Raw genomic sequence first — 111,212 nt, 5'->3', positions numbered from 1 at the left:
TGGCGCGTCACCGCGCCGGGCAGCCACTTGTCCACGGTGTCGTCGAGCGAGACGCGGCGCTCGGCGACCAGCCGCAGCAGGACCGTGCTGGTGAACGTCTTGGTGACGCTCGCGATCCGGAACCTCAGCCGCGCGTCCATCGGCTGCCCGGTCGCCTTGTCGGCGACGCCCGCGGTGACGTGCCTGACCTGCTTGCCACGGCGGCTCAGAACGATGACGCCCGGCTGCCCATCGGCCACAAGCCGTTCCGCCGCCGCCTGAAGCGATCGGGCGGGGGCCGCCGTAGCGCCGCCCGCCGAGGCAGCATCCCCACGGCCCGCGGAGGTGGTCCCAGCTTCAGCAGCGATTCGGGTGGAGACGAAGGCCCCAGCAGCGGAGGTGCTGCCGCCACCAGCGGCAGCGATCCCGGCGGAGGCCAAGCCCCCAGCGGAGCCGGAAGCGGCGGGGCCGGTGGCGGCGGATGCGGTGGGGGTGATTGCCAGCGCCGGGACGAGGGCGGCGGTGAGCGCTCCGGTCAGCGTGAGGGTCAGCACCGTGCGGCTGGGGTTGAACGACATGGGAGGCTCCTCGTTGATCAGCGTGTTCGTCGTCTCGCGTGATCAACTTTGGCCGGGGACGTCGCCGCGATGAATGGCCTTGAACACCGGAGCGGAGGTGTACCTATGTACACCCGTCACCCGGCGACCGCGGGGTTGGCGGCAGAGCCTTCGGTGCTCAGGAGGACGATCGTTCCGGCGTGGCCGGGAGCCAGTTCGGGACGGCGTTCGTGCGTCAAGGCCGCCCGTACGCCCGCCAGTGCCGCCGCGCCGCAGGGACCTGCGGGAACGCCGAGTTCCGCCAGGTCGCGAGCGGCCTGGGAGGCGGCGGCGTCGGTCACGGCCACCGCCGCGTCCAGACCCCCTTCCAGGTACGGCCACGCGAGGCTGGACGGGGTCGCGCAGTTGAGCCCGGCCATGATCGTCGAGCCGGTCTCGATGGTGGTCAGGTTGCCGAGGCCGAGGCTCGCCAGCACCGAGGCGGCCGTCTCGGGCTCGACGGACAGGAGCGTGGGTCCGCCCGTCCGGCTCCGGTAGTGGGCCACGGCGGCCTGGGCCAGCGAGCCGACGCCGACGGGCACGGCGACCAGTCCCGCCGGTCCGGCGCCGGCGGCGTCCAGTTGGGCGTCCACCTCGGCGAAGAGGGTGGCGTAGCCCTCGACCACCCACTGGGGCACCTGTTCGTAGCCCGGCCAGGCGGTGTCCTGGATGAGCAAGGCCGCGGGCTCGTCGGCCGAAGCGGCCGCTTCCCGTACCGCCTCGTCGTACGGACCGGCGACCTCCACGACCGTGGCCCCCTCGGCTTTGATCGCGGCCCGGGCCGCCGCGTGGACACCCTCGGGAACGAACACCTCAGCGTCCAGCCCCAGCAGCCCGGCCATGCGCGCGACGGCACGGCCGTGATTACCGTCGGTCGCGGTGACGAGGCGGACGGGCGGCAGGTCCGCGATCCGTTCACGCAGGCCGTCGAACGATAGGCGTCCGAGGCCGTGGTGATCGACGAGGCGGTGGCGATCCACGAGGGCGTGATGATCGACGAGACCATGGTGATCGACGAGGGCGTCGTGACCGGCGAGGTCGTGGTGATCGACGAGGGCGCGGTGGATCGCCCAGGACGCGCCGAGGATCTTGAACGCGGGAAGCCCGAAACGCGACGACTCGTCCTTCACGAACACCCGGCCGACCTGGAGCTCTTCGGCCAGAGCCGGAAGTTCGACGAGCGGAGTGGGCGCGTAGCCGGGCAGGCCGGCGTGGAAGTCGGCCACATCTGGCGGGGCGGCGGGGCTCGTCCAGGAGCGCGCCGCCGGGCGTGCCAGCCAGGTCGTCCGTGTGGGAGCGATGAGGAACGTCTGAGCCGTCATATGGCTTACGCTGCCCCAGCCTGATTCAATCAGTCTAGCGAAACTTTCTGAGCAATAACGTTCGGAAATACTGAAAGGTTGGTCGCCGGGTCATGCTCGACCTCCACCGTCTGCGGCTCCTCCGCGAACTCAAGCACCGGGGCACCCTGACCGCCGTCGCCGAAGCCCTCTCCTACAGCCCCTCCTCGATCTCGCAGCAGCTCGCCGTGCTGGAGAAGGAGGTCGGCGTCCCCCTCCTCGAACCGGTCGGCCGGCGCGTACGGCTCACCGAGCAGGCCGAGATCCTCGTCGTGCACACCGAGGCGGTCCTGGAGCAGCTCGAACGGGCGGAAGCCGAACTCGCCGCCTCCATGGCGGGGCTCACCGGGGTGATCCGAATCGCCACGTTCCAGACCGCCGCCATGGCCCTCGTCCCGACTGCGCTCACACTCCTGCGCGAGGCACATCCCGGGCTGCGCGTCCAGGTCACGCAGACCGAGCCGGAGACCGCCCTCCCCGCCCTGCTCGCCCGGGACTTCGACCTCGTCATCGCCGAGGAGTACCCCGGCAACCCGAATCCGCGGTACGAGGAGATCGAGCAGGCGGGCCTCTGCGAGGACGAGATCCGGCTCGCCGTCCCGAAGACGAAGGCACCGCCCGTCCCAAAGACGACGACACCAGCCGACCCGAAAACGAAGACACCAGCCGTCGCAACGACGAAGGCACCAGCCGCCTCGCCGCAAACCTTGGAGGGGCTGGCGGCTTTGGCGGAGCACCCGTGGGTGATGGAACCGCTGGGTACGGAGCCGCGGAAGTGGGCGACGATGCTGTGCCGTACCGCGGGATTCGAGCCTGACGTGCGCTTCGAGTCCAGCGACCTCCTCCTTCACGCGCGTCTCGTCGAGGAGGGGCACGCGGTGGCGCTGCTGCCGGACCTGGTCTGGTCCGGAGGACGGCCAGCGGACGGCGTCGTGTTGCGCTCGTTGCCCTCGGACCAGCGGCGCCGGCGCCTGACGACGGCGGTTCGCCGGGGCGGTGGGCAACATCCGGCCATCCGCGCCTACCGGGACGCGCTGCGGCGCACGGTGGAGGCGAATTCGCTGGCGAAATCCCTGGCTGAGGACCCCAACCCCTGAGGGGGTGATGCTGGGCCTAAGGGTGGTATGGGGGGGTTGGCTCCACCATGGTTGGGGGTTTTCCCCGATGGTGTGGGGAACACATGGTTGTCATCGTTGTCAGTAAGCGAAACGGGGCCATGGGACCCCGGCTTAAGGAAGAAGGCACGCGATGTCGACCACGCCATCTACGACCGCGTTGAGCATCTGCGACCTGGCCCGGCTTCTGTTCACCAGCCGGCTGCAGGCCTCCGAGCACCCCACCACCGAGCAGGTCCGCGCCGCCATCGACGAGCGTCTCTGTGCCTGGGGTGCCGACTGCGGCACCTGCCTGGCCTCGGTCGCGCAGGAGGCCGGCGACCACCCCGAGGCGTACGCCGCCCGCATGCGCTGGGCCCTGGACACCGTGACCCGCACATACCCGCACGCCTTGGCCCTGGCCTGAGTGCGCGCACCGGAATCTGAAGCCGACACAGAGGAGATGGGTCCAGATGGGTTCACGTTCACGCTCACGCTTCGCAGACCGGCCGGAAGAGATCGCCCCGCAGAGCCTCAGCGACCTGCTGTCGGCCGAGGGGTCCCTGAACGGGGCACACGGCGGCAACGGAAGCCGCCGGGGCAAGAGACGCCCGGCCATGACCTTGCGACGAGCAACCTAAAGCCACGAACGTCATTTCAACCGACGGCCGGCCCCTGAACCAGGGACCGGCCGTCATCACGTCCAGGGGCCGGGCCGCACCATGCACAGAACTCAGCTCTCGCCATGCACGGAACCCAGCCGTCACCATCTGCGGAACTCAGCCCTCGCCCTGCACGGAGCTCAGCCGTCGTCACGTCCAAGGATCAGCCGTCGCCATCTCCCAGGAACAGCCGTCGTCACATTCGGCCCTCAGCCCTCTCCCTCCAGGAGTCGGCGTCGCTATCGGGGACTCAGCCCTCGCCCAAGGACCGGCGGTGGTTACGTCCGGCCTAGACTGCGCACGGCCGCCTGGATCGCCGCTGGGTCTTCCTGCTGGACGAAGCGCATGTACCGGTCAGTTGCCTTTGGGGCCTTCGCGGCCACACTCATGAGCATGTCGCGGATCTGCCTGACGCCTGGGACGGTCGCCGACTCGCTGGCCAGGCGATATGCCTCGGCCAGTCTCCGCAGCCGTCCGGCCGTACGACGACGCCGCGCCTCGTACGCCGCCAAGGCGTTCTCGATCGTCGCTCCGGAGCGCGAGAGCTCTTCGGTGAGGGCGAAGGCGTCGAGGAGCGCGCTGTTCGCCCCTTGAGCGAGGTGCGGGGCCATCGCGTGGGCCGCGTCGCCGAGCAGGACGAGACGGCCGTCGACCCAGCGCCGGCAGGCGACGGTCTCGATCGGGGTGACGATCAGTTCGTCGAACGACTCGACGGCCGACAGCGCCTTGGCGCCGCCAGGAAGCATGGCCGCGCCGACTGCGCGCAGAGCGGGCAGGTCTCGGCGTTCCATGGCGTCCTTGGCCGGACCGCGTGACGCCGACAGCGCCAGGTACGACTCGCCACCGCCAACGGGAACGCCCATCGCGATGCCGTAAGCGCTCCAGAACTCGCCTACCTCGGGCGGGAACGGCTCGCCCTCGACAAGGGCCCTGATCGTCAGCCCCGGCGTCATCGAACGCCGCGCCCCGAAGTCGCCCGCGCCGCGCACCACCGAACCGATGCCGTCGGCGCCCACGATCAGATCGGCCTCCAGCGTCTCCCCACGATCGGCGGCCGCAGGACGGAGGTCGATGCGGCCGTCGCGGTGCGCGCCGACGACCTCGGTGCCGAAACGCACCTCGATACCCGGATCCGCCCGTACCGCCGCGTCCAGCACATCAAGCAGGTGGGCCCGCGTGACTCCGAGCGCGTGGTCGAGGCCGTCACCGAAGTCGGGCAGCGCCGCGTGCACGGTCCGGCGACGACTGCCGAGGCGCAGCCCACCGGAGGACGCGACGTACGCCCGCCCCTGGAGCGGATCTCGCAGTCCCAGCCCGTACAGGACGGCGAGCCCGTTGGGGAACAGCGCGATCGCGGCGCCGACGGGAGCGGGCTCGGCGACCCGTTCCACCAGCGTCACGCGGGCGCTGGCGCGGGACAGCAGCAAGGCCGCGGCCATCCCGCCGATGCCGCCGCCGACCACCGCGACACGAACGCCGGTCGTCACAGGCGGGTCTCTCAGTGAGAGGACTTCTTCTTCTTTTTCTTCTTCTTTTTGTCGCTGTCCGGTTCCCACTCGTAGCCGGGGGTGCCGTCCTCGCAGTATTTGTTCGCCACCTTGGTGTCGGTGGCGTCCTGCTCGCACCAGCGCTTCTCGGAGCACGCGCCCAGCCCGAGCCCGGCGACCAGAACGGTCCCGGCGAGGATGGCGGAACGGGCCTTGGACATGTCGGCCTCTTTCGGGGTTGGAGGACACCCTGTGAACCGGCAGAGGTTAGCGCAGATCGCCTGATCGGTGGCGTCGGGAGTGACGTCAGCAACCGAAGTCTCCCCTGCGCAAAAGCGAGATCCCGTTCGCACGGGCCGCACGTCGCCGCACCTGGTCGCTCGGCGGGCTTCTAGCCCGGACTGTGCTCTTGACCATTGGGAGTGAAACTATGCTGGCGACCGTGAGGGATGAGCCAGCGGTGGACGCCGCCGCCGAGATCCACCCGGCAGCCGCGGCTGAAGGCGCCCGGGAGTACCGGATCAACGAGCTGGCGGAGGCCGCGGAGGTCCCCGTTCGCACGCTGCGCTACTACCAGGAGCGCAAGCTGCTCCCCCCGCCGCGCCGCGAGGGACGAATCGGCCTCTACTCCGAGGATCATCTCGCCCGGCTACGCGTGATCGGCAACCTCCTCGAACGCGGGCACACGCTGGAGGGGATCCGCGAGCTGCTGTCGGCCTGGGAACAGGGCCATGACGTCGCCGCGGTGCTCGGCCTGGAGAAGACGGTCACCGAGCCGTGGTCGACGGAGACGCCTGTCACGATGTCGCTGGACGAGCTGGCGGAGCTCTTCCCGGGCGAAGTCCACCCGGAGGCCGTCGAACAGGCGGTCGCGCTCGGGCACATCGAGATCCACGGCGACCAGGTCACGCACTGGAGCAGCCGTCAGCTCGAATCGACCGTGGCGATCGTCCGGGCGGGGGTGCCGCTGACCGAGGTGCTCGCCATCAGCGAGCGGCTGCAGCGCAGCGTCGACGAGCTGGCGGACATGTTCGTCACCGTGATCATGAAGCATGTGGTCGGTCCGCTGAACGCCTCCGACCTGGCCGACCAGGAGCTCACCGACCTGACGGACACGCTCGCCCAGATCCGTCCGGGCGCCGAGCTCGCGGTCGAGGCCGGGTTCGCCAAGGCCATGGAACGCCGCGTCCGCCAGGAGATCGACCGGGTCTTCGGAGGCCTCGCCGCCACGCACCGGGACCCCGAAGAGCCGCAAGCCTGACTCCTCCGTCGCCCGACTTACCGAAGTCCGCGCCCGCGCCGCGTTCGTCGGGCCGCGCGCAGACCATTCGGTACGCAGTCGTTACGCCATCTCACTTGCCGCTCCGACCCCATCCGTCGCTACCGTGACTCAAATGCCACGAGGTGTTCGCCGGACTCTGTCCGCCACGCTACTTGCCGGGGCCGTCCTCCTCTCCTCAGCGGGATTTCCCGCGAACGCCGCCACACCGGCGGCCTCAGCCACGGTGGACGCAGCGGCGGCGGGCAACCCTTGCAAGTCGAAGACCAACCCGCGGCTCGCCAAGAACCTCGGCACCGCCATCCGCACCGCGTTGCGCGGCCGCACCGGCATCGAGTCGGTCGGCGTGTACGACCGCAAGCGGAAGATCGTGTGCACGGTGGACTCCGCGCGCCGCTATGACTCGGCGAGCGTCGTCAAGGCCACCATCCTGGGCGCGGTGCTCCGCCGGGCCATCGAGCAGAAGCGGCTGCTGAACTCCACCGAGAAGTCGCTCGCCTACAAGATGATCACGCGTTCCGACAACGAGGCCGCCTCGGCGCTGTGGCGCTCCGTCGGCCGGGCCCGCATGCAGCGGTTCCTCAAGCTGGCCGGGATGACGCAGACCAAGCTCGGCCCGGGCCGGTACTGGGGGCTGACGCAGATCACGGCCCGCGACGAGATCAAGTTCCTGAGCGTGCTGACCGCGCGCAACAAGGTCCTCACCGACAAGGCGCGACGGTACGAGCTGGGCCTGATGGCCAAGGTGGTCTCGTCGCAACGCTGGGGCACCCCCACGGGCCGCCCGTCCGGCGTGAGCTGGCACGTGAAGAACGGATGGTTGCCGCGGCACGGCCGTTACTGGCGTGTCCACAGCATCGGCAGCTTCTCCGGCCGCGGCGAGGACTACATGATCGTCGTCCTCACCCGCGACACCCCGTCCATGACGTACGGCATCCGCACCATCGAACGCGTCGCCCGCGCCGTCCACAGCCGCCTCAACCCGAACAAGCGCACGATGACGGTCGAGAGCGTCCCCGACGGAAGCTGGGAGACCTCCGACGGCTCCGTCCCGCCCAACCGCTGACCGCAGGCGCAGGCGCCGAGTCGGCGCAAGCGGACATGGGCCACCAGCGCAAGCGGACGTGGTCACCAGCACATGCGGATGACCACCAACGCGGAGCGGACGTTGCCCCACCGCCAAGCGGACGCGGACAGTGGCGCGAGCGGGTGATTACCGACGCGGAGTGGACGTCGGCACCAGCGTTGAGTGGATGTCGGCTCCGCCGCCGAGCGGACGTGAAGCACCACCGCGGGCGGACGTAAGTACCGACGCGGAGCAGATGTGAAGCCCCGCACGACCGGGCGGCCGCCGGAGGGGAATCCTTGGCGCGAACGTGGTCGCACGTGCGGATGTGACCACGTGCGGCGGTGTGGGGATGTTCTGGCGTTCTGTCGTAGGGGCTGCTCCATACTTGGTCGCATGGTCGACGATGAGCATTGGAAGGCTCGGTTCCGGGCCGCCCGGGTGAGCCTGCCCGGATGGGCGCGGAACGCGCCGCACCGGTCCACGTACCGGTCGAACGTGACGGGCACCTGGGAGATCTACGCCTGGGACCGCACGACCGGTGAACGGCGGCAGGTCACGGACAGGCCCAACGGGACCTGGATGGGCAGCGTCGACCCATCGGGCGAGTGGATCTGGTGGTTCGCCGACACCGACGGCGACGAGTTCGGCGTCTGGCAGCGGATACCGTTCGGCGGCGGTGACAGTTCGCCCGCGGTGCCGGGGCTGGAGCCGTCGTACCCGTCCGGGCTCGCACTGGGCGCCAGCGGGCTCGCAGTGATCGGCCGTTCCACCGAATCCGGCAACACCGTGCATCTGTGCCGTCCGGACGCGGCGCCGGAGACGCTGTACGAACACACCGAAGACGCGCACGTCGCGGCCCTGTCGCGCGACGAGAGCCTCATCGCGATCGGGCACAGCGAGCACGGCGACAGCCGTCACATGGCGCTGCGCGTCGTCCGCCCGGACGGCACCACGGTCGCCGATCTGTGGGACGGGCCCGGCAAGGGCCTCTACGGCGACTCGTTCGCGCCGGTCGCGGGCGACACGCGGCTGCTGGTCAACCACGAGCGGCGCGGCAAGGACGAACTCCTCATCTGGGACCCGGTCGCGGGCACCGAACACGAGATCGTCCTCGACCTGCCGGGCGAGGTCGGTGCGAGCTGGTACACCGACGGGTCGGCACTGCTGATCTCCCACTCGCACGAGGCGCGCGACGAGCTCTACCGCTACGACCTGGCGAGCGAGTCGCTGACCCGGATCGAGACGCCGCGCGGGGTGATCGGCGGGGCGAGCCCGCGGCCCGACGGAACCGTGGAGTTCTCGTGGTCCTCCGCCGCCGAGCCGCCGGTGATCCGTTCGACCTCGGGCGCGGTCGTGCTCACCCCGCCCGGCCCGCCCGCGCCGCCGTCCGTACCGGTGGAGGACGCGTGGGTGGAGGGCCCCGGCGGACGCATCCACGCGCTCATCAGCCGGCCCGCCACCGGCTCCGCGCCGTACCCGACGGTCTTCGACATCCACGGCGGCCCGACCGCGCAGGACGAGGACTCCTTCGCACCGGCCGCGGCGGCCTGGGTCGACCACGGTTTCGCCGTCGTCCACGTCAACTACCGGGGCTCGACCGGCTACGGCTCGCAGTGGCGGGACGCCATCGAGGGCCGCGTCGGGCTGACCGAGCTCGAAGACATCAAGGCCGTCCGCGACTGGACGGTGGAGACGGGCCTCGCCGATCCGGCCAAGATCGTCCTCACCGGCGGTTCGTGGGGCGGCTACCTGACGCTCCTCGGCATCGGCACCCAGCCCGACGACTGGTCGGTCGCGGTGGCGGCCGTGCCGGTCGCCGACTATGTCGCGGCGTACGAGGACGAGATGGAGGGGCTCCAGGCGTTCGACCGGTCGCTCTTCGGCGGCTCCCCGGCCGACGTACCGGACCTCTACCGGCAGTCGTCGCCGGTGACGTACGTCGAACAGGTCAAGGCACCGGTGCTGATCCTCGCCGGCGAGAACGACCCGCGCTGCCCGATCCGGCAGATCGACAACTACCTCGGCAGGCTTGCCGAACTCGGGCGCCCGCACGAGGTCTACCGCTACGACGCCGGACACGGCTCGCTGGTCGTCGAGGAGCGGATCAAGCAGATGGAAGCCGAGATGACCTTCGCCCGGAAGCATCTCGGGATGTCCTGATCTGTCCGGGGGCGGCAACGGCCGCCCCCGGACGCCCTCCCCCAGGTCGCGGTTTACGTGATCAACGAGAAGGGGATCTCTGAGTTCGCCCAGAGTTGAGCAAACACCAGCCGGAAGGACCAGAACCCCCCGGCGCCGTTGCCAGATGCTTCGGCGCAGCGCTCACAGAGATCAGGCCCGCGAGAGGGCTCCGAGCCGGGGGGAAACCTTGTCGAAGCAGGACGAGCCGTACCACCATCCCGAGCGCGACGCGCGCACGGAAGGACAGACCGGAAGCCACGCGTGTCGCGCCTGGCTTTCCATGCTGACCTGCACCGCCCTCGCGACCACCACGCTCACCGTGTGGACGACCGCGAGCAACACCGCATCGGCCGCCGAACAAGCCGGACCAACCGCCGAACACGCTCAACACGCCGCCACGCAGACCAGACCAGCCGCCAAACGCGCCGCCCAGGCCAGGCGCAGCGGACTGGCAGCCAAGGCCGCTGCGCGAACCCGACACAGCGCCACCCAAACCAGCCGAGCCGTTGAGGACGCCCACCACACCGCCGCGACGCGGCAGCAGACACACGCCGCGCAGGCTAGGCGGACCGTCGACCACGCCGCTCTAGCCAGGCGGCGCACCGCCGCGGCGCAGACCAGGCCAGCCGCTGAGCACGCAGTCCGGGCCAGGCCCGGTGCCGGGCAGCGCCCGGTGGCAGCTAGTGCCGCCACACAAGTCCGGCGCGGCGCCACGCAGGCCAGGCGAGCCGTTGAGCACGCTCAGCCCACCGTCGCACATGCCACGCGAATCGCCCGGGCCGTTGAGCGCACTGCGCCCGTCCGCCACATCGCCGCGACGCGGCGTCATACGCGCACGGCGCAGAACGGATGGGCCGTTGAGCATGCCGCTCCGGCCAGGCACGATGTCGGGCGTGCCCGGCACGTCGTCGAGTACGCCACGCACACCCGACACATTGGCCAGCGGCATGTCACCGCACGCAAAACGGGCAAGCGTCCCAGCGCCGCGTACGCGGGTTCGCCGCACACGCCGAGTTCTGTTCGCATGACGCAGCGAGTCGCTGAGAGGTCGCTGCGCGCGAACGGGATCGGATGGCACTCCAGCGGCGGCTGCAATGACCGCGACCGCGTCACCTGCACTTCGTTCGAGGGCATGCGGCGGGGGTCGATCGGCGGCCTCATCGACTTCAAGCAGGACAGCGGCTGCCGCCTCGTCGTCTCCGGCGGCACCGAACGCGGCCACGCCAAGGGGCGCTACAGCCATGCCAAGGGTTACAAGGTCGACGTGATACCTAGCCGCTGCACCGATCGCCACATCACGCGGCACTATCGCTACGTGGGCAAGCGCGGCGATGGCGCCGCACTCTACCGCTCACCGACCGCCGATGTGTACGCGAGGGAAGACAGCCACTGGGACATCACGTTCCGCTGAGCCTCACCGCACCGCCGTGGCCCGCAGCCGGACGCAGGCCACGGCGGCGCCCAACCACCACCGCGCCAACTCCGATCCGCCGGCCGCTGCAACGTGCGGCATTCTTCGAGCGCGACGCCACGAAACGACGTGCTCTGCCGGCTCGGCGCCCATCGCGGTGGACAGCCGCAGGCCAAGTCCCGTTCCTCCTCGGACAGACTCGGGCCTCTTGTCGACAACGGCGCGTCGTGGTGTGCAGGGCACGGCGGCGCGAAGGGGCGGATTGTGGACGTCGGCCAGGTTCCTGCGGTCGCCATCACTTGTCATTTCGAACGTCGGCCAGCATGTTTCGCCGGCTTCGCCTGAGCACGAACTTCCAGCCGGTCAAGCGCGGACTTCCCGCGGTCAGTCGTCTCGTCGGCCAGCCAGGGTGCTGATACTCAGCCAACCTTGCCTCGTTCGGTGCGTCCTATTGGCGTTGTCGCAGCAGGTAAAACCTGTCGGTGGAGAGGCCAGACGGCCGAGGTTCTCCGGGATTGGGATCTCAGCCGGTCAGGGCGCGGCCTCGACTGGGCAGGTGGATTTCGGCCGTCTGGGCGTCTGCCGGTCAGGTGGAGGTGGTCGTCAGGCGCGGACGTCGCGGATGACGTTGACCAGTTCGCGGGTGACGGACTTGAAGCCGGGGATGCGGGACATCGAGACCATCTTGTTGACCAGCGGAACGGTACGTTCCACCAGCAGGTAGGTCTTGCGGCAGCCGGGTGAGCTGTCGTGCACCCAGTAGAGGACGATGCCCATCGAGTAGAGCCAGAGGAGCTCCGGCAGTTCCTTGCGGAACTCGTCGTCGATCTTGAGGCTGGAACCGTCGACGACCTCGCGGTAGATCGCGACGGCGGCGGTACGGGCCGGGCCCGACTCGGCGCTGAACGGGTTGAGCGGGCTGGTCGGCTCGGCGGCGAACTTGAAGAACTTCCCGGCGAACTCGTGGTAGGGCACCATCGTGTCGACGCGGGCCTTGAGGACACCGAGGAGCCGGGGCGCGAAGTCGCGTTCGGCGTCCAGGACGGCGCGGCAGGCGGCGAGATGCTCGTCCTGGAGCTCGTCGTAGTACGCCTGGATCAGCTCTTCCTTGGAGCCGAAGTAGTAGTAGGCGTTGCCGACCGAGACGCCCGCCTCCTTGGCGATCGCCCGCATCGTCGTCGCTTCGTACCCGCGCTCGCGGAACAGCCGGAGCGCCGTCTCCACGATCAGCGCCCGGGTCTGCTCCGACTTCACGGCCTTGGTCTCGGTCACGTACGCCACCCTAAAGCGCGGATGCGCGGACTTGCGGAGTGTCAACTCTACGTGCGTCCACCGTCAGAACGGCACGTCGCGACGATCATGTCATTCAGGTCGTGAGTTCGGCCGCCACGAGTTCGGCGATCTGGGCAGTGTTCAGTGCCGCGCCCTTGCGCAGGTTGTCACCGCAGAGAAAGAGGTCGAGGGCGTTCGGGTCGTCGAGGGACCTGCGCACCCGCCCGACCCACGTCGGGTCGGTGCCGACGACGTCCGCCGGCGTGGGGAACTCGTACCGTTCCGGATCATCGACCAGGACGACGCCCGGTGATCCCGCCAGGATCGCCTGCGCCTCGCGCTGGTCGACCCGCTCGTCGAAGACCGCGTGCACCGCCAGCGAATGGGTCGTCACGACCGGGACGCGGACGCACGTCGCCGCGACCCGCAGGTCCGGCAGTCCGAGGATCTTGCGGGACTCGTTGCGGACCTTGAGCTCCTCCGAACTCCAGCCGCCGTCCTTGAGGGATCCCGCCCACGGGACCACGTTCAGCGCCAGCGGCGCCGGGAACGGCCCGAGCTCTCCCACCGCGCTGCGCACGTCGCCGGGCCGGTGCCCGAGCTCGCGATCACCACCGACGCGTTCGAGCTGATCGTACAACGCGTCGATGCCCTCCTGGCCTGCCCCGGACGCCGCCTGGTAGGAGGCGACGACCAGCTCGTTCAGCCCGTACTGCCGGTGCAGCGCCCCGATCGCCACGATCATCGAGAGCGTGGTGCAGTTGGGGTTGGCGATGATCCCGCGCGGACGGTGGCGCACCGCGCCCGCGTTCACCTCGGGCACGACCAGTGGTACGTCCTGCTTCATCCGGAACGCTCCGGAGTTGTCCACGACCACCGCGCCCCGCGCCGCCGCGATCGGAGCCCACTCGGCCGAGACCGCGTCCGGCACGTCGAACATCGCGATGTCGACGCCGTCGAAGACCTCCGGAGCCAGCGCGAGCACCTCGGTCTGCTCGCCGCGCACGGAGAGCTTCCGTCCCGCCGAACGAGGCGACGCGACGAGCCGGATCTCGCCGTACACGTCACGCCGGGTGGACAGGATGCCGAGCATCACGGTGCCCACAGCGCCCGTGGCGCCGACAACGGCGAGGGTCGGCTTGCGTCCGGATGAGTCCGTGGCGGTCATGGCCGGCGTTCTCCTTCGCGTTCGTCTGTCGCGTACCCGGCACCGCCGCCCCCGGCCCCGATGTCCGGGACCGCACGGCCGGTGGCTCGACTGGCTCAGCGGTCCCGGAGGCTCAACGCCCCCGGCGCCTCCTCAGTTCCGGAGTTCAGCAGATTCCCAGGTTCGCGCCCCCGCTGTCCCGCAAAAACCGGATCCTTGACCACACTCCGTAACATTCACCACCCGCCCTCAGCCACCGCACCGCCTCACCCGCAACCGCCACACTGCTCCGCCGTAGCCGCCGCACCGCCCTGCCCACGGCTACCGCGCTGGTATGCACGCGGCTACCGCACCGCTTTGCACGCGGCCGCGGCACCGCCATACTTGCGGCCGTCACACCGCCCTACTGCGGCCACCGCACCCGCCTTGTACGCGGCGCCGCACCGCCCTGCCGTAGCCACCGGACCGCCCTGCCCACGGCTACCGCGCTGGTTTGTACGCGGTTACCGCACCGCCCCGCCCGCGGCTACCGCACCGCTTTGCACGCAGCCGCGGCACCGCCATACTTGCGGCCGTCACACCGCCCTGCCGTGGCCATCGCACCGCCCCGCCCGCGACCGCCGCACCGCCCTACCGTGGCCACCGCACCTGCCTTACCCGCGGCGTCACACCGCCCTGCCGTGGCGACCGCCCCGCCGGTGGCTACCGCACTGATTTGCATGCGGCCGCGACATCGCTCTGCCCGGCGGCATATCGACTGGCTGGCACGCCGCCGCAGTCTGCTGCGGGGCCGCTGCGCTCTGCTCCTGACTGCTGTCCGGCCTAGAAGTGGCTATGCCTCCTGGATCGCGGCGCGGTCTGCTCATGCGCGCGGACCTGGCCTGGTGGCGCGGGGCGGTGCGGGGTCGCGGGCGTCGGCGGTCTTCGGGGTCGGACGGCAGAGGCCCGCGAACGGCGATCATGCTGCGTTCGCGGGGCCCGTGCGCCGGTCAGCGGCCTGTGCCGCCGTAGACGACGGCCTCGACCTGGTCGGCCTCAAGGTCGAAGGCGCGGTGGGCGCTGGCGACGGCGGTGTCGATGTCGTCCTGGGCGACGATCACCGAGATGCGGATCTCCGAGGTGGAGATCATCTCGATGTTGACCCCGGCGTCGGCGATCGCGGAGAAGAAGGTGGCGGTGACGCCCGGGTGGGAGCGCATGCCGGCACCGATCAGCGAGACTTTGCCGATCCGGTCGTCGTAGCGCAGCGACTCGAAGCCGATCCGCTCCTTGACCTTGTTGAGCGTGGTCATCGCCGTCTGCCCGTCGCTCGCGGGCAGGGTGAAGGAGATGTCGGTCCGGCCGGTCGAGGCGGCCGACACGTTCTGCACGATCATGTCGATGTTGATCTCAGCCTCGGAGAGGACCGTGAAGATCGTGGCGGCCTCGCCGACCTTGTCCGGCACCCCGACCACGGTGATCTTGGCTTCGCTCCGGTCGTGCGCGACCCCGGAGATGATCGCCTGCTCCATGTCCTGTCCTTCGATGTCACTCGCGTCGACCACCCATGTGCCCTCCTTGGTGCTGAAGGAGGAGCGCACATGGATCGGGATGTTGTAGCGGCGCGCGTACTCCACGCAGCGCAAATGCAGGATCTTGGCCCCGCTGGCGGCCATCTCCAGCATCTCCTCGTACGAGATGCGCGGGATCCGGCGGGCGGTCGGGACGATCCGCGGGTCGGCGGTGAACACCCCGTCCACATCGCTGTAGATCTCACAGACGTCCGCGCCCAGCGCGGCGGCCAGCGCCACCGCCGTGGTGTCGGAGCCGCCGCGGCCCAGCGTGGTGATGTCCTTGGTGTTCTGGGAGACACCCTGGAAACCGGCCACGATGCAGATCGAGCCCGCGTCCAGGGCGGTACGGAGCCGGCCCGGCGTGACATCGATGATCCGCGCTTTTCCGTGGGAGCCATCGGTGATCACACCGGCCTGGGAGCCGGTGAACGATCGCGCTTCGTGGCCGAGGTTGGCGATCGCCATGGCCAGCAGGGCCATCGAGATCCGCTCCCCGGCCGTCAGCAGCATGTCCAGCTCGCGTGCCGGGGGCAGCGGGCTGACCTGCTCGGCCAGATCGATCAGCTCATCCGTTGTGTCACCCATCGCGGAGACCACGACGACGACGTCGTTCCCCGCCTTCTTCGTCGCGACGATGCGCTGGGCGACCCGCTTGACGCCTTCGGCGTCAGCGACGGAGGAGCCACCGTACTTCTGCACGACAAGAGCCACGAGATGGCGCTCCTCGGATCGGGGTCAGGCGTACCGGCCTAGAGTCTACCGAGGCCAGACGAATGCATCACGGGCAGGTAACTCCAACATTCGGACCAACCGTCCGACATACAAGATCCCATACAGCCCCTGCGCCCCACAGGCCCCAGGTCAGCAGCTGGCCCCCAGGCTCAGCGCACAACCCGGGGCGCTGTCCCGCCAGGCCAGGCAGCGCGAACAAGGCGCCGGGGAACGAGCCCGGGCAAACGAGGGCTCCGGCCGAACGAGGTAGCAGCCGAACGAGGCTCCGGACGGACGAGACGGCGAGCGAACGGAGCGACGGACGGACGCGGTGACGGACGGACCAGACAGCAGCCAGACGAGGCAGCGGCCCGGCGAGGCAGCGGCCCGGCGAGGTTCTTACCTATTGAGGCAATGGCGGGGAGCCCGGCGAAAAGCGAGCTCCTTGGCAAGCCTTCTCTCCAACTCCGCTCCAACTGCTCCCCAACCCTGCTTCGCAATGGTTGAGCCCATGAAATCCCTTCACGCACGTCGCCTGCTGGTTCCTGGTCTCGCCGTGGCCTTCCTCAGCACCGGAATGTCATCCGTCGCCGATGCTGCACCGGTCAGTGCCTCCGCCCCATCCGCACCGGCCGCGCCGGCGGCAGAAGCCGCAGCCCAGAAGAACTCGACGTACTTCGTCTACCGCACCTTCATCAAGGACAACCGGGTCAACGCATTCCCGTGCCAGGGCGCCGCTTACCAGTTCAATGGCAGCGGCCGGTCCTACTCCACCAAGGACAACGTCGGCTTCAAGACGAACATGGCGTTCGGCGTGAACTGGAAGACGAGCAAGGTCCACACGTCCAAGAAGGTCAGTGCGACCAAGCTGTACCTGGGCAAAAAGCTCATCGCCAAGAAGACCGCCAGCTCCAAGAACATGAAGTTCACCGGGGGCAAGTTCTCCGGCAAGGGGTCCTCGCGGGCGTACACGGTCACCCTCAAGCATTCGGCGACCAATCCCTTCTGCACGAAGATCGGTGGCGCGATCGACTACAAGGTCAAGATCACTGTCTACCGATCCGGCAAGGTCGTGCTGAGCGGCTCACGCCGAAAGGTGCCGCACCACGAGGCCTTCGTTTTCCACAACAGCATCTCCGGGAAGCGGACGTTCGTGCTGAAGAAGAAGAGCCATGGGCTTATCTGCCTCCAGGCCCCTGCTTGCAAGCGCGAAACTCTCAAGGAGACCCTCAAGAAGTCCTGACCACTCCGCAATAGACCAACCCAGGAGGGCCGGGTCGCCACCCGGCCCTTCCGGCTGCGCGGACGACTGAAAGCCCCGGCGGTAAAGCGTCAGGCATACCGGCGACGACTCGGAAGATCAAGCCTTGGCCGCGTCCACGTAAACCTCGAAGAGTTGGCCGCTGTCGAAGCGCAGATCGGTGACTTCCTGGAAGACCCCCCAGAGAAAGTCCTCGTCCGGCCCCCACGAGGGCACCTCAAGCCGAGATTCAACTGGCAGCGGATCTCCGAATTCCTGAACCATCTCACCTTCGTGGTGAATGGCGCTTCTTACCAGCACGCCATCATCGAACACCCACAGCCCGTATGTGGACGAGACGCTCGAGAAGAGGAGCGCCAGCGCGCGTGTTCCCTTGAGCGCCCCAAGAGAGCCGAGGCCGAGCAGCCGGTCTATGTCGAGAACCAACCGCTGGTCAGGATCCCAATGGCACCAGCCGCCATTCTCAGCGAGATAGAGCCGTCCGCCGGCAGACTGCGTCGAGGCCTCGTCGGCGGGCACCCGTTCCCCAGTCGCCTGCCAGTTGCCCGCGTCGCGCAGGCCATCCACAACCTCGGCCACCGACCGGTCGCGAACGAACAACGCCGATGTGTTCCATCCCATGAGCGGCGATGCTGGAGCCCGTCCACCGTCCCCGTCAACCCGACCGCTCAAAATGCTCTGCCAGAACGACCCGTCGGCCCGGCGAGCCCTAAGTCTTCCTGGCCGCCGACGCCCGCAAGCAGCCACAGCTGAAGCCGTGAACGCCATCCCCAGGAAAGAAACGTGGAATCTGCAGGCGATGGTTCGAGAGCACGATGCAGGAGTAGTGCGCGTCCAGGCTCGCGACGATCTAGGGACGGCCTAGCAGCATGCCGCACCGGCGTCGGACAATAGGCCGGTACTCGCTCCCAACGAGGCGACGCCCGTCCCGCAGACAACGTCCGTTCCGCAGGCAACCGTCCGCGGGCAGGAGTGTCGTCGGCGCCCCTGCCCGCGGCACGCGGCTCACTGGACGGCGGCCACCTCTTCGGCGACGTCCAGACGGGCTCCGGCGATCACCGCGTGGAGAGCGCGCAGGGCAGCGCCGGCATGGTTGCCCCAGTGGTTGAAGTAGGAGTACTGCCACCACCAGAGCGCCTCTAGCGGACGGTCCTGCTGGTAGTGGCGCAGGCCGTGCACGAGGTCGCTGGCAACGTCGACGAGGTCGTCGGAGAGCCGGTACGAGGTCGGTTCGGTGTCCTTGTACGGATCGAAGACCTCGACGTACTCGTCCACAGCGAGGAGTCGTTCGGACAGCCCCTGCCGGATAGTGTCCAGATCCGGGTCCTCGCCGACCTCGGGCTCCCAGTTCCCAGGGAGGATCACGTCCGCGCTGGCGCCCAGCTGCGCACCGGCCAGGATGACCTGCGACACCTCCAGGAGCAGCATCGGCACGGTATGCGCGGCGGCGTCGCCGCGTGCGACCGCCTCCAGTCCGCTCAGGTAGTTCTCCACATGGCATGCCACGCGCTCGGCGAGCGCGTTCCAGTCCTGCGGGCTGTTGGTGTCAGACATCGAGCAGCCTCCGTCCTTCGAATGCGCGGCCCAACGTCACCTCGTCGGCGTACTCGAGGTCGCCACCCACCGGCAGGCCGCTGGCGAGGCGGGTGACGGTCAGGCCCATGGGTTTCACGAGCCGAGCGAGATAGGTCGCGGTGGCCTCACCCTCCAGATTGGGATCGGTGGCGAGGATGAGCTCGGTGACCGTGCCGTCCGCGAGGCGTTGCATCAGCTCGCGGATGCGCAGATCCTCGGGGCCGACGCCCTCGATGGGGCTGATCGCCCCGCCGAGAACGTGGTAGCGGCCGCGGAACTCCCGCGTCTTCTCGATCGCGACGACGTCCTTGGACTCCTCGACCACGCAGATGACCTGCGGATCGCGACGCGCGTCACGGCAGATCCGGCATTCCTCTTCTTCAGCGACGTTCCCGCAGGTCTTGCAGAAACGGACCTTGTCCTTGACCTCTTTGAGCGCCTTGGTCAGCCGTTCCACATCGGCGGGATCGGCGGCGAGCAGGTGGAAGGCGATCCGCTGCGCGCTCTTGGGGCCGACGCCGGGCAGTCTTCCCAGCTCGTCGATGAGGTTCTGGACCACCCCTTCGTACAACGGATCTTTCCTTCCACGCTCGGTCGGTCAATGAGGACGAAACGTTCGTTCAGAATCCAGGCAGGCCGCCGGGGCCACCAGGGCCGCCGGGAAGACCGCCACCGCCGGGCAGCCCCGGGATGCCGCCACCGCCGAGACCCTCGGCGAGGGGACCCATCTTCTCCTGCTGCAACTCCTGTGCGGCACGACCCGCGTCGCGGATCGCGGCCAGCACCAGGTCGGCGACCGTCTCGGCGGTGTCCGCCGCGTCGTCGGTGTCGATGGCCTTCGGGTCGATGACGATGCCCGTGACCTCACCCTGGCCGTTGACCGTCGCCTTGACGAGGCCGCCGCCCGCGGTGCCCTCCACCTCGGTCTCCGCGAGCTCCTGCTGCGCGGCGAAGAGCTGCTCCTGCATCTTCTGCGCCTGCTGCAACAGCTCCTGGATGTTCAGCTGACCACCGGGTTCCACGGTTTCTCCGTTCCTTCCGGCCCTGGAGAGGGCCTTCTTCTCGGCGACCCGTCGACCACGGACGTCTGTCGTCTCCCCGAGACTACGGGTTTCGGGCGTCGCGCGGTACGTACCGGCGCCGGTGTCTGGTCTGACGTCGGCATTGTTCGGTTAGCGATACTTTCAGGCCGGAAACGCGCAACCTCCGCGCCCCGGTTCCGCCTGCCGCATTGTGAGCTCAATGCCACACCTGCGCGGCTCTCAGCGAGTGGACGGAGACACATCCGAGCCAGACCGTCAGAAGCGTCCGGACCCAGACCACCGCAAACACCCAGAGCCAGAACGCTGGAAACACCCCAGAACAGGCCGCTGCAAGCGTCCCAAGTCAGGACGCCAGAACACCCCGGAACAAACCGCCGCACGCGCCACAATCCAGGACGCCGGAACCCCCGGAACAGATCACTGCAAGCGCCGCAAGCCAGAAAACGCTGGAAGCGCCCGGGATCAGGCCACTGCAAACGTCCAGGACCAGAACGCTAGGAGCGTGCGAGGCCAGACGCCGGGAGCACACGAGATCAAAACACCGGAGTGTGCAGGAACGGAACGTAGGCAACGCCAGGGCGAGGAGCAGGCGATCCCCGTCCCAAGCTCAGGTGTTGTCGATCTCGCGAATGATCTGGCCGCCCAGCTCACGCTGGATCAGTGCCATGCCGCTGGCCTCGGCTTCGGTCCCGTCGGCGTCGGCATCACCCTCGGGATCCACCTCGTCGCTCTCGTCGATAGGCGGCTCGGGAGGGGGCGGAGGCTCGTCCCTGGACGGCCCAGGCTGCGGTACGGGACGTGACATCGCCGGTGCCGGGGGCGCCGAAGCCGAAGGGCCGGACGGCGGAGGTGTCGGCTCGGCCGGGGGCGCGGACGGCTGCGGTCCCGATCCCGTACGAGGCGGAGCGACCGCCGCGGCGTTCGAGAAACCGGCCTGCGGCGGGGGGCCCTGCCCTGGCGAGTTGGACGGACGTCCCGCAGGCCCACCCGGACGTCCTCCGGCGGGCGCGGCACCGCCGAGGACGGTGTCGATCCTCCAGTCGACGCCCATCCGTTCCCGGAGGACCTCGCGGAGCACCGCGTCGCGGCCCCCGTTCGTGAAGTTGGTCCGGGCGCCCTCGGCCTCGAACGACAACGTGAGCAGGTTGCCCTCGAGCGAGAGTGGCCGGACCCCGTTCATGATCACCATCCAGGCGACCCGGCTCTTCTGCTTGACGGCCTCGACGATGTCCGGCCACAACCGCTGAACGGTGGCGATGTCCATCCCCCCGCCCGCAGCCGGGCCCGCCGTCACCGTCCCCGCCGAAGCAGCAGCTGCGCCGACCGCGCCACCGGACCGAGCAGGCGCAGCAGCCGAGACGCTCCCGGCGGCCGGAGAACCCCCAGCAGCTACAGGAGAACCAGCGGACGCGGATGGCCCACCAGCAGAGGAGCCCGAGGAGGCAACCGCAGGAGACGCGCCACGAGCCGGCGAACCTGCGGAGTTATCCACAGAATCGGGTTCCACTTCCGTCGGCCGACCTTGCTGGTCGACGCTGGAACCCTGAGCGGACGGAGGCTGCTGAGATGCGGATTGACCAGCGGATGCCCTCGCATCCCCACGCGACGCCTGCGCATTCGGACGCCCCGCGGACGCGGGCTGAGCATCCTGGCGCCCCGCGGACACGGGCTGAGCATGAGAAGCCGAAACCGGGGCTGCCGCCGGAGTGGGAGCCGCCTGAGGTGCGGCGAAGCCAGCGACTTCGAAACCCCCCTGAGCAGCCTGAAAACTCCCACCCTGCGCGACCTGGCGCTCCAAGCGATCCAGGCGGGCGAACATCGACGCCTCGTCCTCGTACGCCGCCGGCAGCAGGATGCGCGCGCACACGAGCTCCAACAGCAACCTCGGCGAGGTCGCCCCACGCATCTCGGTCAAGCCCGTGTGCAGCAGATCCGCGGCCCGAGCGAGCTCGCCCGGGCCCAACGAGCCGGCCTGGCGCCGCATGTGCTCCAGCTCGTCCGCGGGGACGTTCAGCAGCCCCGATCCGCCCGCCTCCGGCACGTTCGACAAGATCACCAGATCGCGAACGCGTTCGAGCAGGTCGGCGGCGAACCGTCGCGGGTCCTGGCCGCTCTCGATCACCCGGTCGATGGCGGCGAAGACCTTGCCGCCGTCACGGGCGGCGAACGCGCCCACCACCTCGTCCAGCAGCGACGAATCGGTGTAGCCGAGCAGCGACACGGCCCTGGCGTACGTGATGCCCGCCTCATCGGAGCCCGCCAGCAGCTGATCCAGGATCGACAGCGTGTCACGGGCCGAGCCGGCGCCCGCCCGTACGGCGAGCGGCAGCGCATTCGCCTCGTACGGCACGTCCTCGGACTTCAGGATCTCCTCGACGAGCTCCTGGAGCACAGTGGGCGGGATCAGCCGGAACGGGTAGTGGTGCGTCCGCGACCGGATCGTCCCGATGACCTTCTCGGGCTCGGTGGTCGCGAAGACGAACTTCAGGTGCGGCGGCGGCTCCTCAACGAGCTTCAGCAGCGCGTTGAAGCCCTCACGGGTGACCATGTGCGCCTCGTCGATGATGTACACCTTGAAGCGCGCCGAAACCGGGGCGAAAAAGGCACGTTCCCGCAGGTCACGAGCATCATCGACACCACCATGGGAGGCCGCGTCGATCTCGATGACGTCGATGTGCCCGGTGCCGGTCGGCCCGAGGGCGACGCACGAGTCGCATTTGCCGCACGGATCCGGGGTCGGGCCCTCTTCACAGTTCAGCGAACGGGCCAGAATCCGCGCACTGGAGGTCTTGCCACACCCACGCGGCCCGCTGAAGAGATAAGCGTGGTTGATCCGGCCGTTGCGCAGCGCCTGCTGCAACGGCTCCGCGACGTGCTCCTGCCCTTTGAGCTCGGCGAACGTCGCTGGCCGGTACTTACGGTACAGAGCCAGACTCACGAGGTCCGCCCTCCCTCGAGAAGCAGAGCGTCAGAAGCGAAGGGACCCCCCGCACACCCATCAGAGCCTGCTTATCCTTGCTGCCTTCCGGCCCTGGGGAGGTTCACAGGATGACGCCGTGCGAGGGGTCTGCCCAGAGTCTATGGCATCCTCGCCCCCCGATATGCACGCTTGCCACGTAGGCTCCGGCCTCATGTCCGCAATCCCGCAGGAGACGCTCCTCCACATCGCCGAACGCCGCCATCTGGAAGCGGCTCGCGCGGCGGGAGTGTCGTATGCCATGTCGACCCTCGGCCGCACCCTGGCCGAGGAAGGCTTCATCCACTGCTCCTCCGACCTGTCCCAGGTCGAGGGCGTCCTCGGCCGCTTCTACGCCCACGTCGACCGTGCGGACCTGGCCCTCCTCACCATCGACGTCTCCCGCCTCGACGCCGAAGTGCGCTACGAGCCGGCCGAAGGCCAGATCTTCCCCCACATCTACGGCCCGATCCCGCTCACGGCCGTTATTGATGTCCGACCAGTGCCCGAGACCCGGTAGGCTCGACGGCGGAGGATTCGCCTAGTGGCCTAGGGCGCACGCTTGGAAAGCGTGTTGGTGGCAACGCCTCACGAGTTCGAATCTCGTATCCTCCGCGTCTCTAAGCAGGCAAAGCGTAGGGCCGGTACCCACAACGGGTACCGGCCCTACGTCTTCGGGCCTCAACCTCAGTCGCGTGTGGTCCACACAACCGATGAGATCGCCTGGCCCGCCTCGCCCCGATCACCGTGGACAGCCTCACCCGTGCCCACCAGCCTGGCCGTCTGTACCTGTTTGCGCTGGTGGGCGTGTCGTGGTCGGCATGCTGCTCAGCATGGCCGCCATGCTGGCTGTGGTCAGCGGGCTCATGGCCTTGGCCACGCCCAAACTCCCCCCAAGACCGTCCGCTGGATGAAGTCAGTGCGCTGGATGTGACCGTTGGTCGGCGCCCTCACTTGGTCGCCGCTTTCACATGGTCGGTGGGCTCTCTTGGGTGGTGCGCTCGCTTGGGTGGTGCGGGTTGGCGGTTGGTGGCTCGGGTTTTTTGGTCGGCGGTTACTAGGGCTTCTAGTAGGCCTGGGAGGGCTTCGTCGACCTCGGCTCTTCTTAGTGTGTTCATGCGGGAGGTGCCGACGTAGTACTGGTGGATCAGGCCCGCCTCGCGGAGGACGCGGAAGTGGTGCGTGGCCGTGGATTTGCTCACTGGCAGGTCGAACGAGCCGCATCTGAGGTCCACGGACGTCTCGTACAGCTGCGTCACGATGCTTCGCCTCACCGGGTCGACCAGGGCCTCCAGGACCTGCTGAAGCGTGATCGTCGGCACGTCGTCGTCTCGCATCGTCCTATAGTACGAAGGACGTCAAAGTACGATGAGCATCAAAGTTTGACCGGGGTCGTACTTTGAGGTTGGATTCATCGACGTGAAGGGAGATGTCATGGCCAGGACGGTGTTGTTCCGCGAGCTTGGCGGGCCCGAGGTGTTGCGGGTGGAGGAGTTGGAGGTCGGCGAGCCCGGGGCTGGTGAGGTGCGGATACGGGTGGACGCGATCGGTCTCAACCGGGCCGAGGCGTTGTTCCGGAGCGGTCACTACATCGAAGAGGTCAGGGAGTTTCCGGGCAGGCTCGGCACCGAGGCCGCCGGAGAGATCGAGGCCGTAGGCGAGGGTGTCGCCTTCGAGGTCGGCCAGCGGGTGAGCGTTGTCCCCGCGTTCTCGCAGAACGACTATTCGGTCTACGCCGAGCGGGCGATCGTTCCGGCGGCGGCGGTCGTGCCTCGGCCTGAGGGGATCGACGCGGTCGAGGGCGCGGCGGTTTGGATGCCCTACCTGACGGCCTACGGCGCGCTTGTCGAGGTCGGCGGGATGCGCGCCGGGGACACGGTCGTGCTGAACGCGGCGTCCAGCAGTGTCGGGCTGGCCGCCATCCACCTCGCCAACCGTGTTGGGGCCACGCCGATCGCCCTCACCAGGACCGCGGCCAAGAAAGACGCGCTGCTCAAGGAGGGGGCGTCCGAGGTGATCGTTACCGGGGAGGAGGACGTGGTCGCAAGGGTCATGGCGCTGACTGGAGGGGCCGAGTTCGTTTTCGATGCTGTGGCGGGGCCTGGCGTTGTGGATCTAGCCAAGGTTGTTGCGCCCGGTGGCACCCTTTTGGAGTACGGGGCGCTGAGCGGTGAGCCCACTCCCTATCCGGGGTTCGAGCTCGGCATGCCCGCGCTGAACATGCGGACGTACACCGTTCACGAGACGACGACCGATCCGGAGCGGCTGCGCCGGGCGGCGGCTTTCGTGGCCTCCGGGCTCCGCGCGGGCGCCTTCCGGCCGGTGATCGACCGCACCTTCGAGCTCGGCGACATCGTTGAGGCCCACCGGCACATGGAGTCCAACACCCAGGTCGGCAAGATCGTCGTTACTGCTTAACGGGTTCGCTGGAGAACCCAGTAGCCGGCGTCTTGAGTTTTCAAGGTGTACGTGGCCGAAGGGTGGAGTTGCTTGGCGTACCCGAGCATGATGTCGGCGCTCACAGCCCGGTCGTAGTACGCGATGTAGTCGGGCACCTGGCCGGCGGTGTTGCCGAACCAGAAGACGCGACATCGCCTCGTGAGCTGGGCGATCGGGCGGACGTTGACCTCGACCGTCGCGCCGTCCGGGATGACGGCCAGCGCTCGGGCACCGGCCTCGCCGGCGGGGGTCGGCTTGTACGTGGCCAGGTCGAGCACCGACGCGAGCGGGCGGGTGGTGGTGAGGGCGAGCGCGGCGGCGAGGACGGCGGCGGGCAGGTGGAAGGCGTACGCGCGCCGCCACGGCCGGACGGAGACGCGGGCACGGGTGATCGCGTCCACGAGCGCCAGGAAGACGATGGGCATCAAGATCGCGTCGTAATGCCAGAACATGCTCCAGTGGTTCTCGTCCTGCGACGCGAATCGCCAGGCCAGCGTGGGCACGATGGCGATCAGGAGGGGTGAGCGGAGCGCGAGCAGGCCCGTCGTCGGGACCAGGATCCAGAGGAGCGTGCGCAGTTTGTCGCCTGCGCCGTTGAGGAGTGCGTTGCCTGGGCTGGTCTCCTCAGGGTCGAGCTTGGCCCAGTAGTCGTAGCCGCCGCCGTCGTTGAACGCCGGGATGATCCCGCCGACCGTTACGAAGAACGCCAATACGCCGGTGAGTGCCACCGCCAGGGCGATCTGGGCCGTGGTTTGGTGCGTACGCCGCGTCCGGATTGCGACGACGAGGCCGAGGGCGGCGACGGTCAGGCCTAGGTCTTCTTTGACCAGCAGCAGCGGCAAGGCCCAGAGGAGCGCCGGACGCCAGCGTTGGGCCAGGACGGCTTCGAGGGACAACGCGATCAGCGGGACGGCGAAGGAGACCTCGTGGAAGTCGAAGTCGACCGCGCCCTGAATGCCCCACGACAGCCCGTATGCGCCGCCGATCGCCACACCACGGGCTCGTCCGAGCAGACGCGCGGCGGCACGCGTGACCGGAACCACCGACAGCGCGAGGAGCACGGCCTGCGCCACGAGCAGGGTGACGGGGGTCGGGAAGAGCCGGTAGAACGGGGCGAGCAGCAGGAGCACGGGGCTGAAGTGGTCGCCGAGGATGACGAATCCAGGGCCCTTGAGGTCGGAGATCGGCGCCTGCAGATGCGCGTACGAACGAACGACCTGTTCGAAGATCCCCAAGTCCCAGGAGCGCGTCTCCGCCCGGAGATAGCGAGAAATCGACACGATCGCGTACGCGAGGAAGAAGGCGGCGGCGAGCAGGTACGGATCCAGGAGCGTCGAGCCGCGTAGGCGGAGCGCCAATCCTCTCGGACTTCTTGGCTTGGGATCGCTCGCCTCGGTTGTGGTGGCTTCCTGAGGGGGCGCCTCGGACGCGTCCAGTACTTCTGGCGCTTCTGGCGCTTTGCCGGAGCGGTTGCCGACCGCAGAGCCGTATGTCATCGGCGGCCCGCCTGCGAGCCCCCCAAGGACGTCATGGCGCCGCCGGACGTCGGTAGCCCAGCGGTAGTCACCAGAGAGCTGGCCGATGCAGGTGTCCTGGAGTTTGCCGACGAGCCATTCGATACGGGTGATACGGCGCCGACTGACATACGCGCCCCGGAGTCGGCTGATGCTGGCTTCCCGGAGCCGGCCGCGTTGCGCGTCACGGAGCCGTTCGATCTGGGCGTCCCAGTGCCGGTGGGGGTCGGGGACTTGGAGCCCGTGGGGGTCGGCGTTTTGGAGACAGGTGCGGCAGGCGACTTTGAGCCGGTCGGAGTGGGTGTCGCCGGTTTGCTCGGAGTCGCCGTACCCGTCCCGCCCTTGGAGGGCAGGACCGTTCCGGGCGGCGTACGGGTCGGCGTGGGCGTGGCCGCACGGCTGGGCGACGGCGATGTCTCCGGGGACGAGGCCGGGACAGCGGGACGGGGCCGTTCGTCCCTGGACACGAGCACCCCGGCCACGACGGCCATCCCGACAGAGACGATCACCGCGGTCGCGGCGGTCAGACGCAGGCGCCTGCGACGACGGCTTCCGAGGACCTCGATCCGCCGGCGTTCGACCGGCCGCGCGGCCTGGGCCCCGGCACCGGCGGCCGCCTGGAGCCTGCGCCGCAGCCGCTCGTCGTCCGGCTCCACGGCCCGTTCATGCTCAGACATCGTGCTCCTCCGGCTCGAGGGAGTCGTCGAGGAGCGGAGCCAGCGCCCGGCGGCCCCGCGACAGGTGCGTCTTCACCGTTCCGGCGGACATCCCGGCCTCGGCCGCGACCTGCTCGACAGGCAGATCGCAGACGTAGAACAGGACCACCGCGAGACGTTGCCGTGCGGGCAGGCTGCGTAGCGCCCGCGCCACGGCGACGGCGTCAGGACCGGGACCTGGTTCCGCGGCGGCGGACGTGCCGACGCGCAGCCACGCCTCGGTACTACGCGTCCGGCGGCGCCAGCGGCTGATCGCCATCCGGGTGGCCGTCAGGCGCACCCACGCTTCGGGCGATCTCTCGCGGTCCAGCTTCCGCCGGGCGTTCCAGGCGCGGACGAAGGCCTCCTGGACGACGTCCTCGGCCTCCCGCAGATCGCCGGTGACCAGGAACAGCTGTCCGATCAGGCGCCTGACCGCATGCGCGTAGAACTCCTCGAACTCCTCGACGGTCAAACGCCTGCTCCCGGGACGGTGGACATCGCAAGACATACGCTCCGGGGCCGCAACCGGTTGACAGCACGCTCGGAGAAATCACGTTATTGCAGTCGCCGGGGCATTTGCCCGAAAGGTTGAGCTCGATTCGCCGCGCGTTAGGGGCGGCGCCCTGAGGGAAAGCCGCCCTTACCAGGATCATCGGCGGTGCGAGCACCGCCCTTGAAGGAGAGGCCGGCATGGACTTCAGGGACGACGCCGAGCTCGACAGCTCCCAGGTGGAGGACGCTCGCGGCGGCGTGCCCAAGGGCGGCATCGCGATCGGCGGTGGCGCCGTCGGGCTCCTCGCGCTCGTCCTCGGGCTGTTCTTCGGCATCGACGTGACCGGCGGCGGCTCCCCGTCCCAGCAGCCCGCCCAGCCGGCAGGCTCCGGCGTCGACCTCTCCGCCAAATGCCGCACGGGAGCGGACGCAGACCAGTCCGACGACTGCCGCATCGTCGGAACCGTCAACAGCATCCAGAGCTACTGGAAGCGGACGCTCACCGGTTACACGCCTGCCAAGACACAACTCTTCAGCCAGGCCACCCAAACGGCCTGCGGATACGCCACCTCAGACGTAGGCCCGTTCTACTGTCCGCGCGATCGCAAGGTCTACCTGGACCTCAGCTTCTTCAGGCAGCTCCAAGAACAGTTCGGCGCCGAGGGAGGACCGTTCGCTCAGGCGTACGTCGTCGGGCACGAGTACGGTCACCACATCCAGAATCTTCAGGGCACGCTCGACAAATCCAGGTCAAGTGCCCGAGGCGCAGAAAGCGGAGCGGTGCGGGTGGAGCTCCAGGCCGACTGCTTTGCCGGCGTCTGGGCCAAGAACGCGGTCGCTACAGGGTTCCTGGAGAAACTCACCGACACTGACATTCGGCAGGCTTTGAGCGCCGCCGAAGCGGTCGGCGACGACAGCATCCAACGCCGTACCCAGGGGCACGTAGAGCCCGACGCGTTCACCCATGGAACCTCTGAACAGCGGCGTCGCTGGTTCACGACCGGCTACGAGGCCGGCGACCCCCGGCGGTGCGACACCTTCTCGGGTTCCATCTGACCCCTTAGACTCGGAGGCGTGATCTTTAAGGCGGTTGGCGAAGGGCGGCCCTATCCCGAGCACGGACTCTCGTCCCGGGACTGGGCCAAGATCCCACCACGCCAGGTTCGCCTGGACCAGCTCGTCAGCACCAAACGCGAGCTGGACCTGCACTCCCTCCTGGCCAAGGACTCCACGTTCTACGGGGATCTCTTCCCGCACGTGGTCCAGTGGCACGGTGAGCTCTACCTGGAGGACGGCCTCCACCGAGCCCTTCGAGCGGCCCTGCACCAACGCCTAGTCCTCCACGCCCGAGTCCTGGACCTAGACGCCACCGTCTGACCGACCCAGCGGCCAAGCCAGAAAAGACGCCCGCCACAACCCAAGCCACGCCATCAAGCCGCGGCGCTGAGCCGCGCCACCGCACCGCCACCACCGCGTCGCTGCGCCACACCGCCGCGCCCCCGGCCGCCGCCTCGCACCACCAAGCCGCGCCACGCTGAGCCATGCCGCTGAGCCGCGCAGCTGAGCTGCGTCACCATGCCGTGCCGCCGCACTACCTCTATCCGCACCGCCGCGCCACCGCACTGCGGCGTCGCACAGCCGAGCCGCCACCGCGTCGCGCCGTCGTGCCGCGCCACGCTGCCGCACTGATCCGTGCCGCTGAGCTGCGCCATTACCGCGTCGCTGCGCCACACCCCCGGCCGCCGCCTCGCACCGGCGCACCACCGTGCTACCCGCACCATCACCGTGCCGCCGCGTCGCAACCGCGCCGCCGCGTCGCACAGCCGAGCCGCGGCGGCGCGGCGCCTCATTAGGCGCGGCGGGCTGCTGTGCTGAGCTGTGGCGCCGTCGATCTGAGAAGGTCAGCGGGCGTTGACGGGCGTGCGTGCGGGAACGGGGATGTCCTTGGGCTCGATGAGCTGCTCGACAGATCCCTCGGGGTGGGTGAGGCTCGGGCGGACGAAGCCCGGACGCGCCGCCATCAGGCCGAAAATGGTCTCGGGTACGACCAAGACCAGCAGAAGCATCAGGGAGACTTCCCAGCCGCCGGTCATGCTGTGGAGGACACCGACGGCCAGCGGTCCGAAGCCCGCCAGCAGATAACCGCCGGTCTGGGCCATGCCCGAGAGGCGGGCCGCGACAGCGGGGCTGGGTGAACGCAGGCTGAGCAGTGTGTAGGCCAGCGGGAACGCGCTGCCCGTGGAGAGCCCGAGAATCGTCACCCAGAGCCATCCGGCACTCGGGGCGAGCAGCATGCCGATCAGGCCGATGACCATCGCAGCGGCGACGACGACGACCAGGAAACGCTGGTCACGGAGGCGAGCGGCCAGCACCGGCACCACGAAGCCGAGCGGAATACCGATGATCATCATGTACGAGACCATCATCCCGGCCTCGGCCGCCGCGAACCCGTGGTCCTGCATGATCTCGGGCAGCCACGACATCAGCACGTAGAACATCAGCGACGCCATGCCCATGAACACCGCCACCGACCAGGCCAGCGGCGAGCGCAGCAGCGAACCGGTCTCGGCGGCCCTCCCGGCAACTCCCGAGGACGAGCCGCCCTCGGAAGCCGAAGGCCCATCCTCGGAAGCAGACGGCCCACGTCCAACAGCCGAAAGCTCACGTCCAGAAGTGGACGCGTCACGTTCGGAACGGCCGCGCAGGGCGAGCGGTCCCCACACCAGCGCCGCGATCAGGGACGGGACGGCCCACACCGCCAAGGCCAGGCGCCAGCCACCGGCGTCGTCCAGCGGCACGGCCAGTCCGGCGGCGACGGCGCCGCTGCTTGCCATGAGCATCATCGCGAGCCCCGTCAGGGAACCCACCCGGTGGGCGAAGTGCCGCTTGATGACCGCGGGCATGAGCACGTTCCCCATCGCGATGCCGGCGCCCGCCAGGACCGTTCCAGCGAACAGCGCGAGCGACGACGGGACCACCCGCAGCACGATCCCGGCCGTGATCATGACCAGTGCCCCCGCGATGGCGACCTCCGCGCCGAACCAGCGGGCGAACGAGGGCGCCACCGAGGCGAAGATCCCGAGACACAGCACCGGCAGCGTGGTGAGGATGCTCACCTCGATACCGGAGAGCGCGAACGTGTCCTGCAGATCGCCGAGCAGCGGCGAGATGCCGGTGATGGCGGCCCGGAGGTTGATCGTCAGCAGGATCAGGCCGGCGAGCATCCAGATCGTGGTCGGACGGGAGGAACGGGCAGAAAAACTCATATCGCCTTCGTCATACGCGTACGTGCAGGGGAAAGAGGAACGCTCGCAAAACGGCAGCCTTCAAGGACGAAGGGGCCGTGCCATGGACCGCTGAAGGGTCAAGCCGGTATGGCCGCAGGCCGTTCCGTCGAACGGAGGATCTCGTCCAGGCAGGAATGGGTGGCCTGGGCCGCGGCGGCCGCGTCACCCGCCGCGATCGCGTCGGCGATGGGCGCGTGCGGGATGTCGGAGTGCTGGAGCAGGTTGCCCGCGGCCCCGATGCTCGCCCTCAGCACCGCGCTGAAGTCGCGGTAGAGGTCGGTGAGCACCTGGTTGTGGGTGGCTTCGACGACCGCCATGTGGAACGCCAGGTCGGCCTCGACGAACGCCGCGTGGTCACCGGCCGTCCACTGCGCGTCCCGGCGGGCCAGCGCCTCGTTGATCGCCGCGATGTCGTCGTCGGTACGGCGCGCGGCGGCCAGCCGGGCGGCCTCGACCTCCAGGCCCCGCCGCACCTCGAGAATCTCGATGAGCTCGGCGGTCTCAAGCCTCCGCCGCACCGCGCCGGACAGCTCACTCGTGGCTCGGACGTACGTACCGTCGCCCTGACGACACTCCAGCAATCCGGCATGGGTCAGCGCCCGTACCGCCTCACGCACGGTGTTGCGCCCTACACCGAGGCTCTCGGAGAGCACGGGCTCCGGCGGAATCTTGGCACCGACTGCCCACACCCCGGTCGCGATCTCGTCCCGCAGCTGGTCGATAACCTGCTCGACCAACGACGAACGCCGGGCTGTGCGCAGCGTCATGATTCCCCCCTCGGCTCTCCAGTGGAGACGTGGCTCACTAACCTCCGGTCAGCCAATCATCCCATGTCTCCATGTTAGGACCGAAAACCGCCCCCGTCTATTCCAACCCGCCCATTGACCCAGGTCAGCCCCCACACTGTGAGCAAACGCACCCCGAGCCGAAATCCCGTCCCGACACCACACCCTGTACCGGCGCCACCTGGACATCCCCGCTCAATCCCAGCCAACCCCCACCCCCAGCCGCCCCAACCTGTGGGCGATCCCCAAATCCGCCCCGACGAAGAGCTGTTCGGCCAAACACAGCGAGCCTCCAAGCGCGTCACGAAGCCAGATCGCTTCGGCGCCCGCACTCAGGTCAACGCGTTCAGAGCTGCGTCCACATCGGCCTCGGTGGTGTACAGGTGGAAAGCGAGGCGAGATCCGCCATTGCGGACGGAGGCTCGGATACCGGCGGCCGCCAGGCGGCTGGCCGAGTCGGACTGGTGGACGGTCACGATCGCGCTGTCGCTAGGCGGCATGCCCAGGCCAACGCGAAACCGGTTGGCGAGCCGTACGTCATGCTCCTGGATGGCGCCGACGCCGATCTCCAGAAGCAATTCCAGGGTCGGCGCAGCGGCCACATACGAGAACCACGGGACCGCGATGTCGAACCGGCGGGCGTCTTTGGCGAGCCGGAGCGGCGGGCCGTAAGAGGCATCGCCCTCGCCTGCGTACCAGTTCGCGGCAAGCGGCGGGATCCGGTCGCGGGCGTCGGGGCTGAAGTAACCGAAAGCGGTACCGCGCGGGCACATCAGCCACTTGTACGCTGACGCCACCAGCACGTCGAACCGCGTCGCGTCCACCGGCAGCCAGCCCGCCTGGGTCGCGTCGGCGACGAGCAGCGCCCCGTGCCGACGGGCCGCGGCCACGACATCGTCGATCGGGGCGACCTCGCCGGTGGCGGACTGAACAAGACTGAACGCGACGGCCGCCGTCCTGTCGTCGATCGCCGCGGACAACTCCACGGGCGGCACTGTACGAACGTCGAGATCGTGCACCAACCACGGAAACAGCGTGGAGGTGTGCTCGATGTCAGGAGCGACAACCCGGGACCCAGCCGGCAGTGAGGCCGCCACAGGAGCCATCAACTGCGAGGCGGACGCGCCCACGGCAACATTTTCCGCGACCGTCCCCACCAACCGGGCGAACGCGGCCCGCGCCCGTCCCGTCGACTCGTCCCACCCGTCCCAGCCAGTGGCTCCACGGCTCCATTCATCCAACGGGCCCCGCAGCGCCTCGACAGCCAGCCGCGGCGGCACCCCGTAGCTGGCGGTGTTCAGCCAGCCAGGCTCGACATCCCACAACGTCACCGCATCGTCAAAACGCATGATCAATCCCCGTCCAGATGTTCCCGAAGCTGCCGAAACAGCGTGACATGCCCCAACAGAACGCCCAGAAGCCGCCCATCGCCAACTCCCCTCTCGTCGTCGGAACCGAGTTCGGACAGAACCCCACGAACGCGGCAGGGCCGACCACGAGCCGGAATGGACGCGTCGGGCCAGGTGCGCGGGTAGCGTGCCGCACCAGGTACGGCGGAGCGGGGATGCCGCGCCAGGCACGGCGGAGCGGGCGTACGCCAGGCGCCGCAGGGCAGGCGCGCCACACTAGATGCGGCGAACCGGACGCCCCGTGCCGATCGCCGCAGGGGCCGCGCCGGACATAGCGGAGCGGGTGCGCCGTCTCGAGCGCCGCGGAGTGGACGCGGCGCGCCAGGTGCGGCGAGGTGGGCGCACCGGGCCGGGGCAAGCGGGATGGACGCGCCCGGCCGGGACAACGGAGCGGGCGTGTCGCGCGCCCGCAGGCGGTCGGCCCGCCGGGCACACCCGCGACTACCTGGCGCGTCGGGCTCGGTGGGGCCGCGCCAGCCGCGCCGGAGTGGGCGCGGCGCGGCGGTCGGGTGGGTCGCCGGGGCGGTGGGGTGGGGTCAGACTCGGCCTAGGTCGCAGGCGGCGGCTTGGGGGCGGGAGGGGCGCAGGCCTATGGCCTCTAGGGCTTGGCGGTAGGCGTTGGCGGCGCCGTCGGTTTCGCCGGCGGCTTCGAAGAGTTCGCCCAGCTCCCGGTAGATGTGGGCCGCGGGGCGGCTCGCGGGGAGGCCGGTCATCTGGCCGCTGGCGGAATTCAGCACCACGAGGGCGGCCGGACGGTCGTCTTGGACGATGCGGGCGCGGGCCAGCACCAGGCGGGCTTGGACGGTCTTGCGAACGCGGGCGCCACGGTCGCTGCCAAGGCCCGGGGCCGGAGCCGGAGGCACTGGTGCGGCGAGGGCCAGGCCGGTGTCCAGGAAGTCTTCGAGTGAGGCGATCGCCTGCTCCGGCTCGCCGACGAGGACGAGCGCGCGGGCCCGTTCGATCGTGCTCTCGGTGGCCTCGGCGCCTTCGAGGACGGACGTGGCCCCCAGCAGGTCGAGTGCTTCGGCGGCCGCGGTGCGTTCGGGCTCGGCGACGGCGTCCGCCGTGAACGGGGTGACTCCGCGCAGCAGCGCCCTTGCGGCGGCCAGGTTGAGCCTTGCCTGGGCCCGCACCGGCGCTCCGCCCCGTACCGCCAGAGCCTGCTCGGCGAAGTAGAGGGAGTCGCCCACGGCGCCTTCCTCCAGTGCGCGCGTGCTGGCGTGGCGGTAATGCGTGCTCGGCTGGTCGTCCTCGGATTCGTCCGTGGCCAGCAGACGGCGGCCCAGGGCGTGGGCGCGGTCTGGGTCGGATCGGTCCACATAGGCCAGCAGAAGGATTCGCCCGGCCTCGGTGTACTCCTGGCCCACGGTGAGGCCCAGGTGCTGGAGGCGCGCCAGGGCGCGTTCCCCGAGGGCGATCGCCTGACCGAGGTCGCCGACGGCGTGGTAGCAGCGCGCCAGGGCGATCACCGGGGGCAGCCAGCTGGCCCGGCCCGGGTCGCGTTCAGCCTGCTCGCGCAGCTCCTCGAAGAGGGCGATCGCGGCCTCGGTGCGGCCCAGTTCCTCAAGGGCGCGGGCGCGGCCCCAGCGTGCGCGGGACGTGAGGTCGGGATCGTCGCTGCGCGCGAGGACCTCCTCGAAGGCCGCCTCCGCGCCGGCGGGATCGCCGTCGAGGAGGGCCAGGTGCGCATGGCGCTCCCGGACTTCGAGATGGGCGCGTTGTTCTGGTTCGACGCCCTCTGCGAGGTACTCGGGCGTACACCCGAGCCTTTCGGCCAGCATGCGAAGAACGGTCGGGGTGGGCGTTCGCTTACCCGACTCGATCAACGAGATATAGCTGTCTGAGAGGTCGTGACCAGCGAGCTGTGCCTGCGAGAGGCGTCTGGTCAGCCGCAGGTTGCGGACACGCTCGCCGACGTTGCCTGGACCCGGCATGTGGACTCACTTAGCGGAAGTAATCAGGCGGCTGGGGTGCCGACATGATTGCACATTGCGGGTTATCGCACATCGAGAGTAACGAAGCGATAGGGAATGTGATCATCTCTTGTCCTACCGGGCTCGCCATTCATCCTGGTGGTACGGACGCCACCGCGAGCCGTTCAACCTCGAATTGGCCCTACGGCCAGAGACCGTTCACCCGCGACGTCGGGACCACCAGGACCGGCGAGCGCGGCGCCGACCCGTGGAGGGATGTTCGGGACAGGGTGTTTCTCGGGGACGGGGCTGGTGATCAGTCGTCGGACGGGTTCTTGTTGGGGAAGATCATCTCGCAGACTTCGAGGTAGAGCTGCTCGGGATAGGGCAGATAGGGGACGGCCGACAGCGCCTGATCCTGGCCGGCGGACTCCAGCACGAACTCGCCGTACCCGAGCATGCGGCCCGCGATGGTGCGCTTGAAGCTCATGTCCGTGACCTTGGCCAGCGGCATCATCGCGACCTTGCGCGTGATCAGGCCGGTGGTCAGCAACATCCGCTGGTTGGTGATGACGAAGTAGTCGACGGACCATTCGGCCACCCGCCAGACGAACCAGGCGAGCAGGATCAGCCACCCCCACCAGATCCAGCTGATGACGGCGCCCGCGTCACTGGCGACGGTGTTGCTCAGCACGCCCGCGATGATCAGGCCGCCGAGGACCAGGCCGACCGGCACCATCAGCACCGCCGGGTGCCGCCGTACGGTGATGACCTGGGTCTCATGGGGGAGCAAGTATTTGTTTACCGACGCCGGCGCGGAGTCGCCGGGCGTCACGAGTCTCATGAGCGCCTCAGCCGAGCGCGCCGACGAAGGCGGCGAGCGAGTCGGCGGCGTTGGCTAGGCCGTTGGCGGCGTTGTTCACTGATTGGGCGGCCCCTTCGGGCTGCTTGAACACATAGAAGGCCACAAAGGCCACAGCGACCCATGTGACGTACTTTTTGGCGGGCACGACTGCCTCCCGGACCACGATGACCCACAGACCCCAGGTCAGTTTTGCACAGCCGTGACCCCCGACAAAGCACGGGCTAGGGCGGGTTGCCCAGTGTCGTGCGCGTCGCGTGGCGCAGCTTCTCGGCGGCCACCATGGCGAGGACCTGCAGGTGTTTGCGCGCGATCCGCTCGACGAGGTCCGGCGTAGCGGCCCCCGTGACCTCCTGGGCGCCGTGCCGCGCCGCCGCGACACAGCGTGAAACAGTCTCTTGCGCGTGAACCCCGGCGAACTCTTCGGTAAGCCGCTCGCCGATCTCTTCGTAGCCTGGCAGGTCGCCATTCCTCAGGTGAGCCATCACGCTTCCTCGAGCCTCGCTCACGCCGCCCTGGGCCAACGGTCCCCTGTGCCGGGGCGGTGGAGAGGAACGATCGTTGACGTTCCGTAGCACTTTATTACCCACGGTGACTCACGTGTGAACATCGAAATCCTGCACAACGCCCGGTTTGCCTACACAGAGTAATGACGAGCTACTCAAAAGAGCGATTTGAAGGACGTCTCGGAAACAATCGTTCACAGAGGGTGATGATCAGCAGGCGGCTCGATGCCCGAAACGCCCCGCTCGGCACGAACGCCCCGCTCGGAAGGAGCGCGCGGCCCGGCACGAACGCCCCGCTCGGCACGAACGCCCGGCTCGGCACGAACGCCCCGCTCGGCACGAACGCCCCGCTCGGGAGGAGCGCGCGGCCCGGCACGAACGCGGCCCGGCACGAACGCCCGGCTCGGCACGAACGCCCCGCTCGGCACGAACGCCCGGCTCGGCACAACGCCCGGCTCGGGCGAACGCCCGGCTCGGGCGAACGCGCGGCTCAAAAGGAGCGCGTGGCTCGGGAGGGGAGCCAGCGCGGGAGGGGCGGTCGGTTCGCGAGGATCAGACGACGCCGTAGAGGCGGTCTCCCGCGTCGCCGAGGCCCGGCATGATGAAGCCCTGCTCGTTGAGGTGCGAGTCGACCGCCGCCGTGACGACCCGGATGGGCACCTCGGTGCCCTCGAACGCCTGCTCCATGTACTTCAGGCCTTCCGGAGCGGCCAGCAGGCAGAGCGCCGTCACGTCGTTCGCGCCACGGTCGAGCAGCAACTGGATCGCCGCCGCCAGCGTGCCGCCCGTGGCGAGCATCGGGTCGAGGACGTAGCACTGGCGGCCGGACAGGTCGTCGGGCAGGCGCGTCGCGTACGTCTGGGCCTGCAACGTGCCCTCGTCGCGGATCATGCCGAGGAAACCGACCTCGGCGGTGGGCAGCAACCGGGTCATACCGTCCAGCATGCCGAGACCGGCCCGCAGGATGGGCACTACGAGCGGCTTGGGGCTGGCGAGTTGAACGCCCTGTGCGGCTGCCACCGGCGTCTCCACGGTGGCCTCGACGACGCGTACGTCTCGGGTGGCCTCGTAGGCCAGCAGCGTCACCAGTTCGTCGGCCAGCCGCCGGAACGTAGGCGAATCGGTCCGTACGTCCCGCAGCGTGGTGAGTTTGTGCGCGACGAGCGGGTGATCCACGGCGAGGGTCTGCATGGGGCTCACGGTAGCCCACGCCAGGTAGCCTGCCATCTCGGACCCCATGAGGATATGAGTCCCCTGAGCTGGGCAGTATGCCGTTATGACCCGAGATCGCAACAAAGAGCCGTCCCGTACCCCCGCGGCCCGGGACACATCCCCGTCCCCACCTGCACCGACAGAGCAGGAGGAGGACGTCGCGGACACTCCGGCGGCGGGCTTCGGCGGCCCGCGACGCCGGCTCGCGCACCCGCACGCCGTAGACGACCACGGAGCCGGGCGCGCGGCGTCCGTGGACGACCATGGAGCCGGACGCGCGGCGGACGCCATTCCGGTCGTCCTCGATCCGTTCGTCCTGACCCTCGTGCCGACCTCCCGGGCGGTACGCACCGTCCGGCGGCACACCCCTTCACCGGCGGCCCCCGGAACCTCCCAGCCCGCAGACGGGAAACGGCGGCCCGCCGACACCACGCCGCAACCCGCCGACGCCACGTCCTCCGCGAGCGCCACGCGGCGCCCCCCTCACACCGCCAGCACCCCGCCGTCCCCCCGAGCAGCCGGAGACCAGGCGGCCGAGGACGACGCGGAGCCGACCCCGGAGCAGGTACGTGATCACCTGCGGCGCCGCGCCATCTTCCTGCGCGAGCTCGCCGAGGCGCGTGAACTGCGCGAGCGCGTGACCCCGCACCGCGCACGGCGGGCGCGGATTCACGCGGCGTTGCGGCGCCGCACGTTCCGTCTCAACTGATCCAAATCAAGTAGGTTCGTACCGGCAGCGCTGGAACCAGCGCTGTTCCTCACCACGCGGGCGGTCGCACGCCCGAGTTTGCGGGTGGGGTACGCGAGGGCGCGCTGCATCTGCGACCATGCCCTGGCAGGAACCGTGCCGGTGGGGTGGAAATGACGGATGTGGACGCGACGGACTTCGCCGTCGTGGTGTATCGGGAAGACGATCGCTGGGAGGCCGAGATCCTCCCGGTAGCGCTGACCGAGGACCTGACGGGACTCGTCCACGCGCTGCGCCAGCAGCCCAGCCTCGGCGGGACGATCGGCCTGGTGTCGGTGGGCGACGACTTCTTCGTGGCGATCCGGCTGCTGGGCGACGAGGTGATGGTGTTCCTCTCCGACGTCACCGCGTCGGTCGACTGGCCGCTGGCCGGGCAGGTCCTCGACTATCTCGACATCCCGATCCCCGAGGACGAGGAACTCGACCAGGTGCTCCCGGTCGGCGACATGTCGATCTTCGCCGATCTCGGGCTGGACGAGATGGAGCTGGGCGCGATCTCCGGCGACCTCGAGCTCTACCCGGACGAGATGTTGCTGAGCATCGCCGGGCGCCTCGGCTTCGCCCAGCCGTTCGAACGGGCACTCGACGCACTCTCCTGATTTGTCCAGACTTCGCCTTATCCGCGCGAAGCGGACGTTCAAGGGTGTGTTCGGCGCAACCCGGTGGGTCACAATAACCACGTGTCCTATTTCGCCGCCGTCTTCGCCCAGACCCCACAGGGCTGGCTGGGGGCCGAGGCCATGCTCGCCGAGGCCGAGAGCGTCGACGATGTCGCCGACCTGATGCGCGAATGCGCCGTCGAGTCGTACGGCGACCCCGTGATCCTCCTGATCGAGGAGAACGACGACTGGTTCGCCGTCCTACGTCTGGACGGCGAGGAGGATCCGCGCGCCTTCGTGTCCGCCGTCCGCGAGGACGGCCTAGGCGGGCTGTTCCATCAGCTCGTGGGCGAGGTGCCCGACGGCGACGCCGCGGGCGACCCCGACCTCATGGACGACCTCGGCGTCGACGGCAAGCGTCTCAGCGAGCTCGGCGAACGCGCGATGCCAGGCGACGCGCTGCTCACCGTGGCCGAGCTGGCGGGCTTCGGCGAGGAGTTCGACCGGCTCCGTGACTGATCTCACTCCTGACGAGGAGTACGCCCCAGCCATGCGCCAGGCGTTGGCCGAGGCCCGCTTGGCGTACGAGGCGGACGAGGTCCCTGTGGGCGCCCTCGTCCTCGACGTCTCAGGCACCACCATTGGCCGCGGCCACAACGACCGCGAACGCACCGGTGACCCCACCGGCCACGCCGAAATGATCGCCCTACGCGAAGCCGCCTCCGCCCTCGGAACTTGGCGCCTCTCCGGCTGCACTCTCGTGGTGACGCTAGAGCCGTGCACGATGTGCGCCGGCGCCTCCGTACAGGCTCGCGTCGACCGCATCGTCTACGGCGCCATCGACCTCAAGGCGGGCGCCGTGGGCTCCCTCTGGGACGTCGTGCGCGACCGCCGCCTCAACCACCGCCCCGAGGTCTTCGCAGGAGTCCTGGCCGACGAGTGCGGCGCCCTCCTCACCGAGTTCTTCGTGCACCGCAGAGTCGGGTAGGCTCTCCCGCGGTGGTGTCGCCTAGTGGACGAGGGCGCACGCCTCGAAAGCGTGTGAAGTGCAAGCTTCCGTGGGTTCGAATCCCACCACCACCGCCACCCAGATGGCCGTCCACCCGGCCAAACGCTATGAGGGCGAGACCAACCGGTCTCGCCCTCAGCGCTTTTAGTCTCAGTTCTAGTCTCAGTTGCCGTTCTTAGGCCGCGCCTTGGCTCCCCTCGGGGTCGTCGTCCTGATCCTCGGCGGGCTCCCAGAGAAGACCGGCTACGCGCTCGGCGACGTCGCTTCGGATGACGTCACTCATGTGTTGGTACCGCTTGGCCATGGAGGCGCTCGACCACCCCATGATGGCCATCGCGGTGGGCGTCGGCACCCCGAGGATCAAGAGGACCGTCGCGGCCGTGTGGCGGGCATCGTGTAGACGGGCCTCACGAAGTCCGGCCGTCACGAGTAGGTCTTTCCACTCGTGGTAGTCGGTGAAGGGGTTGAGTGGCTCCCCGTCCGGCTTGGTGAAGACGTACCCCTTGTCCGTCCAGAGTTGCCGCGCCTAATCACGCTCGGCTTCCTGCTGAGCCTTGTGACGTTTGAGGAGTTCCAGGAGCGGCGCGGGGAGCCCGATCATGCGGCGTCCGGCCTTGGACTTGGTCCGCCCGGTCTCCGCCCGAACCTGTCGGCGCTGCGGGCAGTAACCCGCCTTACGGCGACCGCAGGACTCGGCCTCACAGCCATGGAGGTACTTGGGGCGTAGGCGGCCACGCCGGATACGGATCATGCTGGTGGTGAGGTCAACATCCTCCCACTTGAGGCCGAGGGCTTCGCCCTGGCGAAGCCCGAGGGCAAGCGCGAAGACCCAGCGAACACCGTTGCGTGGCTGCTCCCCCGCGACCTTGAGTAGCTTCTTGATCTCGCCGATCTCGTACGGCTCGAATTCCTCCTCATCCAACCTCGGTGCGGTGGCAAGGAGAACGGGGTTGGTGCCAAGGTGCCCACGCTTGACGGCGACGTTGAGAGCGTTGCGAAGGGTGCGGTGTACGTGGTGTGCCGTTCCGGCCGAGAGCCCCTTTGTCTCCTGCATCTTGGCGTACAGCTTCTCGCAGTGTTCGGGGGTGAGTTTGTCCAGGCGGTGAGCGCCGATGCCGGGGATGAGGTGCTTCTCGACGTCCACGCGGTATCCGGCGTGTGCGTTCTCAGAGATCCTCGGTGGGGTCGCGATGTTGTCGATCCAGTGCCGGAGCCACTTCTCAACGGTCCAGCGCTGTCCGGCCTTGGGCATCCTCCCCTTGTCTCGCAGTTCTTCCAGCTTCTTTACCTTCGCGGTGACCTCGGCCTTGGTCTTGGCCATGACGTGACGGCGGTCGGGCTTGCCGTCGTCCTTGGTGCCGACCGTCACGCGGCCGTGCCAGTAACCATCCTTGCCTTGGTAGATGCTGGATCGCCCGTTGGCGTTGCGCCCCATGGTGGCTGTTCCCCCTTGGCTAGTTGGACTGGGCAGCGGCCAGGAGGCCGGAGACGTAGGCGGCGAGGCATTCGGCGGGGACTCGGCGTAGGCGGCCGATGGTCACGCTCTGGACCTCGCCGGAAGTGATGAGGCTGTACATCTGCGTCCGGCCGATCTTCAGGCGCTGGGCGGCTTCCTCGACGGTCAGGAGAAGATCCGGCTCTGTGGACATGAGGGCGGTCACTGCGGAACCTCCGGGTTGACGGAACGGCGGCGGGCGGGGTTACGGAGCGTCGCGGGCAGCCGGGCCACGGTGGAGGTCTGGCAACGGTCAACGGGTCAACAGAATCCAACAGAATGGATTTCGTTAGATTCTGTGGACCTGTTGCTTGTTGACCGCTCTGGGCGGTAAGCCTCTCGCCGTGACGCTCGGTAAAGGCGGGGCGGCGGGTCATGGGAGATCGCCTATGGCGTTGGGGTGCGTCTCGTAGGTGGTTCCGGCCTTGCGTCCGGGGCCGCTCTTGGGCAGTGTCGGAAGACGTCGAATCCAGCCGTGCGACTCTAGGACCCGAATGGCGGGCTCCAGGTCTGCCACCTTGCGGAAGCGCTTGAGGGCGTGGATCACGTCGCGGGCAGTGAACCGTGTCGTACCGGTGCGTTCGGCCCAGTCCAGGAGGGCGCGGGCGTCGTTGACTGCGGGGTCGGCGCCGATGGCGTCGTAGGCGGCTTGTGCGTGGATGGTGAAGTACTCGCCAATGAGCCGGGCATTGCTGAACGTGGCCAGCGTGATGGGGCGGTCCCATCCGTCGCGGAAGTGCTCTGCCAGGTGCAATAGGGCGGCGATACGGACGACTGCGCCGACGTATTTGCCTGCCCAGTCGGTCATGTGGGCCAGGTCGCCGGTACCGGGCCGTAGGCGCGGTTCGGTCTCGCGAGCAAGGTCGAGAATGGAGGCCTCAGCGTCCGGCGCGAAATTCAGAGTGGCAGTCTCGGGCAACGCAGCCAGCGACAGGATGAGCGCGGTCACGTTGGCTTGATAGGTATCGCGGACATGCTCGGGCATCGGGTCAGGGCGTTCGTTGCGGAACCCTAGGAGCGAGGCGGGTACGGAGTAGAGCAGGCGGCCGAGTAGTCCTTGTTCGCCGAATTGGGGGGTTTCGCCGAGGCGGGCCAGGACGCCGGGTTGGGTGCAGATGCCCAGGGTGATGGTGGCGGCGGTGATGCGTTCGGCGGCGCGTCCGGTGCGGTCGATGCGCATCTCTTCGCCCGCGTGTCCGGACTTGAGGATGGCCAGGTTCGGGGTGCCGGAGTAGCGTCCGGCGGCGATGGAGAAGATCTCGCCCTCGGGTGACAGGATCGCGAAGCGTCCGCCCTGCTCGGCAACTCGCGTGGTGAGTACTTCGACGGTGGCGTCATCGGAGAACAGGCACGGCTCAGCGGGGATCGGGGTGTCTTCCAGGTCCAGGCGTGCGGCGGTGGCCTCGTCCATGGCGAGCGCGCGTTGGGTGGGGTCTTGGGCTGCGGTGGCGGCTTTCTCGGTCTTCTCTACGTTGGCCTCGGCGACCTTGCGCGCTACGGCGGCCTCTGCGATGCGTGGCTTTGCCTGTTCCACCAAGACGGCCTCGGCGGCTTTGATGGGGGCGGTCATGTGCTTGTAGACCTCGGACTTGCGGTTGCCCGGAGGCAGCACCACGAGGGTGAACAGGTTCGTCGGCTCGGTCCAGGTGGTGGCGCGGACCCACACCTTTCCGCCGGCGGCGACGCCGAGCACGGCCAGGGCCAGTGACCCGGCTAGGTCGGGTGGGGTTTGGGTGACCTCGGCCAGTCCGGCGGTGTACTCGCCGAGCCAGTCCGGGAACGCCCACACCGGGAACGGCGGCAAGTCGGGCGCGGCCGACAACGGCGCCGGGTCCGCCCACCCCTGCCCTTGGGCGGCGGCGTGCGCGTGCATCTCGGCGGCGACCGCGCCGCGTAGGTCGGTGTCGGTGTCGCCGGTGGCGCTGTAGCCGAGTTGCATGAGCCGGGTGCCGGTGGACACGACGCGGCGGGCGTAAGCGAGATCGCGGACGATGTGGGCGTAGTAGGTGGCGTTGGTGGCGGTGGGTACTTGGCTGATGAGGGTGTGCAGGTAGGGGGCGCCACCGAGGGCGGCCAGGTCGCGCGGGTTGATGGCGGCGGCCACGGCGACGGGTTCGAACGGGGCACCTCGGTCGGCCAGGCCGACGATGGCCGACCAGATCAGGCCGTGGGCGGGGCGGTAGAACTCGGTGCCCTCCAGCAGGCCGCGCACCTCGGCCAGGGCGGTGGGGTCGAGCATGAGGGCGCCGAGGGTGTGTTGTTCGGCCTCGATGTTGTGCGGCAGTGGCCGGACGAACTCGGCCAGCTCGGCGGCCGGGCCGTGCGGGTCGTCGCCGTGGATGACGTGCAAGCGGGGCGTGGTCAAGGCAGGTTCCTCCCGAGAGAACGAAGCGGGGTGCGGCGGCGGGCCTGCGGTCAACGGCGGTTGAGGCCGTTCCACAGGCGGCGGCCGAGGCGCAGTTGCGCGCCCTTGCCCGAGCAGCGGTTGCAGTAGCGCCAGGCGCGGCCGGACGGCGAGCGGAACTTGCCCGCGCCGTGACAGCGCGTGCACGCCCGGAAGGGCCACAGCCAGCAAGCGACGCCGTATCCGGCGGCGATCAGGAGGCCGATGGCGAGCAGGGTGGGCGTAGCGTCGGTGTGGGTAGCGGTAGCGGCGGCGAGGGGGGTCATGGTGCCTCCGGCGGGTGTTTCTGGGCAGGGTGAAGGGGGCGCGCTACCCGCTACCTGCGGGTATTGGCGCTGATCAGGTGGGTAGCGAGGGCGGTAGCGCGGTCGCTACCGCCCCGAGGTGTCCGCTACCGTCCGCCCGGCTCGGTCGGGCGGCCGGAGTCATGTCGAGCGGGTCTTAAGGGCGTCGGTGATGGCGTCGTGCTTGGCGCCCTTGAGCACCTGGCCGTCACGCTTGCCGTTCACGCTCGGTACACCGAACGAGCGCACCTGAGCCGAGATCGCCTCGGCCGTCAGATCCCCATACGAGGCCGGAAGCTTGTCCGCGAGGCGCGCGGCCAACTCTTGCCAGGGCAAGAAGCTCTCGCCGGGCAGGAACATGGCGTGCGTGTCAGCGAGCACGTCCCGCACCTGGCGGGCGGTGCGGTCTCCGGCCGCGTGCCCCGACAGTGTTCCGGCGCGCTCGCGAAGCTCGCGGGCAGCGGTGAGGATCCTTTCGGCGTCTTCGGCGTCGGCCAGGTGGGATCGCACGGTGGGGGTGTCGTCGGAGGCGCCGCGCAGGATGCCCACGCCCTTGTAGGAGGGCAGCAGCAGCGAGGAGTCAAACCCCTCGGAGTAGGCGCCCGCCCCGAGAACCAGATCCGACACCTGCCAGGAACCGGTGCGCAGGCTGAAGCGGGTTTGGTGGTTGTCCCGGAAGGAGTTGAACGACGTCGCCACCTGCCCCGCCCCGATCCCCGATGGCTTCTGCGTGGCGTCCACCATGAACACCCCCGCCGCCGGAGCGGTCTTGACCAGGAACAACAGCAGCGAAGCGATCTCCTTGTTCGCCTCAGCGTCCGGGGTGTCGTAGTACTCCTGGAACTCATCCAGGAACACGCCCCGAACGGGCATCCCGTGCCTGGGGTCACGCGCGATGTCCCGCGTGAGCTTGCCCTCCGGGCACACGTCGGTGGGCAGGTCCGACAACCGCTGGTAGCGGTCTTGAACGTCGGCCTTCAACTCGCGAAGCGCCTCGATCAGGATCTCGACCGGGTCGCCGTCGCGGGTCATCACCAGGCCGGAGGAGAACTGGTGAGCCACGAGCGCGAACTTGCGCCAGTCCGGCTTGCCCGAGGCGTCGAACACGCTTAGCCGGACGTAGGGGTCCAGCGCGGCGTACAGCGCCAGCAGCCGAGCGAAGAACGTCTTTCCCTGCCGAGGCTGCGCACCGACCATGGTCGAGTTCCACAGCAGCGGCACCGTCACCCCACGCCCGCGCTCGTCCAACCCGACCGGGGCAGGCTCCCAAATGTCGGTGGGCTTGCACCGCAGCAGCGGCGTCCGTCCCACGGGCACCGCGAGCGGGTCACGGTTGGCCACCCACAGCGTGTGACGCCGATGTGAGGTGGCGTCGCGGGTGACGAACACCTGCGAGATCGCCACGTCCAGGCCGGAGGCGAGCGCGTCCTTAGCCTTGATGACCTCGTTAAAGCCCTTCCCGTACGGCAGGTCCACGGTGACCTTGGACCCGTCGCCATCGGCAGCCAGGCCAGGCGCGGCGAACTGCACCTGCTGCTGGGGCTTGTCAGGGTGGCCCAGACCAGCGACGTAGTAGGCGCGCAGCACCACGTCATGAGTGATGACCCGGTACCGCGACGGGATCACCGCGTGCCCCACGATGCTGAGGCCGGCGGGACGGCCAATCCGTGCCAGCAGCGGCACCACCACCGCCACCGCGCCCGCCACCGCCCACAGTGAACCGGCCACGAACACGCCTCCGGCGCCGATCAGGACCACTTCGCCGAGCACGGCCAGGCCGCGCCCGGTACGCACCTTGACGGCCTCACGGTGCAGCTTGAGCCACAGGTCCGCGTCGCCCTTGCTCGCGGCGGCTTGACGCAGCGGCTCTTGCTCCAGCAGCCACCACCACCGCACCTGCCGACCGGTCAGCTTGCCTGCGCCGAGCAGGGCGTAGCCGGTCATCTTGACCGCATACCAGGGCGCGCGGACGGCGTGATAGGCGGTGATGTGCAGCCACCGCCCGACCAGCTTGCGCACGGCGGCCTTGAACGTCACCCGATCCCGAAACACCGGCGGGATGATCGAACGCCGCGCACCCTCGGTAGTGGCGTCGTCGCCCGCGGGGCGCAGGACCGTCCCCGACAACACCGGCCCTGGGGTGGTGTCGCCGGTCTCCTCTTGTTCCGGCTCGTCGAGCGCCACCGCGTACGAGGTGTCTTGCATCTCGGGCGCGGTCTCCGGCGGGGTGGCGTCCTCGGCGGGCGGAGCAGTCTCAGGGGTCGTGTCGGTGTCCGGCGTGGCGGTCGGCAGGGGCAGGCGAACAACGTCGGCCATGGGGTTGGGGGTGCCGTTGATCGTCATCGGGCGTCGTCTCCCTCGGTCGCGCTCACGGCCACGGCAGCGGGGTCGGCGGTCTGCGTAGTGGGATCGGTCGGCGCCTCGGTCTTCAGCCGAGCCAGCAGGGCGCCGACGCGTTCGTTACCGGCGCCGCTTCCGGCCTTACGCAACTCGGCACGCAACGCGTCCCGAGTGAGGGCACGGTCCTGCTTGGTCAGGTCGGCGGCGATGCGCCAGCCCAGCGGCATCAAGTCGTCCACGTCCGGGACGGTCCGCGCCGTGCGGCTACGTCCGCCCTTCGCACCGGTCCGGGACCGGGCACGGGACGTCGAGGCGGACCGTGCACGCTCCGTCTTGGGGACCGTCTCGGGCTCGGTCTTGGACGGATTGGGGTCGGTGTCGGTGGACGGTCCGGTCTCGATGGCGGGACGGTCCGTGGTGGGCACGGTGGCGGTCTCGGCGGCGGTGAGTTCGCCGAGGCGGTACAGGGCGCGGATGCGGCGGGGTGCCTTGCGGCGCCAGGTCCAGCGTCCGTAGGTGTCTTGTAGGTCGGTCAGGGCGAGCAGGCGGTCACGTTCGCGGCCGAGGGCTTCGGGGTAGGAGCGGATCTCCCACAGCACCATGCGGCGCCACAGCTTCAGCGTCGGCCACGGCGCCAGCACCCACCGCGAGACACGGATGCCGTCCATGCGGGTACCGGCCTCGATGCCTGCGCGGATGCGGACGACGTGGGAGCCGATCTCGACGGCCAGCACCCACAGGCATGGCAGGACCGCATGCGCGACCGCACCGAACGCCGTGGCCTCTTCCGCGACGTTCAGGTAGATCGTGGCGGCCGTCAGGGTCCAGGGGATGAGGCGCAGCCACCGCACCCGCATGTCCAGGCGGGCAAGGACGATGTCCAGCGCGGCGAAGATCGCGATGCCCAGGTCGATGCCGAGCGGGACGGTCCAGGCGAACCAGCCGAACGAGGGCCGCGCGGCCTGCTCGACGGCGGCGAAGCTGTTGACGAACCCCAACAGCCCCAGCACCGCCACACAGGCGGCCACGGTGGCGACGGCGGTGAACTCGTTGCCGGTCAGCGCGCGGGCCTGCGGCCGAGGCTGGTCAAGGTTTCCGAAGGATGGCGGCGGCGTGGCCAGGCTGTCAGCCATGATGGCGGTGCTCCTGTCTCTGCGAGGGGACTGGGAGTCATCGGGGCGGCCGGTTTCTTGGCGGGAACAGGGCCGTCCCGATGCTGCGAACGCGGTCATGACGCGGGCCTGATCGCCCGCCAGGTGCGGCCCTCGGCCAGGGGGATGGTGCGTTCGCTGCCGGTGGCGTCCACGCTGATAAGTGCGGTTCCGGTGATGCCGAGCCGGGCGGCGGCGCGGCGTACCGCCACGTCGATCGAGCTTCCGTAGGCGGTGATCTGGCGGTCGGCGTCGATCTCGGCGTAGTGGCGGTTGCCCTCTCGGCCGGTGGCCACGGCGGCGCCCGCGTGCGGACCGGTCGCCACGTAGCCGGTACCCCGTCCGGCGCCGACCAGATCCACCACGATCGCGGGCTTGACGTCCTCGGCCATGGTCAGGCCACCTCCCCCAGGGACGCGATGGCCAGCGCGGCGATCTCCTCGGCGGTGAAGCCCGCCCAGATGCCGAACTCGGGCAGCGTCGCCACCGCGTACTCAAAGCACGCCTGACGAAGCGGGCACGTCTCACAGACACCGATCGCGACCGCTTCGCGCACCTCGCGGTCCTCCGGCGTCTCCTCGGTCAAGGCGTCCGGGCCGGTGTGCAGCTCGGGGTCAAAGCGGCACTGGGCGCCCTCGATGGGCTCGCCGCGCAGATCGGTGGTGGTCTTGGCCAGGTTGGTCAGCGCGATGTGGATCATGATGCGGCTCCTTGCGGGGGAAGGGGATGGGCGGACGGTCAGCCGAGGGCGTTGGCGAAGCGCTCGATGGCCATGAGTCCCTGGTCGATGAAGTTGGCGGCCTTCTCGGGGTTCTTGAACGCGAAGACCACGAGCACGACGCTCGCGAGACTCGGCCAGATCTTCTTCGGCTGCTGCAACATCGGCGCGCCTCCTAGGCTCGTTGGCTTGTTTGCCAGTTTGCTGGCAAACCGGCGAACGAGCAGGACGCTAGACCGGACGGAGTGGCATGCGCAAGATCTTCTGGCGAAGTTTGTTGGCGAACTTGCAAACCGGTGTACTTTGAAGTCATGAAACCTCAGGTCACGCCCGCGAAGCGTTCAGTACCGCTCGCCATCGCCGACGACATCCGGATACGGATCGAGCGCGGCGAACTCACCCCAGGTGACAAGGTCCCCACGATTCATGAGCTCTGCGAAGAGTGGAGCTGCACGGTGGGCGCGGCCCGTGAGGCTCACCGCCTACTAAAAGATCAAGGGCTGGTCTCCGGCGGGCGGGGCAAGCCACTGACGGTGCGGGTACCGCCACAGCGCATCGTCAGGTCCTCGACGCGTCATCAGATCGAGAAGGATCTCGCCGTTCGACCGGAGCAGGAACGGGCACAGGTGGGCACCGCCGAACTGGAGACGAACATCGCGTTCGACCAGTTGGAGCACAGCGCCATCTACGAGGTGATCCGAGCGAACGAGGATCTCGCGAACGTTTTCAAGGTCAACGTGGGGACAGAGATCCTGCAACGGACCTATGAGACGCGAGTACGCAGGGGCGGGCACCGGAACGCGTGGAGCCTCTCGTACCTGCCTGTTGAACTGATCGGCGCGAATCCTGACTACCTCGATCCCAACAAGGAGCCATGGGCAGGCGGTACGCAATACCAACTGGCCAGCCTCGGGATCGAACTCGGGCGGATCGTCGACGAGGTGTCCGGCCGCATGCCGACCACCGTTGAGCGCCAGGAATGGGACATGGAACAGGGCGTCCCTGTCCTTGAGGTTCGCCGCGTTTCCATCGACACGAACGGCCGTGTGGTGGAGGTGTCCGACGCTGTGTTTCCTGCCGATCGAACCGAACTGTCCTTTGAGACGCCGCTCGCTCCTTGGGAGAAGTGACCTATGCCGCTCATCTCGATCATCACCGCATGCCACGCCTCATCCGGCCAGTTCCTTCCAGAGACGATCAAGAGCGTTGAGGCGCTCAAACTCCCGGACGGGTGGGATCTTGAGTGGATCGTTCAGGAGGACGGCGACACGCCCCAGCTCTCCGAACGGTTCGCCGGGGTGGACTGCGTGCGCTTCGCGGCCAACGGTCGGCAGCTCGGCATCGCCTCGACTCGAAACCTGGCACTCTCCCGTGCGTCCGGCGCCCTGCTCCAGGCGTTTGATTCCGATGATGTGCTCCTGCCAGACGCGTTCCTAACGCTCATCCCGCGCTTTGAGGAACACCGCATTCACTGGGCCATCGGCCAAGCTGACGACCTCCTACCGGACGGGACGCGCAAGCCGTATCCCTCTCCCATCCCGTTCGGCCTGCAAAAGGCCGGCGCCATCAACGCCTACGCGGCCGAACAGGGCGCGAACTGGCCCATTCACGGCGCGGCGCTCATGCTCCGGGCAACTTCCTTCCGGGCGCTGGGCGGCTGGTCAGGCATCCCCTACGACGATGAGCTTGCGACGTTCGCCGCACTGTCCCAGATCACCGACGGGTACTACGACGAGGCAATCACGTGGCTCTACCGCCATCACCCCAAGCAGACACACCGCACCGAGGGATCACGCGCGTTGAGCGCTGAATGCCGACGCTTCGCGCTGCAGCGCGCAGACCTCCTGGAGGCGAGCGGACTCCGCTTTCCCCCCGAGACAGCGATCGGCTTCGAGAACCACACCAAGGACGTGCACGTCGGGCCAGCCGAGAAGGACACCAGTCTTTGACCGAGTGGCATTCCGACGTCTGATCGGCCGTAGCGGCTACCGGGTGTGCCACCTTCGGGCACACCCCCGACCTAGGAGGGCACCATGGCGCTACGTTTCTTGTGCATCGATCCCGGAACCAACAGCGGCAATTGTCCGGCCGTCTTCATGGACTACGAGACCGGCGATCTACTGTTCCAAGGAACGACCGAGACCAACGTAAGCACTCTCACCGAGGCGAGCACGCACAGCCCCATGGGGGAACGCGAGTCGATCGTCAGGCTGCCCGCTCGCATGAGGACGACCATCTTGGAGGCACTGCGTGCAGCAGGAGAAGACGTTCGCTGAACTGTTCGCGTCTACTGTCTCTTCGGCTGTCCACCTGGAGATGAGGGACCACTACACGCCTGACGATCCGTCGTTTGTGGCGTGGCAGGCCGGGCGGCCGGTGAACATCGTCGAGCACGAACGCGAGTGGTTCGACCTGGTGAGTTCGACCGTGCGCCGGGGGGTGACCATCCGCCGGGCACGCATCGTCTCTGAGCCGTTGGCGGACTTCCCACGTTTCGAGCACGAATGCACCGAGCCGCTCAACATCACGGCGGGGGAGCAGGTGCGATGGCTGCCCCGCCGTCAAGCCTCCGATCTCGCTTTGCCCGGAAACGACTTCTGGGTCTTCGATGATCGCCTAGTGCGCTTTGGCTTCTTCTCCGGTCCTGGTGACTACCTCGGCTCGGAACTCACCATGGAATCCGCAGTGGTGAAGCTGTGCGCAAGCGCGTTCGAAGCGGTGTGGGAGCGGGCCATACCGCACCAGGACTACCGGCCTGCGTAGCCGCCTGTCTGATCTGGGTGACTCCGCCTCATGCCTCAAAACCCATCGCCCTATCCTCCCGTCCAGGCGGCTCGCCAGGCTCTTGGTAGCCGCCTGCGGGAGATTCGGGAAGACGCCGGCCTGACGGCCAAAGCGCTTGCCGAGGCGGCGGGCTGGGAGCGCACAAAGGTCTCAAAGATCGAGCACGCTGCCCGCCCGCCGTCCATCGCCGTGATCCGCAAGTGGTGTCAGGTCTGCGGTGCGGCGGACCAAGTTGAGGATCTGCTCGCCGAGTTGCGCGCCGCCGAGGGCGCATACGTCGAATGGAAGAGGGTGCAACGCGCCGGACTCCGGCGCCTCCAAGAGGTCAAGGTTCCGCTGTACGAACAGACGGAGAGCCTCCGGGTCTACTGCTCGCAAGTCGTTCCAGGGCTCCTTCAGACTCCCGGATACGCGAACGCCCTTCTCAGCGCGATCACGGACCGATTCGGTACCCCCAACGACGTGGAAGCAGCCGTAGAAGCCCGCTCGGCTCGCCAACAGATTCTCTACAAATCCGGGCATCGCTTCGCCTTCGTTCTGGAGGAAGCGGTCCTGTACTACAGGCATGGCGACCAAGCGGCGATGGCAGAGCAACTGACTCGCCTGATCGAGGCGACGCGCCTGCCCTCTGTGTGGCTGGGCATCATCCCGAGCGGCACCGCCAGGCCGCGCCAATGGGTCTTGGAGACCTTCACGCTCTATGACGCTCAGCGCGTCGAAGTGGAGTTGTTGTCAGCTCAGGTCACTGTCACCACTCCCAGTGAGATCGCGCGCTATGCCGCCGCTTTGGACGCTCTCGCGGCAATGGCGGTCAGTGGCGAGGCTGCTCGCTCGCTCATCAACCGGGCCGTGTTGACGGGGCGGTGATTCCGGGGGCCACACTTCGGCACACCCGTGGGCCCTGCCATGACGCCCGTCCTAACGTGCAGGTGATGCAACGTTCCGGCATGCCTAGCCCGCGAGGTGTTCCGCATGGGTTTCCCGCCATCCCCGTCTCTGCTCCCGGTCCTGGAAGGTGTGCATACCGAGCGCTTGAACTACCTGCGTGGGCTTCTGGTGGCGCTTACGCCGGAGAAGCGTCTTGCGGTCGTGATCGTGGAGCGGGACGGCTTCCCCGTGCTGAACGTCGTGCGCGTGGCGGATTCCTGGTCGCTGTTCATCGAATGCAGGTACGACCACGGCGAATGGTGGTTCGGCGTTCCAGGCTGCGAGGCGTTCGCGCGTGCCGATCAGCCCGCCACGGCTGCGCAGAAGGTCAAGGAGGGGATGCGGCTATGACGGAGCGGAAGACGGTCCACCAGGCAGCAGCCGACGCCGAGACGCTGGAGGCGCGTCCGCTGGACGTGTTGTCGATCGTGTTGGACGCATTCTCAGAGAGTGCCAAGGTCCGCATCAACGCCCGCTCGACGGAGCTGGTTCGTTCCTTCGCCTACGAGCACACGGCAACACAACTCAAGGGCTCCCCGAAGATGCCGACGACGGACGCGCTACGCCGCGCCGTGAGCGTCGCGCGGCCGCATCTGCGGGTCCTGCTGGCGCAGCAAGGCATGTTGCTCGGCACGGTAGACGAGGTGATCCGCGACATGGAGAAGCGCGTTCACTACATCGCAACCTCCGGCCCGGAGGTTGATCCTCCACCCCCGCCGCCCCTGGAGACTTTCGAGGCTGCGGTACGGCACATGCTGAAGCTGATCAACACCACGCTCGTGGACGAGCCGTTCACCGTGTGGCCCGGTCACCTCCGGCTGTCCTCGGCCTTGCTCGGACCGTTCATGGTCGTGTTCGACGACGATGAGGACCTGTTCCGCTGGGCCAGCGACGACCCGGACGACATCTATGACGACCAGATCATTTGTGGGCTCGACGACATCTTGTCGAAGGGCTTGATGGCGGTTGCCGCGCGCTTTGGAATGGCCATCCTTCCCCCGGAAAGGCCGAACCATTGATCCGCATCGTCCGCACTCCCCACGGCGGCTATCGCGCCATGCACGGCGCTGACATCGTCGCCACGGCGTACATAGCGGGTACCGGGCTGTGGAAGTGCTCCCCTGACGGTCTCGGCCCGTGGCAGTGGTACCGGTCGCCGCTCAGCTTCGACGACCGCAACTCGCAAGACCGCGCGGCGAACGTCGTGCTTCTCCACTATGCGACTGTGCTTCTCGCTCGCGAGGAGTCCGCCGCGTAGACGCCTGCGCGGGAGGTAGAAAGTCCCGAGACTCCCGCGCAGGTCTGGTTTCCCACGCGTAGCAGGCAGGCCACCCAACCGCGCCGTTACCGGCGGTGCGTGACGTGACGGCGGCCATGTCTACGCACGGGTCGTGGGCCCCAGGGACTTCCCACGCCTCTCCTTGGGGGCCATCCAATACGCCGCATGCCTAGGTCCTCACCGAGAACGGGCACCACGTGGCCCAGGAGGCCCGTACGCAGGAGGAGCGGCCGGCGGATGGGCTGGAGGCAACGCCCGCCAGTAACTCACGATCACACGCTCACAGGCTCGATGACCAGCTCAGAAGGCATGGACGTCCGAAAAAGGATAGAGGACTGTCCGTATCTGAAGTTACAAGAGTTAGATAAGTCAACGCCTGCGACAGAAGCGGATGCTGTTACAGATGCAAGCACAACAAAACTGACTTTTGGGATGAATCGCCTCGCGATTGCATACCGGTAAGCCGGGGGGCTGAAAAGCGATCTTCCAGGGCGTGCTATAGGTTGCCCCTACATCTGGCGACATCACGCCATCGAGAAGAAGGAAGGAAAACATGCCCACCGAGATAGCCCCCCAAAGATCCCCCGAGCCGCCACGACGACGCCGCATTGTCTGGACTGGCAAACGGATCGCCATTGTGACAATGATCCTTACTGCACTCGCGCTCCCTCCGGCATGGTGGGGGCTGCGTCATGACTCTGACCCCAAACCACCAGCACCGCCCGTGATGGTGGATCACCAGGACCCTGGCGGATGCACGAAGGATGCTGTCCCCGCTACTCAGCAAGCGCTGTACCTCCCAGACGGCAGCCAAAAACTCGGAACGCTTCAGGTTATGCGATCTGCGCTATGCGGAGTTAGCTGGGGCCGGATTGCCCTTGAAGAGAAGTCTCAGCCAGCTATTGGCTTCGACATTGCCCTTTCGATCAAACGATCGGACGGCGTGATCGACAGCTATTCTGCACACCTGAAAACTACTGCAGTCTTCACTGACGCTCTCAAGCACGTTGGTGGCACCTGCGCTCAAGCCACTGTTTCAATCAGTGGCATGTTGCGAGGCCCCGTAAAAGCAATGACTCCCTGCGTCTAACTTGACAGCTCGGGCGGCGGTGCACGCTGGCATCGCCGCCCATCGCTACTTCACTGCCTGCGCTCTTGGACGGGCCGTAGTCTCAGTTCTAGTCTCGATGGGGCCGGGTTCGGGGCCGTTCAGGGGCGTTCGTCGACCGCCGTCGCCTCGCGGTGGCGGGGTGGGTAGCTGGGGGTTTGAACTAAAGTGATCTTGGGCGGACGGGGCTCCGCAGACCTCGAAAGCGTGTGAAGTGCAAGCTTCCGTGGGTTCGAATCCCACCACCACCGCCACCCAATAAGGGCCGTTGAGCTGGCATAACAGCTCCGCGGCCCTTGATGTTGGTACCCCTCAAGGGCATCGTCCTCGCTCCGCTCGGGCAGTTCCCCCCGGGGCTCCCGCCCCAGACCCCAAGCTGGGGGCTCCGCCCCCAGACCCCCACCCCATCCGTGGATCAAGCCGAGACGCGCTCGCCGAGTCGGATGTGTCATGTCGGCCCTGCTACAACATCGTCCCTGCGCATCTCCAAGTCTTCCTCCCAGCAACCCCGTGGTGGGGTGATCGCGTGCGCGTCAGCCGCATCCAGACCACCGAAGGCCCTTGGTTCTGGTCTTCCTCTGGTGTTCCCATAGCGCCCTGCTGGGACCTGCCCAGCTCAGTTGAACGCTCATCCGTCGTCTCCGTCCGGGAGACCGAGCAGCCGACGAAACCGGTTGGTGAATCGCCGCCAGCGGCCGGGCTCCGGGTAGGGCGACGGCGGGGCGAGCGGCATATCGACGCGGCTTACCCCTGAGGGCATCGGCGTTCGCGTCGCGAGAAGGGACGCGTTTGTTCGAGGGGTCGCTCGGCCGTCAGGTCCCGGCGACCAATGCGGGGGCGCGGGTCTCCCTGCCTGCTCGGCGGTGATTCGCTCGTACAGCTGGTCGAGATCGGCGGCTCCGACCATGCGGCCGCGGACCATCGCCCACCACAGGCGTGAAGCCTCGCCGAAGTGGATGAAGTCGACTGCAGGAAAGGCCGCTTTGATGATCGTCTCGACCTGGTCAGGGGCGATGTCCGGGGACCACCAGGCCGACGGCCGGTTTGTGATCGCAGTCGTCATGGCCGGTACCTCTCGATGAGCGGCTTCTCCCCGTCCCTCGCCCGGCGGCGCTGATCCTCCAGCGCGGCGCGCAAGTCGGCCGCCGTCGACGCGATGACCGTGGGATCGACGCCCACGACAGGATCATGGAGAGCCGCGACCCATGAACCGGGCGCGTCATCGTGGCGACGCCCGCGTGTGATCCGGTACCCGGGAAAGTCGACCCGCAGCCCGACGAGCGCGAGTTGTTCCCGTTCACGTTGTTCGACGAGAGCGACGCCCTCGCCGCCAGGTATCGTCATCCTGCCTCCTCGCGAGGTAGAAGCCGCGCGGCCGGGGGAGGGTTCCAATCTCAAGCCCCGGCCGCGCGGCGGTTTGCGTGGTATGACACTTACTTGCTCTTCGTGTTCTCAGAACCACGGTAGGTAACTACTCATAGAATGACTCAATAGAATTCTATTTGGCAACCCCATCTGGACTTCTGCTTATGATCAATGTCCCCCCTGGGATCCGCCCGGCATGCCGCCGGCGAGGGAGGTAGTGCTGTGGCGCAAGGCGAAAGCCCAACGGTTGGTCGGCTGCTGCTTGGGATCCGCCTCCGAAAGCTTCGACAGAGCAAGGACGTGTCAGCCGACCAGGCAGCAAATCACGTCACGCGGGCGCCATCTGCGATCACGCGATTCGAGAAGGGGCAGACGGCGGTTCCGGCGATAGTCCTGGGCAAGTTGCTCGATCTCTATGAAGCAAGCGCCGAGGAGCGGGACGCACTCAACTTGCTTGCCCGTCGAGCTCGGCAAAGCGGATGGTGGGAACAATTCGGCGATGTCCTACCTATGGGATTTGAGACCTATGTCGGACTCGAATCGGAAGCTGATGAGCTGCGTACCTATCAGTGCCAGGTGGTGCCTGGCCTACTCCAGAGCGAGCGGTACGCCGAGGCTCTGATGCGAGCCGAACCTCATCCCGCGACCGAGGAGGAGGTAGGACGCAGAGTCCAGGCACGCATGGTGCGCAAGGAGATTTTGAGTCGAGATGAACCGGCGCACTTGTACGCCGTCCTCGACGAGGCCGTACTCCGTCGACAAGTCGGCGGGCGCGAGATCATGCACGAGCAGGTCACGTACCTCCTGAATCAAGCGCGCCAGCGGAACATCATGATCCAGGTCCTGACGAACGAACTCGGTGCGCATGCCGCGATGTTCGGAGCGTTCATGCTTGTATCGCTTGACCTGGGAGAACCTACTCTGTCCGAGTATGCTTACATCGAGCACAGAACTGGCTCCCTGCTGCTGGACAAGCGACAGGAGACCGCCGTTTACCGAGCTTGCTTCGACGAGGTACGCGCTGAGGCGCTCGACCGCGACAAGTCACTGAGCGTCCTTGCCGCCATTGCCGATGGATACAAGATCAAATAGAGGAAGAGGGACCGGAATGTCGTTGAATGACCAGTCCCGTACCGCCTGGCGGACGAGCACTTACAGCTCGACCAACGGCGGCGAGTGCGTTGAAGTCGCTGCGCTTTCGGCCCAGATCGGCGTGCGTGACTCCAAGAACCCTGAGGGCCCCCTGATCGTCTTTGCCGAGCAGGGATGGACCGCGTTGATCTCCCGCATCAAGAACGGTGAGCACGAGCTCCCATAGGCCAAACGCACGAGACCCCGACCGAGCACGAGGTCGGGGTCTCGTCGCATCTGAGCATGCGCCAAACAGATCATCCGTCCCCGGCCAGAGAAGCTCCGCAGACGGCGACGCCGGTGAGGACCTCTTGATCCTCACCGGCGTCACCATGATCTGTTTGCGGGCGCCTGCCTTCACGGGGCGCCCTGTTGGGGTCAGTCGGTGCTGAAGCTCCCGGATCCCGCTTCGACGTGGGCCCCGTAGCCGGGTCGCACGGTGTGCGACGGGGTCAGGCAGAGCGGGTCGCCGTAGGTTTGGACGGGCTTGTCCGTTTTGTTGATGAGCACGTGGGCGGTCAGGGGGAGTTTGTGACAGCCCTCGGGGTCGTTGTAGGTGGTCAGCTCCTCGTACTCCGATCCGAAGACGATCACGTCTCCGGTGGCGGCGAGGGCCGGGGTGATCCCGGCGACGCTCGCGATCAGCAGCGTCGCGGTGGTTGCCAGGAGTGCGGGCATGAGGGGGTGTTTCATGCAGAACGCCTTCCATGCCGGGGTTTGGCCGTGGTGCTGGCCACGTCCGACCAGATCTACATCACCCAACCCTCGCGTTCCAACATAGAGTAGTAGGTCTATTACTATTAGTTACAAACAACGGAACGTGGGAGCGCCATTCGGTGGATGTGAGCCGTCGGAGGGCAGACACACGCTCAACATCGAGCGCCCCTTCAGAGTTTGTAGGGGCTCAGGAGCGGCCATGGCCTTCGTCCATCAGCCCGTTCTGTACGGCGGACGAGCACAGCTTTCGGAGCAGCGATGAGCACGACGCGGCTTCGGCGTAGCTCCGCGCCTGTTCGATGCTCAGATTGGCGTCCTTGCGCGCTGGCGTTGATGAGCAGTTCGTAGGCGTCGGCACTGCGGCGCGTTCTCCATGGGCCGATCGTGAAGAGGCATCACGCCGGGGGCCTACTGGCTCGTGTGCGGCCACACGCGATCGATTGCGAGGCTTAGCCGTTTGAGCTGGTGTTATCGAACGTTGGATTCAGAGCACCGATGACGTTCGCGCTGTTGCCGGTGGCGTTGACGGGCACGTGCACGGGAACTTGAACGTGGTTACCGGAACCGATTCCCGGGGACTTGGTCGCCTTCTCATCTCCACTGGCGGCGGACGCCGTCGCAGTAGTCAGGCCCAGGGCGGCGATGACGGTTCCTGCGGTGATGACGGTCTTAACGAGGATGCGCATGTCTGCTCCCGACCGGCTCTTGTTGCATCGCGTACGTGACGCGCACGATTGACTTCGTTCAGCAACATCTTCGGCGAAGAGCTTGCTACGTTCCGTAACCGGGTGGTGAGACTTTCTTCTTGCAGCCACCGGTCACACTGCCGCGCAAGGTCGCTGTGCACCATCGCCCGGATCAACGTGACCCTCCTGGCGTCCTCTTGCCTTGGCGTCCGTTTCGAGTGAATCCACGTCCGCCTCAAGGGGCACCTGTGGCCGTCAAGTTCAGCAGGGTGGATCGGGGCGTTTCCGGCGTTGGGGGCCGTGGGCGAGGGGGTGGCCTCGCCCACGGGCCGTTTGTTACGGGGCGTCTACTAGGACGGCTCCGCTGAAGGGGACTGGGGCCTGGGTGCCGGCGTAGTTGCGGTCGACGCCGGCTCGTTCGGAGGCGTTCGGGAGGACGTTGTTGCAGGAGACGCCGCCGGTGGAGCCGGACATCAGGGACGAGCACGGACCGGGCTTGCGGTCGGGGAGGCCGAGGCTGTGGCCCATTTCGTGCGAGGCGATGCGGGTGGTGTTGTAGCCATCGCTGACGGCCTGGCGGCCGTACCAGATCGTGACGCGGCCGCCGGGGCGGACCGGGCCGAGCTGGGCGCGCGGCCAGCCGTTGTCGGCGATGATCACGATCTCGGCGCGGCGGCCGGCCGGGGCCTTCTGGATGCGGACGTTGGAGACGCTCGAGTTCCACGCCTGGGCACCGGCGGCGACGGCGCTCTTGAACTCCGCGGCCTGGCTGTCGTCGTAGTAGAGGGTCGTGGCCAGGACGGCGGAGTGCGCCGTCGGGGCGACGGTCATGGAGAGGGTGAGGGCGGCGGTGCCGATCAGGGCTTGCGCGCCTTTGCGTCGCAGCATGCGGGGGGCCTCCTCTGGGCCGTAAGGAGCTGTACTGCGCATGACCCGGGTCAAGGTTGGCCTGAGCGTATTTGTGACGGTTTGGCCCAACAAGTGGCGTGATGTGTCACAAAGGACGCTGATTCTCTGTCAGGTTCCAGAGTCAGGCATGGTCAGCGATCAGCCGACGGTGACCAGCGCGACGCCCGCCGCGGCGAGGGCGAGGCCGATCTGCTGGACGGCGCGGAGGCGCTCGCTGTAGGCGATCCTCGCCATCAGCACCGTGATCGCCGGGTAGAGCGAGGTGAGGACGGCGGCGAGGCTGAGCATGCCGTCCTGGACCGCGAGGAAGTAGAGGACGTTGGCCCCCGCGTCGAGGACGCCGGAGAGCAGGGCCAGGCCGATCATGAGGCGGCCCGAGACTTTGGGGGCGGCGCCGGGACGTAGGCGGGCGAGCACGGCGAACGCGGCGAGGACGATGACGAGGTTGCCCAGTCTCGCGCCGACGAGCGGCCAGAGGCCCGAGTTGTCACCGGCTTCCTTGAGGAGGATGAAGAAGACGCCGAAGCAGGCCCCGGATACGCCGGCCATGACGGGGCCGTTGTCCAGCCAGTTGGTGGCTGTTGCGCGTTCATCGTCGTTCTCCTCCATGCTCACCAAGCCGATCGCGACGAGGCAGAGGAGGACGCCGAGGAGGACGGTGGTGTCGAGCCGTTCGCCGCGCAGCAGGCCCACCCCGACCGGCAGGAGCGACGCGGTCAGCGCGGAGACCGGGGCGACGACGCTCATCGGGCCCTGGGCCAGCGCTCGATAGAACGTGATCAAGCCCGTGCCGCCGGCCAGACCGGCTCCGAAACCCCAGGCCATCGACGGCGCGGCGGGCGTCCCGCCGGTGAGCAGGGTCGCGATCACAATGAACGTCAGCCCGGTCGGAACGCACCAGAGGAGTGCCTTGAGCGCGGTCGAACGCCGTGCGACGGCGCCGCCGAGAAAGTCGGCGACGCCATAGGAGAGGGCCGCGCCCAGGGCGAGGATCGTCACCATCACTCGGCGCCGATCAGCCGGCTCTGGATCCGGACGTCCGGGGAGATCACGCGCAGGCGGGCCACCAGGTCGTCGCCGGCCTCGCGGAGCCGGTCGAGGGGGTACGGCTCCAGGCGTTCCAGGATGAAGAGGGCGTTCTTGGTGTCCTCGGTGACGCGCGTCCGGACGCACTGCCGCCAGTTCCACCGCCGGCAGGTGACGCCCTCGTCGTCCCGCCAGACCACTTCGCCAGGCGCGGGGTGCTCCACGGCCGGCTCGCCACCGGCGATGACGTCGAACGGCTCGTCGCCGGTAGCGCGGACGAGGCGGGCGGCGCCACGGTAGCGGTCGAGGTCCTCGCCGCCGATCGGCAGGACGTACTCGACGCTGACGGCGTTGTAGGCGTCGACGACCTTGTTGATCGCGGGCAGGGCGTCGGCCCGGCGGATGAGGGCGTCGACGGACGGCCGGGTCCGCTTCGGCTTGGCGCCGAAGGCCTGATAGGCCTCACGCCAGGCGATCACATGCGGGTGCTCCTCGGGTGCCTGGACGCTCTCGGGGTTCTGGGCTCGTTCGCCTGCAACGGCCAGCCATTCGAACGCGGTGTCGTCGCTCGGCCCGTTCGTCAGCCCCTCGGCCGTGATGACGAGCACCGCGAAGTCCGGCCGCAGGTCTCGTACGGCCTGGTCAACGATGATCTGATCCAGCATGGGGCGTCCCTCCGTCTATCGGCCTTGCGGTCATTTTAATGGACTACAGAGGGCAGTATAACGACCGAGGGACGGCTGGCTCTAACCTGGGGCCCGGACGGGAGGCCAGCGTGAGCGACCAGGAAATGATCGGCGAGGCCGTCGCCAGGACCGTGCGGACCCTGCGCGGCCGCCACGGCTGGAGCCTCGACGAGCTCGCCGCGCGCGCCGGGGTGAGCAAGGGCGTTCTGGTCGGGCTCGAACAGGGCCGCGGCAACCCCAATCTCAGCACGCTGATCCGGATCGCGGACGCACTGGGAGTGTCCCTGACGCAGCTCGTCCAAGTGCGGGATGAACCACTCGTCCGGCTGTTTCCGCCGGACCGGCACGTCGTTTTGTGGCGCGGCCAAGATGGCGGCACCGGAACTCTCCTAGCGGGCAGCGATCCGCGCCCGTCCCTGGAACTATGGGATTGGATACTGAGGCCCGGAGAGCTCAGGGAAAGCGAAGCCCACATCCCTGGCACAAAGGAACTCATCCACGTCCGGGAGGGGACGCTCAGCCTGAACGTGGACGGCCACACGGACACCCTGGAGGCCGGAACCGCCGCGGTGTTCGTCGGTGACCGACCGCATGCGTACGGCAACGAAACGGCCGCTGACGTGCGCTTCACACTCGCCGTACTGGACCCGTGACCCGAAGTGCCGGTGACATTGGAACGCACTAACCCCGTCCATTCGTTGCGGAAATGTGCGGACGCTTGTCAAGAACCCCTTCGACGGTCGATGATCCCGCTCGAAAGGTGTCGTCTCACCCAGAGGGGCCGTGAGTGGTGAACCGACCAGAGACCCATGACCGCGCCGTGGTCAAAAGCGCGGTGATGGTCCTCCCCGGTGGGACCACCTGGCGAACCATCGCCCCTGCCGTCGCCGAGGCGCCGCACCTGCTGTCCGCGGTGGCCGCCGCGTCGCCGACCGAGATCTGGGTCGCCGGGCACGCCGGTCAGCAACCGCTGCTCGCCCGCTGGGACGGCTCCTCATGGGTCGTACCGCCCGGCCCCGAACCCGAGGCCGCGCTCGTCGGCGCCGGCATCCAGGGGATCGCGCTCACCGCCGGCCCCGTCCGGGCCATCGCGGTGGGCGGCGGCTACGACCGGCTGGGCGGCACCGAGGTTCCGCTGATCCGGCATTGGAACGGTTCGTCGTGGTCCGCTCCGGAGACTCCCGAGCCCGCGAGCGACTGCGTCCTCACGGACGTGACGGCCGCGGGCGTCGGCGCCTGGGCGGTCGGCCACGGTTTCACCTGGGGCTCGGCGGGGCCGGTCGCCCTCCACTGGTCCGGCACGGACTGGCGGGCCGCGGCCATGCCCCAGATCACCAAGGGCAAGCTGCTCGCGGTGTCGGCCACCGGGCCGGACGACGTCTGGGCCGTCGGCGCCGATGACCGGGCCGGGCTGATCATGCACTACGACGGCCGTGCCTGGACGCGCGTGCCCTGCCCGTCCACGCGCTTCCCGCTCACCGATGTCATCGCGATCGCGCCGAACGAGGCGTGGGCCGTCGGCCGCGACCGCGTCCTGCACTGGAACGGCCGCAAGTGGAAGCGTGTCAAGGCCCCGATCACGGCCGCCAACACGATCACGGCGACCGGTCCCGGCGACGTCTGGGTGGCGGGCGGCCACGGCGAGCTGGCCCACTACGACGGCCACGGATGGACCGTGACGGCCTCCCCGCAGCCCATGGGCGACAGCACGGTCTGGCTGGCCTCCGCGTCGCTCCCCGACGGCGTCTGCATGGTCGGATCGCACCAGGTCGTCCGCACGGGCACCGTGGACGCCGAACCCCCGATCAGAGCCCAGTCCAGCGACAACTGACCAACAGCCGGTCACGGCCCTGCTGGCCAGAGGTCTGCCGGTCAAGGGCCTGCCGGTCACTGGTCAGGAGCCTGCCGGTCAGGAGCGTCCCTGTCAGAGGCCTGCTGGTCAGAGCCCTGCTGGTCACGGGCCTGCTGGACGGGGCGTCAGCTGGTCAGGCGGACGGGCATGGCTATGTAGCGGAAGCCGGTGTCGGCGTCGGTGTGCTGGGGGGCGGTGGCGGCTTCGTCGCCTTCACGGTCGGGGATGCCGGTGATGAGGGCGGGCTTGGTGGGGCCGGTGCACTGGAGGCGGGCGAACTCGGTGTGGACGCCGGCGAGGCCGTCGAGCAGGTACTGCGGGCTGAACGCGATGTCGATCTCATCGCCGCTCAGCCGGCACGGGAGGGACTCGTTGGCGCGGGCGGCGTCGCCGGAGGCGGCCCGGATCCGCACCTCGTCCGCGGAGAAGGCCAGCCGGACCGGGGTGTTGCGTTCGGTGACCAGCGCCACCCGTTTGAGGGCCTCGGCGAAGGGGGCCGTGCGGACGTGGGCCTCGGTGGTCCATTCGCCCTTGAGGCGGCTGCGGTAGTTGATGTACTGCTCGTCAAGCAGCCGGGTGGTCATGCTGCGGCCGCCGCTCTCGACGCCGATCAGGGTGTCGGTGCCGCCCGCCAGCCCGATCACGACGTCGTCTCCGGGGCGGATCGACTTGGCGGTGTCGGCGAGCGTGCGGGCGGGGACGACGATCCCGGCGGTGAAGTCGGGGCTCGACGGCGACCAGGTCAGCTCACGGGCGGCGATCCGGTAGCGGTCGGTGCAGGCGAGCCACATCGTGTCGCCCTCGAAATCGATGCGGACGCCGGTCAGCATGGGAAGGGTGTCGTCGCGTCCGGCGGCGGGCGTGACCTGCGTGACGGCCTCGGCGAAGAGATCACCTGGCAGGGTGCCCGCCTGGCCTGGCGAGGTCGGCAACGTCGGGTAGTCCTCGACCGGCATCAGCTGCAGCCCGAACTCGACGCTGCCGCAGCGGACCACGACCTCCGTGCCCTTGGTCGAGATATCCACAGGCTGTGGAGGAAGGTTCCGTACGATCTCGGCGAGCAGCCGGCCGGAGACGAGGACGCGGCCCGGCTCGGCCACCTCCGCCTCCGTCTGGGCGCGGGCCGAGACCTCGTAGTCGAATCCGGCCAGGATGAGCTCGCCGTCGGCGGTGGCCTCGATGAGCATCCCCGCCAGAACGGGCAGCGCGGGCCGGGCGGGCAGCGTGCGCGCCGCCCAGGCCACCGCCTCGGCGAGCGTCTGTCGTTCGACCTGGAACTCCACCATGTCGCGTCCCCTCGACTCATGCCTGCACCACGCACGCTAGCCGGAGTCAGGGACAAAACCGCCTGGAGCCCCTTCAGAAGAGCGTCGTCGCCGGCGTCCCGGCAGTACGGATCTCGTGCTCGAAGTCGAGCAGGCGACGCTTGCGCTCCAGGCCGCCGCCATAGCCGGTGAGACTGCCGGCGGAGCCGACGACGCGGTGGCACGGGACGATGATGCTGATCGGGTTCTTGCCGTTGGCGAGGCCGACGGCACGGGACGCGGACGGCTTGCCGATCTGCTGGGCGAGCTGCCCGTACGAGACCGTCTCGCCGTACGGGATCTCCAGCAGCGCCTCCCAGACGGTGCGCTGGAACGGCGTACCGTGCAGGGCCAGCGGCAGCTCGAAGTCCGTGAGCTCGCCTGCGAAGTAGGCCTCCAGTTGCTCGACGACCGGGCCGAACGGAGGCGTGCGGTGATCAGGCTCGCGATCGCCGAACAGCTCCTCCGCCGGACGATGCCGCTGGAGGTTCATGTAGAGCCCGGAGAGCACGCCGTCGGTGGCCACCATGGTCAGCGGGCCGTACGGGCTCTCCAGCACGGCGTGCGTCCGGTGCCCGGGATGGACGGTCTTCGGTGACATCGTGTCGATCCTCTCGTCGGTCAGGCGGCCGGCAACCGGTTGATGGCATGATCGCCGGTCGCCCACAGGTACTGCACCGCGTACGCCCGCCAGGGACGCCAGGCCGCGGAACGTTTGGTGAGCGCCGCCGGTGTGGCGGGGAGCCCGAGCTCGCGGGCCGCCACGCGGACGCCGAGGTCGCCGGGGATGAAGGCGTCAGGGTCGCCGAGCGCGCGCATGGCGATCGTCTCGATGGTCCAGGGCCCGACTCCGGGGAGCGCGGCGAGCCGCGTCCGGGCCTCGGTCCAGTCGCTGCCGACGCCCAAGTCGATCTCTCCCGCCGCCAGCGCCTCCACCAGCGTCATGAGCGTCGTACGCCGCGTCTGGGGGAAGGCCAGCGCGGCCGGGTCGAGCTCGGCCAAGGCGACGGAATCGGGAAACAGATGGGTGAGGCCGCCGTCCGGATCATTGATCGGCCGGCCGTGCGCGGTCACCAGCCGGGCGGCGTGCGTGCGGGCGGCCGCGGTGGACACCTGCTGGCCGAGCACGGCCCGCACGGCGAACTCCGCCGCGTCGACCGTGCGCGGCACCCGCCGTCCCGGAGCCTTGTCGACCAGCGGCGCGAGCACTGGATCGGTGCGCAGCAGATCATCGACGGCGACGGGATCGGCGTCCAGATCGAGCATGCGCCGGCATCTGCTGATCGCGATCGTCAGGTCGCGGACGTCGGTCAGCGACAAGGTGCAGGCCACGTGCTCCGGCAGTGGCCGCAGGGTGACGATGCCATGGCCGTTCGGCAAGCGCAGTGTCCTGCGGTACGCGCCGTCCCGCCACTCCTCCACGCCGGGAACGCCGGTCGCCGCCAGGTGGCCGAACAGATTGTCCGGGCAAAGAGGAGCCCGGAACGGAAGCCGCAGCGACAGGGTCGCCACCGACTCCTCCGCGGCCGTCACGGCCGGATGGCCTCGTGCCACACGGTCACGGAGCTGCGTCGGGCTGAGCGCGAAGACCTCACGAACGGTGTCGTTGAACGCCCGGATGCTGGCGAACCCGGCGGCGAACGCGACGTCCCCCATCGGCAAGGCGCTCGTCTCGATCAAAAGCCGCGCCGTCTGCGCCCGCTGGGCCCTGGCCAGGGCGAGCGGCCCCGCGCCCAACTCGGCCTGGAGCTGCCGCTCGATCTGGCGGGTGCTGTAGCCGAGATGAGAGGCCAGGCCCGGCACGCCTTCCCGATCGACCACCCCGTCCGCGATCAGCCGCATGGCGCGGGCGACGACGTCGGCGCGCTCGTTCCACTGTGGCGACCCGGGACTGGCGTCGGGCCGGCACCGCTTGCAGGCCCGGAATCCGGCCTGCTGCGCGGCCGCCGCGCTCGGGTAGAAGCGCATGTTCTCGGGCTTGGGCGGGACGACCGGGCAGCTCGGCCGGCAGTAGATACCCGTGGTCACGACCCCGGTGAAGAACCACCCGTCAAAGCGAGCGTCCTTGGACTGGACCGCCCGCACGCACCGCTCAACATCCTCATGCATGCCCCCAGCATTCCCGAGGCCAGCAACTCCCACTAGCGAAAATCCGACATCATCCTTCCGACCAGGCCAACACCGGAGACGCCCCTGCGGCAGACCAAGCCCAGCGCCGCCAACCGCCCGACGCGACCAACACACGGGCAGAGCAGCACGATGAGCGCACGTGCAAAGCGCCGCTTCACGCGGCTGGGACGCCATGCGACCGCCGCGGGCCGCGAGCGTGCAGAGCGGCACTTCACGCGAGCGCGAGCGCGCACCTGCAGAGCGGCAGTTGTTGCGGGCGACACTCGCATGGAGCGGCACGATCGGCGCGCGCGCCGATCCGCGCTTGCGTGCGGCGCTCGGACGGAGGGTGGTTGACGCGGGTGGCGCCCATGTGGAGTGGCGTGGCTTGGGTGGGAGCGCGCGTTAGTTAGTGCGGTTGGTCCGGAGCGGGGGCGGGGTTTTTGGTGGTGGGGCGGGCTGCGAACGCGTAGAGGGCCACGCCTGCGGTGATGGCCAGGATTCCGGTCCAGGCTGCCGGGCCGGGCGGGTGGGCTGACAGGATCACCGGTTCCAGCAGGGCTACGAAGACCACCTCGCCCGCTTGGGTCGCCTCTACTGCCGCTAGCTGGAGGGGGTTGTCGCGGACGCGTTGGGTGGCGGCGAAGAACAGGGATGTGGCGATCACGCCTGAGCAGATCGCCACGACTGTGGTGCCTGTGAGCTGGCCAGAGGATGGAAGGCCCGCGCGCAGGCCGCCTGCCAAGCCCAGGGCCAGCCAGAACGGCAGGCTCGCGATCGACATCGCCAGCAGGCGCTGGAACGTGTCGAGGTCATCACCGGCGAGCTCCATCGTCCTGCGGTTGCCCACCGGGTAGGCGACGGCGGCGATCAGCACCGCGAGGACGCCGCCGGCGACGGTCCAGGACAGGTGCCCTTCACCGCCGAGCTGGGCGAGGAAGACGCCGCCCAGGATCAGGCCTGAGAGCACGACGCCCTTCATCGGGATCCGGCGCCGGTGATCGCCGCGCGCGTACAGGAACGGCGCCAGGAACATCCCGCAGATGATCGTCACCTGCCAGCTCGCCGCCACCATCCAGCCCGGAGCCGTGGTCGCGGCCATGCACAGCGGCGCGTAGAACAGCCCGAAGCCCACCGTGCTCCACAGCGTCCACCGGCCCGGCTGGGCGCGGAGGGCTCGCATCACCGGCAGGAGACCGCCGCGGCGCATCGCCACGATGGTGAAGAACACCGGCAGGGACAGCAGGAAGCGTAGGGAGGCGCTCCACTCCCAGGCGCCGCCGTCCACGGCCATGAGCCTGTTGGCGATGAAGGAGGACGAGAAGAACAGCGCGCCCAGAAGCCCGATCCCGATGGCGGCCGGGGCCGTTCCGCCTGGAGCGCGCCGCCGTACGGCCGCGTGCCTGCCTGACCGCGCCCACGAACCCGCGTTCGCCATCGCCACGTTCGCCACTGCCCGCGTTCCCCCGTCTCACATCCGCCGGGCAGACACTACCTGGAGCAAAACGGAACAAGCCCGATGACCTCGCAGGTAATCGTCTTTATCGTCCAGGCTCGGCACCGTAGGGGTCATGAGCTACGACGCGCAGAAACAAGCCCAGCGTTACATCGACATCTGGAACGAGAAGGACGCCGCCGCCCGCCGGGCCGCCATCGACGAGGTGTGGACCGAGAACGCCGCGTACACCGACCCGCTCGTGGCGGTCGAGGGACGCGACGCCCTCGACGCGACCATCGCCGCCGTGCAGCAGCAGTTCCCGGACTTCGCCTTCCGGCTCGCCGGGGACGTCGACGCCCACCACGACACGGCCCGCTTCACCTGGGAACTCGGCCCGGCGGACGCGGTGGAGGCCCCGGTGATCGGCTTCGATGTGGCGGTCTTCAGCGAGGACGGCCGGATCGACAAGGTCTTCGGCTTCCTCGACAAGATCCCTTCCTGACTACCCGCGCGTGACGGCGGGGACGATCCGGTAGTCCCGCTGGAACACGAGGTTGTGCAGGTCGGCGGCCGCGATGGCACGGAGGGCCGGCACCGCGGCCGCGGCCTGTTCGGCGGTGAAGACGTTGAGCGGCCAGTCGCCCACCGTCGCGCCGCGCAGATGCGGATGGTGGAACCCGGCACCATAGAACGCGCGGAGAGTGATCGGCTCGATGCCGGAGGCCCGCTGCTCCGGCCAGCCGAGTGTCCACAGGCTGTGGATACCTCCGTCGGCGGAACGCGTCACACCGGTCGCCACCACCTCGCCCGTTTCGAGCAGGAGCGCGGTGTTGATCTCTTCCAGCGTCCGCCGCGCGTGCGGATCGAGCAGTTCGACGGCCGTCCGAAAGTGCCGTTCCTTGCCCTGACGTGATGAGGCGTCGCCGTGCGTCCCGTCCCGCAAGTCCACGAAATGGCGCAGGAGTTCTGACGTGTAGTCCGGAGCGGTGATCATTATGTCCTTTGTTCGTAGGTACGGGCGTAGGCCTTGCCCAGCCAGTGGCGCATCTCGAGGGCGTCGAGGAACGCCCCGTGCGGAAGGCCCGCGAACTCCCTGAGACTGACGGCGTTCCCAGCCGCGCGGAGCCGACGCGCATAGTCGCGGACGTCTTCGGCGACCGGATCCGCGGTCCCGACGGCCAAGATCGCGGGGGCGAGCCCGCCGAGGTCGTCGGCCTCGTCCGGAGTGCTGTAGAGCCGGGTGGCTCCGGTGGCCGCCGGATGCCGCTCAGCCGTGCCCCGGTAGGACCGCCACGCCGCCAGGAGCCTGGCCCGGCTCGGATCGCGGGGGTACGAGGACGCCCGCGGATCGATCGGCGGGTACGCGAGCACCTGCGCGGCGAGCGGGCGGCCGAGATCGCGCCAGACCAGGGCCGCGGCGGCGGCGAGCGTGGCTCCGGTGCTGTCGCCGCCGACCGCGATCGGCCCGTCGGTCAGGGCCTGCGCCAGGTCCATCGCGGCGAGCGCGTCCAGCAGCCCGGCCGGATGCGGATGCTCGGGAGCCAGCCGGTAGTCGACGCTCACCACGGTGCCCGACGCGGCCCTGGCCAGGTCGGCGGTGGCATGGTGCCAGCCGGCGGACGATCCCGACGTCCAACTGCCACCGTGCGCCCACACCAGCCAACCGCGCGGGGCGACACCCGCCTGGTGGACCCTGACCGGCACCTCCTGGCCGAGGCTCGCACCCGGTGCCGTGACCAGGACCGTACGCACGTCACCGTCCTTCAACTACACGGTCATGACGCTTCTCGAGGCCCGGCGAGTTCGACCTCGGCGGTCGCGCGGCGGCCGAGGAAGCCGGCCGCCAGGGCCGCACCCGCGAGAGCGACGGCGGCGTTGACAACGGTGGCGGTGTGGATGCCGCCGAGGACCGAGCCGCCGCCCGCGGTGGCGACGGCGCTCATCACCGGGATGCCGAGGGTGATGGCGACCTGCTGGGTCATGGTCGCCAGCCCGGTGGCGAGGCCCTGCTCCTCGTCCGGCAGGCCGGACGTGGCGGTGCCCATGAAGGCCACGATGGCGACGAGGTTGCCGAAGCCGCCGATCGCCATCGCGACCAGCATCAACGGCAGCCCGTCGCGGGTCTCGCCGAGGCCGAGCAGCGCCGCCGTCGCCACCGCCTGGAGGACGAGCCCGGCGGCCAGGGTCCATCGGCCGCCCACGCGGGCCATGATCCGGGGAGCGGCGACCCCGCCCGCGAACGTGCCCCCGCCGAGGACGCCGAGCGCGAGCCCGGTGGCCATCGCCGAATATCCCAGCACCTGCTGCAGGTAGAGCGTCATCAGGAAGACCAGCGAGGTCTCGGTGGCGAACGCGATGAAGCCGCCGACGTTGCCCCAGGTCACCGTGCGCTTCGCGAGGACGCGCAGCGGCACCAGCGGGGCCGGGGCGCGCCGTTCGGCGACCCAGAAGGCCACCAGCAGCACCGCCGCCAGCACGAGCGTCCCCAGCGCGAACGGGTCGGACCAGCCCTGCGATCCGGCGGCCGTGACGCCGTACACCAGAGCCAGCAACCCGCCGGTGACGGTGATCGCCCCCGGCACGTCCAGCCGCGAGCCCCGCCGCCGCGAACTCCCGTTGATCGCCCCACCGGTTTCGGTGGTCACGCGGCCGGATGCGGTGGTCGCGCGGCGGGCTTCTGTGATCACTAGAGGGGCGACGGCCAGCACGAAGAGCGCGATCGGGACGTTGATCAGGAATGCCCAGCGCCAGCTCAGCAGGTCGGTGAGCACGCCGCCCAGCACCGCGCCCGCCGTGAACCCGGCCGACATCAGCGCCCCGCTGAGCCCGAGCGCCCGGTTGCGCAACGGCCCCTCCGGAAAGGACGTGGTGATCAATGACAGCGCCGCCGGGGTGGCGATCGCCGTCGCCAAGCCCTGCAGTACCCGGCCGGTGAGCAGCAGCGCCGGGGACGTCGCCGCCCCTCCGATGAGCGAACCGAACGCCAGCAGGCCCATTCCGGCGAGCAGCATGCGGCGCCGCCCGAACAGGTCCGCCACCCGGCCGAAGAGGAGGGTGAAACCGGCGGCGGGCAGCGCGAACGCGGTCGCGATCCACTGCAGCGAGTCGAGCCCGAAGCCCAGTCCCTCGCCGACCACCGGCAACGCCACGTTCAGGATCGAGAAGTCGATGGCGAGCATGAACTGCACGCCGAGCAGCAAGATCAGGATCAGCCTGTGCCGCGAGGTCATCCGCATCGCGGCGGGGGGTGCCGCGACGCCGGTCAGAGTAGCCATGGAACGCCTTCCCAAGAGATCGTCTCGATCGGACGCGTCCACGATCGGCCGCCGCGCCTCGTCCACCCAGCCCCCGCCCGTTCGTACGCCCGCGGTTCCTGCCACTGGCAGTGGCACCCTCGACGGCCCGTTCCGTCGGCGGCTCCCGATACGCTCGGCTGTCATGGCGCAGGGGAACGATCTAGGGGAATTCCTCAAGTCCCGGCGGGCTCGGCTGCGGCCCGACGAGGTGGGGATGCGCTCGTACGGCAGCCGCCGCAGGGTCCCCGGGCTGCGCCGTGAGGAGCTGGCCCAGCTCGCCGGGGTGAGCGTCGCCTATTACGTCCGGCTGGAGCAGGGGAACGCCGACAACGTCTCGGCCGAGATCCTCGACGCGATCTCCCGGGCGCTCCGGCTCGACGGCGACGAGCACGCCCACCTGCACCGCCTGGCCCATCCGCCGCGCATCGATCACCGGCAGGATCCGCCGCGGCTGCGCCCGCCGCTCCAGCATCTCCTCGACTCGATCACGCGCGCACCCGCGTACGTCGTCGGGCACCACACCAACGTGGTCGCCTGGAACCGGCTCACCGCCGAGATCTTCGTCGACCTGGCCGCGATGCCGCCGGACGAGCGCACGTGGACGCACCAGATCCATCTGAACGACGACTACCGGGGCAGGCTGGGCGGCAACTGGCTGCCGGTGGCGTGCCGCAACGTGGCCTACCTGCGCTTCCGGGCCGGTCAGGACCCCGGTGACGTCCGCCTGCGTGCCCTGATCGACTCCATGCTCGCGCGCAGCGACGACTTCCGGCGGCTGTGGGAGGAGCACCGCGTCGTCGACCTGACCCACGGCGAGGCGCGCATCGTCCATCCCGAGGCCGGGCTGCTCGTGCTTCCGTTCGAGACCCTGCACCTGCCCGGCGATCCGGATCTGAGCCGCCTCATGATGTACGCGGCGGAGCCCGGCTCGGAGTACGAGGAGAAGCTGAACCGGCTCGCGGACGTCTCGACACGGCGTTCGAGCTCGGAGCTGGCGGTGAGGCCGACGTGAACGAACCGCAGATCATCCAGTGGCTCGACGAGGACGGGGCCGACCGTTCGGCGCGCTGGCGTTCGGAGAACGGCGCGGCGCCCCCGCGGCGGGTGGTGATCGCCGACGACACGACCAAGGCGGACGACGCGTACCGGCTGGCCTGCGAGGGCACCGCCCTGCTGTGGCGCGGGGATTTCCAGAACGCGCGGCAGCTCCTCCAGGCCATGACACGCCGCGCCGACCGTACGCCTCGCCGCGCGGACCGCCGCAAGCGTAAGGGCGAGACGCCTTCGCAGGTCCAGGCGTTCCACCTGCACCGCCAGGCGCAAGCACAACGGGCCCGGACGCTGGGCATGGTGCTGATCCCGGTCGAGGCCGGCCACAAGATCTCGCTGCGCCGCGCGCCCGACGTCGAGCAGGCCTGCGTGGAGGCGCACGGGCAGGCGGACGAGCCGTACGTGACGTCGCTGCGCGAGTTGCAGGGGCTCATCGGCGCGCACGAATGGCGGAAGAAGGGCGTTCCGATCCCGGCGCTCGACGGCGACCGGATCCACCCGCACTACGGGGTGTTCTCGCCGGTCAGAGGCGAGTACGTGGATCTCGTCGCGGCGGCGCCGCTGCCGTCCGGCTCCCTCGCGTTCGACATCGGCACGGGCACCGGCGTGCTCGCGGCGGTGCTGGCGCGACGCGGCGTCGCACGCGTCGTGGGCACCGACCAGGACGAGCGTGCCCTGGCCTGCGCACGTGAGAACGTCAACCGTCTCGGTCTGGCCGACCAGGTCGATGTGATCAAGGCGGATCTCTTCCCGCCGGGCCGCGCGCCGCTGGTGGTGTGCAACCCGCCGTGGGTGCCCGCGCGCCCGAGTTCTCCGCTGGAGTACGCGGTGTACGACCCGGACAGCCAGATGTTGCGGGGCTTCCTGAACGGGCTGGCCGAGCATCTCGAACCGGGCGGCGAGGGGTGGCTGATCCTCTCCGACCTGGCCGAACACCTCGGGCTTCGCACCCGGGCCGAGCTCCTCGACGCGTTCGAGACGGCGGACCTGCGCGTCCTCGACCGCATGGACATCAAGCCGCGGCACCCGCGCGCCATGGACTCCAGCGACCCGCTGTACGAGGCGCGGGCCGCGGAGGTCACCTCCCTCTGGCGGCTCGGAACCCGCTAGCTCAGGCGGCTCGGAACCGGCTGGCTCTGGCCCCTCGAAGCCCGCTGGTTAGTGAACGAACGTTTGCCCATCCCTCCGTATGGGCGTTATAGTAAATGAACAGACATTTATTAATCATCGGAGGAGGAACCGTGCAACTCAGTGGCAAGGTCGCCCTGGTCGCCGGCGGCACGCGGGGGGCCGGCCGGGCCATCGCCGCCGAGCTCGGCGCGGCCGGCGCGACGGTGTACGCCACCGGCCGCAGCACCCGAGCGGGCCGTTCCGATCTCGACCGTCCCGAGACCATCGAAGAGACCGCGGAGCTCGTCACCGCGCGCGGCGGCACCGGCATCGCGGTCCGCGTCGACCACTCCGAGCCCGATCAGGTGCGCACCCTCGTCGAACGCATTCGCGCCGAACACGGCCGCCTGGACGTCCTCGTCAACGACGTGTGGGGCGGCGAGGCGCTGACCGAGTGGGACAAGAAACTGTGGGAGCACGACCTCGGCAAGGGGCTGGCGCTCCTGCACCGCGCGGTCGACACCCACATCATCACCAGCCACTTCGCGTTGCCGCTGATGGTCGAGCAGAAGAGCGGTCTGGTCGTCGAGGTCACCGACGGCACCGAGCAGTTCGTGGACGAGTTCCTCAGCGGCTATCGCGGGACGTTCTTCTATGACCTGGCCAAGCAGACCGTCATCCGGCTCGCCAAGAACCAGGCCGCCGAGCTCAAGCCGTACAACGTCGCGGCCCTCGCACTCACGCCGGGGTTCCTGCGGTCGGAGGCCATGCTGGACATCTTCGGCGTCACCGAGGAGAACTGGCGGGACGGCATCGCCAAGGACCAGCACTTCGCCGCCTCGGAGACACCCGCGTACGTGGCGCGCGCAGTTGTCGCCCTGGCCTCCGACCCCGACGTCATGGCGAAGACCGGCGGCTCGTACAGCAGCGGAGAGCTCGCCAAGGAGTACGGGTTCACCGACGTCGACGGCTCACAGCCCGACTTCATGTCGTACTACCGCGACTTCCTGGCCAAGCCTTGAGAAGCCACCCGGCCCGAAGCGCAAAGCCCTGAACGCCCAAGCTCTTAGCCGCCAAGCCAGGTAGCCGCCACCTTGCTCAGGCCAGGGTCGCGGATCCCGGCTACAACGCTCCGCTCCTCATCCACGCCCGTCGCGGGCATCGTCGGCACTGAACGAGAACGACGCCGAAGGGATGAGGACAATGCCTGCGATCACCGTTGGAAACGCCCCGGTCGAGCAGCCCGCCGAGTTCGTGTGGCTGGTGAACGGCTTCGTCCACGGTCCGGTCGCCGCGCTCAGCCGGTGACGTGAGTCGGCTCAGCCGGTGACATGGACGGGGTCGTCTTGCGTGAAGGCGGCTTCGAAGGCGGTGCCGCCGAGCGCGTCGCGTACGGCGGCCGTGATGCGTTCGACGTCACCACGTTCGGCCGGCGGGAGCGGGCTGCCGACGGACTCGCGGAGGGCCTGGGCGGCACCCAGTAGCCGGGCCGCCTCAAGGTGATCGCCAGAGAGGGCATGGGCACCGGCCATGCCTTCCAAGGCGAGCGCGACCGCCCTGGGATCACCGGTCGTCCGGGCCGTCTCGTGGCCCTCCGCCTGCAGTGACATCGCGGCCTCGGCATCACCGCGCTGTTCGGCGATGAAGCCGAGCTCGGCAAGGATCAACGCCACGCCGTGGTCGCCGCCCCGCTCCCGGCACCAGTCGAGCCACCGCCGCAAATGGACCTCGGCCGCGTCAAGCCTGCCCTGGCGCCTCGCCACGAGCCCGAGGCCGATCTCCGCGTGCTCCTCCGCCGCCTCGTCGGCCTGGTCGGCCGCCAGCCTGCGTCCACGTTCGAGAAGCTCCCCGGCCAACGCGTGGTCGCCGTTGAGCAGTGCGATGCGGCCGAGCCCGGAGAGCCGCCGCGACACGTCCGGCCACAGCTTGAGCTCCTCGGCCGTGCGCAGCCCCTCGCGATGGAGGCGCGCGGCGCGGACGTAGTCGCCGGTGAACTCCGCTACGGCACCCAGGACATCCGTGGTGGCGAGCTGCCCCCACCGGTCACCGAGTTCGTGAAAGATCGCGGCGCTCTCCGTTCCGTGCCGTTCGGCCGCCGTGAAGTCGCCGCGCAGCACGGCCTGATGGGCTCGCGTGCTGAGCGCGGCGGCGGTGCCCCAGCGGTCTCCCCCGGCGCGGAAACCGGTCAGCGCACGGCTCACCAGGTCTTCGCTGATCGAGACGTCGCCGTACCCGAAGAGGGCGAAGCCGAGCAGCCATTCGGCGTGCGCTCGCCCTGCGTTGTGCTGGTCGAACAGGCCGAGTGCGGCGTCCACCCGCTCCATCGGGCGCGGGACGTCGCCCGCACGTATGGCCAGGACGATCTGCCAGATCATCGTTTCCGCGCGTCCATGACCAGGCCCTCCGTCCTCGATCGCCAAGGCCAAGCCGAGCGAACGGCTTGCCTCGCTGAGCCTGCCCCGCAGGAACCAGTACCAGGCGAGGGCATTGACCAGCCGCAACGCGAGCCGCGCGTCCCCGCGCCGGGCCGCGCCCTCAAGCGCGGCCCGCAGGTTGGCGGCCTCGGTGTCGAGCTGTTCCAGCCACTGCCGCTGCTGATGCCCCCGAATGTGGCGCGCGGCGCGTTCGGCGAACGCGGCGTAGTGGACGCCGTGACGCTGCTCCACGGCAATGGCTTCGCCGGCGTCCCGGAGCTTCTCCTGGCAGTAGGCGGCCACCGACTCCAGCAGCCGGTAACGCGGACCGTCCGTTCGCTCCGTGACGACCACGAGTGAACGATCGACCAGCCTGGCCAGAAGATCAAGGATATCATCCACGTCCACGCCGCTTCCAGCGCAGACCTCTTCGGCGGCCTCCAGCGTGCAGCCGTCCGCGTGGACCGCCAGACGGCGCAGCACGGTCTGTTCGGCGCCGGTCAGCAGCTCCCAGCTCCAGTCGATCACCGCTCGAAGGGTCTGCTGGCGGGGCGGGGCACCGCGATGGCCGGAGGCGAGCAGCCGAAACCGGTCGTTCAGCCTGTCACGGAGCGCCCGCACACCGAGGACGCGCAGGCGCGTGGCCGCGAGCTCCAGCGCGAGCGGGATCCCGTCCAGCCGCCGGCAGATCTCCACCACGGCCGCGGCGTTCTCCGCAGTGAGCTCGAAGCCGGGCACGGCCGCCGCGGCACGAGCCACGAACAACCGCACCGCACTCGACTCCCGCACCCCACGGAGGTCATCGGGCGGCCGCGGGGAGGCCGACCCGGGGTTGGCCAGCGGCGGGTTGGGTGGTTGTGGCGGGACGGGCCGCAGGCCATGCGGCGGTAGGTCTAGTGGCGGGACGGGCCAGATCGATTCGCCTGAGATGCTGAGGGGCTCTTGGCCGGTCGCGAGGATGTGCAGGTCGGGGGCGGCCTTCAGGAGGTGTTCGGCGAATGCGGCGGCTGGTGCGATGACGTGTTCGCAGTTGTCCAGGATGAGCAGCGTCCGCCTGGTACGCAGGGTCGTTGCGATCAGGCCGAGCGGGTCTTCGTCCGGCGAGGTGTCGTCGCGTAGGCCGAGGGTGGTGGTCACCAGGTCGGCGATGCGGTCGAGGGTGGCCGTGCGGTCGAGGGCGGCGAGTTCGACCAGCCAGATGCCGTCGGGAAAGTCCGATCGTGCGGCCGTCTCGATCGCGAGGCGGGTCTTGCCGACGCCGCCCGGCCCGGTGAGCGTGACGAGCCTGCCGGTATTGAGGAGGGCGTGTACGGCTGCGATCGCGTTTGCGCGGCCGATCAGCTCGGTGACGGAGGCGGGCAGGTTGGTGCGCGGGTGGGTGGCGGGTGGGTGGCTTGGGGCGAGGGCTGGGTCTTGATCGAGGATCGCTTGGTGGAGTTCGGCGAGGTCCGGGCTGGGGTCCAGGCCGAGTTCGTCCCGGAGGCGGTCACGGAGATCGTTGTACGCGGCGAGGGCCTCGCTCTGGCGTCCGGCTCGGTAGAGAGCCCGCATCTGGACGGCTCGGAGGCGTTCCCTGAGCGGGTGCTGCTCGACCAGGTCCGCGAGCTCACCGACGAGCAGTCCGTGCTCGCCCAGTTCGAGGCGCGCGGCGGCCCGTTCCTCCAACGCCGCCAGGCGCTGCTCCTCCAGGCGGGTGATCGCCGGCCGGGCGAACTCCTCGTCGGCGAAGTCGGCATAGGCGGCCGGGCCGCGCCAGAGCGCGAGGGCGTCGGTCAGAAGTGCGGCACGTTCACGCGGATCGTCCGTCGCGGTGGCTTGGACGAGCAGGGTTTCAAAACGTCCCGCGTCGATCGCGCCGGTGCCGGCCAGCAGCTGGTAGCCGGGAGCACGGGAGACCACGAGCTTGCGCGCGCCCGGCTCGGCGTCCTCCAGGGCACGGCGGAGATGCCACACCTTCGTCTGCAACGCGCCGGACGGATTGCCGGGCAGACGCTCACTCCAGAGGTCGTCGGCGAGACGGTCCGCCGACACGACGCGTCCCTCGTGCATCAGAAGGTCGGCGAGGAGCGCGCGGACCTTCGCCTCGGGAACGCGTACGGGACTGCCGTCCGCCGCCCACACCTCAAGCGGACCCAGCACCCCGAAACGCATGTCGTTCACGTTACCCAGCGGACTCCGTGAGCCGACCGAGAGCCGATCAAGAGAGACCTCTCGCAGAGTGGGCCCCGACCTGCTGAAGGCCATCTCGAACTGGGGAGACAATGACCGACGAACCATCGGTGACGATCATCGGCCTGGGCTCCATGGGCCAGGCCCTCGCCAACGCCTGCCTGGCGGCCGGCCACCGGACGACCGTCTGGAATCGCACGCCCGCCAAGGCCGACGCCCTGGTCGCCCGCGGCGCCACCCGGGCGGCGACGGTCAGCGACGCGCTGTGGGCGTCCGATCTGGTGATCCTTTGTGTGCTGGACTACGACGCCGTCGACGAGCTCCTCGCTCCCAACGCCGACATGCTGAAGGGCCGCGTCCTGGTGAACCTCACCAACGGCCGGCCCGAACAGGCCCGCCGCACGGGCGCGTGGGTGACCGCGCAGGGAGCCGAATACCTGGACGGCGGCATCATGGCCATCCCGTCGATGATCGGTAAGCCTGAGGGGTTCATCCTTTACAGCGGATCCAGCGCGGCGTTCGATCGGTGCAGGGCGGCGCTGGAGGTCCTCGCCGTGCCCACGTTCGTGGGCGAGGACGCCGGGCTCGCGGCCCTGAACGATCTGGCTCTGCTCTCCGGCATGTACGGGATCTTCGCGGGCGCCCGCCACGCCACCGCCCTGATCGGCCCGGAGCGGGCCGCGGAGTTCACCACGTCCCTGCTGATCCCATGGCTGCAGGCGATGGCGAACGTCCTGGCGCCCTCGTCGGCCGAACGCGAGGCGGGCGACATCCCGTCCGAGGAGTCGCCGCTCGACATGCAGGCGACCGCGCTCGCGAACATCGTTCAGGGCAGCCGTTCCGAGGGCGTCGGCATCGACCTCCTCACCCATCTGCTCACCCCGATGCGCGACATCATCGCGGCGGGCGAGGGCGACGCGCTCAGCGACCTGGTCGGCCTCATCGAGAAGGAGATCCGTTCATGAGGTACGCGGGGAAGAAGGCCGTGGTCACCGGCGGCACGCACGGCATCGGCCTGGCCGTCGTCCGCGCGCTGCTCGACGGCGGGGCCGAGGTGCTCCTCACCGGCCGCGACGAGACCAACATCGAAGCGGCCCGCACCGAACTCACCGGACGCCCCGCGCACGTGGTGCGTTCGGACGCCGCCAGCCTGGCCGACATCGAGGCCCTTGGCGGCATCGCCGAAGAGCGGCTCGGCCGAGTGGACTTCGTGTTCGTCAACGTGGGCCACGCGGCGTTCGGCCCGATCGAGAGCGTCACCGAGGAGAGCTTCGACCGGACGTTCGACATCAAGGTCAAGGGCGCCTTCTTCACGACGCAACGGCTGTTGCCGCTGGTGAACGAGGGCGGCTCGTTCGTCTTCACCACCGCCGTCCTCGACGGGCTCGGCTACCCGCAGTCGAGCGTCGCCACCGGCTCGGTGACCGCCGTACGTGGGCTGGCCAAGGCGTTCGCCGCCGAGTTCCTGCCGCGCGGGATCCGGGTGAACGTGGTCAGCCCCGGCTTCACCCAGACGCCGACCATGGGCATCGCCGGGCTCAGCGACGAGGAGAAGGCGGCCAACCAGAAGGCGGGCGAGGACGTGACCCCGATGTCCCGGCACGGCGCGCCCGAGGAGATCGCCGCCGCCGTGCTCTACCTCGCGTTCGACGCCACGTTCAGCACCGGCATCGTCCTGGCAGCCGACGGCGGCCTAGGCCACATAGCCGCCTGACCCCCGACCGCACAGCCGCTGCCTGATCCCCGCGCGACGCACCGGGAGGCCGTTCTCTGGCCGCTCAGCGTCTGCCTGCTAGAACCTCGCGGGCGAGGGCGTCGCGTTCGGCTGCCTCCTGGTCGGCGGCTTCCTTCTCGGCCTCGACTCGAGCGTCGTATGCGGCACGCGCCGTGGCGATCTCGTTCTGGTGCTGCTCCGTCCACGTGACCAGCGAACGGATGGTGTCGTGCAGGGTGGCACCCAGCGCGGTGAGCTCGTAGTCCACGCGGGGAGGGACGACCGGGTGCACGGTGCGCCGGACGAGGCCGTCCCGTTCCAGCTGCCGCAGGGTCACGGTGAGCATGCGCTGGCTGATCCCGTCGATCTTCCGGCGCAGTTCGGTGAAGCGAAGGCTGCGACGGTCGAGCAAGGCGATGACCAGCAGCGACCACTTGTCCGCCACCCGGTCCAGAATCTGCCGGACCTCACAGTCCTCGCGCGTGTCCCACTGAAGTACCTCGTAGTCCTCGTCCGTGCCGGGGCAGACATGGGCTCGCTGAGTTCCGTCGTCCATATGACCAGATAGTGCCTGCTAGTGCGATCGGTTACAAGAGGGAACCGATCATCCCAGGTGCCTGAGTCTTTATAACTGTCGCTTCTAGGTGCGAGTGCGATCATGTCTTGGACTTCTGGAGAGGGCACGCGCAGAGTGGAGTTGAAGCAGACATTGAGAGGGGTTTGATCGATATGGGCACGAAGACGGGAGCGACCCGCGAGAAGGCGACCAGCCCTGAGGATCTGGCGCGGCTGTTCGTGCGGCGCGTGAACGACGGAGACGTCGAGGGCCTCGTCGAGCTCTATGAGGACGACGCGGTGCTGGCGTTCCCGCCCGGGCACGAGACCGTCGGCCATGCGGCGATCCGGGCGGTGCTCGAGAAGATGCTCGCGGCCAAGCCGCGGTTCGCGGCCGAGGAGCCGCTGCCGACCGTGTTTCACGGTGATCTCGCCTTGACGTCGACCCGTCCGGCCGACGGCACCGGCGGACGGGTCCAGGTCGCGCGGCGGCAGCCGGACGGTTCGTGGCTGCGGATCATCGACCGCCCCGAGCTGCCACGCTGAGCGGTCGCCCACGCGGACGTCGCCCGGGCCCAGGTAGGCCTTCAGTCATCCAGGCCAGTCACATGACAGATTCCTGGGCCCGGCCGGATCCGTAGCGTCTTCTTCATCAACGAAAACGCGGCCTGAGCTGCCGATGGATGAAGGAGACCATGATGGAGCAGACCCCGCTGAAGCTCGCGGTCATCGTCGGAAGCACGCGCGAGGGCCGGTTCGGCCCGACGGTGGTGAACTGGTTCATCGGCGAGGCGTCGCAGCGTGACGACCTGACGGTCGATGTCATCGACCTGGCGAAGACCCCGCTGCCGACCGTGTTCCCGGAGTTCGGACGGCCGCCCGGCGAGACGGTGGAACGTCAACTGGCCGCCGTGTCCCCGAGGCTGGCCGCCGCCGACGCGTTCGTGATCGTCACCCCGGAGTACAACCACAGCTTCCCGGCGCCGCTGAAGAACGCCATCGACTGGCACAACAAGGAATGGCACGCCAAGCCGGTCGGCTTCGTCTCGTACGGCGGTCTCTCGGGCGGCCTGCGTGCGGTCGAGCAACTGCGAGTCGTCCTGGCCGAACTGCACGCGGTCACCATCCGCGACACCGTCAGCTTCCACAACGCGTGGGGTGAATTCGAGGGCGACGGGACGCATCGGGACGGTGAGAGCTGTGGAGCCGCCGCGAAGACGATGCTCGACCAGCTCACCTGGTGGGCGCACGCACTGCGCGACGCAAAGGCCACCCGCCCGTACGCCGCCTAGCCCCTCCACTTGTAACCCGCCACGACAACCGCAGCCGCTATGTCCGCAGCGCTAGCCACGACAACCACTGCATACGTCATAACGACACATCCGCTGTGTTCAACGCATGCTCTGTGCCTACTGCATTACTCGCAGCAACTACGTTCCGTGCAAGAGAAGCGTCCAACCGCAAGAGCGTGTGCCGCAATGCGTGCGCTCACAGCCCTCCCTCGACTGGAACGCCGAAACCGCTGTGTCCGTGTGCGGCGTCCACAGCCACCGCAGGCATCTCCTGAACGTTTGCGGTTGGCGCATCCACCAAGTCCGCCGTGACGACCGCGTTCATTGCAACCGCCACGTCGTTCACACGTTCGCCGGATGGCCGCGCTAGCCCACGTTCGCCGTGATCGCCGCGTCCGCCGTGACGGTGCTTTCGCGGCGGACGTCAGTGCGCGAGAGATGTTGGCGCGGTCGCCGCCGTGGCGTGTCACATGCTCCAGCTAAGGATTCTGAGATGACGACCGTCTCTTCCAGTTCACGCCGTGGTGGACGAGCCTCGGCGCCCGGCGGATCGGGCGCTTTGCCTGGCACTGAGTCCGCGCCGCGGGTTCGCGCGATCGTGTTGATTCTGGTGCTCGGCTCGATCATGACCACGTTCGACATGACCGTGGTGAATGTGGCGATCAACCGGCTCTCGCAGGACTTCGACGCCCCGCTCGCCACCGTCCAGTGGGTGGCCACCGGCTACTCGCTCGCGCTCGGCGCGATGATCCCCGCCACGGCATGGGCCACCGGCAGGTTCGGCGGCACCCGGCTCTACCTGACGGCGATCGGGCTCTTCACGGCCGGATCGGTGCTGGCCGGCGCGGCGTGGAGCATCGAGTCGCTGATCGCGTTCCGTGTGCTCCAGGGCCTCGGCGGCGGCATGATCATGCCGGTCGGGATGACGATCCTGCTGCGCGCCGCGGCTCCCGACCGGCTGGGCCGGATGATGAGCACGATGGGTCTGGCCGTCCTCGTCGGGCCGCTGGCAGGGCCGGTGCTGGGCGGCTGGCTGGTCGACGAGGTCTCCTGGCGCTGGATGTTCTTCATCAACCTGCCGATCGGCGCCGTGGTGATCGTTCTGGCGGCGCGGCTCTTCCCCCGCGATACGCCGGCGACCCGGCGGCCGCTCGACGTTCCCGGGCTGCTGATGTTGTCCCCGGGCCTGGCCACCCTGATCTACGGCGTGACGACGGGTGGGGAGCGCCACGACTTCGGCTCCACCGGGGTGCTCCTTCCTCTTGGGATAGGTGCCCTCCTGGTCACCGGCTTCGTGGGCCGCGCCTTGACCGCCCGGAATCCGCTTATCGACCTGGGGCTCTTCCGTGACCGCTCGTTCGCGGCGGCCACCGGCACGCTGGTCCTGTTCGCCGCGGGCTACTTCGGCTCGATGATCCTGCTGCCGCTCTACTACCAGGTCGTGCGGGGCGAGTCCGCGACCATGGCCGGGCTGCTGGGCATCACCGGAGCGCTGGCCTCCGGGACAGCGATGCAGATCGCCGGGCGGCTGACCGACAAGTTCGCGCCCGGAAGGGTCGTGCTGACCGGTATCACGACCGCCGCGGCAGGGTTCGCCCTCTTCACCGGCGCGCTCGCCGCCGACACCCCGTACTGGGTGCTCATGGCCGCGCTGGCGGTGATCGGCGCCGGTGGCGGAACGACGATGATGCCGACGATGACCGCGGCGACCCGGGGCCTGTCCCACGATCAGGCGCCGGCAGCCAGCACCACGGTCAATCTCATCAACACCATGGCGGGCGCGGTCGGCACCGCCGTCATCTCGGTCCTGCTGACGAACGCGATGGCCGGCCGCGTCTCCGGCCCCGCCGCCTCGGCAGGCGGGCTGGGCGCGCACATCTCCGACGAAGCTGCCCCTGCTCTGGCGGACGCCTTCCAGCACACCTACGGCTGGGCACTGACCTTGGTCGCCCTCGCGGTGGTACCGGCCCTCTTCCTCCCCCGCCGCTCCGCCGAGCACGCCCACGGCTGAACCTGTGGGTGGTTCTGGCAGACCCAGGTACGGCCGTCCCCCGGCGAAGCGGAGCCCTGGGTGAGTCTGAGCTGGGCCGACACCATGAATGTCATCGCAAGAACGCATTCAAGGGAGTCAACGATGAGCCTGCCGAAGAAGCGCCTCGGCACCACCGACATGGAGATCACCCGCGTGGGCTTCGGCTCGTGGGGGATCAGCGGGCCTGGATGGCGGTACGCCTGGGGGCCACAGGACGACGCCGACTCGGTCGCCACCATCCGGTACGCGATCGAGCAGGGCGTCAACTGGATCGACACCGCGGCGGTGTACGGCCTCGGGCACAGCGAGGAGATCGTCGCCAAGGCACTGGCCGACCTGCCCGAGGCGGACCGGCCGTTCGTGTTCACCAAACTCGGCCTGGCCTGGGACGAGAACGACCGGACCGCGCCGCCTCGCCGCGAGATGAGCCCGGCCGGCGTGCGCCGCGAGGTCGAGGGGTCGCTGCGGCGCCTCGGGGTCGAGCGGATCGATCTCTACCAGGTGCACTGGCCGGCCGAGGACGGCGGGCCGCTGGAGTACGGGGCGGAGACGGAGGCCGGCGGCGAGCGCGTGCCGGGTACGCCGCTGGAGGAGTACTGGCAGGTCATGGCCGATCTGAAGGCCGAGGGCAAGGTCCGCGCGATCGGCCTGTCCAACCATGAGGTGCCCCGTCTCGAACGTGCCGACCGGGTCGCGCACGTGGAGTCCCTCCAGCCGCCGTTCTCCGCGATCAACCGTTCGGCCGCCGACGAGATCGCCTGGTCACGGGAGCATGACACCGGCGTGATCGTGTACTCGCCGATGCAGTCGGGCCTGCTCACCGGCGCGTTCTCGCGCGACCGCGTGGCGAACCTGCCGGACGGCGACTGGCGCGCCGGACACCCCGACTTCACCACCGGACTGGACGCCAACCTCGCACTGGCCGATGCGCTGCGTCCGGTCGCCGAGCGCCACGGGGTCTCGGTGGCGGCGATCGCCGTCGCGTGGACCCTCGCCTGGCCCGGCATCACCGGCGCCATCGTCGGTGCCCGCCGGCCTGGCCAGGTCGATGGGTGGCTGCCCGCCGCGTCCCTCGAACTCACCGCTGCCGACCTCGACGAGATCGCCACCGCGATCGTGCGTACGGGTGCCGGCCAGGGCCCCGCCGTCCCGACCCGTTCCTGAGGAGAAACCATGTCACTGACCGTCGTCGTCAAGCTGCGCGCCAAGCCCGGCCTCGAGAACCGGATGCGGGCGGCCCTGAACGAGATGATCGCGCCGTCGATGAACGAGGAGGGCTGCATCGCGTACGAGCCGTACACCGACCCGCGCGACCCCTTCCGCATGGTCATCGTCGAGGAATGGACCAGCGCCGGCGCGTTGGACTTCCACTTCGGCACGCCGCACTTCAAGCACGTCGCCGAGGTCCTCGACGAGGTCCTGGCCGAGCCCTTCGCCCTTCGCCGCCTGACCGACGAAGAGGTCACCGTGAGCTGACCGCCGCAAGCCGGACGATCACGGCCACGTCGGAGACTGACTCGTGGCGAGTTTCATGCCGACCGCCCCGCCCAAGCTTTGGGCGGGGCGGTCGGCTACATGGACGCGCCGCCCCGAACCGCGGCCGCTCCCCGGCCGGCGGCGCTTCCGGACGGCGGCCGGTGTTTCACGTCAAACAAGCATCGGCCTGAGCAGGTAAAGATCCGTGGAAGGTCCGAAACCTACAAGACCGGCCCCTCCATCCGGCACACGATGGAGGACATGACCATCGAGCTCTCCGCGGTAGCCGACTTCATGGCCGGCCATGCCCGCGTCCTGGACCGACGTCGCTTCCAGCTCCTGATGGGTGAGACCGGCACAGCCGGTGTGCTCGCCGCTGTGGACGGTTACCGCAACCCCGACGGCGGCTACGGCTGGGGCCTCGAACCCGACCTTCGTTCACCCGAGAGCCAGCCGGGCGCCGCGCTGCACGCCTTCGAGGTGTTCGAGGAGATCGCACCGGCCACCGCCCCACAGGCCGTGGCGCTGTGCGATTGGCTGCAGTCCGTTTCGTGCCCCGACGGCGGCGTGCCGTTCGCGCTGCCCCTCGCCACCGCCGCGGCGACCGCGCCCTGGTGGAAGGACGCCGACCGGACGGTGTCGTCCTTGCAGATCACCAACGTCACCGCGGCGGCCGCCCATCGTGTCGCCGCCCACGACCCGGCCGTCGCCGCCCACCCATGGCTCGCCCGCGCGACCCGCTATTGCCTCGACCAGATCGCGGCCCTCGACGAGGCGCCGCACGCCTACATCCTCTCGTTCTCGATCTGGCTCCTCGACGCGGTGCACGACACCTGCCCCGAGGCGGCCGAGCTGCTGACGCGCCTCGGCGCGCACATCCCCGCCGAGGGCAAGCTCCGAGTCGAGGGCGGGACGGACGACGAGTTCCTGCATCCGCTGGACTTCTCGCCGTACCCCGACAGCCCTTCGCGTGCCCTCTTCACCCCAGAACAGATCTCCGCCGACCTGGACCGGCTGGCCGCGCGCCAGCAGGACGACGGCGGCTGGACCGTCGAATACGCGAAGATCTCCCCCGCCGGCGCGTTGGAATGGCGCGGCGCCAGCACCGTCCGCGCGATCGACATCCTCCGCCGCAACGGCAGGATCTGACCCACCACCGCTCCCAGGGAAGGCGTGCCCGCGCCGATGAACCGGACCTGCCGCTCGTCGGCCACTCACCCGGCGGCCAGCGCCAGCGCCCCGCGACGTCGCGGCGCGCGCGAGGCCGTCAGTCGAACGGCGGCCTGGTGTTGGCGATCTCATGCTTGAGCACCTGGTCATCCAGGATGGCGACGGAGGTCGACGGTCGCGGCGCGACCGCACGCCACCGTTCCAGCGTCTCCTCCGATTCCCAATGTTCGAAGATGTTGACGCGTCCCGCCTCAAGGGGATCCGCCGTGATCGCCAGATCGAGGCACCCCGGCTGCTTGCGCGACTGCCCCACGATGTCGCGGTGCCCCTCCACGAACCGGTCCCGCTCCGCGGGGTCCACCTGGACCTTGCCGGCAATGATGATCTCCATCGTCGCGCTCCCTCTCTCGGGTCTTTGCCCACCGACGAATGCCAGACCGTCAGACGGACGCGCCACGGACGGCACGTCCAGCGACGGACGCCACATTCCGCAACGGATGCCACGTTCAGCAGCGGGACGACTACCTGAGCACGAGCGGGCTCACTAGCCTGGTGTGATGACGAACGACAGCGTCGTCGTCCGGCGCGGCATGTCAGCCGACGTGATGGCCGTCTCCAAAGTCGTGTTCCTCGCCGACGCCGCTCGAACCAGCGGTTCGCGGCCGGTCGAGGAGAACGCCCGAGCCCGGACGACTCACCGCCTCGGCGACCCGCGCACGTTCTTCTTCGTCGCCGAGCGCTCCGGCGGCGTCATCGGATCGGCCGCCGGCATGAGCGGACGCAGCGACGGGGGTCTCGGTGAAGCGATCCCGGGTCTCTGCCACATCAGCATGGTCGCCGTGCTGCCAGAGCTCTGGGGCCAGGGCATCGGCAGGCAACTCCTCAGCGCCCTCGTCGACGAGGCGCGCGACCGTGGCTACGAGCGCGTTCAACTCTTCACCCAGGCCGACAACGCCCGAGGCCACGCGCTCTATGAACGGCTCGGCTTCTCCCTCACCGGCCAAGTCGCCGTTTCCAGCAACGACGAACCAATCGTTCACTACCTCCTCCCCCTCCGCTCCTAGGTTCCGTCGTCCTGCCCACGCCGACCCACACGCGGCGCTACAGGCAGGAGTCAGCACAGGACACCCACGCAAAGAGCGCAGACGCAGGCCCGGTCACTTGAGGAGGGGAAAGCGGCCGGTCAGGCGGTCGACGAGAGCGCGGGGCCCGGCGAGGGTCACCGCGTAGTAGGAGAGGTCGTCGTCCTCCAGGCGCGCCAGTTCGGCGAGGTAGTCGTCGTACACGCGGACGCGCTGCGCGGTCGCGGCCATGTCGGCGACGAGCAGGTCCGGCTCGGCCAGGGCGCTCGCGCGCACGGTCTTGACGATGGGGGCGGTGGCCGCGAGGACGGTGCAGCCCGTCCAGGGAAGACCCGCGTGGGGGCTGCCGGCCGCATCGATTCCGCCGGCGCCGACCATGGCCGGGGCGGCCTTGCCCACGGCCGCGGACAGGCAGGCCGCCGCGTTCACCTGCAGGCCGACGGGCAGGTCCCGGTCGACCAGGATGACCCACTTGATGGCCTGCTCCTTGGTGGGCAGGTGGGACTGGTGGACGAGGGCGTCGAGCCACGCGGGGGTGTACGTCGCCGGCACGTCCTGGAGCTTTTCCGAAGTCATGACAGGAGGGTCGTCGATTTCCCGACTGATCCTCAATCTGAAGGGGTAGTTTCCGAAGATAGTTCGGCAATCGACGGTCGGAGAGCATGATGGACGAACTTGATGCGGTGATCGTGCGGGAACTTCAGCGCGACGGGCGGCAGACGAACCGGGAGCTCGCCGGCCGGCTGGGCATCGCCCCTTCGACATGCCTGGAGCGGGTCCGAGCGCTGCGGAAGCGTGGCGTGATCATGGGATTCCATGCCGAGGTCGACCTGGCTCAGCTGGGCCGTCCGCTGCAGGCCCTCATCAACGTGCGGCTGCATCCCAAGGTGCGGGAGGCGGTCGAGGGATTCCGGGCATACGTCACCGAACTCCCGGAAACGCTCGCGGTCTTCGTGGTGTCGGGCGGGGACGACTTCATCATCCAGGTCGCCGTGCGGGACGCCGGTCATCTGCGTGACTTCGTACTGGACCATGTCGCGCGGCATCGCAACATCGCCGACGTGCGCACCTCCCTCGTCTACGACCACATCCGCACGGCGACGTCCGTCACCACCTCGGCCGACAGCCGCGAGCGCCCGTCCCGGCTCACCTGACGCCTACTTCCACCGCCGACCGATCCCTACCGAACACCGCAACCGCAGCCGATCTCCCCCGGCCGACGTCCGCAACCGACCTCTCGGGCGCACACCGCAGCCGCACACCGCAGCCGCACACCGTGGACGCACACGCAGCCGGTAACCGCGGCCGGTCTCGGCGGCCGGTCTTCACCGGATGCAGGCGATATCGCTCTGCCCGATTGACATGCAACCAAAAGGTTGCCTAACCTGATAGGCAACCAGATGGTTGCTTAATTGAGGTGATGGTGTTGGACGCGATCTTCAAGGCACTCGCCGACCCCAGTCGCCGGCGACTGCTCGACGCTCTGAACCTCCACAACGGGCAGAGCCTGCGCGAGCTGTGCGCCGAGCTGGAGATGACCAGGCAGGCGGTCACCAAGCACCTCACCGTGCTGGAGTCCGCGGGTCTGGTGACGGCGAGCCGGCGCGGGCGGGAAAAGCTGCACTACCTCAACGCCGCACCCATCAACGACATCGCGGAGCGCTGGATCGACCGGTACGACCGCGGGCGGGCCCGCGCGCTCGCCGACCTCAAACGAGCACTGGAGGACGCACCGATGAGCGACACGCAGTTCGTGTACGTGACGTACATCAAGACGACGCCGGAGAAGCTCTGGCAGGCCCTCACCGAACCCGCCTTCATCAGCCGCTACATGGAGGGGACCGGCCCCGACTCGGACTGGAAGGTCGGATCGCCGATCAAGTGGCGGATGGACGCCGAGGACGAGTTCGACGACTGGGACCAGAAGGTTCTGGAGGCCGAGCCCGGCAAGCGGCTCTCGTACACCTGGCACAACTACCAGCCGAAGATGGCCGAGTGGTTCGGCTGGAGCGAGGAGAAGTTCGCCGAGCTGCGGAAGGAGAAGCGGTCGAAGGTGACCTTCGAGATCGAGCAGGCCGGCGAGGGCACGGTCAAGCTCACCGTGGTCCACGACGACTTCGAGCCCGACAGCGAGATGCTGAAGGCGGTCAGCGGAGGCTGGCCCGCGCTCCTCTCCAACCTCAAGACGCTGCTGGAGTCCGGCGAAACCCTGTCATTGCAGGCCTAGGCCGCGACAGACCACCGGCTCTCCCGATCAGCCCCGCCCTGTGAGACAAGGGCGGGGTCTGTTCTTCGCCTCACGTCTGCATGTGCCCCGTCAACCACACACGAGCAATTCGCTATACAAATCGTCAGGTCATTGAAATTGCCTCGCCAGTGGAGCGCGGGGGCGCCGCTGAGCTCGCGAAGCGACATATTCGCGTTGGCTCGCTCGTCCAACAAGAGGCAACGGGCCGACCGTACCGCGGTCGCCGAATACCGGCCTGTTCGCCTGACCTGGTCCGGCTATCCGTGGACGGCGGAGGCCCGGTCGTCCAGCTCCATGAAGACCTCCGGAACCGCGTTGTCCATGACCATCCGGCCTAGCAGCTCGGCGAGCTTGCCGGATTCGGCCTCGCTGAGCCCGGACGGGAGCATCTCAACCCGGCGGCAGGTCTCTGCGTAGAACTCCTCAGCGAGCTTGCCGCCCTCCTCGGTCAGCGCGACCCGTGCCGCCCGCCCGTCACGCGGGTCGGGCTCGCGCTGGACGAGCCCGGTACGAGCCGTCCGATCGACCAACCCGGTGAGGCTCGACTTGGCCAGGCCCAGCACTCCGCCGAGCTCGGTCATCCCGTACGGCTGCGCCATCAGCACGCAGAGCAGCTGCCCCTGCTGCGGGGTCAGCCCGTACTCCCGAGCCGACTCGGCGTACACGGCGTTCACCAGGAATGAGGAACGCACCAGCGCGGTGATGACGCTCATCGGCTCACTCGTGGCTTTTCCCATTCGACAAGAATACGCCAGCCGAAGGTGCGGCCCGTCCACCCGACAACCTCAGCGAATGACACGATCTGATTCGCTGCACAAACTAATCAAACCCAACACTCGCCGACGAGGCACATCTGCCAGAACGCCAGCCACCGTTCGAAACCGATGTCAACACCACGGCTACTGAGCCATGTCGACAAAACGACTGTAGTGCCCCTGGAACGCCACGGTCACGGTCGCGGTCGGACCGTTTCGGTGCTTGGCCACGATCAGGTCCGCCTCGCCCGCCCGAGGCGACTCCTTCTCGTAGGCGTCCTCCCGATGCAAGAGGATCACCATGTCCGCATCCTGCTCGATTGAATTGTGGATGGATATCCCGTTCGCTACAAAGTTGTGCAGGCCCATGACCGTGGCGTCGTAGACCTCCTGCTCGCCCAGGCACTCCACGGCGACGATCTCATCCCAGAAGACGTCGTTGGTGGCCAGCAGTTCCAACTCGGCACTGTCGAGCACGGTCGCGACCCGCCCCAGGCGTGCCCGGCTGGGTGCGCGTTTCCACATCGCACTGCCATTGAACCTGGTCCCCATCGCCGCAGAGAACTCTCTATGCGTCATCCCCTGCTCAGCCAGGATCTGCCGCACATCGCCCCACACCTCACGGGGAACGGTGTCAAGGTTGGTGTTCGAGCGCAGTTCGCGCAGCCTCTCCGCAGCGGCGGCGGCGATCACACCACGCGCACCGTGCACCTTCACGGCCTCGAAGAACGCCAACTGGTTCTCGGCGCCATAGAGATGCAGCTGATAACCCGGCCGGTAAGCGCCCTTGGTCACGGTCACACGCGAGAGGATCCCGAATCGCAGCAGGAGGCGGGACACATCGTCCACAAGCCGGCGGCTGGTAGACGCGTAGTAGACCCGGCACTGCCCGTTCTTCGCATCCCAGTGGACGCAGCCATCGGTGGCCCACAGATGCCTCAGAAACAGCGCGACCTGCTCCTTCGGCAGCCGGAACACCGGGGCCGGAACGAACTTTTCGTGAGAACGCAGGCCGAAGAGCCCCAGCTCGTCCAACCACTCCGCTATCGGGTTGCGACGCCCGTGAGTCAACCGATACGGCGCGGGCAGGCGCTTGACGAACGAGCCATCCCCGATCAGATGCGCCAGCAGGGTCACCGTGTCCGCCGGCCAGGGATCGATCGTCAGAGGGGGCGGAACATGCCGCGCCGCAGCGATCCGCGCGCCGGGGCCGAGCTCCGCAAGGGCGGTCCAGCCCGCATGAGTCAGGAAGGGATGATTGGCCGTGGCCTCGATCTCCTTGCCCGATGCCAGCCGAACCCGGAAGACCTGCTTGCGTCCCGTCGAGAACACATGAGTCAACGTCCTCGGCACGTACTTGAGCCGCTCATCGAGAGCCCACACTGGAACGTCACGAGCGCCGCTCTCGAAAAGCTCCCCGATCGAGACCTCCTCGTTGGTGTCCGCCCGCATGACGCGAGTCGCGGCCGTCACGCAGCCCGATTCGCGTAGGTCGGAGACCATGGGCTTCTTGTCGGTTCGCTGCTCCGGACCTCGGTTGAGCTGGGAGAGCGCGATGACGGGGACCTGGAGCTCCTTGGCGAGGAGCTTCAGCGAACGGGAGAACTCCGAGACCTCGACCTGGCGGCTCTCGACCCGCTTGCCGGAGGTCATCAGCTGCAGGTAGTCGATGACGACCAGGCGCAGGTCGTGCTGCTGTTTGAGCCGGCGGCACTTGGCGCGGATCTCCATCATCGACATGTTGGGCGAGTCGTCGATGAACAGTGGCGCCTCGGCGACCTCGCTCATCCGGCGCGCCAGCCGCGTCCAGTCCTCGTCCTGCATCGTGCCGGAACGCATGGCGTGCAGCGCGACACGGGCCTCGGCGGAGAGCAGGCGCATCGTGATCTCGTTGCGCCCCATTTCCAGGCTGAAGAACGCCGAGGTCAGACCATGCTTGATCGAGGCCGCCCGGGCGAAGTCGAGTGCCAGCGTGGAGTTGTGCGTCGGGATGCACGAACGCCCGGCCAGATACATGTGGTCGGCGTTGTCGACCTGAACGCAGCGTACGGGGACGCTTGGCACCGGCCGCACGTCCACGATGTAGCGCACCCGCGCCTTGGGATCCACACGCTTGCGCTGCCGCGCCAGCTTGCGCGGCAACCGGAAGACGGGCTCAACCGGAGTGAAGTTGATCCGGTAGAACGTGGACGTCTCGGGTGAGCGACCCTTGACCGGCTTGGTCGTCATGGTCGCGCGGTAGCCGAGGCTCAGGATCAGCTCATGCGCGCCTTCGGCCAACCGCTTGTTGACGAAGCTGAGCTGCACCTGCCCGATCTCCGACACGAAGCCATCGGTGTCGAGCATCCCAGCGAGCAGATCGCGCCGCTGCTCCTCCGATGCCCGCAGGTAGGGGGCCGGGATGTGCTTGCCTCCAAGGAGCGCTGCTTCTTGGAGCAGCCGCCTGAGGCCGAGAAGCTCATAACGGCCTGGGGTAGAACGCGGCAAGACGACACACTGGCCGATCGATCTGAGCTCGTCGAGGATCTCATCGTCGAAGCAGGTCAAATCTGTCGCCCGGTCGTCTCCGGCACCCAGCCAAACACCAAGGAGGTAGGGGGCGATGGGAAGGTCCGCGGCTGGAAGTCGGAACGGAGCCGCGACAGCGACAGCGTGGTTGGGACGGCCGCCACATCGCAGGGTCGCAGCGATCTCTTCGGTCGTCCTGATGGGACGGTCCTGCACAGCCGAAGCAAGATTGGCCGGATGGACCGCGCGGCCAAGCCCGAACTTCGCATAGCCGCGTTTCGCATGGCCGGGCAGGGCGTGGCCGGATTGCGCATCGCTGAGCTGTGCGCCCACCACGGCAACGGCCTCACGATGGGTCATGAGCCGATCGGCGGTCACGCCGTCGAGAACACGGGTGTGCGGGTCGACCAAGGTGAGCTGTTGACGACGGCTCGTCTGCGTCGTGCGCCATTGATGTTCGGCGTCGGCAACGATCACCTCGCCGTCGGAGAACTCCACCTCGTAGCAGGGACGTCCGTGCATCACCTCGGTGGCCGCCACGATACGGGTGGGCTTACCGTCCGCCCCGATCAGGTAGTCACCGACTTTGACCTCACCCATCGTCGTCCACCCAAAAGGAGACACAAGGGGAGTATCAAGGGCAATTGCCTTACCCATCGCAGGTCGAGCGGCGACGACGATCATTTGGCCGGAGTGGAGGCCGTTGGTGAGGGCGTCCAAGTCGCTGAAACCGGTGGGAACGCCGGTCATCTGGCCGCCGCGGCTGCCGATGGCCTCGATCTCGTCGAGGGCGCCGGGCATGATCTCGCTGAGGGGGACGTAGTCCTCACCGGCGCGCTTTTCGGCGATGGCGAAGACCTCGGCCTGGGCGCGATCAAGGACGTCGTCGGCGTCGGCCCCGTCCGCCGCGTAGCCCATCTGGACGATGCGGGTGCCGGTCTCCACGAGCTTGCGGAGGATGGACCGCTCGTGAACGATCTTGGCGTAGTAGCCGGCGTTGGCCGCGGTGGGGACCGAGGAGATCAGCGTGTGCAGGTAGGGGGCGCCGCCGACCCGGCTGATCTCGCCGCGCTTGGTGAGCTCGCCCACGATGGTCACGGCGTCGGCCGGATCACCGCGGCCGTAGAGGTCGAGGATGGCGTCGTAGATGATCTGGTGGGCGGGCCGGTAGAAGTCGCCCGTGCGGAGCAGCTCGACGACCTCGGCGATGGCGTCCTGCGAGAGCAGCATGCCGCCGAGCACGCCCTGCTCGGCGTTGATGTCGTGCGGTGGGGTGCGTTCGAACCCGGGAGTGGGCTCCGAGCCGCCTATCTCGGCCACGCTCACGTTGGATCCCCCATCTCCCAGGTCTCAGCCGCCCCGCCAGCTTCGCTGCCGACCCCGCATCTCACATCTATCGTCCGCGTCCGACATTCTCCTGAGTGCCACTCCGGAAGAGCAACGTGATCTGTGGACGGGGTTGTGGAGCCGCTGTGCAGATGTACCGGGTTGGTTGTGCACGACCTGGGGACAACTCTGGGGATTATCGGGGGGCGGTCGTCGGCGCACCTCATATGACCTGCTAAAACATCGTCCACCGGGTGTGCGGGAAAGAAAGTCTCCGCTGGGACGGCCACGAACGCGAATGTAATAGACATATTTCCTATAAGCCTTACCTCTTGCTACCGTGGAGGCCATGGTCGGCTCACCCCTGCGTCCACGGAAGAACGCGCATGATCGCGAGATCCTGCGGCTGGCGGTGCCGGCCTTCGGCGCGCTCGTCGCCGAGCCGCTGTTCCTCCTATCCGACACCGCGATCGTCGGTCATCTGGGCACGGCACAACTCGGCGGACTCGGGGTGGCCGGGCAAGCCCTCACCACCCTCGTCTACCTGTGCGTCTTCCTCGCCTACGGCACCACGGCCGGGGTGGCCCGGCAGGTGGGAGCGGGTGATCTGCGCGCCGCCGTCCGGCAGGGCATCGACGGCATGTGGCTCGCGCTCGCACTCGGCGGGGTCCTCATCGTGGCCGGATGGCCGCTCGCCTCGTCGATCGTCGAGGTGTTCGGCGCCTCCGCGTCGGTCACGCCGTACGCCGAGACCTATCTGAAGGTCAGCCTGTTCGGCATTCCGGGCATGCTCGTCGTGCTGGCCGGCACCGGAGTGTTGCGGGGCCTCCAGGACACGCGCACGCCGCTCGTCGTGTCGATCGGCGGCTTCGCGCTGAACCTGCTGCTGAACGCGGTCTTCGTGCTGGGCTTCGGATGGGGCATCGCAGGCTCTGCCTGGGGCACGGTGATCGCCCAGACGGGGAGTGCCGCGGTGTACGTGGCGGTGGTCCTGCGTGCGGCCCGGGAACATGGCACGCCCGTGCGACCTGATGCGGCCGGGCTGTGGACCTCCGCCACGGCAGGCCTCAGCCTCGTGCTGCGTACGGCGGCGCTCCGGCTCGTCCTCATCGTCGGGACATCGATCGCGGCACGGATGGGCGATCCCGAGATCGCCGCGTACCAGGTGGGATTCCAGGTCTGGACGTTGCTCGCGTTCGCCCTGGACGCGATCGCGATCGCCGGCCAGGCGATCACGGGGCGCTATCTGGGCGCGGGCGACACGGCAGGGACACGGGCCTCCACCCGCCGCATGGTCCAGTGGGGCGTGGTGGGCGGCGTCGTGTTCGGTTTGGCGATCATGGCGGTACGGCCGTGGCTGCCGGCGCTCTTCACCTCGGACGAGCACGTCCGGGACCTGATCTTCATGTCCTTGCTGATCGTCGCGCTGTTGCAGCCGGTCGCGGGGGTGGTGTTCGTCCTGGACGGCATCCTGATCGGCGCGGGCGACGGCGGCTACCTGGCGGCCACCACCGTGATCGCGACGGTGGTCTTCCTGCCCGCGGCCTGGCTGGCGTACGAGGCGGACGCCGGGCTCGCCGGGCTGTGGCTGGCGATCGGCCTGTGGATGCTCACACGGCTCGTGACGCTGAGCCTGCGCGCCCGGGGTGACGCCTGGATGGTCACCGGCGCCACGCGGTAGCGGTGTGATTGGTGGGACTGAATCGGCGGAGTCCCCCACGCACCTCTACCCGCTCTCGCTACTATTCGAACATGTGTTCCACACACGGAGAGCGGATGGCCCGGCTGACGCAGGCCATCGATGACCTGGCGGCAGAGGGGCTGGCCGGGTTGCCGCCCGAGACACTGGTGGAACGGGTCGCCGGCATCTGGTCCCTGGTCGAGGGCATCGACCCCGAGATCGCGCGGCGCCGCACGCGCTACACCACGCCTGAATCCTGAGACGACGGCAATGACGTCGCCAGGCAGCCGCGCCGCCGGTGGTGGACGTGTCGCTCGCCAGAGGCGGCGGCGCGACAGGGCAGGGGGCGGGCTCTCCGTAGCGACCTCGGGCGTCGGTGATGGCGAGCTAGTCGTCGGACGCGGGCGGCGAGGGGAAGACGTGGGAGACGTCCGGAGAGGGAGCGTCGCCGTCGGCGACGTCATTCGAAGGCGTCGGTGTGGGGGTGTCCGTGACTTCCGGCTTCGAGTCGGGTGACTTGATCGTCCGGGGCTCGGGGCTCTCTGCGGCCGGGCGCGGTTCGGGCTCGCGCACCTCCTCCGCACGGCGCGGCAGCTGGGCCGAGACGGTCTCGCGCAACTCGGGGAGCCTGGCGTACAGCGCGTCGCCCGGACAGTCGGTATCGCCGTAGTCGCGGTGGCCGATGATGGATCGGTAGGGGTCGAGCCGGTATTCGTCGCAGAGCCACGTGCAGACCGAGACCAGCGACGACCACAACATCTCCGGGACGAGGGCCTTCGCGTAGTTGCCCTCGTTCTCGATCCCGATCGTGTGATCGTTGTGGTGCAGGGCCTGCGCACCGATCACGTGCCGGCCCGTCAGGATCGCGGAGAGGCTGCTCTCGCGCCCCTCCATGACGTATCCGCCACGGCTGATCGTGAGCTGCTGGCCGGTGTCGTTCCAGCCCCGGTGCTTCATGTGGAAGCGCTGGATGTCGCGCGAGAGGCGGTAGGCGTGCGCCAGCGAGTAGTCGGTGGAGTTCGGGGTCGCCGTGTGGTGAACGATGATGCGGTCCGGCCTGCGCCTGACGAGCCTAGTGGGCTCCTTGGCCTTCCTGGCTCCCCATTCCCGGCGCGTGTAGATGCGTGGCCGCGTCGGTACGGGACGTCCGGAGGCACCCGCCGAAAGGATCTCCGCCATGGCCTCATTCTCGGCCAGGCCCGCTCCCAGGAGAACGCCGACGATCCCCGCCGCGCCCCCCAGGATCGCGCGTCGGGTCAGGAACGGGTCGTCACTCCCCTCCGGCGCCCGGCCGTCCGAGAATCCCCCCGAATACACGAACACGCGACCCTTCCCTTCCGTCATGATCCAATAACGGACGGTAGTCGCGAGTCGGTAGGTAACCAAGGACGCGGCGGTTCAGGGACGTTTCACAAGAAAGGGATATGCCGGCTTGCGGGACACGTCTGCTCATGCACGTCATCCGCGCCGCGAGCTCAGCCGGTCAGGACCGCTCGGCCCGGGCCTCTGCGTCGCCGTTCCGGCGGCCGCGGCCAAGCCGTCGTTCTCGTCTCGACGTCGTCCTCAGCGGCCCCGGACCGCCCAGCACCGGAGAGACGAGTTCGTCGAGCCGTTTGGCCACGAACACGTTGACGCTGGTTAATTGGGAGCCACCGCCTACACGCTGTTCTTCGGCGGCCTGATGCTGCTCGGCGGACGGCTCGCGGACCTCTTCGGAGCCAGGCGGACGGCGTTCACCGGCCTCGCGGCCTTGCACTGAGGCTTGCCTCTGCGATCAAGCGCATGTGCCGGGCTTCGCCGGCAACACGAAGCCGCCGGGTGGGGGACGTGGTGTCTCCCACCCGGCGGCTGTGCGATCGATCTGCGTGCCGGCGCGAAGGCTCAGGGCCCGCGCGGCGGCGCGGAGGCCGAGTCGGACGGTCAGGCCTCGACGACGTTGACGTCGATCGTGGCGTTGACGTCGGCGTGCAGGCGGACGCTGGCCCGGTGCGAGCCGACGGTCTTGATCGGGTTGCCGATCTCGATCCGGCGCCGGTCGAGGTCCGGACCGCCGGCGGACTTGACCGCGTCGGCGATGTCGGCCGCGGTGACCGCGCCGAACAGGCGGCCGTTGCTGCCCGTGCGCGTGCGCAGCGTCACCTTGAGCGCCTGCAGCTGACCGGCGACCTCCTTGGCGTGCTCGACGGTCGCGATCTCGCGGGCCGAACGTGCCTTCTTGATCGACTCGATCTGCTTCTCGGCGCCCCGGGTCCACTTGATCGCGAACCCGCGCGGCACGAGGTAGTTGCGGCCGTAGCCGTCCTTGACCTCGACGACGTCGCCGGGCTCACCGATGCCGGAGACCTGCTGAGTCAGGATGAGCTTCATGGTTCAGATCCTCCTGACTCAGCGAGCGGTGCTGGTGTACGGCAGCAGCGCCATCTCGCGGGCGTTCTTGATCGCCGTCGCGACGTCGCGCTGGTGCTGGGTGCAGTTGCCGGTCACGCGACGGGCCCGGATCTTGCCGCGGTCGGAGATGAACTTCCGCAGCAGGCCGGTGTCCTTGTAGTCGACGTAGGAGATCTTCTCCTGGCAGAACACGCAAACCTTCTTCTTGGGCTTGCGGGGAGGTGGCTTCGCCATCGTGGTGCTCCTTGAGTAGAGCCCCGCTCACGCGGGAATGGACGTTGTCTGGATTGCTTGGTCTTGCTTAGAACGGCGGGTCGTCGGAGAATCCGCCGCCCCCGCCGGAGCCGCCGCCGGTCGCCCAGGGATCGTCGGCCGGAGCGCTGCTCCCGCCGCCCTGACCGCCCTGGCCGCCGCCGAAGCCGCCGCCCGCAGCGGCACCGCCGCCGAAGCCGCCGCCTCCGCCGCCGCCACCGAAGCCGCCGCCGCCACCCTGCCGCTGGGTCTTGTTGACCTTGGCGGTGGCGTTGCGCAGCGAGGGGCCGACCTCGTCGACCTCGACCTCGAAGACGGTGCGCTTCTCACCCTCGCGGGTTTCGTACGACCGCTGCTTGAGGCGCCCCTGCACGATCACCCGCATGCCTCGCTGCAGGCTCTCGGCGCAGTTCTCCGCCGCCTGCCGCCATACGTTGCAGGTGAGGAAGAGGGCCTCGCCGTCCTTCCACTCGTTCGCCTGGCGGTCGAAGAACCGCGGGGTCGACGCGATGCGGAACGACGCGACCGCCTGGCCGCTGGGGGTGAAGCGCAGGTTCGGGTCCTCCACGAGGTTCCCGACGATCGTGATTACGGTGTCGCCTGCCATTGGGCTCGCTCCGGCGGGTATGAGGGCCTGGTGCCTGACGCGGGGCGCCTGGCTCAGTGGACCTCGGGACGGATGACCTTCGTACGCAGGATCGTCTCGCTCAGGTTGAGCTGCCGGTCGAGCTCCTTGACCGTGGCAGGCTCGGCCGTGAGGTCGACCACCGCGTAGATGCCTTCGTTCTTCTTCTGGATGTCGTACGCGAGGCGGCGCCGGCCCCAGATGTCGACCTTCTCGACACTCCCGCCGTCGTCCTTGACGACCTTCAGGAACGGGTCGAGCGACGTGGTGACGGTGCGCTCGTCGATGGCCGGGTCGAGGATGGCCATGAGTTCGTAACGACGCATGCTGTGTCCCTACCTCCTCTGGACTGGTGCGGTCACGGTCTCTCCGTGACAGGAGGGCTGTTGCGTCCGTCGCGGTGGCGGAGCCGGCACTCGTGACCGGGGCGCCTACCGCGAGACCGATACAGGCTACCAAGAGTTTGCAGCGTGTCAGGCTAGGTACGCGGCCAACACGCGATCCGACCTCCCAGCCTCGGCGCTCGGCGTCTGGGGCACACCCAGGTTCTCTGGGGGCACACTCAGCGGCTGGGCGCTCAGCCTCTCTGACACGCTCAGCCTCCGGGACGCGGTCAGCTGGGACGCGGTCAGCATCCGGGCCGGCCAGCGTCCCGCCGGCCAGCGCCCGAGCCGGTCAGCGTCCGGGCGGTCAGCGTCTGGCGGCGCGTGCGCTGGGAGGCCTCGCGCAGCGCCGGCGTTCCAGCTCGGCCATGATGTCGGCCATCCGGGCCCGCATCCGGGCGGTCTGGGTCGTCAGCACCGACAGCTCCTCAACGAGCTCGGCGTCGCCGATGACCGCGAAATCACTCGCCTTCACCGTGCACCTCCTTGCGTTCCCTGCTTCCCCTCAGGGCGAACGGCCCACCGGGGGTCGGCCGTCCTCGAATCCATGTTCGAACCGTACCGGGTCTGGCCGACATTTTCCGCTCCCGTCCCCGGGTTGATCACCAGCTCTCCCGGGAATCTCTCTACGGACTCGATCCGTCCGTCCCGCCCGGGCATGACGGCCGGACGCAACGACGAGCACGCGCGCACTTGGAGGGGGTGGCCCCATGTCACAGGAGGCGGCCGGTCAGAAGCGTTCGGTCATCGGGCTCAACACCGACGGAGAGCCGCACCCGCTGGAGAACTCCCTCGCGGTCGCCGCCATCGTCATCGGGCTGGCGGCGCTCATCCTCGGATTCATCCCCGCGACCCACTTCTTCGGCGCCATCGCCGGCGTGATCGGGCTTCCGCTCGCCCTCTACTCCCAGATGGTCTCGGCGACCACCGGCGAGCGCTGGCTCAACGTGGTCGGGATGGTCGCCTCCTTCGTCGGCACGGCCTTCGCCCTGCGCCACGGCGGCTTCACTCCCTAGCGGCTTCACTTCCCAGAGGTCAGCGTCCGGGGCCGGTGCCGCGTCGCGGACGACGTCCAGCAGCGGCCGGTCACGCCGGCCAGTCCGGCCGTCGACCGCTCCGGCCGCCAAGGGGGCGGTAGCACGGGCGGCGGCGCGGAGCATGACGGCGGCCCATCGAGCACGTCCCCGGCTCTCGATCGAGGCGTTCGGAGCGACCATCGCCCGAACTGTCGGGGGGCGCGGCTAGGCTCGAAGGCATGCGCATCGGAGCCCACGTCGACCAGACCAACCCGCTCGACAACGCTCGCGCCGTCGAGGCCGAGGTCGTGCAGTTCTTCCTCGGTGACCCGCAGGGCTGGAAGAAGCCGGTCCTGCCCGAGGGCGTCGACGCGGTCAAGGACTCCGACGTCGACGTGTACGTGCACGCCCCGTACACGATCAACGTCGCCACCTCCAACAACCGGATCCGCATCCCCAGCCGCAAGAATCTCACCCAGCAGCTGGAGGCGGCCGCCTCGATCGGCGCCAAGGCTCTGATCGTCCACGGCGGGCATGTGCTGAAGGACGACGACCCCGAGACCGGCTTCGAGAACTGGCGCAAGGTCTTCGAGCGCATCGAGTGCCCGATCCCGGTCTACATCGAGAACACGGCGGGCGGCGGCAACGCCATGGCCCGCAAGTTCGACCGCATCGCGCGGCTGTGGGAGGTGCTGTCCGGCGTTCCCGGGCTCGACGACAAACTCGGCTTCTGCCTCGACACGTGCCACGCGCACGCGGCCGGCGAGGAGCTCATCGACGCGGTCGACCGGATCAAGACCATCACCGGACGGATCGATCTCGTCCACTGCAACGACAGCCGCGACGCGTTCGACTCCGGAGCCGACCGGCACGCCAATCTGGGCACCGGCACCATCGACCCGGAGCTCATCCTCACCGTCGTGCGGGCGGCGGGCGCGCCGGTCGTCGTCGAGACCCCCGCCGAGGGCCAGGCCGACGACATCGCCTGGCTGCGTTCCCACTTGGCCTGAACCGGCCTTGTCGTCCGCTCCACCGACGATCAAAAGGGTGGCATCCAGCGGGAACCTTGTGCGCATGCACGGCATCTAACTCCGCGAATCCCCTGAATGAGCACACGCACCTCAAGTCGTCCCACTGGCATAATCCGCACAGTCCACACCTCAGCGCACGCGAGCGACATCCGCGGCGGCGGGCGCGCGAACGATCGGGAAGTCGATGGCCCAGCCCCCTTACGACCCCTACGGCTACGCATCGCAGGACCCCTACGCACAGCAGCAGTACCCGCCGGCCCAGGTCCAGCACCACTACTACGGCAGCGCGCCCGTGGCCGTCCGCACCAACGGCATGGCGACCGCTGCGATGATCCTGGGCATCATCGGCATCTTCACCTGCGGCTTCGGCTCGATCCTCGCGGTCATCTTCGGGCACGTCGCACAGGGCCAGATCCGCCGGACGGGCGAGGGCGGCAGCGGCATGGCCGTCGCGGGCCTGATCATGGGCTACATCATGCTGGCGCTCGGTCTCCTCTACTGGATCGTCGTCGTCGGGCTCTACGGCGCGGCCTGGTGGACCATCAACGAGTCCGGCTCGGGTTCCACCTACTAGGACACGGCGGCCTGGGCAGACGTCCGCCCGAGCTCCTTGAGGCGGCGGCCGCTGCGGTTCCGAGCAGACGTCCACCTCCAGCCTCCCGAGGCGGCGTTGGTGCGATCCTGAGCGAGCATCCATTGCGCGCGTGAGCAGACGTCGGTGGCGTCCACCTGGGAGGGCGGTCGCTACAGCTTTCTGGGCAGGCATTGCTGATCGCCCAGCCGATCAGCGCGATCTTTGAGGCCGGAGACCGGGAGCGGCTCCGGCCTCAGGCGAGTTCAGGGACGGCCGCCGCCTCGCCGCCGCCGTCACCGATCAGCAGAACGGTCATCGGACTGTCACTGTCCCGCCACGACTCCACTGCCTCGGCGAACACGTCGAGAGCCGTACGGAACGAGCCCTGATCGGCCGCGGCCAGTTCCGCCCACGCCTCGTACCCGACCAGGTAGCCCTTCCGGCCGGGCGCCCAGGACAGGTCGGTCAGGCAATCTTCGAGCGCGTCCCAGTTGTTCCCGAACCAGTCGGGGAACTGGAATGCCTCCGCGCACATCCGCAGGAACGACTCCTTGCCCTTGGCGGCGTGGCCGTCCAGCCGGAAGACCCGCAGGCCGGCCCGTTCGGCGCGTTCGATCCAGTCGAACGAGGCGGGCGGCCCCCACCGGAAGACGCCCGGCTCCAGCCGGCCCGCGAGCAAGTCGTCCAATGCCCTCTTCGCGTCCACGTCATCTCCCGCCGGTGTCCCTTCGGCCGAGGCCGGATCCTTGGTTCGGCCACCTGCATGAAACTGCGGTAGTGGCCCGCGGTGTAGTAGCGCTCGAGACGGTGTACTCCCGGTGATCGTGACACAGCACCGGCGTGGGACGCCCGAGCGACGCGCTGACCTGGGCTGATTCAGCTACAGGGTGCTTCGCCGACGCACACGCTCCAGATCCGCTCTTGACAGGTACCGACCCCTTTCTTAATATCTCTTATATCGAGAGACTCTCAGTAAGAGTTACTCGAATTCAGAGTCGGTACCCGTTCCGGGAGGAGACCCACCATGAACACCACCGCGACCCCCAGCGCCACGACCACCGCCCCCGCCGGCGTCGAACGAGTCCAGGCGGACTACCGCACCGTGAAGCGCCTCGGCCACTGGACGACCGAGCGGCACATCGAGGTGCGCGCCCATCGCGGCGGCGTCATCCTGGATCTGCGTTCGCCCCGGATCCCCGAAGGCGACATCGAGATCCGCCTCGACCTGGACCACGCGTGGGTGAAGGTGCTCGTCGACGACGACGCCGACATCGACAGCTGGGACCTGCGATTCGTCCGGCGCGGCCGCGTCAAGGACTGGACCGGCGAGAACGGCTCGGGCCGACGTGTGCGGCTCCTGGGCGAGATCCGCAGCGCCGAGGTCCGGGTGCACCGCGGCGGCGTCGCGACCCTCTCGGCGCTGTTCTCCCGCGAGTTCGTCGAAGAGGCTCGCAAGGTCCACAAGGAAGGCGGCACGCCCTCCATCCCCGACCCCGGTTACCAGGGCTGAGGCCAACCCGGCCCGGCCAGTCCCCCATTCCGGCTCGACCTGGCCAGGCCCGGCTCATCCCGGTCCAGCCCGGTTCGTCTCGACCGAACTCGAGCCGGCCCGGCCAAGATCATCCCGTCCAGCTCGCGTACGAACCCCAGAGATTACGGACGACCCCGAGATCGCGTACGGCTCCGCGCCGTGCGCGATCTTTCCGTTCCGCCCGAGGCGCACTCCCCCTATCCCGCGCGTGTGGCCAGGTCGGAGTGGGCGTCGCGTGGGAGTCTTCGCCTTCGCTCATGGGATCGTCGGATCAGCGACTTGAGTCTCCAGTGGCTGGAGACCCCAAGGTGGGGGACATGGACGGCGACACCCTGTACACGATCGGGGAACTGGCGCGGCGGACCGGTCTGCCGGTCAAGACGATCCGGTTCTACTCCGACAGCGGAGTGGTGCCGCCGACCGATCGAACCCATGCCGGCTACCGGCTCTACGACCTGGACGCCCTGGCACGTCTGGACCTCGTACGGACGCTGCGCGAACTCGGGATCGACCTCGCGAGCATCCAGCGGGTGCTGGACCGTGAGATCACCCTCACCGAGGTCGCGACCGCGCACGTCGAGGCGCTGGACGCGCAGATCGGCACGCTGCGGCTGCGGCGGGCGGTGCTGCGGGCGGTGGCCAAGCGCGGATCAGGTCCAGAGGAGATGGAACTCATGCACAAGCTCGCCAAGCTCTCCGACGACGAGCGGCGGCGCATCATCAACGACTTCATCGACGAGACGTTCGGCGGCCTCGACGCCAATCCCGAGTTCGTGGCCATGATGCGGTCGGCGATGCCCGAGCTGCCCGACGACCCCGAGCCGGAACAGGTCGACGCGTGGGTCGAGCTCGCCGAGCTCGTCCAGGAGCCGGGCTTCCGGGCGCGGGTCCGGCGCATGGCCGAGCACCAGGCGTCCGAACGCGACACGGGCTTCCAGGACGGCCTTCATCACGACCTCACGCAGACCGTGGTCGCGAAGGTGGAACAGGCGCGGGCCGCGGACGTCTCTCCGGAGGCCGCGGAGGCCGCACCGCTCGTCGACGAGCTGGTCGCCGCCTACGCGGTGCCGTTCGGGCGCGTCGACGACGCGGACTTCCGGCGCCACCTGCTGAGCCGTCTCGAGATCGGCAACGATCCGGCGGCCGAACGCTACTGGCACCTGCTGGCGATCATCAACGGCTGGCCGGTCCCACCGGCCCTGACCCCGGTCTTCGAGTGGTTCATCACCGCTCTGCGCGCCCACAGCGAACGCTGAGGCGCCGGAAGCCCCTGCGGAAGGGGCGCCCCCGAGATCCGCCCCTTCCGCATCGACGGCCTTGCTGCTTCTTCGCAGCTGTCTTGGTAGGGGCGTTGCCGCTTCTTCTATGCGGTGGCGGCGGTGGTGGCTCGGCGTGCGCGCAGGGTTCGGAGGCTTATGACGTCGGTGGCGCCGTCGAGCACGCCCCCTGCCGGGTCGTCGATGCCGTCCTCTCGCACCACGTCCCCCGATGGGCGCAGGATGTCGCGCACGACCAGTAGGGCCAGCAGCAGCACCGTCAGGAACCTGGCGAAGAGCGCCACGTAGTAGGCGCCGTCATCGATCCCGCCTGGCGGAACGTCGAAGTGCAGCAACGACGAGAGCGTGGTCGACAGGTCGGCTCCCGGCCGGCGGTAGGAGACGGCCAGCAGATACCACCAGATGCCGAAGAAGTAGATGACCTCGCCTACCTGCCAGACGATGAACGCAGGCAGGCGTGGCCGGGCCAGGACGACCAGCGGTAGAAGCCAGAGCACGTACTGCGGCGACCACACCTTGTTAGGCAGCATGAACGCCACCAGAACCAGGAACATCAGCTGTGGCAGCCGCGGCCGAGCCGGTGCTGCGAAGGCGAGAACCGCGATGCAGGCAGCGAGAACAAGGAAGGTTCCAGTGCCGAGGACGTTGAGGTCGTCGGTGTTGTTGGCCGACTCCACGCCGTGGTTGCGGAGGTAGAAGAAGATCGAGCCCCAGTCGATGCCGCGGTCGCGGCTGAAGCTGTAGAACTCCAGCCAGCCGTCCCACGCGAACAGCATCACGGGCAGGTTGACGGCGAGCCATCCGATCGCGGTGCCCGCCAGCATGCGTCCCATGGCCCGCCACTGCCCCGCCCGCACGCAGAGCAGAACGAGCGGCCCGAGGAACAGCAGCGGATAGAACTTCGCCGCGATCGCCAACCCCAGCAGCGCACCTGCCAGCAGCGGCCTCTTGGACGCCCAGGCGGCGAGTGCCAGCGCCGACAACGCCACTGCCAGCAGGTCCCAGTTGATGTAGGCGGTGAGCAGCAGCGCGGGCGAGCACGCCATCATCAGGCCGACCTTCAGCGTCTTGCGTCCGGCGACATACGCCGTGGCGAGAACGGCCACGATGGCCAGCAGCGCCAGGAGCAGGACGGTCACGTTGAAGAACGCCATGCCACGGGTCTCGACACCGAACGGCCGCACGAGCGTGGCGACCAGTTGCATGAAAAAGCCGCTCAGCGCCGGATACTCGACATAGGTGATGTCGTCGCCGTCGAAGGAATCGAAATAGGGCACCTTGCCGTCGTTCAACCCGCGCACGTAATAGAGCGGGTAGATGTCGGTGTAGCAGCCGCGCGTCGTCGTCTTGACGAAGTCGAAGCCCGCCGTGGCGCACGGTTGCTTCTGCAGCCAGCCCAGCAAGCACACCAGCGCGGTGACCCCTGTCAGCACCGGCAAGAGACGCATCAGGCGCCCGTTGCCATTCGGCTGCTCGTCAAGGGCGGGGGTAGACGACGACATGGACGCACCCTATTGCCCCTGCCCGAAATAGATCGAACACCCTGTCCCAGCGGAAGGCTTGTGCTGAGACAGGGTGTTCGGTTTCAGGTCAGGGAGCGGACCGTTCTAGCTGCGCTGTGACCGTGGTTGGCTGGAACGCTGCTGGTTCGGGTCTTGGCACTGCGCGTTCTCCGGATGCCGCAGGCACCACCACGACGGCGGCGGGCTCGACGGCGGGACGTCGGGGTTGCAGCCCATCGGCATGCCCCACTGGTCGCACGGCTCCCCGCCGCCGGGAGAGGGCGGGGCGCTCGGAACGGACGGGGAAGGCGCCGGCGTGCCCGACGGGCACGGCTCCGCGCCCGGAGCGGGCGGTGAACCGGGCACGTTCGGCTCGCACGACGGGGTGTCCGAAGGCGAGGGCGTCGGGGTCGGCGGCGGGGTGTCCCAGGCCTTGGGCGCGGTGTCGCTGTACGTCGGCGTGTCGAAGGGCTCCGGCTGCATGTTCTCGCCGGCGATGACCTTCTCCATGAAGGACTTCCAGATCTGCGCCGGGATGGTGCCACCGTAGATGCTGTTGCCCTGGAAGCCGGGGATCCCGGAGATCGGCCTGGAGCCCTTCTGGTTGTACATCGTCACGGCGGTCGACAGCTGCGGCACGTACCCGACGAACCAGGCCGCCGCGTTCCGCTCGGTCGTCCCGGTCTTGCCCGCGACGTCGCGTCCGTCGCTCAGCCGCGCCTTCGTCCCCGTGCCGCTCCGCACGACCGACTTCATCGCGAGGGTCGCCTGAGCCGCCTGGTCCTTGGTCAGGACCGGCTCCTTCTTCTCGTCCCACGGCAGCGCGATCTTGCGCATCTTGCCGTCGTCCGCCTTGACCTCCACCTTGGTGACCAGGTGCGGGGTGACGGGACGGCCGCCGTTGGCGAACGCGGCGTACCCGGACGCCTGGTAGACGGCGGGGATGTTGGCGATGCCCAGCGACAGACCGCCCTGGTTCTCGTGCTTGGCCAGCGTCTTCTTCGGGATGCCCAGCTCCGTCGCGGTCTCGACGACGTCATGGAGGCCGAGCTTGAGACCGAGCTTCACATACGCGGTGTTGACCGACTTCTCAGTGGCAGTGACGAGGTTGATGACGCCCATCGGCGGATCGCCCTCGTCGTTGTTGACCTTGTAGCAGTTGGAGCCGATCGGCATGTTGTTGCCCTCGCCGTCGAAGCACTGCGGCGACCGGCCCATGATGGTCGACTTGATGCTCTCGCCCTTCTTGAGGGCGGTGGCGAGCACGTACGGCTTGAACGAGGACCCGACCTGGGCGCCCGGCGTGAAGACGGTGTCGACCTGGCTGCGTTCGGGATTGCCGCCGTAGAACGCCTTGATCTCCCCGTCCTTCGGGTCGACCGCGATGAGGCCGCCGGAGATGTTCTTCGGCCACCGGCTGACGCCGGACTCGGCCATGGCGTCCTTGGCGTACTTCATCCACTTGGGGTCGAGGCTGGTCGTGACCCGCAGGCCGCCGTTCTCGATGTCGGGCGGGAGGCCCTTGATCTGCCTGAGCTCGTCCATGACCTGCTCCCTGATGAAGCCGGTCTGGCTGGTCTCCTTGGCGTCGCTCCACTTGTACGTCGTCTTCGGGAACTGCTGGCTCTGCCGTGCCGACTGGCTCAGCTGTCCCATCTCGACCAGGCCGTCGAGCACGTAGTTCCAGCGGAAGCGCAGCGCCTTGTTCGCGTCGTCGTTGCCCCGGGTCTTGAAGTAGGTCGGCTGCTGGATCATCGCCGCGAGCAACGCTCCCTGCGCGACGTTCAGCTTGCTCACGTCCTGGCGGAAGTAGGCGCGCGACGCGGCCTGGATCCCGTTCGCCTGACGGCCGAAGTAGACCGTGTTCAGGTACATCTCCAGGATCTTCTCGTGCTGCAGCTTCCGGCCGAGCTTCAGGGAGATGAAGATCTCCTTGAACTTCCGGCTCATGGTGCGGTCCTGGCTGAGCCCCTTGTAGTAGTTGCGGGCCAGCTGCTGGGTGATGGTCGAACCACCCTGGGTGTCGCCGCCGATGGCGGTCTTGAAGACCGCGCGGGCGAGCCCCTTGGGCGAGACACCCTGCTCGTTGTAGAAGTTGCGGTCCTCTGCCGCCAGCACGGCCTGCTGGACGTGCTTGGGAACCTTGCTCAGCGGGACCGACTCACGGGTCGCGCCCAGCCGTACGATCGGCGTCTTGCCGTCCTGATAGAGGATCGCCGAACCCTGGTCGGTGACGCCGTCCTGCGGCTCGTCCGGGATCGGTGTGAACGCGTAGCCGACGCCGACGAGCGTGACGGCGCCGAGGAACATCACGGCCGTCACGCCGGAGACGACCTTCCAGGAAGGCACGTAACGCCTCCAGCCCTCGCGACGGGGCGCCTTGGACCGCCGCCGTCCTCCGCTGCGCGGGCCGCCAGGCCCACCCGAACCCCCACCGCCGCCAGGCCCCCCGGGCCTTCCGGGCCCTCCGGGGCCGCCGGGCCCTCCGGGGCCGCCGGGCCCTCCGGGGCCGCCGGGGCCTCCGGGACCGCCGGGCCTTCCAGTGCCGCCCGGACCGCCAAGACCGCCGGGTCGTCCAGGGCCTCCGGAGCCGGGCGGCCCGCCGAAGCGCTCGCGGGCGCCCAGACCACCGGGGCCGCCACGCCCACCGGGGTCACCGAGACTGCGGTGACCCACCGGAGTGCCGGGAGCGCCGGATCCGGTAGGTCCCCCGGGCGCGGGTGCGCCACGGCCTCCGGGAACAGGTCCAGAACGGTTCCCGCCAGGCCGGCCGGGGCCACCTCGCGCCGGCGGCCATGCTTGCCGGCCGGGCGCCGGTGAGCCGGTGGGGATTCCACCCGGTTCCCTGCCTGGCGCGCCTGCCCCTCCCGGGCGGTATGAACCCTTCCACCCTGGGTTCTCTCCGTAGTCCGGTCCGTACGGGCTTGGGTAACTCACACGCGTCCTCGTTCGACTGGGGTACGGCTCTGCGTCGTCCGAGAGTACTGCGCACGTCGGTGACGGTGTGACCGCCGTGCTCGGCTCGTCCCCTCAAGGGCCGCCTGAACAGCCAAAACGCACCGCTTTGTCCTAGGTCGCACCCCCGGAACGAGTGCGATCGGCCCTTCAAGCGGCCCTCAACTTAAGGTACGCAAGTCACCTCAAATCGGGTTCATCCCCCACAACAAAAGCGTGGCGGGCCTCCGCGAGGGAGGCCCGCCACGCTCACATCCAGCCCGTCACCCGTGACGGACGGCGACCGGCGTCACTCTTCCGATCGGTAGCCGAACGGAAGGAGGACCCGTTGCTGCGTCTGGGGCTGGTTCGGCCCCGGCTCGTCATCGTCGTCATTGCCGCCCCTGCGGCACGCCGGGTACTGCGGCGCCTGGTCCGGGTGCGCGTCGCACCACCAGTTGGGCGGCGGCAGCTTCGGCGGCTTGTTCGGGTCGCAGTTCCCGTCCGGGAACGGCGTCTGGCATGCCGGCTTGTCACCCGGGCCCGGGTTCTCCGGGTCGTCGGGCTCGTCCTGGTCGTCCTTGCACCGAGGGTCGTCCTTGAAGATCGGGTACTTGCAGAACTCCGGCTTCTCGTCGTCGCCCTTTTCCTTCTTCGGCTTCGGAAGCTGGGCGTACTTGTAGACCTGGCCGTCCATCGACGCCGGCGGGAACTGCTCGACCGGAAGCCCCGCGGTCGCCTTGACCATGTAGGCCTTCCAGAGGCGGGCGGGCACGGTGCCACCCTGGACGTCGACGTTGGGGATCACCAAGGACTTCTTGCGCTTCAGCCTCTTGTCGTACTTGTCGTTGAACACGGTGACCGAGGTGGAGATCTGCGGCACGTACCCGACGAACCAGGTCGCGACGTTGTTCTCCGTCGTACCGGTCTTGCCCGCCGCCGGACGGTCGGGGAGCCTCGCCAAGATGCCGGTGCCGCCCGTGACGACCCGCTGCATGGCGTAGGTCGCCTTCGCCGCGACTTCCTTGTCGAAGATCGTCCGCGACTCTTCCCACTTCAAGGTTTTGCCGCTCTTGGTGCGGTAGGACGTCTTGTTATCGGCGTTCAAGACCTTCCGGATGACGTGCGGCTTGTGGTAGACGCCGCCATTGGCGAACGGGGCGTAACCCGCCGCCTGCTCGATCGCCCGAATGTCGTTGATTCCAAGGAACAGACCACCGGCACCCTGGTAGGGCTTCATCAGGTTGTCGGCGACGCCGGCTTCGGTTGCCATCTTGACCACCTCAGCGCTGCCGACCTTGAATCCCAGCTGCACGAAGGCGGTGTTGTTGGACCACTGCATCGCCTCGACGAGGTCGACGGCAGGCTTGGCGTGACTGGTGCGAACGGCGTAACCGCCCTGTCCCGGAGGAACGACATCACCCGACGTGTTGAGGGGGACATTCGACTTGCCGTTGACGAGGCTCTTCAGGCTGTAGCCCTTCTTCAGGGCCGCGGCGAGAACGTACGGCTTCATCGCCGACCCGGCCTGCGCCTGCCCCTGCCACACGTTGTCGAATGACTGGTTCAGATAGTCCGGCCCCCCGTAGAAGGCCTCCACCTCACCGTTCTTCGTGTTGACGGAGACAAGCCCGACGCGCACGTGCTTCGTGGCGAGTTTCTTCGGGTTCAACCCAGGGATGGTGGTCTCAGCCGCGATCTTGGCGGCCTTCATCTTCTCCATGTCGAAGGTGGTGTAGACGCGAAGGCCCTGTTTGGTCAGCACCTCACCGGTGATGCCCTGACGCTCCAACTCCAGCTTGGCGCGCATGAGCATGTAGCCCTTTTGCCCGGTGTAGAGATTCGCGAATCCGCCCTTGCCTTGAGAGAAGTAGCGCGGAAGCCCCTTCGCCTTGAGAGCGGTCGCCTCGGTGGCGCTCATCTTGTTCATGGTGACCAGGCCGTTGAGCGTGTACTCGAACCGCTCCTTGATCCAAGCCTTGTTCTTCGTCTCGGACGGGTCCCGGTTGGGGTTCTGGA

110 protein-coding genes, 3 tRNA genes, 1 other RNA gene and 1 pseudogene (2 of these 115 cut by a window edge) are annotated in these 111,212 nt (G+C 68.7%); 51 read left to right on the top strand and 64 right to left on the bottom strand.

The window, feature by feature from the left end:
• Window positions 1-557 carry the 5' portion of a serine hydrolase domain-containing protein gene (locus ACGFNU_RS04300; protein WP_392590040.1) on the bottom strand. The gene continues 733 nt to the left of window position 1, outside the view, so 557 of the gene's 1,290 nt are visible here — the first part of the coding sequence; its start codon is at window positions 555-557; the stop codon falls past the left edge of the window.
• Between the two features lie 116 nt (window positions 558-673).
• Window positions 674-1,897, bottom strand: coding sequence for a pyridoxal-phosphate dependent enzyme (locus tag ACGFNU_RS04295; protein ID WP_392590039.1), 1,224 nt, complete (start codon window positions 1,895-1,897; stop codon window positions 674-676).
• A gap of 92 nt (window positions 1,898-1,989) precedes the next feature.
• Here ACGFNU_RS04295 and ACGFNU_RS04290 point away from each other — a divergent pair, with 92 nt between their 5' ends.
• Window positions 1,990-3,012: a LysR substrate-binding domain-containing protein gene (locus ACGFNU_RS04290; protein ID WP_392590037.1), complete on the top strand. Its 1,023-nt coding sequence runs from the start codon at window positions 1,990-1,992 to the stop codon at window positions 3,010-3,012.
• Window positions 3,013-3,163: 151 nt separating this feature from the next.
• Complete coding sequence (locus ACGFNU_RS04285; protein WP_392590036.1) at window positions 3,164-3,436, top strand: hypothetical protein; 273 nt, start codon at window positions 3,164-3,166, stop codon at window positions 3,434-3,436.
• A gap of 513 nt (window positions 3,437-3,949) precedes the next feature.
• Here ACGFNU_RS04285 and ACGFNU_RS04280 read toward each other — a convergent pair.
• Both ACGFNU_RS04280 and ACGFNU_RS04275 read right to left on the bottom strand, forming a co-directional pair.
• Window positions 3,950-5,158 (bottom strand): FAD-dependent oxidoreductase, encoded by a 1,209-nt coding sequence (locus ACGFNU_RS04280; protein ID WP_392590034.1) that lies wholly within the window; start codon window positions 5,156-5,158, stop codon window positions 3,950-3,952.
• Window positions 5,159-5,169: 11 nt separating this feature from the next.
• Window positions 5,170-5,379 carry a hypothetical protein gene (locus tag ACGFNU_RS04275; protein WP_392590033.1) on the bottom strand — a complete coding sequence of 70 codons (210 nt, stop codon included), beginning with the start codon at window positions 5,377-5,379 and terminating at the stop codon, window positions 5,170-5,172.
• Between the two features lie 221 nt (window positions 5,380-5,600).
• Between ACGFNU_RS04275 and ACGFNU_RS04270 the strand changes: the two genes are divergently transcribed.
• The 4 genes from ACGFNU_RS04270 (at window position 5,601) to ACGFNU_RS04255 (ending at window position 11,098) form a co-directional block, all read left to right on the top strand.
• A complete protein-coding gene (locus ACGFNU_RS04270) occupies window positions 5,601-6,419 on the top strand; it encodes a MerR family transcriptional regulator (RefSeq protein WP_392590031.1) in 819 nt (272 codons plus the stop codon).
• A 133-nt stretch (window positions 6,420-6,552) separates the two neighbouring features.
• Window positions 6,553-7,503: a serine hydrolase gene (locus ACGFNU_RS04265; protein ID WP_392590030.1), complete on the top strand. Its 951-nt coding sequence runs from the start codon at window positions 6,553-6,555 to the stop codon at window positions 7,501-7,503.
• A gap of 396 nt (window positions 7,504-7,899) precedes the next feature.
• The gene (locus tag ACGFNU_RS04260) at window positions 7,900-9,666 is read left to right on the top strand and encodes a prolyl oligopeptidase family serine peptidase (protein ID WP_392590028.1); all 1,767 of its coding nucleotides are present in this window, start codon (window positions 7,900-7,902) and stop codon (window positions 9,664-9,666) included.
• Window positions 9,667-9,874: 208 nt separating this feature from the next.
• Entirely contained in the window at window positions 9,875-11,098 is a 1,224-nt protein-coding gene (locus ACGFNU_RS04255) for a hypothetical protein (protein WP_392590026.1), read from the top strand.
• 603 nt (window positions 11,099-11,701) lie between these two features.
• Here the strand turns inward: ACGFNU_RS04255 and ACGFNU_RS04250 are convergent.
• The 3 genes from ACGFNU_RS04250 to ACGFNU_RS04240 all read right to left on the bottom strand — a co-directional run bounded on the left by ACGFNU_RS04250 (window position 11,702) and on the right by ACGFNU_RS04240 (window position 15,781).
• Complete coding sequence (locus tag ACGFNU_RS04250; RefSeq protein WP_392590024.1) at window positions 11,702-12,370, bottom strand: TetR/AcrR family transcriptional regulator; 669 nt, start codon at window positions 12,368-12,370, stop codon at window positions 11,702-11,704.
• Between the two features lie 94 nt (window positions 12,371-12,464).
• The gene (locus tag ACGFNU_RS04245) at window positions 12,465-13,538 is read right to left on the bottom strand and encodes an aspartate-semialdehyde dehydrogenase (protein WP_392590022.1); all 1,074 of its coding nucleotides are present in this window, start codon (window positions 13,536-13,538) and stop codon (window positions 12,465-12,467) included.
• Between the two features lie 968 nt (window positions 13,539-14,506).
• The gene (locus ACGFNU_RS04240) at window positions 14,507-15,781 is read right to left on the bottom strand and encodes an aspartate kinase (protein WP_392590020.1); all 1,275 of its coding nucleotides are present in this window, start codon (window positions 15,779-15,781) and stop codon (window positions 14,507-14,509) included.
• A gap of 511 nt (window positions 15,782-16,292) precedes the next feature.
• Here ACGFNU_RS04240 and ACGFNU_RS04235 point away from each other — a divergent pair.
• On the top strand, window positions 16,293-17,024 hold the full coding sequence (locus ACGFNU_RS04235) for a hypothetical protein (RefSeq protein ID WP_392590018.1): 732 nt from the start codon (window positions 16,293-16,295) through the stop codon (window positions 17,022-17,024).
• 117 nt (window positions 17,025-17,141) lie between these two features.
• Here ACGFNU_RS04235 and ACGFNU_RS04230 read toward each other — a convergent pair whose 3' ends face one another.
• From ACGFNU_RS04230 to ffs, 6 genes are all read right to left on the bottom strand, one after another.
• Window positions 17,142-17,663 (bottom strand): hypothetical protein, encoded by a 522-nt coding sequence (locus tag ACGFNU_RS04230; RefSeq protein ID WP_392590016.1) that lies wholly within the window; start codon window positions 17,661-17,663, stop codon window positions 17,142-17,144.
• A gap of 384 nt (window positions 17,664-18,047) precedes the next feature.
• Window positions 18,048-18,596: a DUF5063 domain-containing protein gene (locus ACGFNU_RS04225; protein ID WP_392590014.1), complete on the bottom strand. Its 549-nt coding sequence runs from the start codon at window positions 18,594-18,596 to the stop codon at window positions 18,048-18,050.
• On the bottom strand, window positions 18,589-19,188 hold the full coding sequence (recR, locus tag ACGFNU_RS04220; RefSeq protein ID WP_151569274.1) for a recombination mediator RecR: 600 nt from the start codon (window positions 19,186-19,188) through the stop codon (window positions 18,589-18,591). The genes ACGFNU_RS04225 and recR overlap by 8 nt, the downstream gene beginning before the upstream one ends.
• Window positions 19,189-19,237: 49 nt before the next feature.
• Window positions 19,238-19,639 carry a YbaB/EbfC family nucleoid-associated protein gene (locus ACGFNU_RS04215; protein ID WP_392590012.1) on the bottom strand — a complete coding sequence of 134 codons (402 nt, stop codon included), beginning with the start codon at window positions 19,637-19,639 and terminating at the stop codon, window positions 19,238-19,240.
• A gap of 628 nt (window positions 19,640-20,267) precedes the next feature.
• The gene (locus ACGFNU_RS04210; RefSeq protein WP_392590011.1) at window positions 20,268-22,598 is read right to left on the bottom strand and encodes a DNA polymerase III subunit gamma and tau; all 2,331 of its coding nucleotides are present in this window, start codon (window positions 22,596-22,598) and stop codon (window positions 20,268-20,270) included.
• Between the two features lie 37 nt (window positions 22,599-22,635).
• An RNA gene (ffs, locus tag ACGFNU_RS04205) (signal recognition particle sRNA small type) lies at window positions 22,636-22,731 on the bottom strand.
• Window positions 22,732-22,791: 60 nt separating this feature from the next.
• Between ffs and ACGFNU_RS04200 the strand changes: the two genes are divergently transcribed.
• Entirely contained in the window at window positions 22,792-23,136 is a 345-nt protein-coding gene (locus tag ACGFNU_RS04200; RefSeq protein ID WP_392590009.1) for a DUF952 domain-containing protein, read from the top strand.
• A gap of 10 nt (window positions 23,137-23,146) precedes the next feature.
• Window positions 23,147-23,231 (top strand) — tRNA-Ser (locus ACGFNU_RS04195).
• A gap of 335 nt (window positions 23,232-23,566) precedes the next feature.
• Here ACGFNU_RS04195 and ACGFNU_RS04190 read toward each other — a convergent pair.
• Window positions 23,567-23,953 carry an ArsR/SmtB family transcription factor gene (locus ACGFNU_RS04190; RefSeq protein ID WP_392590007.1) on the bottom strand — a complete coding sequence of 129 codons (387 nt, stop codon included), beginning with the start codon at window positions 23,951-23,953 and terminating at the stop codon, window positions 23,567-23,569.
• Window positions 23,954-24,050: 97 nt separating this feature from the next.
• Here ACGFNU_RS04190 and ACGFNU_RS04185 point away from each other — a divergent pair, with 97 nt between their 5' ends.
• Window positions 24,051-25,034, top strand: a complete 984-nt coding sequence (locus ACGFNU_RS04185; RefSeq protein ID WP_392590006.1) for a zinc-dependent alcohol dehydrogenase family protein — start codon at window positions 24,051-24,053, stop codon at window positions 25,032-25,034.
• Here the strand turns inward: ACGFNU_RS04185 and ACGFNU_RS04180 are convergent.
• Window positions 25,031-26,413, bottom strand: coding sequence for a DUF2079 domain-containing protein (locus ACGFNU_RS04180; RefSeq protein WP_392590005.1), 1,383 nt, complete (start codon window positions 26,411-26,413; stop codon window positions 25,031-25,033). The genes ACGFNU_RS04185 and ACGFNU_RS04180 overlap by 4 nt on opposite strands.
• Window positions 26,414-27,238: 825 nt before the next feature.
• Window positions 27,239-27,739, bottom strand: coding sequence for a SigE family RNA polymerase sigma factor (locus ACGFNU_RS04175; RefSeq protein ID WP_392590003.1), 501 nt, complete (start codon window positions 27,737-27,739; stop codon window positions 27,239-27,241).
• 218 nt (window positions 27,740-27,957) lie between these two features.
• Between ACGFNU_RS04175 and ACGFNU_RS04170 the strand changes: the two genes are divergently transcribed.
• Together ACGFNU_RS04170 and ACGFNU_RS04165 are read left to right on the top strand one after the other, a co-directional pair.
• On the top strand, window positions 27,958-28,815 hold the full coding sequence (locus tag ACGFNU_RS04170) for a neutral zinc metallopeptidase (protein WP_392590001.1): 858 nt from the start codon (window positions 27,958-27,960) through the stop codon (window positions 28,813-28,815).
• Window positions 28,816-28,833: 18 nt separating this feature from the next.
• Complete coding sequence (locus tag ACGFNU_RS04165; RefSeq protein ID WP_392589999.1) at window positions 28,834-29,136, top strand: type II toxin-antitoxin system VapB family antitoxin; 303 nt, start codon at window positions 28,834-28,836, stop codon at window positions 29,134-29,136.
• A gap of 524 nt (window positions 29,137-29,660) precedes the next feature.
• On the opposite strand, the gene ACGFNU_RS04160 is transcribed toward ACGFNU_RS04165, so the two are convergent.
• The 8 genes from ACGFNU_RS04160 to upp all read right to left on the bottom strand — a co-directional run bounded on the left by ACGFNU_RS04160 (window position 29,661) and on the right by upp (window position 37,712).
• Window positions 29,661-31,025, bottom strand: coding sequence for a CynX/NimT family MFS transporter (locus ACGFNU_RS04160; RefSeq protein WP_392589998.1), 1,365 nt, complete (start codon window positions 31,023-31,025; stop codon window positions 29,661-29,663).
• Between the two features lie 98 nt (window positions 31,026-31,123).
• Window positions 31,124-31,813 carry a FadR/GntR family transcriptional regulator gene (locus tag ACGFNU_RS04155; protein ID WP_392589997.1) on the bottom strand — a complete coding sequence of 230 codons (690 nt, stop codon included), beginning with the start codon at window positions 31,811-31,813 and terminating at the stop codon, window positions 31,124-31,126.
• A 350-nt stretch (window positions 31,814-32,163) separates the two neighbouring features.
• On the bottom strand, window positions 32,164-33,180 hold the full coding sequence (locus ACGFNU_RS04150; RefSeq protein WP_392589995.1) for an aminotransferase class V-fold PLP-dependent enzyme: 1,017 nt from the start codon (window positions 33,178-33,180) through the stop codon (window positions 32,164-32,166).
• 596 nt (window positions 33,181-33,776) lie between these two features.
• Window positions 33,777-35,174 carry a helix-turn-helix domain-containing protein gene (locus ACGFNU_RS04145; protein ID WP_392589993.1) on the bottom strand — a complete coding sequence of 466 codons (1,398 nt, stop codon included), beginning with the start codon at window positions 35,172-35,174 and terminating at the stop codon, window positions 33,777-33,779.
• Window positions 35,175-35,469: 295 nt separating this feature from the next.
• On the bottom strand, window positions 35,470-35,997 hold the full coding sequence (locus tag ACGFNU_RS04140; RefSeq protein ID WP_392589991.1) for a PH domain-containing protein: 528 nt from the start codon (window positions 35,995-35,997) through the stop codon (window positions 35,470-35,472).
• Window positions 35,998-36,004: 7 nt separating this feature from the next.
• Window positions 36,005-36,163, bottom strand: coding sequence for a hypothetical protein (locus tag ACGFNU_RS04135; protein ID WP_392589989.1), 159 nt, complete (start codon window positions 36,161-36,163; stop codon window positions 36,005-36,007).
• Between the two features lie 76 nt (window positions 36,164-36,239).
• A complete protein-coding gene (locus ACGFNU_RS04130) occupies window positions 36,240-36,500 on the bottom strand; it encodes a hypothetical protein (RefSeq protein WP_392589987.1) in 261 nt (86 codons plus the stop codon).
• A 573-nt stretch (window positions 36,501-37,073) separates the two neighbouring features.
• Entirely contained in the window at window positions 37,074-37,712 is a 639-nt protein-coding gene (upp, locus tag ACGFNU_RS04125; RefSeq protein WP_392589986.1) for a uracil phosphoribosyltransferase, read from the bottom strand.
• A gap of 85 nt (window positions 37,713-37,797) precedes the next feature.
• Here upp and ACGFNU_RS04120 point away from each other — a divergent pair, with 85 nt between their 5' ends.
• From ACGFNU_RS04120 to ACGFNU_RS04100, 5 genes are all read left to right on the top strand, one after another.
• The gene (locus ACGFNU_RS04120) at window positions 37,798-38,442 is read left to right on the top strand and encodes a hypothetical protein (protein WP_392589985.1); all 645 of its coding nucleotides are present in this window, start codon (window positions 37,798-37,800) and stop codon (window positions 38,440-38,442) included.
• Between the two features lie 152 nt (window positions 38,443-38,594).
• Window positions 38,595-39,080, top strand: a complete 486-nt coding sequence (locus tag ACGFNU_RS04115) for a tRNA adenosine deaminase-associated protein (protein ID WP_392589983.1) — start codon at window positions 38,595-38,597, stop codon at window positions 39,078-39,080.
• 81 nt (window positions 39,081-39,161) lie between these two features.
• On the top strand, window positions 39,162-39,599 hold the full coding sequence (locus tag ACGFNU_RS04110) for a hypothetical protein (RefSeq protein ID WP_392589981.1): 438 nt from the start codon (window positions 39,162-39,164) through the stop codon (window positions 39,597-39,599).
• Window positions 39,592-40,068 carry a tRNA adenosine(34) deaminase TadA gene (tadA, locus tag ACGFNU_RS04105; protein ID WP_392589980.1) on the top strand — a complete coding sequence of 159 codons (477 nt, stop codon included), beginning with the start codon at window positions 39,592-39,594 and terminating at the stop codon, window positions 40,066-40,068. The genes ACGFNU_RS04110 and tadA overlap by 8 nt, the downstream gene beginning before the upstream one ends.
• 10 nt (window positions 40,069-40,078) lie before the next feature.
• Window positions 40,079-40,166: transfer RNA gene (locus ACGFNU_RS04100), tRNA-Ser, on the top strand.
• Between the two features lie 212 nt (window positions 40,167-40,378).
• On the opposite strand, the pseudogene ACGFNU_RS04095 reads toward ACGFNU_RS04100, so the two are convergent.
• The 10 genes and pseudogenes from ACGFNU_RS04095 to ACGFNU_RS04050 all read right to left on the bottom strand — a co-directional run.
• Window positions 40,379-40,582, bottom strand: a pseudogene (locus ACGFNU_RS04095) (tyrosine-type recombinase/integrase); the annotation flags it as partial.
• Window positions 40,583-40,615: 33 nt separating this feature from the next.
• Entirely contained in the window at window positions 40,616-41,524 is a 909-nt protein-coding gene (locus ACGFNU_RS04090) for a site-specific integrase (RefSeq protein ID WP_392589978.1), read from the bottom strand.
• 19 nt (window positions 41,525-41,543) lie between these two features.
• Entirely contained in the window at window positions 41,544-41,750 is a 207-nt protein-coding gene (locus tag ACGFNU_RS04085; protein WP_392589976.1) for a helix-turn-helix domain-containing protein, read from the bottom strand.
• Between the two features lie 207 nt (window positions 41,751-41,957).
• On the bottom strand, window positions 41,958-43,949 hold the full coding sequence (locus tag ACGFNU_RS04080) for a DUF3987 domain-containing protein (protein WP_392589974.1): 1,992 nt from the start codon (window positions 43,947-43,949) through the stop codon (window positions 41,958-41,960).
• 50 nt (window positions 43,950-43,999) lie between these two features.
• Window positions 44,000-44,254, bottom strand: coding sequence for a hypothetical protein (locus tag ACGFNU_RS04075; protein WP_392589972.1), 255 nt, complete (start codon window positions 44,252-44,254; stop codon window positions 44,000-44,002).
• A 159-nt stretch (window positions 44,255-44,413) separates the two neighbouring features.
• Window positions 44,414-46,615, bottom strand: a complete 2,202-nt coding sequence (locus ACGFNU_RS04070) for a hypothetical protein (protein ID WP_392589971.1) — start codon at window positions 46,613-46,615, stop codon at window positions 44,414-44,416.
• The gene (locus ACGFNU_RS04065; RefSeq protein WP_392589969.1) at window positions 46,612-47,745 is read right to left on the bottom strand and encodes a DUF2637 domain-containing protein; all 1,134 of its coding nucleotides are present in this window, start codon (window positions 47,743-47,745) and stop codon (window positions 46,612-46,614) included. The genes ACGFNU_RS04070 and ACGFNU_RS04065 overlap by 4 nt, the downstream gene beginning before the upstream one ends.
• A 95-nt stretch (window positions 47,746-47,840) precedes the next feature.
• On the bottom strand, window positions 47,841-48,155 hold the full coding sequence (locus ACGFNU_RS04060) for a hypothetical protein (RefSeq protein ID WP_392589967.1): 315 nt from the start codon (window positions 48,153-48,155) through the stop codon (window positions 47,841-47,843).
• A gap of 2 nt (window positions 48,156-48,157) precedes the next feature.
• Window positions 48,158-48,463 (bottom strand): WhiB family transcriptional regulator, encoded by a 306-nt coding sequence (locus ACGFNU_RS04055; RefSeq protein ID WP_392589966.1) that lies wholly within the window; start codon window positions 48,461-48,463, stop codon window positions 48,158-48,160.
• Window positions 48,464-48,501: 38 nt separating this feature from the next.
• Complete coding sequence (locus tag ACGFNU_RS04050) at window positions 48,502-48,645, bottom strand: hypothetical protein (RefSeq protein WP_392589964.1); 144 nt, start codon at window positions 48,643-48,645, stop codon at window positions 48,502-48,504.
• A 147-nt stretch (window positions 48,646-48,792) separates the two neighbouring features.
• Between ACGFNU_RS04050 and ACGFNU_RS04045 the strand changes: the two genes are divergently transcribed.
• The 8 genes from ACGFNU_RS04045 (at window position 48,793) to ACGFNU_RS04010 (ending at window position 54,833) form a co-directional block, all read left to right on the top strand.
• Window positions 48,793-49,611: a GntR family transcriptional regulator gene (locus ACGFNU_RS04045; protein ID WP_392589962.1), complete on the top strand. Its 819-nt coding sequence runs from the start codon at window positions 48,793-48,795 to the stop codon at window positions 49,609-49,611.
• A gap of 3 nt (window positions 49,612-49,614) precedes the next feature.
• A complete protein-coding gene (locus ACGFNU_RS04040; RefSeq protein WP_392589961.1) occupies window positions 49,615-50,430 on the top strand; it encodes a glycosyltransferase family 2 protein in 816 nt (271 codons plus the stop codon).
• 84 nt (window positions 50,431-50,514) lie between these two features.
• Window positions 50,515-50,757, top strand: coding sequence for a hypothetical protein (locus ACGFNU_RS04035; RefSeq protein WP_392589959.1), 243 nt, complete (start codon window positions 50,515-50,517; stop codon window positions 50,755-50,757).
• The gene (locus tag ACGFNU_RS04030) at window positions 50,732-51,244 is read left to right on the top strand and encodes a DUF6879 family protein (RefSeq protein WP_392589957.1); all 513 of its coding nucleotides are present in this window, start codon (window positions 50,732-50,734) and stop codon (window positions 51,242-51,244) included. Before ACGFNU_RS04035 ends, ACGFNU_RS04030 begins: the two co-directional genes overlap by 26 nt.
• 30 nt (window positions 51,245-51,274) lie before the next feature.
• Complete coding sequence (locus tag ACGFNU_RS04025) at window positions 51,275-52,132, top strand: helix-turn-helix domain-containing protein (protein ID WP_392589956.1); 858 nt, start codon at window positions 51,275-51,277, stop codon at window positions 52,130-52,132.
• 105 nt (window positions 52,133-52,237) lie between these two features.
• The gene (locus ACGFNU_RS04020; RefSeq protein WP_392589955.1) at window positions 52,238-52,543 is read left to right on the top strand and encodes a hypothetical protein; all 306 of its coding nucleotides are present in this window, start codon (window positions 52,238-52,240) and stop codon (window positions 52,541-52,543) included.
• The gene (locus tag ACGFNU_RS04015) at window positions 52,540-53,211 is read left to right on the top strand and encodes a hypothetical protein (RefSeq protein WP_392589954.1); all 672 of its coding nucleotides are present in this window, start codon (window positions 52,540-52,542) and stop codon (window positions 53,209-53,211) included. The genes ACGFNU_RS04020 and ACGFNU_RS04015 overlap by 4 nt, the downstream gene beginning before the upstream one ends.
• Before the next feature lie 1,501 nt (window positions 53,212-54,712).
• Window positions 54,713-54,833 (top strand) — tRNA-Ser (locus ACGFNU_RS04010).
• Window positions 54,834-55,207: 374 nt separating this feature from the next.
• Here ACGFNU_RS04010 and ACGFNU_RS04005 read toward each other — a convergent pair.
• Both ACGFNU_RS04005 and ACGFNU_RS04000 read right to left on the bottom strand, forming a co-directional pair.
• Window positions 55,208-55,642 (bottom strand): hypothetical protein, encoded by a 435-nt coding sequence (locus tag ACGFNU_RS04005; RefSeq protein ID WP_392589953.1) that lies wholly within the window; start codon window positions 55,640-55,642, stop codon window positions 55,208-55,210.
• Window positions 55,639-55,923 (bottom strand): hypothetical protein, encoded by a 285-nt coding sequence (locus ACGFNU_RS04000; RefSeq protein WP_392589951.1) that lies wholly within the window; start codon window positions 55,921-55,923, stop codon window positions 55,639-55,641. Before ACGFNU_RS04000 ends, ACGFNU_RS04005 begins: the two co-directional genes overlap by 4 nt.
• 243 nt (window positions 55,924-56,166) lie before the next feature.
• On the opposite strand from ACGFNU_RS04000, the gene ACGFNU_RS03995 reads away from it, so the two are divergent.
• Together ACGFNU_RS03995 and ACGFNU_RS03990 are read left to right on the top strand one after the other, a co-directional pair.
• Window positions 56,167-57,036, top strand: a complete 870-nt coding sequence (locus tag ACGFNU_RS03995) for a helix-turn-helix domain-containing protein (protein WP_392589949.1) — start codon at window positions 56,167-56,169, stop codon at window positions 57,034-57,036.
• Window positions 57,037-57,052: 16 nt separating this feature from the next.
• On the top strand, window positions 57,053-57,262 hold the full coding sequence (locus ACGFNU_RS03990; protein WP_392589948.1) for a DUF397 domain-containing protein: 210 nt from the start codon (window positions 57,053-57,055) through the stop codon (window positions 57,260-57,262).
• A gap of 191 nt (window positions 57,263-57,453) precedes the next feature.
• Here the strand turns inward: ACGFNU_RS03990 and ACGFNU_RS03985 are convergent, their stop codons facing one another.
• The 5 genes from ACGFNU_RS03985 to ACGFNU_RS03965 all read right to left on the bottom strand — a co-directional run bounded on the left by ACGFNU_RS03985 (window position 57,454) and on the right by ACGFNU_RS03965 (window position 61,078).
• Window positions 57,454-57,768 (bottom strand): hypothetical protein, encoded by a 315-nt coding sequence (locus tag ACGFNU_RS03985; RefSeq protein WP_392589946.1) that lies wholly within the window; start codon window positions 57,766-57,768, stop codon window positions 57,454-57,456.
• 473 nt (window positions 57,769-58,241) lie between these two features.
• Complete coding sequence (locus tag ACGFNU_RS03980) at window positions 58,242-58,478, bottom strand: chaplin family protein (protein WP_392589944.1); 237 nt, start codon at window positions 58,476-58,478, stop codon at window positions 58,242-58,244.
• Window positions 58,479-58,814: 336 nt separating this feature from the next.
• Window positions 58,815-59,366, bottom strand: coding sequence for a snapalysin family zinc-dependent metalloprotease (locus ACGFNU_RS03975; RefSeq protein ID WP_392589942.1), 552 nt, complete (start codon window positions 59,364-59,366; stop codon window positions 58,815-58,817).
• Between the two features lie 159 nt (window positions 59,367-59,525).
• Window positions 59,526-60,389, bottom strand: a complete 864-nt coding sequence (locus ACGFNU_RS03970; protein ID WP_392589940.1) for an EamA family transporter — start codon at window positions 60,387-60,389, stop codon at window positions 59,526-59,528.
• Window positions 60,389-61,078, bottom strand: a complete 690-nt coding sequence (locus tag ACGFNU_RS03965) for a B3/4 domain-containing protein (protein WP_392589938.1) — start codon at window positions 61,076-61,078, stop codon at window positions 60,389-60,391. The genes ACGFNU_RS03970 and ACGFNU_RS03965 overlap by 1 nt, the downstream gene beginning before the upstream one ends.
• 110 nt (window positions 61,079-61,188) lie before the next feature.
• Between ACGFNU_RS03965 and ACGFNU_RS03960 the strand changes: the two genes are divergently transcribed.
• Both ACGFNU_RS03960 and ACGFNU_RS03955 read left to right on the top strand, forming a co-directional pair.
• Window positions 61,189-61,752, top strand: a complete 564-nt coding sequence (locus ACGFNU_RS03960) for a helix-turn-helix domain-containing protein (RefSeq protein WP_392589936.1) — start codon at window positions 61,189-61,191, stop codon at window positions 61,750-61,752.
• Window positions 61,753-61,889: 137 nt separating this feature from the next.
• Complete coding sequence (locus ACGFNU_RS03955) at window positions 61,890-62,930, top strand: WD40/YVTN/BNR-like repeat-containing protein (RefSeq protein WP_392589934.1); 1,041 nt, start codon at window positions 61,890-61,892, stop codon at window positions 62,928-62,930.
• 146 nt (window positions 62,931-63,076) lie between these two features.
• On the opposite strand, the gene dnaN is transcribed toward ACGFNU_RS03955, so the two are convergent.
• From dnaN to ACGFNU_RS03935, 4 genes are all read right to left on the bottom strand, one after another.
• The gene (dnaN, locus tag ACGFNU_RS03950; protein ID WP_392590996.1) at window positions 63,077-64,234 is read right to left on the bottom strand and encodes a DNA polymerase III subunit beta; all 1,158 of its coding nucleotides are present in this window, start codon (window positions 64,232-64,234) and stop codon (window positions 63,077-63,079) included.
• Between the two features lie 76 nt (window positions 64,235-64,310).
• The gene (locus ACGFNU_RS03945) at window positions 64,311-64,856 is read right to left on the bottom strand and encodes a methylated-DNA--[protein]-cysteine S-methyltransferase (RefSeq protein ID WP_392589933.1); all 546 of its coding nucleotides are present in this window, start codon (window positions 64,854-64,856) and stop codon (window positions 64,311-64,313) included.
• Window positions 64,857-64,876: 20 nt separating this feature from the next.
• Window positions 64,877-66,364, bottom strand: a complete 1,488-nt coding sequence (locus ACGFNU_RS03940; protein ID WP_392589931.1) for a DNA-3-methyladenine glycosylase 2 family protein — start codon at window positions 66,362-66,364, stop codon at window positions 64,877-64,879.
• 409 nt (window positions 66,365-66,773) lie between these two features.
• Complete coding sequence (locus ACGFNU_RS03935) at window positions 66,774-67,817, bottom strand: multidrug resistance efflux transporter family protein (RefSeq protein ID WP_392589930.1); 1,044 nt, start codon at window positions 67,815-67,817, stop codon at window positions 66,774-66,776.
• 118 nt (window positions 67,818-67,935) lie between these two features.
• Here ACGFNU_RS03935 and ACGFNU_RS03930 point away from each other — a divergent pair, with 118 nt between their 5' ends.
• Window positions 67,936-68,304 (top strand): nuclear transport factor 2 family protein, encoded by a 369-nt coding sequence (locus ACGFNU_RS03930; RefSeq protein WP_392589928.1) that lies wholly within the window; start codon window positions 67,936-67,938, stop codon window positions 68,302-68,304.
• Here the strand turns inward: ACGFNU_RS03930 and ACGFNU_RS03925 are convergent, their stop codons facing one another.
• The 3 genes from ACGFNU_RS03925 to ACGFNU_RS03915 are packed head-to-tail and all read right to left on the bottom strand — an operon-like array spanning window position 68,305 to window position 71,077.
• The gene (locus ACGFNU_RS03925) at window positions 68,305-68,796 is read right to left on the bottom strand and encodes a hypothetical protein (RefSeq protein ID WP_392589926.1); all 492 of its coding nucleotides are present in this window, start codon (window positions 68,794-68,796) and stop codon (window positions 68,305-68,307) included.
• Entirely contained in the window at window positions 68,796-69,554 is a 759-nt protein-coding gene (locus ACGFNU_RS03920; RefSeq protein ID WP_392589924.1) for an alpha/beta hydrolase fold domain-containing protein, read from the bottom strand. The genes ACGFNU_RS03925 and ACGFNU_RS03920 overlap by 1 nt, the downstream gene beginning before the upstream one ends.
• 23 nt (window positions 69,555-69,577) lie before the next feature.
• Window positions 69,578-71,077: an MFS transporter gene (locus tag ACGFNU_RS03915; RefSeq protein WP_392589922.1), complete on the bottom strand. Its 1,500-nt coding sequence runs from the start codon at window positions 71,075-71,077 to the stop codon at window positions 69,578-69,580.
• Between the two features lie 163 nt (window positions 71,078-71,240).
• On the opposite strand from ACGFNU_RS03915, the gene ACGFNU_RS03910 reads away from it, so the two are divergent.
• From ACGFNU_RS03910 to ACGFNU_RS03900, 3 genes are all read left to right on the top strand, one after another.
• Complete coding sequence (locus tag ACGFNU_RS03910) at window positions 71,241-72,110, top strand: helix-turn-helix domain-containing protein (protein ID WP_392589920.1); 870 nt, start codon at window positions 71,241-71,243, stop codon at window positions 72,108-72,110.
• Complete coding sequence (locus ACGFNU_RS03905; protein WP_392589918.1) at window positions 72,107-73,258, top strand: methyltransferase; 1,152 nt, start codon at window positions 72,107-72,109, stop codon at window positions 73,256-73,258. Before ACGFNU_RS03910 ends, ACGFNU_RS03905 begins: the two co-directional genes overlap by 4 nt.
• A gap of 95 nt (window positions 73,259-73,353) precedes the next feature.
• The gene (locus tag ACGFNU_RS03900) at window positions 73,354-74,280 is read left to right on the top strand and encodes an SDR family oxidoreductase (protein WP_392589917.1); all 927 of its coding nucleotides are present in this window, start codon (window positions 73,354-73,356) and stop codon (window positions 74,278-74,280) included.
• A gap of 297 nt (window positions 74,281-74,577) precedes the next feature.
• Here the strand turns inward: ACGFNU_RS03900 and ACGFNU_RS03895 are convergent, their stop codons facing one another.
• Window positions 74,578-77,823 (bottom strand): BTAD domain-containing putative transcriptional regulator, encoded by a 3,246-nt coding sequence (locus tag ACGFNU_RS03895; protein ID WP_392590995.1) that lies wholly within the window; start codon window positions 77,821-77,823, stop codon window positions 74,578-74,580.
• Between the two features lie 110 nt (window positions 77,824-77,933).
• Between ACGFNU_RS03895 and ACGFNU_RS03890 the strand changes: the two genes are divergently transcribed.
• Together ACGFNU_RS03890 and ACGFNU_RS03885 are read left to right on the top strand one after the other, a co-directional pair.
• Window positions 77,934-78,806 (top strand): NAD(P)-dependent oxidoreductase, encoded by an 873-nt coding sequence (locus tag ACGFNU_RS03890; protein WP_392589915.1) that lies wholly within the window; start codon window positions 77,934-77,936, stop codon window positions 78,804-78,806.
• Window positions 78,803-79,555 carry an SDR family oxidoreductase gene (locus tag ACGFNU_RS03885; protein ID WP_392589914.1) on the top strand — a complete coding sequence of 251 codons (753 nt, stop codon included), beginning with the start codon at window positions 78,803-78,805 and terminating at the stop codon, window positions 79,553-79,555. Before ACGFNU_RS03890 ends, ACGFNU_RS03885 begins: the two co-directional genes overlap by 4 nt.
• A 64-nt stretch (window positions 79,556-79,619) precedes the next feature.
• On the opposite strand, the gene ACGFNU_RS03880 is transcribed toward ACGFNU_RS03885, so the two are convergent.
• Window positions 79,620-80,111, bottom strand: a complete 492-nt coding sequence (locus ACGFNU_RS03880; RefSeq protein ID WP_392589912.1) for a winged helix-turn-helix transcriptional regulator — start codon at window positions 80,109-80,111, stop codon at window positions 79,620-79,622.
• Between the two features lie 173 nt (window positions 80,112-80,284).
• Here ACGFNU_RS03880 and ACGFNU_RS03875 point away from each other — a divergent pair, with 173 nt between their 5' ends.
• From ACGFNU_RS03875 to ACGFNU_RS03850, 6 genes are all read left to right on the top strand, one after another.
• The gene (locus ACGFNU_RS03875) at window positions 80,285-80,656 is read left to right on the top strand and encodes a YybH family protein (protein WP_392589910.1); all 372 of its coding nucleotides are present in this window, start codon (window positions 80,285-80,287) and stop codon (window positions 80,654-80,656) included.
• Window positions 80,657-80,793: 137 nt separating this feature from the next.
• On the top strand, window positions 80,794-81,402 hold the full coding sequence (locus tag ACGFNU_RS03870) for an NADPH-dependent FMN reductase (protein ID WP_392589908.1): 609 nt from the start codon (window positions 80,794-80,796) through the stop codon (window positions 81,400-81,402).
• A 598-nt stretch (window positions 81,403-82,000) separates the two neighbouring features.
• Entirely contained in the window at window positions 82,001-83,413 is a 1,413-nt protein-coding gene (locus tag ACGFNU_RS03865) for a DHA2 family efflux MFS transporter permease subunit (protein WP_392589906.1), read from the top strand.
• Between the two features lie 123 nt (window positions 83,414-83,536).
• The gene (locus tag ACGFNU_RS03860) at window positions 83,537-84,598 is read left to right on the top strand and encodes an aldo/keto reductase (RefSeq protein WP_392589905.1); all 1,062 of its coding nucleotides are present in this window, start codon (window positions 83,537-83,539) and stop codon (window positions 84,596-84,598) included.
• Between the two features lie 9 nt (window positions 84,599-84,607).
• Window positions 84,608-84,910, top strand: coding sequence for a putative quinol monooxygenase (locus ACGFNU_RS03855; RefSeq protein ID WP_392589903.1), 303 nt, complete (start codon window positions 84,608-84,610; stop codon window positions 84,908-84,910).
• A gap of 261 nt (window positions 84,911-85,171) precedes the next feature.
• Window positions 85,172-86,059: a hypothetical protein gene (locus ACGFNU_RS03850; RefSeq protein WP_392589901.1), complete on the top strand. Its 888-nt coding sequence runs from the start codon at window positions 85,172-85,174 to the stop codon at window positions 86,057-86,059.
• Between the two features lie 118 nt (window positions 86,060-86,177).
• Here ACGFNU_RS03850 and ACGFNU_RS03845 read toward each other — a convergent pair whose 3' ends face one another.
• Entirely contained in the window at window positions 86,178-86,471 is a 294-nt protein-coding gene (locus tag ACGFNU_RS03845; RefSeq protein WP_392589900.1) for a putative quinol monooxygenase, read from the bottom strand.
• A gap of 166 nt (window positions 86,472-86,637) precedes the next feature.
• Between ACGFNU_RS03845 and ACGFNU_RS03840 the strand changes: the two genes are divergently transcribed.
• Window positions 86,638-87,144 carry a GNAT family N-acetyltransferase gene (locus tag ACGFNU_RS03840; protein WP_392589898.1) on the top strand — a complete coding sequence of 169 codons (507 nt, stop codon included), beginning with the start codon at window positions 86,638-86,640 and terminating at the stop codon, window positions 87,142-87,144.
• Window positions 87,145-87,237: 93 nt separating this feature from the next.
• On the opposite strand, the gene ACGFNU_RS03835 is transcribed toward ACGFNU_RS03840, so the two are convergent.
• On the bottom strand, window positions 87,238-87,738 hold the full coding sequence (locus ACGFNU_RS03835) for a DUF2000 domain-containing protein (RefSeq protein ID WP_392589896.1): 501 nt from the start codon (window positions 87,736-87,738) through the stop codon (window positions 87,238-87,240).
• Window positions 87,739-87,827: 89 nt separating this feature from the next.
• On the opposite strand from ACGFNU_RS03835, the gene ACGFNU_RS03830 reads away from it, so the two are divergent.
• Window positions 87,828-88,316, top strand: coding sequence for an Lrp/AsnC family transcriptional regulator (locus ACGFNU_RS03830; RefSeq protein WP_392589894.1), 489 nt, complete (start codon window positions 87,828-87,830; stop codon window positions 88,314-88,316).
• Window positions 88,317-88,582: 266 nt separating this feature from the next.
• Window positions 88,583-89,389, top strand: coding sequence for an ArsR/SmtB family transcription factor (locus tag ACGFNU_RS03825; RefSeq protein WP_392589893.1), 807 nt, complete (start codon window positions 88,583-88,585; stop codon window positions 89,387-89,389).
• 278 nt (window positions 89,390-89,667) lie between these two features.
• Here the strand turns inward: ACGFNU_RS03825 and ACGFNU_RS03820 are convergent, their stop codons facing one another.
• The gene (locus ACGFNU_RS03820; protein ID WP_392589892.1) at window positions 89,668-90,147 is read right to left on the bottom strand and encodes a MarR family winged helix-turn-helix transcriptional regulator; all 480 of its coding nucleotides are present in this window, start codon (window positions 90,145-90,147) and stop codon (window positions 89,668-89,670) included.
• Window positions 90,148-90,309: 162 nt separating this feature from the next.
• The gene (gene dnaB / locus ACGFNU_RS03815) at window positions 90,310-93,999 is read right to left on the bottom strand and encodes a replicative DNA helicase (RefSeq protein WP_392589890.1); all 3,690 of its coding nucleotides are present in this window, start codon (window positions 93,997-93,999) and stop codon (window positions 90,310-90,312) included.
• 349 nt (window positions 94,000-94,348) lie between these two features.
• Here dnaB and ACGFNU_RS03810 point away from each other — a divergent pair, with 349 nt between their 5' ends.
• Both ACGFNU_RS03810 and ACGFNU_RS03805 read left to right on the top strand, forming a co-directional pair.
• Entirely contained in the window at window positions 94,349-95,680 is a 1,332-nt protein-coding gene (locus ACGFNU_RS03810; RefSeq protein ID WP_392589888.1) for an MATE family efflux transporter, read from the top strand.
• Between the two features lie 71 nt (window positions 95,681-95,751).
• On the top strand, window positions 95,752-95,940 hold the full coding sequence (locus ACGFNU_RS03805) for a hypothetical protein (protein ID WP_366621930.1): 189 nt from the start codon (window positions 95,752-95,754) through the stop codon (window positions 95,938-95,940).
• A 127-nt stretch (window positions 95,941-96,067) separates the two neighbouring features.
• Here the strand turns inward: ACGFNU_RS03805 and ACGFNU_RS03800 are convergent, their stop codons facing one another.
• From ACGFNU_RS03800 to ACGFNU_RS03775, 6 genes are all read right to left on the bottom strand, one after another.
• Complete coding sequence (locus tag ACGFNU_RS03800) at window positions 96,068-97,003, bottom strand: N-acetylmuramoyl-L-alanine amidase (protein WP_392589885.1); 936 nt, start codon at window positions 97,001-97,003, stop codon at window positions 96,068-96,070.
• Window positions 97,004-97,600: 597 nt separating this feature from the next.
• A complete protein-coding gene (rplI, locus tag ACGFNU_RS03795) occupies window positions 97,601-98,047 on the bottom strand; it encodes a 50S ribosomal protein L9 (RefSeq protein ID WP_392589883.1) in 447 nt (148 codons plus the stop codon).
• A gap of 18 nt (window positions 98,048-98,065) precedes the next feature.
• Window positions 98,066-98,302, bottom strand: coding sequence for a 30S ribosomal protein S18 (rpsR, locus tag ACGFNU_RS03790; RefSeq protein ID WP_019631633.1), 237 nt, complete (start codon window positions 98,300-98,302; stop codon window positions 98,066-98,068).
• 67 nt (window positions 98,303-98,369) lie between these two features.
• Window positions 98,370-98,927, bottom strand: a complete 558-nt coding sequence (locus ACGFNU_RS03785; RefSeq protein WP_392589881.1) for a single-stranded DNA-binding protein — start codon at window positions 98,925-98,927, stop codon at window positions 98,370-98,372.
• Between the two features lie 53 nt (window positions 98,928-98,980).
• A complete protein-coding gene (gene rpsF, locus ACGFNU_RS03780; RefSeq protein ID WP_392589880.1) occupies window positions 98,981-99,271 on the bottom strand; it encodes a 30S ribosomal protein S6 in 291 nt (96 codons plus the stop codon).
• 364 nt (window positions 99,272-99,635) lie between these two features.
• Window positions 99,636-99,803 (bottom strand): hypothetical protein, encoded by a 168-nt coding sequence (locus tag ACGFNU_RS03775; protein WP_392589879.1) that lies wholly within the window; start codon window positions 99,801-99,803, stop codon window positions 99,636-99,638.
• Window positions 99,804-100,038: 235 nt separating this feature from the next.
• Between ACGFNU_RS03775 and ACGFNU_RS03770 the strand changes: the two genes are divergently transcribed.
• The 3 genes from ACGFNU_RS03770 (at window position 100,039) to ACGFNU_RS03760 (ending at window position 101,949) form a co-directional block, all read left to right on the top strand.
• Complete coding sequence (locus ACGFNU_RS03770) at window positions 100,039-100,344, top strand: hypothetical protein (RefSeq protein ID WP_392589877.1); 306 nt, start codon at window positions 100,039-100,041, stop codon at window positions 100,342-100,344.
• A 239-nt stretch (window positions 100,345-100,583) separates the two neighbouring features.
• Window positions 100,584-101,354: a deoxyribonuclease IV gene (locus tag ACGFNU_RS03765; protein ID WP_392589876.1), complete on the top strand. Its 771-nt coding sequence runs from the start codon at window positions 100,584-100,586 to the stop codon at window positions 101,352-101,354.
• 205 nt (window positions 101,355-101,559) lie between these two features.
• Window positions 101,560-101,949, top strand: a complete 390-nt coding sequence (locus tag ACGFNU_RS03760; RefSeq protein WP_392589874.1) for a DUF4190 domain-containing protein — start codon at window positions 101,560-101,562, stop codon at window positions 101,947-101,949.
• Between the two features lie 253 nt (window positions 101,950-102,202).
• Here the strand turns inward: ACGFNU_RS03760 and ACGFNU_RS03755 are convergent, their stop codons facing one another.
• Entirely contained in the window at window positions 102,203-102,655 is a 453-nt protein-coding gene (locus ACGFNU_RS03755) for a barstar family protein (RefSeq protein WP_392589872.1), read from the bottom strand.
• A gap of 318 nt (window positions 102,656-102,973) precedes the next feature.
• Between ACGFNU_RS03755 and ACGFNU_RS03750 the strand changes: the two genes are divergently transcribed.
• Together ACGFNU_RS03750 and ACGFNU_RS03745 are read left to right on the top strand one after the other, a co-directional pair.
• Window positions 102,974-103,459, top strand: a complete 486-nt coding sequence (locus tag ACGFNU_RS03750; protein WP_392589871.1) for a hypothetical protein — start codon at window positions 102,974-102,976, stop codon at window positions 103,457-103,459.
• A 338-nt stretch (window positions 103,460-103,797) separates the two neighbouring features.
• Window positions 103,798-104,736, top strand: coding sequence for a MerR family transcriptional regulator (locus tag ACGFNU_RS03745; RefSeq protein WP_392589869.1), 939 nt, complete (start codon window positions 103,798-103,800; stop codon window positions 104,734-104,736).
• Window positions 104,737-104,843: 107 nt separating this feature from the next.
• Here the strand turns inward: ACGFNU_RS03745 and ACGFNU_RS03740 are convergent, their stop codons facing one another.
• From ACGFNU_RS03740 to ACGFNU_RS03730, 3 genes are all read right to left on the bottom strand, one after another.
• A complete protein-coding gene (locus ACGFNU_RS03740; RefSeq protein WP_392589867.1) occupies window positions 104,844-106,259 on the bottom strand; it encodes a glycosyltransferase family 87 protein in 1,416 nt (471 codons plus the stop codon).
• A 105-nt stretch (window positions 106,260-106,364) separates the two neighbouring features.
• Window positions 106,365-108,608 (bottom strand): transglycosylase domain-containing protein, encoded by a 2,244-nt coding sequence (locus ACGFNU_RS03735; RefSeq protein ID WP_392589865.1) that lies wholly within the window; start codon window positions 108,606-108,608, stop codon window positions 106,365-106,367.
• An 895-nt stretch (window positions 108,609-109,503) separates the two neighbouring features.
• Window positions 109,504-111,212: the 3' portion of a transglycosylase domain-containing protein gene (locus tag ACGFNU_RS03730; protein ID WP_392589863.1), read on the bottom strand. Its footprint extends 607 nt past the window's final position; only the last 1,709 of its 2,316 coding nucleotides appear in the window; its start codon lies off the right edge, out of view — the gene reads right to left on this strand; the stop codon is at window positions 109,504-109,506.

Origin of the sequence: Spirillospora sp. NPDC048911, from assembly GCF_043198015.1 — a bacterium.
GTDB lineage: Bacteria > Actinomycetota > Actinomycetes > Streptosporangiales > Streptosporangiaceae > Spirillospora.
Note: the sequence above shows the minus strand (reverse complement) of the source record. Positions and strands in the feature narration are given on the sequence as shown.

Excerpts from the sequence above, each read along its gene's own strand:
- ACGFNU_RS03810 (WP_392589888.1), top strand. The coding sequence starts at position 94,349 with ATGGTCGGCTCACCCCTGCGTCCACGGAAGAACGCGCATGATCGCGAG.
- ACGFNU_RS03980 (WP_392589944.1), bottom strand. The coding sequence starts at position 58,478 with ATGCGCATCCTCGTTAAGACCGTCATCACCGCAGGAACCGTCATCGCC.
- rplI (WP_392589883.1), bottom strand. The coding sequence starts at position 98,047 with ATGAAGCTCATCCTGACTCAGCAGGTCTCCGGCATCGGTGAGCCCGGC.
- ACGFNU_RS03845 (WP_392589900.1), bottom strand. The coding sequence starts at position 86,471 with ATGGAGATCATCATTGCCGGCAAGGTCCAGGTGGACCCCGCGGAGCGG.
- ACGFNU_RS03765 (WP_392589876.1), top strand. The coding sequence starts at position 100,584 with ATGCGCATCGGAGCCCACGTCGACCAGACCAACCCGCTCGACAACGCT.
- ACGFNU_RS03835 (WP_392589896.1), bottom strand. The coding sequence starts at position 87,738 with ATGACTTCGGAAAAGCTCCAGGACGTGCCGGCGACGTACACCCCCGCG.
- ACGFNU_RS03750 (WP_392589871.1), top strand. The coding sequence starts at position 102,974 with ATGAACACCACCGCGACCCCCAGCGCCACGACCACCGCCCCCGCCGGC.
- ACGFNU_RS03910 (WP_392589920.1), top strand. The coding sequence starts at position 71,241 with ATGGCGCAGGGGAACGATCTAGGGGAATTCCTCAAGTCCCGGCGGGCT.
- ACGFNU_RS04060 (WP_392589967.1), bottom strand. The coding sequence starts at position 48,155 with ATGGCCGAGGACGTCAAGCCCGCGATCGTGGTGGATCTGGTCGGCGCC.
- ACGFNU_RS04145 (WP_392589993.1), bottom strand. The coding sequence starts at position 35,174 with ATGCCGGGTCCAGGCAACGTCGGCGAGCGTGTCCGCAACCTGCGGCTG.
- ACGFNU_RS03880 (WP_392589912.1), bottom strand. The coding sequence starts at position 80,111 with ATGGACGACGGAACTCAGCGAGCCCATGTCTGCCCCGGCACGGACGAG.
- ACGFNU_RS03850 (WP_392589901.1), top strand. The coding sequence starts at position 85,172 with ATGACCATCGAGCTCTCCGCGGTAGCCGACTTCATGGCCGGCCATGCC.
- ACGFNU_RS04285 (WP_392590036.1), top strand. The coding sequence starts at position 3,164 with ATGTCGACCACGCCATCTACGACCGCGTTGAGCATCTGCGACCTGGCC.
- ACGFNU_RS04235 (WP_392590018.1), top strand. The coding sequence starts at position 16,293 with ATGAAATCCCTTCACGCACGTCGCCTGCTGGTTCCTGGTCTCGCCGTG.
- ACGFNU_RS04185 (WP_392590006.1), top strand. The coding sequence starts at position 24,051 with ATGGCCAGGACGGTGTTGTTCCGCGAGCTTGGCGGGCCCGAGGTGTTG.
- ACGFNU_RS04120 (WP_392589985.1), top strand. The coding sequence starts at position 37,798 with ATGACCCGAGATCGCAACAAAGAGCCGTCCCGTACCCCCGCGGCCCGG.
- ACGFNU_RS03740 (WP_392589867.1), bottom strand. The coding sequence starts at position 106,259 with ATGTCGTCGTCTACCCCCGCCCTTGACGAGCAGCCGAATGGCAACGGG.
- ACGFNU_RS04075 (WP_392589972.1), bottom strand. The coding sequence starts at position 44,254 with ATGACCCCCCTCGCCGCCGCTACCGCTACCCACACCGACGCTACGCCC.
- ACGFNU_RS04170 (WP_392590001.1), top strand. The coding sequence starts at position 27,958 with ATGGACTTCAGGGACGACGCCGAGCTCGACAGCTCCCAGGTGGAGGAC.
- ACGFNU_RS04245 (WP_392590022.1), bottom strand. The coding sequence starts at position 13,538 with ATGACCGCCACGGACTCATCCGGACGCAAGCCGACCCTCGCCGTTGTC.
- ACGFNU_RS04035 (WP_392589959.1), top strand. The coding sequence starts at position 50,515 with ATGGCGCTACGTTTCTTGTGCATCGATCCCGGAACCAACAGCGGCAAT.
- ACGFNU_RS03760 (WP_392589874.1), top strand. The coding sequence starts at position 101,560 with ATGGCCCAGCCCCCTTACGACCCCTACGGCTACGCATCGCAGGACCCC.
- ACGFNU_RS04225 (WP_392590014.1), bottom strand. The coding sequence starts at position 18,596 with ATGTCTGACACCAACAGCCCGCAGGACTGGAACGCGCTCGCCGAGCGC.
- ACGFNU_RS04260 (WP_392590028.1), top strand. The coding sequence starts at position 7,900 with ATGGTCGACGATGAGCATTGGAAGGCTCGGTTCCGGGCCGCCCGGGTG.
- ACGFNU_RS04025 (WP_392589956.1), top strand. The coding sequence starts at position 51,275 with ATGCCTCAAAACCCATCGCCCTATCCTCCCGTCCAGGCGGCTCGCCAG.
- ACGFNU_RS03805 (WP_366621930.1), top strand. The coding sequence starts at position 95,752 with ATGTGTTCCACACACGGAGAGCGGATGGCCCGGCTGACGCAGGCCATC.
- ACGFNU_RS04200 (WP_392590009.1), top strand. The coding sequence starts at position 22,792 with ATGTCCGCAATCCCGCAGGAGACGCTCCTCCACATCGCCGAACGCCGC.
- ACGFNU_RS03915 (WP_392589922.1), bottom strand. The coding sequence starts at position 71,077 with ATGGCTACTCTGACCGGCGTCGCGGCACCCCCCGCCGCGATGCGGATG.
- ACGFNU_RS04295 (WP_392590039.1), bottom strand. The coding sequence starts at position 1,897 with ATGACGGCTCAGACGTTCCTCATCGCTCCCACACGGACGACCTGGCTG.
- ACGFNU_RS04190 (WP_392590007.1), bottom strand. The coding sequence starts at position 23,953 with ATGCGAGACGACGACGTGCCGACGATCACGCTTCAGCAGGTCCTGGAG.
- ACGFNU_RS03990 (WP_392589948.1), top strand. The coding sequence starts at position 57,053 with ATGTCGTTGAATGACCAGTCCCGTACCGCCTGGCGGACGAGCACTTAC.
- ACGFNU_RS03875 (WP_392589910.1), top strand. The coding sequence starts at position 80,285 with ATGGGCACGAAGACGGGAGCGACCCGCGAGAAGGCGACCAGCCCTGAG.
- ACGFNU_RS03820 (WP_392589892.1), bottom strand. The coding sequence starts at position 90,147 with ATGGGAAAAGCCACGAGTGAGCCGATGAGCGTCATCACCGCGCTGGTG.
- ACGFNU_RS03975 (WP_392589942.1), bottom strand. The coding sequence starts at position 59,366 with ATGCTGCGACGCAAAGGCGCGCAAGCCCTGATCGGCACCGCCGCCCTC.
- ACGFNU_RS03965 (WP_392589938.1), bottom strand. The coding sequence starts at position 61,078 with ATGCTGGATCAGATCATCGTTGACCAGGCCGTACGAGACCTGCGGCCG.
- ACGFNU_RS03895 (WP_392590995.1), bottom strand. The coding sequence starts at position 77,823 with ATGCGTTTCGGGGTGCTGGGTCCGCTTGAGGTGTGGGCGGCGGACGGC.
- ACGFNU_RS04115 (WP_392589983.1), top strand. The coding sequence starts at position 38,595 with ATGACGGATGTGGACGCGACGGACTTCGCCGTCGTGGTGTATCGGGAA.
- ACGFNU_RS04290 (WP_392590037.1), top strand. The coding sequence starts at position 1,990 with ATGCTCGACCTCCACCGTCTGCGGCTCCTCCGCGAACTCAAGCACCGG.
- ACGFNU_RS03930 (WP_392589928.1), top strand. The coding sequence starts at position 67,936 with ATGAGCTACGACGCGCAGAAACAAGCCCAGCGTTACATCGACATCTGG.
- ACGFNU_RS04155 (WP_392589997.1), bottom strand. The coding sequence starts at position 31,813 with ATGACGCTGCGCACAGCCCGGCGTTCGTCGTTGGTCGAGCAGGTTATC.
- ACGFNU_RS03940 (WP_392589931.1), bottom strand. The coding sequence starts at position 66,364 with ATGCATGAGGATGTTGAGCGGTGCGTGCGGGCGGTCCAGTCCAAGGAC.
- ACGFNU_RS03825 (WP_392589893.1), top strand. The coding sequence starts at position 88,583 with ATGGTGTTGGACGCGATCTTCAAGGCACTCGCCGACCCCAGTCGCCGG.
- ACGFNU_RS04090 (WP_392589978.1), bottom strand. The coding sequence starts at position 41,524 with ATGGGGCGCAACGCCAACGGGCGATCCAGCATCTACCAAGGCAAGGAT.
- ACGFNU_RS03900 (WP_392589917.1), top strand. The coding sequence starts at position 73,354 with ATGAACAGACATTTATTAATCATCGGAGGAGGAACCGTGCAACTCAGT.
- ACGFNU_RS04150 (WP_392589995.1), bottom strand. The coding sequence starts at position 33,180 with ATGCGTTTTGACGATGCGGTGACGTTGTGGGATGTCGAGCCTGGCTGG.
- ACGFNU_RS04140 (WP_392589991.1), bottom strand. The coding sequence starts at position 35,997 with ATGAGACTCGTGACGCCCGGCGACTCCGCGCCGGCGTCGGTAAACAAA.
- ACGFNU_RS03890 (WP_392589915.1), top strand. The coding sequence starts at position 77,934 with ATGACCGACGAACCATCGGTGACGATCATCGGCCTGGGCTCCATGGGC.
- ACGFNU_RS04230 (WP_392590016.1), bottom strand. The coding sequence starts at position 17,663 with ATGGGATGGAACACATCGGCGTTGTTCGTTCGCGACCGGTCGGTGGCC.
- ACGFNU_RS04070 (WP_392589971.1), bottom strand. The coding sequence starts at position 46,615 with ATGACGATCAACGGCACCCCCAACCCCATGGCCGACGTTGTTCGCCTG.
- ACGFNU_RS04055 (WP_392589966.1), bottom strand. The coding sequence starts at position 48,463 with ATGATCCACATCGCGCTGACCAACCTGGCCAAGACCACCACCGATCTG.
- ACGFNU_RS03925 (WP_392589926.1), bottom strand. The coding sequence starts at position 68,796 with ATGATCACCGCTCCGGACTACACGTCAGAACTCCTGCGCCATTTCGTG.
- ACGFNU_RS04020 (WP_392589955.1), top strand. The coding sequence starts at position 52,238 with ATGGGTTTCCCGCCATCCCCGTCTCTGCTCCCGGTCCTGGAAGGTGTG.
- ACGFNU_RS03830 (WP_392589894.1), top strand. The coding sequence starts at position 87,828 with ATGGACGAACTTGATGCGGTGATCGTGCGGGAACTTCAGCGCGACGGG.
- upp (WP_392589986.1), bottom strand. The coding sequence starts at position 37,712 with ATGCAGACCCTCGCCGTGGATCACCCGCTCGTCGCGCACAAACTCACC.
- ACGFNU_RS04045 (WP_392589962.1), top strand. The coding sequence starts at position 48,793 with ATGAAACCTCAGGTCACGCCCGCGAAGCGTTCAGTACCGCTCGCCATC.
- ACGFNU_RS03885 (WP_392589914.1), top strand. The coding sequence starts at position 78,803 with ATGAGGTACGCGGGGAAGAAGGCCGTGGTCACCGGCGGCACGCACGGC.
- ACGFNU_RS04040 (WP_392589961.1), top strand. The coding sequence starts at position 49,615 with ATGCCGCTCATCTCGATCATCACCGCATGCCACGCCTCATCCGGCCAG.
- ACGFNU_RS03840 (WP_392589898.1), top strand. The coding sequence starts at position 86,638 with ATGACGAACGACAGCGTCGTCGTCCGGCGCGGCATGTCAGCCGACGTG.
- ACGFNU_RS03860 (WP_392589905.1), top strand. The coding sequence starts at position 83,537 with ATGAGCCTGCCGAAGAAGCGCCTCGGCACCACCGACATGGAGATCACC.
- ACGFNU_RS04275 (WP_392590033.1), bottom strand. The coding sequence starts at position 5,379 with ATGTCCAAGGCCCGTTCCGCCATCCTCGCCGGGACCGTTCTGGTCGCC.
- ACGFNU_RS04015 (WP_392589954.1), top strand. The coding sequence starts at position 52,540 with ATGACGGAGCGGAAGACGGTCCACCAGGCAGCAGCCGACGCCGAGACG.
- ACGFNU_RS04005 (WP_392589953.1), bottom strand. The coding sequence starts at position 55,642 with ATGACGACTGCGATCACAAACCGGCCGTCGGCCTGGTGGTCCCCGGAC.
- ACGFNU_RS03855 (WP_392589903.1), top strand. The coding sequence starts at position 84,608 with ATGTCACTGACCGTCGTCGTCAAGCTGCGCGCCAAGCCCGGCCTCGAG.
- ACGFNU_RS04065 (WP_392589969.1), bottom strand. The coding sequence starts at position 47,745 with ATGGCTGACAGCCTGGCCACGCCGCCGCCATCCTTCGGAAACCTTGAC.
- ACGFNU_RS03745 (WP_392589869.1), top strand. The coding sequence starts at position 103,798 with ATGGACGGCGACACCCTGTACACGATCGGGGAACTGGCGCGGCGGACC.
- ACGFNU_RS04000 (WP_392589951.1), bottom strand. The coding sequence starts at position 55,923 with ATGACGATACCTGGCGGCGAGGGCGTCGCTCTCGTCGAACAACGTGAA.
- ACGFNU_RS03970 (WP_392589940.1), bottom strand. The coding sequence starts at position 60,389 with ATGGTGACGATCCTCGCCCTGGGCGCGGCCCTCTCCTATGGCGTCGCC.
- rpsR (WP_019631633.1), bottom strand. The coding sequence starts at position 98,302 with ATGGCGAAGCCACCTCCCCGCAAGCCCAAGAAGAAGGTTTGCGTGTTC.
- ACGFNU_RS03985 (WP_392589946.1), bottom strand. The coding sequence starts at position 57,768 with ATGAAACACCCCCTCATGCCCGCACTCCTGGCAACCACCGCGACGCTG.
- ACGFNU_RS04265 (WP_392590030.1), top strand. The coding sequence starts at position 6,553 with ATGCCACGAGGTGTTCGCCGGACTCTGTCCGCCACGCTACTTGCCGGG.
- ACGFNU_RS03785 (WP_392589881.1), bottom strand. The coding sequence starts at position 98,927 with ATGGCAGGCGACACCGTAATCACGATCGTCGGGAACCTCGTGGAGGAC.
- ACGFNU_RS03945 (WP_392589933.1), bottom strand. The coding sequence starts at position 64,856 with ATGTCACCGAAGACCGTCCATCCCGGGCACCGGACGCACGCCGTGCTG.
- ACGFNU_RS04160 (WP_392589998.1), bottom strand. The coding sequence starts at position 31,025 with ATGAGTTTTTCTGCCCGTTCCTCCCGTCCGACCACGATCTGGATGCTC.
- rpsF (WP_392589880.1), bottom strand. The coding sequence starts at position 99,271 with ATGCGTCGTTACGAACTCATGGCCATCCTCGACCCGGCCATCGACGAG.
- ACGFNU_RS03770 (WP_392589877.1), top strand. The coding sequence starts at position 100,039 with ATGTCACAGGAGGCGGCCGGTCAGAAGCGTTCGGTCATCGGGCTCAAC.
- ACGFNU_RS04050 (WP_392589964.1), bottom strand. The coding sequence starts at position 48,645 with ATGTTGCAGCAGCCGAAGAAGATCTGGCCGAGTCTCGCGAGCGTCGTG.
- ACGFNU_RS04130 (WP_392589987.1), bottom strand. The coding sequence starts at position 36,500 with ATGGCTCACCTGAGGAATGGCGACCTGCCAGGCTACGAAGAGATCGGC.
- ACGFNU_RS03870 (WP_392589908.1), top strand. The coding sequence starts at position 80,794 with ATGAAGGAGACCATGATGGAGCAGACCCCGCTGAAGCTCGCGGTCATC.